The 115,343-nt window shown below is 70.1% G+C and carries 84 protein-coding genes (1 of these 84 running past the window's edge); 37 read left to right on the forward strand and 47 right to left on the reverse strand.

All coding sequences use genetic code 11. The features are described 5' to 3' along the window. Positions 1–293: 293 nt before the first annotated feature. From ACFY2Q_RS21560 to ACFY2Q_RS21570, 3 genes are all read right to left on the reverse strand, one after another. Entirely contained in the window at positions 294–2,225 is a 1,932-nt protein-coding gene (locus tag ACFY2Q_RS21560; protein ID WP_387132906.1) for a hypothetical protein, read from the reverse strand. Beyond that, a complete protein-coding gene (locus tag ACFY2Q_RS21565) occupies positions 2,222–2,986 on the reverse strand; it encodes an ABC transporter ATP-binding protein (RefSeq protein ID WP_387132908.1) in 765 nt (254 codons plus the stop codon). Before ACFY2Q_RS21565 ends, ACFY2Q_RS21560 begins: the two co-directional genes overlap by 4 nt. A gap of 69 nt (positions 2,987–3,055) precedes the next feature. Continuing rightward, positions 3,056–4,129, reverse strand: a complete 1,074-nt coding sequence (locus tag ACFY2Q_RS21570) for an XdhC family protein (RefSeq protein WP_387132914.1) — start codon at positions 4,127–4,129, stop codon at positions 3,056–3,058. Between the two features lie 118 nt (positions 4,130–4,247). Here ACFY2Q_RS21570 and ACFY2Q_RS21575 point away from each other — a divergent pair, with 118 nt between their 5' ends. Genes ACFY2Q_RS21575 through ACFY2Q_RS21610 form a run of 8 tightly spaced genes read left to right on the forward strand, consistent with a single transcriptional unit; the run spans position 4,248 to position 12,626 of the window. Further along, positions 4,248–5,120, forward strand: coding sequence for an FAD binding domain-containing protein (locus ACFY2Q_RS21575; protein WP_387132916.1), 873 nt, complete (start codon positions 4,248–4,250; stop codon positions 5,118–5,120). Positions 5,121–5,122: 2 nt separating this feature from the next. Next, positions 5,123–5,671: a (2Fe-2S)-binding protein gene (locus ACFY2Q_RS21580; protein ID WP_387132919.1), complete on the forward strand. Its 549-nt coding sequence runs from the start codon at positions 5,123–5,125 to the stop codon at positions 5,669–5,671. Next, the gene (locus ACFY2Q_RS21585) at positions 5,668–8,058 is read left to right on the forward strand and encodes an aerobic carbon-monoxide dehydrogenase large subunit (protein WP_387132921.1); all 2,391 of its coding nucleotides are present in this window, start codon (positions 5,668–5,670) and stop codon (positions 8,056–8,058) included. Before ACFY2Q_RS21580 ends, ACFY2Q_RS21585 begins: the two co-directional genes overlap by 4 nt. 11 nt (positions 8,059–8,069) lie before the next feature. Beyond that, positions 8,070–8,936 (forward strand): XdhC family protein, encoded by an 867-nt coding sequence (locus ACFY2Q_RS21590; RefSeq protein ID WP_387132922.1) that lies wholly within the window; start codon positions 8,070–8,072, stop codon positions 8,934–8,936. 3 nt (positions 8,937–8,939) lie between these two features. Next, entirely contained in the window at positions 8,940–9,515 is a 576-nt protein-coding gene (locus ACFY2Q_RS21595) for an NTP transferase domain-containing protein (RefSeq protein ID WP_387132925.1), read from the forward strand. Then, positions 9,512–10,381 carry an AAA family ATPase gene (locus ACFY2Q_RS21600; RefSeq protein ID WP_387132928.1) on the forward strand — a complete coding sequence of 290 codons (870 nt, stop codon included), beginning with the start codon at positions 9,512–9,514 and terminating at the stop codon, positions 10,379–10,381. Before ACFY2Q_RS21595 ends, ACFY2Q_RS21600 begins: the two co-directional genes overlap by 4 nt. Further along, positions 10,378–11,391: an SRPBCC domain-containing protein gene (locus ACFY2Q_RS21605; RefSeq protein ID WP_387132931.1), complete on the forward strand. Its 1,014-nt coding sequence runs from the start codon at positions 10,378–10,380 to the stop codon at positions 11,389–11,391. The genes ACFY2Q_RS21600 and ACFY2Q_RS21605 overlap by 4 nt, the downstream gene beginning before the upstream one ends. Beyond that, positions 11,388–12,626, forward strand: coding sequence for a VWA domain-containing protein (locus ACFY2Q_RS21610; protein ID WP_387132934.1), 1,239 nt, complete (start codon positions 11,388–11,390; stop codon positions 12,624–12,626). The genes ACFY2Q_RS21605 and ACFY2Q_RS21610 overlap by 4 nt, the downstream gene beginning before the upstream one ends. Here ACFY2Q_RS21610 and ACFY2Q_RS21615 read toward each other — a convergent pair. The 3 genes from ACFY2Q_RS21615 to ACFY2Q_RS21625 all read right to left on the reverse strand — a co-directional run bounded on the left by ACFY2Q_RS21615 (position 12,551) and on the right by ACFY2Q_RS21625 (position 15,261). Then, complete coding sequence (locus ACFY2Q_RS21615) at positions 12,551–13,507, reverse strand: LysR family transcriptional regulator (protein WP_387132937.1); 957 nt, start codon at positions 13,505–13,507, stop codon at positions 12,551–12,553. The two genes, ACFY2Q_RS21610 and ACFY2Q_RS21615, sit on opposite strands and share 76 nt — an antisense overlap. Positions 13,508–13,660: 153 nt before the next feature. Continuing rightward, positions 13,661–14,875 carry an RNA polymerase sigma factor gene (locus ACFY2Q_RS21620; protein WP_387132940.1) on the reverse strand — a complete coding sequence of 405 codons (1,215 nt, stop codon included), beginning with the start codon at positions 14,873–14,875 and terminating at the stop codon, positions 13,661–13,663. Next, complete coding sequence (locus ACFY2Q_RS21625) at positions 14,875–15,261, reverse strand: YciI family protein (RefSeq protein WP_387132942.1); 387 nt, start codon at positions 15,259–15,261, stop codon at positions 14,875–14,877. The genes ACFY2Q_RS21620 and ACFY2Q_RS21625 overlap by 1 nt, the downstream gene beginning before the upstream one ends. 161 nt (positions 15,262–15,422) lie before the next feature. On the opposite strand from ACFY2Q_RS21625, the gene ACFY2Q_RS21630 reads away from it, so the two are divergent. Together ACFY2Q_RS21630 and ACFY2Q_RS21635 are read left to right on the forward strand one after the other, a co-directional pair. After that, the gene (locus ACFY2Q_RS21630; RefSeq protein WP_387132945.1) at positions 15,423–15,920 is read left to right on the forward strand and encodes a YcxB family protein; all 498 of its coding nucleotides are present in this window, start codon (positions 15,423–15,425) and stop codon (positions 15,918–15,920) included. A 775-nt stretch (positions 15,921–16,695) separates the two neighbouring features. Continuing rightward, positions 16,696–18,222: a TROVE domain-containing protein gene (locus ACFY2Q_RS21635; protein ID WP_387132947.1), complete on the forward strand. Its 1,527-nt coding sequence runs from the start codon at positions 16,696–16,698 to the stop codon at positions 18,220–18,222. Between the two features lie 49 nt (positions 18,223–18,271). On the opposite strand, the gene ACFY2Q_RS21640 is transcribed toward ACFY2Q_RS21635, so the two are convergent. Continuing rightward, positions 18,272–19,021, reverse strand: coding sequence for a glyoxalase (locus tag ACFY2Q_RS21640; RefSeq protein WP_387132950.1), 750 nt, complete (start codon positions 19,019–19,021; stop codon positions 18,272–18,274). 167 nt (positions 19,022–19,188) lie between these two features. Here ACFY2Q_RS21640 and ACFY2Q_RS21645 point away from each other — a divergent pair, with 167 nt between their 5' ends. The 3 genes from ACFY2Q_RS21645 to ACFY2Q_RS21655 all read left to right on the forward strand — a co-directional run bounded on the left by ACFY2Q_RS21645 (position 19,189) and on the right by ACFY2Q_RS21655 (position 22,118). Continuing rightward, the gene (locus tag ACFY2Q_RS21645; protein ID WP_387132952.1) at positions 19,189–20,121 is read left to right on the forward strand and encodes a hypothetical protein; all 933 of its coding nucleotides are present in this window, start codon (positions 19,189–19,191) and stop codon (positions 20,119–20,121) included. Positions 20,122–20,241: 120 nt separating this feature from the next. Next, positions 20,242–21,495, forward strand: coding sequence for a sensor histidine kinase (locus ACFY2Q_RS21650; protein ID WP_387132955.1), 1,254 nt, complete (start codon positions 20,242–20,244; stop codon positions 21,493–21,495). Next, the gene (locus ACFY2Q_RS21655) at positions 21,492–22,118 is read left to right on the forward strand and encodes a response regulator (RefSeq protein ID WP_387132957.1); all 627 of its coding nucleotides are present in this window, start codon (positions 21,492–21,494) and stop codon (positions 22,116–22,118) included. Before ACFY2Q_RS21650 ends, ACFY2Q_RS21655 begins: the two co-directional genes overlap by 4 nt. Positions 22,119–22,121: 3 nt before the next feature. Here the strand turns inward: ACFY2Q_RS21655 and ACFY2Q_RS21660 are convergent, their stop codons facing one another. After that, entirely contained in the window at positions 22,122–22,838 is a 717-nt protein-coding gene (locus tag ACFY2Q_RS21660) for a YoaK family protein (RefSeq protein WP_387132959.1), read from the reverse strand. 68 nt (positions 22,839–22,906) lie between these two features. On the opposite strand from ACFY2Q_RS21660, the gene ACFY2Q_RS21665 reads away from it, so the two are divergent. After that, positions 22,907–23,590: a GntR family transcriptional regulator gene (locus ACFY2Q_RS21665; protein WP_387132961.1), complete on the forward strand. Its 684-nt coding sequence runs from the start codon at positions 22,907–22,909 to the stop codon at positions 23,588–23,590. Here the strand turns inward: ACFY2Q_RS21665 and ACFY2Q_RS21670 are convergent. The 9 genes from ACFY2Q_RS21670 to nhaA all read right to left on the reverse strand — a co-directional run bounded on the left by ACFY2Q_RS21670 (position 23,587) and on the right by nhaA (position 38,593). Then, positions 23,587–25,377 (reverse strand): gamma-glutamyltransferase family protein, encoded by a 1,791-nt coding sequence (locus ACFY2Q_RS21670; RefSeq protein ID WP_387132964.1) that lies wholly within the window; start codon positions 25,375–25,377, stop codon positions 23,587–23,589. The two genes, ACFY2Q_RS21665 and ACFY2Q_RS21670, sit on opposite strands and share 4 nt — an antisense overlap. Further along, positions 25,374–26,375 carry an ABC transporter ATP-binding protein gene (locus ACFY2Q_RS21675; RefSeq protein WP_387132967.1) on the reverse strand — a complete coding sequence of 334 codons (1,002 nt, stop codon included), beginning with the start codon at positions 26,373–26,375 and terminating at the stop codon, positions 25,374–25,376. The genes ACFY2Q_RS21670 and ACFY2Q_RS21675 overlap by 4 nt, the downstream gene beginning before the upstream one ends. Beyond that, on the reverse strand, positions 26,372–27,400 hold the full coding sequence (locus ACFY2Q_RS21680; protein WP_387132970.1) for an ABC transporter ATP-binding protein: 1,029 nt from the start codon (positions 27,398–27,400) through the stop codon (positions 26,372–26,374). The genes ACFY2Q_RS21675 and ACFY2Q_RS21680 overlap by 4 nt, the downstream gene beginning before the upstream one ends. Continuing rightward, positions 27,397–28,281, reverse strand: a complete 885-nt coding sequence (locus ACFY2Q_RS21685) for an ABC transporter permease (protein WP_387132973.1) — start codon at positions 28,279–28,281, stop codon at positions 27,397–27,399. The genes ACFY2Q_RS21680 and ACFY2Q_RS21685 overlap by 4 nt, the downstream gene beginning before the upstream one ends. Beyond that, the gene (locus ACFY2Q_RS21690) at positions 28,278–29,234 is read right to left on the reverse strand and encodes an ABC transporter permease (RefSeq protein ID WP_387132975.1); all 957 of its coding nucleotides are present in this window, start codon (positions 29,232–29,234) and stop codon (positions 28,278–28,280) included. The genes ACFY2Q_RS21685 and ACFY2Q_RS21690 overlap by 4 nt, the downstream gene beginning before the upstream one ends. Positions 29,235–29,240: 6 nt before the next feature. After that, positions 29,241–30,917: an ABC transporter substrate-binding protein gene (locus tag ACFY2Q_RS21695; RefSeq protein WP_387132978.1), complete on the reverse strand. Its 1,677-nt coding sequence runs from the start codon at positions 30,915–30,917 to the stop codon at positions 29,241–29,243. 140 nt (positions 30,918–31,057) lie between these two features. Further along, positions 31,058–35,104: a discoidin domain-containing protein gene (locus ACFY2Q_RS21700; RefSeq protein ID WP_387132981.1), complete on the reverse strand. Its 4,047-nt coding sequence runs from the start codon at positions 35,102–35,104 to the stop codon at positions 31,058–31,060. Between the two features lie 168 nt (positions 35,105–35,272). Next, the gene (locus tag ACFY2Q_RS21705; protein ID WP_387132983.1) at positions 35,273–36,502 is read right to left on the reverse strand and encodes an MFS transporter; all 1,230 of its coding nucleotides are present in this window, start codon (positions 36,500–36,502) and stop codon (positions 35,273–35,275) included. Between the two features lie 159 nt (positions 36,503–36,661). Further along, positions 36,662–38,593: a Na+/H+ antiporter NhaA gene (gene nhaA / locus ACFY2Q_RS21710; RefSeq protein ID WP_387132985.1), complete on the reverse strand. Its 1,932-nt coding sequence runs from the start codon at positions 38,591–38,593 to the stop codon at positions 36,662–36,664. Positions 38,594–38,761: 168 nt separating this feature from the next. Between nhaA and ACFY2Q_RS21715 the strand changes: the two genes are divergently transcribed. The 4 genes from ACFY2Q_RS21715 to ACFY2Q_RS21730 are packed head-to-tail and all read left to right on the forward strand — an operon-like array spanning position 38,762 to position 40,992. Further along, positions 38,762–39,160, forward strand: coding sequence for a YbaB/EbfC family DNA-binding protein (locus ACFY2Q_RS21715; RefSeq protein ID WP_387132988.1), 399 nt, complete (start codon positions 38,762–38,764; stop codon positions 39,158–39,160). Next, positions 39,147–39,467 (forward strand): type VII secretion target, encoded by a 321-nt coding sequence (locus tag ACFY2Q_RS21720; protein ID WP_387132991.1) that lies wholly within the window; start codon positions 39,147–39,149, stop codon positions 39,465–39,467. Before ACFY2Q_RS21715 ends, ACFY2Q_RS21720 begins: the two co-directional genes overlap by 14 nt. Then, positions 39,464–40,660, forward strand: a complete 1,197-nt coding sequence (locus tag ACFY2Q_RS21725) for a WXG100 family type VII secretion target (protein WP_387132994.1) — start codon at positions 39,464–39,466, stop codon at positions 40,658–40,660. The genes ACFY2Q_RS21720 and ACFY2Q_RS21725 overlap by 4 nt, the downstream gene beginning before the upstream one ends. After that, positions 40,660–40,992: a hypothetical protein gene (locus ACFY2Q_RS21730; RefSeq protein WP_387132997.1), complete on the forward strand. Its 333-nt coding sequence runs from the start codon at positions 40,660–40,662 to the stop codon at positions 40,990–40,992. The genes ACFY2Q_RS21725 and ACFY2Q_RS21730 overlap by 1 nt, the downstream gene beginning before the upstream one ends. A 100-nt stretch (positions 40,993–41,092) precedes the next feature. Here the strand turns inward: ACFY2Q_RS21730 and ACFY2Q_RS21735 are convergent, their stop codons facing one another. Together ACFY2Q_RS21735 and ACFY2Q_RS21740 are read right to left on the reverse strand one after the other, a co-directional pair. Beyond that, positions 41,093–41,605 carry a hypothetical protein gene (locus ACFY2Q_RS21735; RefSeq protein ID WP_387133000.1) on the reverse strand — a complete coding sequence of 171 codons (513 nt, stop codon included), beginning with the start codon at positions 41,603–41,605 and terminating at the stop codon, positions 41,093–41,095. Beyond that, complete coding sequence (locus tag ACFY2Q_RS21740) at positions 41,602–43,479, reverse strand: RyR domain-containing protein (RefSeq protein ID WP_387133001.1); 1,878 nt, start codon at positions 43,477–43,479, stop codon at positions 41,602–41,604. The genes ACFY2Q_RS21735 and ACFY2Q_RS21740 overlap by 4 nt, the downstream gene beginning before the upstream one ends. 273 nt (positions 43,480–43,752) lie before the next feature. Here ACFY2Q_RS21740 and ACFY2Q_RS21745 point away from each other — a divergent pair, with 273 nt between their 5' ends. Beyond that, entirely contained in the window at positions 43,753–45,900 is a 2,148-nt protein-coding gene (locus ACFY2Q_RS21745) for an AAA family ATPase (RefSeq protein ID WP_387133004.1), read from the forward strand. On the opposite strand, the gene ACFY2Q_RS21750 is transcribed toward ACFY2Q_RS21745, so the two are convergent. The 4 genes from ACFY2Q_RS21750 to fxsA form a co-directional block, all read right to left on the reverse strand. Next, positions 45,879–47,027 carry a hypothetical protein gene (locus ACFY2Q_RS21750; protein ID WP_387133007.1) on the reverse strand — a complete coding sequence of 383 codons (1,149 nt, stop codon included), beginning with the start codon at positions 47,025–47,027 and terminating at the stop codon, positions 45,879–45,881. The two genes, ACFY2Q_RS21745 and ACFY2Q_RS21750, sit on opposite strands and share 22 nt — an antisense overlap. Before the next feature lie 99 nt (positions 47,028–47,126). After that, the gene (locus tag ACFY2Q_RS21755) at positions 47,127–48,122 is read right to left on the reverse strand and encodes a hypothetical protein (RefSeq protein ID WP_387133008.1); all 996 of its coding nucleotides are present in this window, start codon (positions 48,120–48,122) and stop codon (positions 47,127–47,129) included. 12 nt (positions 48,123–48,134) lie between these two features. Continuing rightward, a complete protein-coding gene (gene fxsT, locus ACFY2Q_RS21760) occupies positions 48,135–51,968 on the reverse strand; it encodes an FxSxx-COOH system tetratricopeptide repeat protein (RefSeq protein ID WP_387133010.1) in 3,834 nt (1,277 codons plus the stop codon). Positions 51,969–52,028: 60 nt separating this feature from the next. Continuing rightward, positions 52,029–52,208 (reverse strand): FxSxx-COOH cyclophane-containing RiPP peptide, encoded by a 180-nt coding sequence (gene fxsA, locus ACFY2Q_RS21765; RefSeq protein WP_387133013.1) that lies wholly within the window; start codon positions 52,206–52,208, stop codon positions 52,029–52,031. 270 nt (positions 52,209–52,478) lie between these two features. On the opposite strand from fxsA, the gene ACFY2Q_RS21770 reads away from it, so the two are divergent. Genes ACFY2Q_RS21770 through ACFY2Q_RS21780 form a run of 3 tightly spaced genes read left to right on the forward strand, consistent with a single transcriptional unit; the run spans position 52,479 to position 55,849 of the window. Further along, positions 52,479–53,687 (forward strand): FxsB family cyclophane-forming radical SAM/SPASM peptide maturase, encoded by a 1,209-nt coding sequence (locus tag ACFY2Q_RS21770; RefSeq protein ID WP_387133015.1) that lies wholly within the window; start codon positions 52,479–52,481, stop codon positions 53,685–53,687. Further along, a complete protein-coding gene (locus ACFY2Q_RS21775) occupies positions 53,684–55,018 on the forward strand; it encodes an HEXXH motif domain-containing protein (protein ID WP_387133017.1) in 1,335 nt (444 codons plus the stop codon). Before ACFY2Q_RS21770 ends, ACFY2Q_RS21775 begins: the two co-directional genes overlap by 4 nt. A gap of 36 nt (positions 55,019–55,054) precedes the next feature. Next, complete coding sequence (locus ACFY2Q_RS21780) at positions 55,055–55,849, forward strand: hypothetical protein (protein WP_387133020.1); 795 nt, start codon at positions 55,055–55,057, stop codon at positions 55,847–55,849. Here ACFY2Q_RS21780 and ACFY2Q_RS21785 read toward each other — a convergent pair. Beyond that, positions 55,824–61,733 carry a DUF4011 domain-containing protein gene (locus ACFY2Q_RS21785; RefSeq protein WP_387133022.1) on the reverse strand — a complete coding sequence of 1,970 codons (5,910 nt, stop codon included), beginning with the start codon at positions 61,731–61,733 and terminating at the stop codon, positions 55,824–55,826. The two genes, ACFY2Q_RS21780 and ACFY2Q_RS21785, sit on opposite strands and share 26 nt — an antisense overlap. A gap of 305 nt (positions 61,734–62,038) precedes the next feature. On the opposite strand from ACFY2Q_RS21785, the gene ACFY2Q_RS21790 reads away from it, so the two are divergent. Next, positions 62,039–63,268, forward strand: coding sequence for a PucR family transcriptional regulator (locus ACFY2Q_RS21790; protein ID WP_387133024.1), 1,230 nt, complete (start codon positions 62,039–62,041; stop codon positions 63,266–63,268). Between the two features lie 41 nt (positions 63,269–63,309). On the opposite strand, the gene ACFY2Q_RS21795 is transcribed toward ACFY2Q_RS21790, so the two are convergent. Continuing rightward, positions 63,310–65,256 (reverse strand): Xaa-Pro dipeptidyl-peptidase, encoded by a 1,947-nt coding sequence (locus ACFY2Q_RS21795; RefSeq protein WP_387133026.1) that lies wholly within the window; start codon positions 65,254–65,256, stop codon positions 63,310–63,312. Between the two features lie 354 nt (positions 65,257–65,610). Between ACFY2Q_RS21795 and ACFY2Q_RS21800 the strand changes: the two genes are divergently transcribed. The 6 genes from ACFY2Q_RS21800 (at position 65,611) to ACFY2Q_RS21825 (ending at position 72,661) form a co-directional block, all read left to right on the forward strand. Further along, entirely contained in the window at positions 65,611–66,465 is an 855-nt protein-coding gene (locus ACFY2Q_RS21800) for a carbohydrate ABC transporter permease (protein WP_387133028.1), read from the forward strand. After that, the gene (locus tag ACFY2Q_RS21805) at positions 66,462–67,763 is read left to right on the forward strand and encodes an ABC transporter substrate-binding protein (protein WP_387133029.1); all 1,302 of its coding nucleotides are present in this window, start codon (positions 66,462–66,464) and stop codon (positions 67,761–67,763) included. The genes ACFY2Q_RS21800 and ACFY2Q_RS21805 overlap by 4 nt, the downstream gene beginning before the upstream one ends. Continuing rightward, positions 67,756–68,766, forward strand: a complete 1,011-nt coding sequence (locus ACFY2Q_RS21810) for an ABC transporter ATP-binding protein (protein WP_387133031.1) — start codon at positions 67,756–67,758, stop codon at positions 68,764–68,766. Before ACFY2Q_RS21805 ends, ACFY2Q_RS21810 begins: the two co-directional genes overlap by 8 nt. Then, positions 68,763–69,644, forward strand: a complete 882-nt coding sequence (locus tag ACFY2Q_RS21815) for a carbohydrate ABC transporter permease (RefSeq protein ID WP_387133034.1) — start codon at positions 68,763–68,765, stop codon at positions 69,642–69,644. The genes ACFY2Q_RS21810 and ACFY2Q_RS21815 overlap by 4 nt, the downstream gene beginning before the upstream one ends. 18 nt (positions 69,645–69,662) lie before the next feature. Continuing rightward, the gene (locus tag ACFY2Q_RS21820) at positions 69,663–70,133 is read left to right on the forward strand and encodes a hypothetical protein (protein WP_387133036.1); all 471 of its coding nucleotides are present in this window, start codon (positions 69,663–69,665) and stop codon (positions 70,131–70,133) included. Positions 70,134–70,312: 179 nt separating this feature from the next. After that, positions 70,313–72,661 (forward strand): WD40/YVTN/BNR-like repeat-containing protein, encoded by a 2,349-nt coding sequence (locus tag ACFY2Q_RS21825; protein ID WP_387133038.1) that lies wholly within the window; start codon positions 70,313–70,315, stop codon positions 72,659–72,661. A 253-nt stretch (positions 72,662–72,914) separates the two neighbouring features. Here the strand turns inward: ACFY2Q_RS21825 and ACFY2Q_RS21830 are convergent, their stop codons facing one another. From ACFY2Q_RS21830 to ACFY2Q_RS21860, 7 genes are all read right to left on the reverse strand, one after another. Then, the gene (locus ACFY2Q_RS21830; RefSeq protein ID WP_387133040.1) at positions 72,915–73,379 is read right to left on the reverse strand and encodes a hypothetical protein; all 465 of its coding nucleotides are present in this window, start codon (positions 73,377–73,379) and stop codon (positions 72,915–72,917) included. 2 nt (positions 73,380–73,381) lie between these two features. Further along, entirely contained in the window at positions 73,382–73,939 is a 558-nt protein-coding gene (locus tag ACFY2Q_RS21835) for a hypothetical protein (RefSeq protein ID WP_387133042.1), read from the reverse strand. Continuing rightward, positions 73,932–74,420, reverse strand: a complete 489-nt coding sequence (locus ACFY2Q_RS21840) for a hypothetical protein (RefSeq protein ID WP_387133044.1) — start codon at positions 74,418–74,420, stop codon at positions 73,932–73,934. Before ACFY2Q_RS21840 ends, ACFY2Q_RS21835 begins: the two co-directional genes overlap by 8 nt. Positions 74,421–74,424: 4 nt before the next feature. After that, positions 74,425–74,736 carry a WXG100 family type VII secretion target gene (locus ACFY2Q_RS21845; protein WP_387133046.1) on the reverse strand — a complete coding sequence of 104 codons (312 nt, stop codon included), beginning with the start codon at positions 74,734–74,736 and terminating at the stop codon, positions 74,425–74,427. Next, on the reverse strand, positions 74,733–75,155 hold the full coding sequence (locus ACFY2Q_RS21850) for a hypothetical protein (protein WP_387133048.1): 423 nt from the start codon (positions 75,153–75,155) through the stop codon (positions 74,733–74,735). The genes ACFY2Q_RS21845 and ACFY2Q_RS21850 overlap by 4 nt, the downstream gene beginning before the upstream one ends. A 91-nt stretch (positions 75,156–75,246) precedes the next feature. Next, on the reverse strand, positions 75,247–75,498 hold the full coding sequence (locus tag ACFY2Q_RS21855) for a hypothetical protein (RefSeq protein WP_387133050.1): 252 nt from the start codon (positions 75,496–75,498) through the stop codon (positions 75,247–75,249). Beyond that, positions 75,495–75,797, reverse strand: a complete 303-nt coding sequence (locus ACFY2Q_RS21860; protein ID WP_387133052.1) for a DivIVA domain-containing protein — start codon at positions 75,795–75,797, stop codon at positions 75,495–75,497. The genes ACFY2Q_RS21855 and ACFY2Q_RS21860 overlap by 4 nt, the downstream gene beginning before the upstream one ends. A 228-nt stretch (positions 75,798–76,025) precedes the next feature. Here ACFY2Q_RS21860 and ACFY2Q_RS21865 point away from each other — a divergent pair, with 228 nt between their 5' ends. Then, positions 76,026–76,913, forward strand: a complete 888-nt coding sequence (locus ACFY2Q_RS21865) for a helix-turn-helix domain-containing protein (protein WP_387133053.1) — start codon at positions 76,026–76,028, stop codon at positions 76,911–76,913. Beyond that, positions 76,906–77,106, forward strand: a complete 201-nt coding sequence (locus tag ACFY2Q_RS21870) for a DUF397 domain-containing protein (RefSeq protein ID WP_387133054.1) — start codon at positions 76,906–76,908, stop codon at positions 77,104–77,106. The genes ACFY2Q_RS21865 and ACFY2Q_RS21870 overlap by 8 nt, the downstream gene beginning before the upstream one ends. A 93-nt stretch (positions 77,107–77,199) precedes the next feature. Here the strand turns inward: ACFY2Q_RS21870 and ACFY2Q_RS21875 are convergent, their stop codons facing one another. Continuing rightward, positions 77,200–80,043, reverse strand: coding sequence for a DEAD/DEAH box helicase (locus ACFY2Q_RS21875; protein ID WP_387133055.1), 2,844 nt, complete (start codon positions 80,041–80,043; stop codon positions 77,200–77,202). A 131-nt stretch (positions 80,044–80,174) separates the two neighbouring features. On the opposite strand from ACFY2Q_RS21875, the gene ACFY2Q_RS21880 reads away from it, so the two are divergent. Then, positions 80,175–80,540, forward strand: coding sequence for a hypothetical protein (locus tag ACFY2Q_RS21880; RefSeq protein ID WP_387133057.1), 366 nt, complete (start codon positions 80,175–80,177; stop codon positions 80,538–80,540). A gap of 62 nt (positions 80,541–80,602) precedes the next feature. After that, complete coding sequence (locus tag ACFY2Q_RS21885; protein WP_387133059.1) at positions 80,603–80,821, forward strand: hypothetical protein; 219 nt, start codon at positions 80,603–80,605, stop codon at positions 80,819–80,821. A 106-nt stretch (positions 80,822–80,927) separates the two neighbouring features. Here the strand turns inward: ACFY2Q_RS21885 and ACFY2Q_RS21890 are convergent, their stop codons facing one another. From ACFY2Q_RS21890 to ACFY2Q_RS21905, 4 genes are read right to left on the reverse strand one after another with little or no spacing between them, the layout of a single operon-like run. After that, positions 80,928–81,242, reverse strand: a complete 315-nt coding sequence (locus ACFY2Q_RS21890; RefSeq protein ID WP_387133060.1) for a hypothetical protein — start codon at positions 81,240–81,242, stop codon at positions 80,928–80,930. A 49-nt stretch (positions 81,243–81,291) separates the two neighbouring features. Next, entirely contained in the window at positions 81,292–84,750 is a 3,459-nt protein-coding gene (locus ACFY2Q_RS21895; RefSeq protein ID WP_387133062.1) for a helicase-related protein, read from the reverse strand. Beyond that, complete coding sequence (locus tag ACFY2Q_RS21900; RefSeq protein ID WP_387133064.1) at positions 84,747–86,747, reverse strand: hypothetical protein; 2,001 nt, start codon at positions 86,745–86,747, stop codon at positions 84,747–84,749. Before ACFY2Q_RS21900 ends, ACFY2Q_RS21895 begins: the two co-directional genes overlap by 4 nt. Further along, positions 86,744–88,015 (reverse strand): hypothetical protein, encoded by a 1,272-nt coding sequence (locus ACFY2Q_RS21905; RefSeq protein ID WP_387133066.1) that lies wholly within the window; start codon positions 88,013–88,015, stop codon positions 86,744–86,746. Before ACFY2Q_RS21905 ends, ACFY2Q_RS21900 begins: the two co-directional genes overlap by 4 nt. Before the next feature lie 165 nt (positions 88,016–88,180). Between ACFY2Q_RS21905 and ACFY2Q_RS21910 the strand changes: the two genes are divergently transcribed. Together ACFY2Q_RS21910 and ACFY2Q_RS21915 are read left to right on the forward strand one after the other, a co-directional pair. Next, on the forward strand, positions 88,181–88,942 hold the full coding sequence (locus ACFY2Q_RS21910) for a DUF429 domain-containing protein (protein ID WP_387133067.1): 762 nt from the start codon (positions 88,181–88,183) through the stop codon (positions 88,940–88,942). A 4-nt stretch (positions 88,943–88,946) separates the two neighbouring features. Beyond that, positions 88,947–89,672, forward strand: a complete 726-nt coding sequence (locus ACFY2Q_RS21915) for a DUF6308 family protein (protein WP_387133069.1) — start codon at positions 88,947–88,949, stop codon at positions 89,670–89,672. A gap of 80 nt (positions 89,673–89,752) precedes the next feature. Here the strand turns inward: ACFY2Q_RS21915 and ACFY2Q_RS21920 are convergent, their stop codons facing one another. Then, complete coding sequence (locus tag ACFY2Q_RS21920) at positions 89,753–91,903, reverse strand: UvrD-helicase domain-containing protein (RefSeq protein WP_387133071.1); 2,151 nt, start codon at positions 91,901–91,903, stop codon at positions 89,753–89,755. 165 nt (positions 91,904–92,068) lie between these two features. Here ACFY2Q_RS21920 and ACFY2Q_RS21925 point away from each other — a divergent pair, with 165 nt between their 5' ends. After that, on the forward strand, positions 92,069–95,170 hold the full coding sequence (locus ACFY2Q_RS21925) for an N-6 DNA methylase (protein WP_387133073.1): 3,102 nt from the start codon (positions 92,069–92,071) through the stop codon (positions 95,168–95,170). Positions 95,171–95,206: 36 nt separating this feature from the next. Here ACFY2Q_RS21925 and ACFY2Q_RS21930 read toward each other — a convergent pair whose 3' ends face one another. The 9 genes from ACFY2Q_RS21930 to ACFY2Q_RS21970 all read right to left on the reverse strand — a co-directional run bounded on the left by ACFY2Q_RS21930 (position 95,207) and on the right by ACFY2Q_RS21970 (position 114,911). Further along, positions 95,207–96,826: a protein kinase gene (locus tag ACFY2Q_RS21930; RefSeq protein WP_387133074.1), complete on the reverse strand. Its 1,620-nt coding sequence runs from the start codon at positions 96,824–96,826 to the stop codon at positions 95,207–95,209. Between the two features lie 28 nt (positions 96,827–96,854). Continuing rightward, positions 96,855–98,843 carry an N-6 DNA methylase gene (locus ACFY2Q_RS21935; protein WP_387133076.1) on the reverse strand — a complete coding sequence of 663 codons (1,989 nt, stop codon included), beginning with the start codon at positions 98,841–98,843 and terminating at the stop codon, positions 96,855–96,857. Between the two features lie 9 nt (positions 98,844–98,852). Next, positions 98,853–99,626 carry a DISARM system phospholipase D-like protein DrmC gene (drmC, locus tag ACFY2Q_RS21940; RefSeq protein ID WP_387133078.1) on the reverse strand — a complete coding sequence of 258 codons (774 nt, stop codon included), beginning with the start codon at positions 99,624–99,626 and terminating at the stop codon, positions 98,853–98,855. Further along, positions 99,623–101,521: a DrmB family protein gene (gene drmB / locus ACFY2Q_RS21945; protein ID WP_387133079.1), complete on the reverse strand. Its 1,899-nt coding sequence runs from the start codon at positions 101,519–101,521 to the stop codon at positions 99,623–99,625. Before drmB ends, drmC begins: the two co-directional genes overlap by 4 nt. Further along, complete coding sequence (gene drmA, locus ACFY2Q_RS21950) at positions 101,521–105,357, reverse strand: DISARM system helicase DrmA (protein WP_387133081.1); 3,837 nt, start codon at positions 105,355–105,357, stop codon at positions 101,521–101,523. Before drmA ends, drmB begins: the two co-directional genes overlap by 1 nt. Next, positions 105,357–109,358: an Eco57I restriction-modification methylase domain-containing protein gene (locus ACFY2Q_RS21955; protein ID WP_387133082.1), complete on the reverse strand. Its 4,002-nt coding sequence runs from the start codon at positions 109,356–109,358 to the stop codon at positions 105,357–105,359. Before ACFY2Q_RS21955 ends, drmA begins: the two co-directional genes overlap by 1 nt. Beyond that, positions 109,355–112,513, reverse strand: coding sequence for a DISARM system SNF2-like helicase DrmD (gene drmD, locus ACFY2Q_RS21960; protein WP_387133083.1), 3,159 nt, complete (start codon positions 112,511–112,513; stop codon positions 109,355–109,357). The genes ACFY2Q_RS21955 and drmD overlap by 4 nt, the downstream gene beginning before the upstream one ends. Before the next feature lie 326 nt (positions 112,514–112,839). Next, positions 112,840–112,992: a hypothetical protein gene (locus tag ACFY2Q_RS21965; protein ID WP_387133085.1), complete on the reverse strand. Its 153-nt coding sequence runs from the start codon at positions 112,990–112,992 to the stop codon at positions 112,840–112,842. Next, complete coding sequence (locus tag ACFY2Q_RS21970) at positions 112,989–114,911, reverse strand: N-6 DNA methylase (RefSeq protein WP_387133087.1); 1,923 nt, start codon at positions 114,909–114,911, stop codon at positions 112,989–112,991. The genes ACFY2Q_RS21965 and ACFY2Q_RS21970 overlap by 4 nt, the downstream gene beginning before the upstream one ends. Before the next feature lie 102 nt (positions 114,912–115,013). Here ACFY2Q_RS21970 and ACFY2Q_RS21975 point away from each other — a divergent pair, with 102 nt between their 5' ends. After that, positions 115,014–115,343, forward strand: partial view of a DUF4352 domain-containing protein gene (locus ACFY2Q_RS21975; protein WP_387133089.1) — the 5' portion only. Its footprint extends 228 nt past the window's final position; 330 of the gene's 558 nt are visible here — the first part of the coding sequence; it begins with the start codon at positions 115,014–115,016; its stop codon lies beyond the right edge, outside the window.

Consider the following 115,343-nt stretch of genomic DNA (forward strand, 5'->3'; position numbering starts at 1 on the left):
TCGGTACGGGCACTGAGCGCCCGCGAGCCGTCGGACTTGGCCGCGGCGCCCCGACCGAGCGGGTCGGTGCCGGTGAGCTGGCGATAGACCGGCCAGCCCTCGATCCAGCGGCGCACCCCCATCGCAGCACCTTTCCGGCCAATCCCGCATATGTGAACAACCTGACGCTAGTCGAGTGCCGGTCGGGTCGCAGCGAGATCACAGAGAGTCATACCTCCTTCAGGCGCGGCGCTCGCCCCCGAGACGGGGGTGTGCGGTCGCGAGCTGGGCGTTTCGCCCGCGGCCGGGGCGGCCTAATCCACAGTTGTGGGGGCAGGTCGGGCGTCGGGGTAAGCACCTGGCTGGGGTCGGCGGTCCCACAACACCAGGCCGGTGAGCAGCATCGCGACGCCCACAGCGACCATGCCCAGCCCCACCGCCGTGTGCGCGCTCCCCTCCAGGTGACCGGCCACGATCCACCCGCCGTCGATCCCGAACGCGAGCGGCATGACTCCCTGCGGGATCACCGGAATCCAGCCCACCGTCAGCAGCACCAGCGCCCAAGCCGTCGCCTTGTTCTCCCGGTACCACTCGGCGTCCCACTTCAGCGGGATCACCGTTTCGGGGGGCCTGCTCCGCTGGCCGGCCGCAGCGAGCACCTCGGTGCCGCGCCGAACGAGGCGGTCGTCGGCCAGCCGGAGGCCGCCCCACAGGGCCACAGCACCCGACAGCAGCCCGACCAGCGGCAGCAGCGGCGCCACCCCGGGCGGGCCCCAGATGACAAGCGCGAGGACCGGCGCCGCAGCGAGCAGCCCACCGGCGGTGGCGACAAGCACGCTGACGATGTCGGTCGGGTTGTCGGCCGAGGTGGGGTGCCGTGGGTCGGCTACCGGGCGTACCCGCAGCAGCGACACCCAGACCGGCACCGAGGCGCCCGCCCCGAGCAGGGCCGGCAGGACGGAGAGCGCGGCCAGCGCGTCGACCTGTGGCGCGAGGACGATGCCGGCGGCGGTGAGCAGCACCCCGATCGGGGTGACCAGGGCCAGCCAGGCCACGACACGTCCACGGACCTCGGCACGTTCGCCGTCCGGCGTGGTGAACGGCAGCCACAGCGCGGTGCCGTCCAGCCCGACCAGGCCTGCCGACATCGCCGCCGCGCCGAGCACGGCGAGCGACCCGGCCCACGGCAATAGAAGCTCCACATCAGACAGCAGCGGCAATCCGGCGAGCAGCGCGCCGTACACGACAGCGAACGCCAGATACTGCAACCGCAGCGGATGCCGCATCCACGCCCGCACCTCACGGCCCGCGACCGCCCGCACTGCGGGTGGCATCCATCCCGGCCACCCGCGCCGCTCACGCCCATCACCGCCCCGGGATGCCTCCGAGGGGCCGCGAGGATCCCGGTCGGGCGCGCCGGAGCGCGGGACCGCTGTGGTCCCGCGTGGCCGGAACGGCACGCCCGCGTTTATCGCCCTTCGAACGAGCACGATGTACGCGGCGACGCACAGCACCACGATGCCCGCCAGGGCCGCCATCAAAAGCGCCCCTCGGTCGGGTGCCTCGGCAACGGCGGCGAACGGCCAGTCACTCGGCACGTATCCCACGACCCGCACCACGTCGTCCGGCGCCTCGATCAGCAGTACCGACACCCACGGGAAGACCGCCCAGAGCGACCCTGCGACACCCATCGCCGTCCCGGTGACGATGCCGGTGAGCAGCGCTCCGGCCGGCCCGCCGGCGTGGCCGACGATCTCCAGCGCGATCGCCGAGCCGATCAGCCCGAGCAGCCAGAGCAGCACCGCGCCGCAGGCGGTGACGAGGACCGGGACGGGGCCGTAGCGAGCCGCGTGCACCGGCAGCGCGGTGAGCGCCACAAGCGAGACGGCCGGGCCGATGCCGATCGCGGACGCGGCGAGCAGGCCGATCGCGGCGGGGGCACCGCCGATCGGCTCCAACCGCAGGTGGACCGGCCGGACCCGGCCGCGCCCACCGCCGAGCAGCAGCGGCAACACGATCCAGCCGAGCACCCACGCCCCGACCAGCAGGGCGAGGGTGTGCCGGTCGCCGTGCAGCGCGTACCGGATCAGCCAGGCGGCGGCGAGCAGCCCGACGAGGCCGGCCACCACGGGCCCTGGATGCTCGCGCAGGGAGCGACGCAGCATGGCCGCGCGCATCCGTGCCGGCACCGCCATCCTGCCGAGGGTGTCGGCCAACGAGCGGGGAGCGAGCGAATCGGCGCTCATCGGGGCCCGGTCAACCAGTCCAGGCCGGCGCTGCCGGAGACGTCGGCGCCGACAAGTTCGACGAACCGGTCCTCGAGGCTGCCGCCGGCGGCGACCTCGGTGACCGGCCCGGCGGCGACCACCTGGCCCTGGTGGATGACTGTGACGTCGTCGCACATCTGCTCGACAAGCAGCATCGAGTGGGTGGACAGGACGCAGGTGCCCCCGCCGGCCACGAACCGGCGCAGCACCCGCCGGATGGTGGCCGCCGAGACCGGGTCAACGGCCTCGAACGGCTCGTCGAGTACGAGCAGCCGGGGCGCGTGCAGCAGTGCCTGTGCGAGGCCGAGTTTCTTGCGGGTGCCGGTGGAGCAGTCGGCGAGTGGGGTGCTGGCACCCTTGGCCAGGCCGAGGACGTCGATCAGCTCGGCGGCCCGGTTGGCGGCGGCGACCCGGTGCAGCCCGCGCAGGCCGGCGCTGTAGCGCAGCAGCTCGGCGCCTGTGAGTCGCTCCGGAAAGTCGAGGCCGTCGGGCAGCACGCCTGTCAAGGCGCGGGTCTGGCCCCTGTCGCGCTGCGCGTCGTGCCCGAGGATCCGGATCTCCCCGGCGTCCGGACTGACAAGCCCGACCGCCATCCCGATGGTGGTGGACTTGCCGGCGCCGTTGGGCCCGACGATGCCGTGGAACGTGCCGGAACGGACGGTCAGATCGAGGTCGTCGACCGCGCGGTGCGCGCCGAAGGTCTTCACCAGGCCGCGGATCTCGAGTGCTGGGGGGATCACGCGCCGAGCATAGTGATCCTTTGACGACAGAGAGGCCCGCCAGCACGGCGGATCGGCAGGGAGACCCTGTCAACTGTGGTGGATCGGGGTCTCCAGTTCGCGGAGCGGGCGACCCGAACCACCCCACGCCTGGGCGGTGATCTCGGCGGCGATCGCCACGGCCGTCTCCTCTGGTGTCCGCGCGCCCAGGTCCAGCCCGATCGGCGAGCAGAGCCGGGCAAGCGCGTCCTCCGGCACGCCCGCCTCCCGTAGCCGGCGCATCCGGTCGTCGTGTGCGCGGCGGCTGCCCATCACCCCGATGTAGCGGGCGGGTGTGCGCAGGGCGACCTGGAGCAGCGGCACGTCGAACTTGGGGTCGTGGGTCAGGACGCAGAGCACCGTCCGCTCGTCGACTGTCGTCGACTCCAGGTACGCGTGTGGCCAGCGGACGACGAGGTCGTGGGCGTCGGGGAAACGCGTGCGGGTGGTGAAGACCGGACGGGCGTCGCAGACCGTGACGTGGTAGCCGAGGAACCTGCCCATCCGGGCCATCGCGGCGGCGAAGTCGATCGCGCCGAAAATGATCATTCGGGGCGGTGGCACGTACGACTGGACGAACACGGCCACGTCGTCGCCGCGCTGCTCCCCCTGCCGGCCCAGGTGGACCGTGCCGGTGGTGCCGAGGGCGAGCATCCCGGCCGCCTGCCGTGCCGCCGCGTCGTCCAGGTCGGGCGTGCCGAGGCTGCCCGCGACCCGGTCCGGCCAGATCACCAGCTGCGCGTTCTCGACCGATGCGGTGGCGACCGGGCGGCTGTCCCGGATCGCGGCGAGCACGTCGTCGGGATCGGTCATCGCGACGTCCGGCTGCACAAGGACCTGGATTGTGCCACCGCAGGTCAGGCCGACGTCGAACGCGTCGTCGTCGCTGACGCCGAAGGTCTGGGTGTGTGCCTCTCCGGTCTCCAACGCGGTGCGGCAGAGCTCGTAGACGGCACCCTCGACGCAGCCGCCCGAGATGCTGCCGAGGACCTCGCCGTGCTGGGAGACGGCCATCGCCGCGCCGGGCTGCCGGGGTGCTGACTTCCAGGTCCGCACGACTGTCGCCACGGCGTACGCGACGCCGCGAGTGCGCCAATCCGTCAGCCCGTCGGCGATGTCCCGCATGGCCGCACCCTCCGCGAGCCCCGGCGGCACCGTCAACGGCGACCTAAGCAGTTGCTTAGGTCGCCGTTGACTTTAACCACCGGCGAGCAGAGATTTTGCCGGACTGCGGAGGTACGACATGCAGGTGCCGGCACCGTTCGAGTACGAGCGAGCCACGAGTGTGGACCATGCGATAAGCCTGTTGGAGCGTCTGGGCGGCACAGCCCGCCTGATCGCCGGCGGGCACAGCCTGCTGCCGATGATGAAGCTTCGGCTGGCCAACTTCGACTATCTGATCGACATCAACGACCTGCACGCCGAGCTGGGCTACATCGAGGCCGGCCCGGACGAGGTGCGGATCGGGGCGATGACCCGACACCGGGAACTGCTCGACTCCCCCGTGCTGGCAGAGGCGTTCCCCATCTTCGCCGACGCGGAGCGGGTGATCGCCGACCCGGTGGTGCGCAACAGGGGCACGCTGGGCGGCTCGCTCTGCCAGGCGGACCCGTCCGAGGATCTGTCGGCGGTCTGCACGACCCTTGACGCGCGGTGCGTGATCCGTGGTCCGGGCGGCGCGGAGCGGGTCGTGTCGATGGAGGAGTTCCACGTCGGGCCGTACGAGACCGCCGTCGCCGACGGCGAGATGCTCGTCGAGGTGCGGCTGCCGGTGCGGCCGGGCTGTGGCAGCGCGTACGCCAAGGTGGAGCGCAGGGCCGGCGACTGGGCCGTGGTGTCGGCCGGCGCGGCGGTGTGGCTGCACGGCGGCGCGATCGCCGACGCCCGGGTCGGGCTCGCGGCGGTCGGCCCCAACACGACGGGCATCCCGGAGATCTCGGCCGCGTTGCGCGGGCAGGAGCCCTCGGAGGCCCTCTACGAGCAGGCCGGGGCGATCGCGGCGCGCAGCTGCGACCCGGTGACCGACCAGCGCGGCAGTGCCGACTACAAGCGGCATCTGGCCGCCGAGCTGACCAGGCGGACCCTGCGCCGGGCCGTGGAACGGGCGAGGAGCTGAGCATGCAGGTCACCATGACCGTCAACGACGTCGAGGTCACCCGGGAGATCGAGGCGCGGCTGCTGCTCGTGCACTTCCTGCGGGACGTGCTGGGTCTGACCGGCACCCACTGGGGTTGCGACACGAGCAACTGCGGCACGTGCGTGGTCTGGTTGGACGGCGAGCCGGTGAAGTCGTGCACGGTGCTCGCGGCGATGGCCGGCGGCCACCAGGTGCGCACAGTCGAGGGCCTCGCCAAGGGCGCCGAGCTGGACCCGATCCAGCAGGGTTTCATGCAGTGCCACGGCCTCCAGTGCGGCTTCTGCACGCCGGGGATGATGATGACCGCGCGGGCGCTTCTCGACCGCAACCCCGACCCGAGCGAGGCGGAGATCCGGGAGGCCATCTCGGGCCAGATCTGCCGGTGCACGGGCTACGCCACGATCGTGCGCTCGGTGCGCTGGGCTGCCGTGGCCGAGGCGCAGGCCGCGGCCACTGTCACCGAGACCACCGAATCCACCGAGGCCGGCGAGATCGACAACGCCGGCCAGCCCGCGGAGGCCGTCGCATGACAACCGTGCACGAGCGCGTGGACACATTCCACGACAACGACCAGAAGCCCGTCGGGTACGGCCGGATGCTGCGCAAGGAGGACCCGCGCTTCCTGCGCGGTCGCGGCCGGTACGTCGACGACGTCCAACTGCCCGGCATGCTGCACCTCGCGATCCTCCGGTCGCCGGTGGCGCACGCCCGCATCATCAGCATCGACACGAGCGCCGCCGAGGCGTCGCCAGGGGTGCGCGCGGTGGTGACAGGTGCCGCGCTGGCGGAGCAGAACCTGGCCTGGATGCCCACGCTCTCCAACGACGTGCAGGCGGTGCTCGCCACCGACAAGGTGCGTTTCCAGGGTCAGGAGGTCGCCTTCGTAGTGGCCGACGACAGGTACGCGGCCCGCGACGCGCTGGAGCTGATCGACGTCGAGTACGACGTCCTCGATCCGGTGATCGACGCGCGTCGTGCGCTGGAGCCGGACGCCCCGCTGATCCGCGACGACCTCGAAGGCAAGACCAACAACCACTGCTTCGACTGGGAGACCGGCGACAAGGCGGCCACCGAGGCGGTATTCGCCCGCGCCGACGTCGTGGTCAGCCAGGATCTTGTCTACCCCCGGGTGCACCCGGCGCCGATGGAGACGTGCGGGGCTGTCGCCGACTACGACTCGGTCGAGGGCAAGCTGCGGCTCTGGTCGACCACCCAGGCGCCGCACGCGCACCGCACCCTCTACGCCATCGTGGCGGGCCTGCCCGAGCACAAGATCCAGGTGATCGCGCCGGACATCGGCGGCGGGTTCGGCAACAAGGTGCCGATCTATCCCGGGTACGTCTGCGCGATCGTCGCCTCGATCGTCACCGGCAAACCGGTGAAGTGGATGGAGGACCGATCGGAGAACCTGATCAGCACGGGCTTCGCCCGCGACTACATCATGCGCGGCGAGATCGCGGCGACACGCGACGGCCGGATCCTCGGCATCCGCACCAACGTGCTCGCCGACCACGGCGCGTTCAACGGCACCGCCGCCCCGGTGAAGTACCCGGCCGGCTTCTTCGGGGTCTTCACCGGCAGCTACGACATCGAGGCCGCGTACTGCTCGATGACAGCTGTCTACACCAACAAGGCGCCCGGCGGCGTCGCGTACGCCTGCTCGTTCCGGATCACCGAGGCGGTCTACCTGGTCGAGCGGATCGTCGACTGCCTCGCCGACGAGCTGGGCATGGACCCCGCCGAGCTGCGCCTGAAGAACTTCATCCAGCCGGAGCAGTTCCCGTACACGACGAAGACCGGCTGGGTGTACGACTCGGGCAACTACGAGCCGACGATGCGCCTGGCGATGGAGATGGCCGGCTACGACGAGTTGCGCCGCGAGCAGGCCGAGAAGCGGGCCCGGGGCGAGCTGATGGGCATCGGCATCGCGTTCTTCACCGAGGCCGTCGGTGCCGGGCCGCGCAAGAACATGGACATTCTCGGGCTGGGCATGGCCGACGGCTGCGAGCTGCGCGTCCACCCGACCGGGAAGGCCGTGGTACGCCTCAGCGTGCAGTCCCAGGGCCAGGGCCACGAGACGACGTTCGCGCAGATCGTCGCCGAGGAGATCGGGATTCCGCCGGCCGACATCGAGGTGCTGCACGGCGACACCGACAACACCCCGTTCGGCCTCGGCACGTACGGCAGCCGGTCGACGCCCGTGTCGGGCGCGGCGGCGGCACTTGTGGCGCGGAAGGTCCGCGACAAGGCCCGGATCATCGCCTCCGGAATGCTCGAGGTGTCGGTGGCCGACCTGGAGTGGGACAAGGGTTCGTTCCACGTCGCGGGTGACCCGGGCAGGTCCGTCACGATCCAGGACATCGCCCTGCGCGCACACGGCGCGGGCGACCTGCCCGAGGGCATCGAGGGTGGGTTGGAGGCGCAGATCTGCTACAACCCGTCGAACCTGACCTACCCGCACGGCGCGTACATCTGCGTGGTGGACATCGACCCCGGGACGGCGCAGGTGAAGGTGCGGCGGTTCATCGCCGTCGACGACTGCGGCACCCGGATCAATCCGATGATCATCGAGGGGCAGGTGCACGGCGGGCTCACCGACGGGGTCGGCATGGCCCTGATGGAGATGATCGCGTTCGACGAGGACGGCAACTGCCTCGGCGCGTCCCTGATGGACTATCTGATCCCGACGTCGCTGGAGGTGCCCGACTGGGAGACCGGCTTCACCGTCACCCCGTCGCCGCACCACCCGATCGGCGCGAAGGGTGTGGGCGAGTCGGCGACCGTGGGTTCGCCGCCGGCGATCGTCAACGCCGTCATCGACGCCCTGAAGCCCTTCGGCGTACGCCACGCCGACATGCCGCTGACGCCGTCGCGGGTCTGGGACGCGATGCGCGGCCAGGCCCGGCCGCCGATCTGAGAGGGCCGAGGATGACCACCATCGCGGAGCGCGCCCAAGAGTTGACAGTCACCCGGGAGCCGTTCGTGCATGCCACAGTGGTCCGCGCCCAGGAGCCGACGTCAGCCCGGCCGGGCGACGACGCGGTGATCCGCGCGGACGGCTCGATCGAGGGCTTCGTGGGCGGGGTGTGCGCCGAGGGTTCGGTGCGGGCGGCCGCCCTGGACGCCCTGCGCGACGGCACCGCCGTGCTGTTGCGGGTGCTGCCGGAGGGAGCCGCCCCGTTCCCGGAGACTCCGGGGGCGCGGGTGGTGGTCAACCCGTGCCACTCCGGCGGCGCGATCGAGGTCTTCCTCCGGCCGATGCTGCCCGCGTCGGCGGTGCGCGTGGTCGGGGATACGCCGATCAGCGCCGCCGTGGCGACCCTCGCCGCGTTCCTCGACTTCGACGTCGTGACCTCCGACGACTACGCCGGCTGCACGGCGGTCGTAGTGGCCGGGCTGGGCAGGGGCGAGCAGGAGGCGATCCGTGCCGCACTCGACGCGGGCGTGGGCTACGTCGCGCTCGTCGCCAGCCAGAAGCGCGGCGCGGTGGTCCTCGACGAACTGGGGTTGACCGACGCCGAACGAGCCCGCGTCCACTCGCCGGCCGGGCTGGACATCGGCGCGCAGACGCCGGCGGAGATCGCACTGTCGATCATGGGTGAGGTGGTCCGGGCCATCCGGGTGGACGGCCTGCGCCCGGCTGCGGGCGCGCTTGTCGTCCGGCCCGAGCAGGCCGTCGACCCGGTGTGCGGGATGACCGTGCTGATCGGACCGGACACCCCGCACGCCCGAGTCGACGGGCGGGACGTCTGGTTCTGCTGCGCCGGCTGCCTCGCGACGTACACGGCGGCGTAGCCCGTGAACCTGACCGGCCTGGTGCTCGCCGCAGGGGCATCGGTGCGCCTCGGCGAGGCGAAACAACTGCTCCCGTACCGGGGGCGGACACTGCTCGACGCCACACTGGACCTGGCCCGCTCGTGCGGCTTCGACCAACTGCTCGTTACCCTCGGCGGCGCGGCGGCTGCGGTCCGCGACCGGGTGGACCTCACCGGCTGCCAGGTCGTCGAGAACGAGGCGTTCAGCAGCGGCTGCGGGTCGTCGGTAAGCACCGCCGCGCGGGCCGTGGACCCGCGCGCCGACGCGCTCGTGCTGCTCCTCGGCGACCAACCCGGCGTCCGCACCGAGGACGTCCGCCGGGTCGCCACGGCCGCCACCCCGCTGGCCGTCTGCCGGTACGCCGACGGGTTGGGCCATCCGTTCCGCTTCGGCCGCACGGTCATCCCCGAGCTGTACGACCTGCACGGCGACAAGGCGGTGTGGAAGCTGCTGCACTCCGGCCGCCACCCGGTGACCGAGGTGCCCGCCGACGGGCCGGTGCCGATCGACGTCGACACCCGGGCGGACTACGAACGCCTGCTGGCGGGCGAGGCATGAAGGACGCGCTGGCCGTCCGGCACCGCCTCGACGCCGTCGACTACCTGGTCGACGACGGCATGGCGATGGCCCTTTTCCTGGCGTTGCGCCTCGGTCGTCCGCTGCTGCTGGAGGGCGAGCCGGGCGTCGGCAAGACCGCCGCCGCGAAGGCGCTGGCCAAGGCGTTGGAGACGCCGCTGATCCGGTTGCAGTGCTACGAGGGGCTGACCGCAGGCGAGGCGCTCTACGAGTGGAACTACCAGCGGCAACTGCTGGCGATCCGGCTCGCCGAGGCACAGCACGCGCGACTCACCGACGCGGACCTGTTCAGCGCCGAATACCTCCAGGAACGCCCGATCCTGCGGGCCGTACGCCATCGAGGGCCGGTCCCGCCGGTGCTGCTGATCGACGAGATCGACCGGGCCGACGACGAGTTCGAGGCGCTGCTGTTCGAGTTCCTCGGGGAGGCCGGCATCACCATCCCCGAACTCGGCACGTTCACCGCCCGTACGCCGCCAGTCGTGGTGCTCACCTCCAACCGCAGCCGAGAGCTGCACGACGCGCTGCGCCGCCGCTGCCTCTACCACTGGATCGACTTCCCCGAGCCGGCCCGCGCCGTGGAGATCGTCCGCCGTGCCGTGCCGGGCGCCACCGAGCCGCTGATCCGGGCGGCCGTGCAGTTCGTCGGCGACGTACGCGGCAGGGAGTTGGAGAAGGCGCCCGGGATGGCCGAGGCCATCGACTGGGTGGCCGCACTGTCCGTGCTCGGCGCTGCCGACCTGGCCGCCGACGACGTCGCGCACACCATCGGCACCATCGCCAAGACCCCCGACGACCGCGCCGTGGTCGCCGCCGCGCTCGGCGCCTACCAGGAGAGTCAGCCATGAAGATCACCAACGAGTTCGCGGTCACCGTCCCCATCGAGCGGGCCTGGGCGGTGCTCACCGACCTGGAGGGGATCGCGCCCTGCCTGCCGGGCGCCCAGCTGACAGGCGTCGACGGCGACGTCTACCGGGGCAAGGTGAAGGTCAAGGTCGGGCCGGTCATCTCGGAGTTCGCGGGCACCGCGCAGTTCGTCGAGAAGGACGACACCGCGTACCACGGGGTGATCGACGCCAAGGGCCGCGACGCCCGGTCGACGGGGAACGCGTCCGCGCTTGTCACCGCCCAGCTGCGGCCGGACGGCGACCGGACGCTTGTGAGCGTCGACACCGACCTGAAGATCTCGGGGAAGCTGGCACAGTTCGGCAGCGGCATGATCAAGGAGGTGTCAGGCAAGCTGCTGGCCCAGTTCGTCGCCAACCTGGAGGCGAAGCTGGCAGCCGAGCAGACGACGCCGGCAGCCGCGGACCCGCCGACCGCAGCGCCGCAGACCGTCGCAGACGTGCGGGCCGCCGGAGGCGACGCCGCAGCCGTGCCGGCGGTGCGAAGCGGGGACGATCCCGCCGCGTCCGCCCCCGTCGCGCCGGAGGCACCCGAGCTGTCCCCGGCCACGTCCGCCACGGCTGTCGACACCACCCCCGCCACGGCCGCCGTCGCGCCCTCCCCTATCGACCCGTCCCCGATCGCGCCGTCGCCGATCGAGCCGACAGCGGTCACCGCGTCCCCGATCACCGCGGCTCCCGCCGAGCCGTCGCCGCTCGCCGAACCGTCGGCTGGCGAGCCGTCCCCCGCCGACCCGTCGACGGACGAGCGGGCCGTCATGGGGCACCCCACCGCCGGGCCGGCACAGGGCAGGCCGCCGGCCGCCGGCCCGCGCACCACGTCGGATGCCGAACCGGAGGCGCTCGACCTGCTCAGCCTCGCGGGCGGTTCGATCACCAAGCGCCTCGTACCCGCGATCGTCGGCCTCGTCGCGGTCGGCGCGGTGATCGCCTGGCTTGTCGCGCGTCGGTGAGCCCGGCCCTGCTGCGGGGGATCGACCGGGCCGCGTTCGCCGTGGCGTTCACCGCCCGGCTGCGGCGTGCCGGCGTTCCGGCTGGGCTCACCGACGTCGACGCCTTCGTCCGAGCCCTCGACGTGAGCCCACCCCGCTCGATGTCCACGCTCTACTGGACCGCCCGGATCAGCCTGGTCCGGCGGCACGCCGACCTCGCCGCGTTCGACCGTGTCTTCGCAGCGGTGTTCGCCGACGCGCCGCCGCTGCCACCACCGAACAGGTCCGTGGCCCCGGCGGGAGACCGCGACGACGTCCACGTGCCGGTGCCCGCCGACGCCGCCGACGACGGTCCGGGCGGCGGGCTGCCGTGGGCGACGCTGCCCCCGGCCGTGGCTCATTCGCCGGAGTCGGACACCGCGCTGCGACTGCCCGAACGACGACCCAGCGCGCTCGCCGGGCTCGCCGAGAGACCGTTCGACGAACTCGACGCCACACAGGTCACGATGCTCGGCGACGCCCTGCGCGCGGCAGTCGTCGCCTGGCCGACCCGCCGCACGAGACGGCACGCCGTCAGCCCCACCGGACGGCGGATCGCGCTGCGGGCCACGATCAACCGGGCCCGCCGCACCGGATGGGAACCCGTCGAGATCGTCCGCGAGCGGGCGGTACGGCGACCGCGCCGGGTCGTGCTGCTCTGCGACGTCAGCGAGTCGATGCGGGCGCAGGCGACCGCGTACCTGCATCTGATGCGGGCGTTCGCGGTGGTCGCCGAGGCGGAGGTGTACGCGTTCGCGACGACTTTGACCCGGCTCACGGTGGTGCTGCGGCACCGTTCGGCCGCCGAGGCGGTCGCGCAGGCCAGCGCGGCGGTGACCGACAGGTACGGCGGCACCCGGATCGCCACGAACCTGCGCGCCCTGCTCACCTCCCAGCGCGCGGACGCCGTTCGCGGGGCCGTGCTGGTGATCGGCTCGGACGGTTGGGACAGCGATCCGCCCGAGGAGCTCGCCGCCGTGATGGCCCGGCTGCGCCGCCGCGCGTACCGGATCGTCTGGTTGAACCCGCGGGCCGGCGCCCCCGGCTTCGCACCCCGCACGGCGGGCATGGCCGCCGCGCTCCCCTACTGCGACCGGCTGCTGCCGGCCGGGACGTTCCAGGACCTGCTTGTCGCCGCTCGTCAGCTCCAGAGCGTCACGTGCACCGACGGCTTGAAGTGGCCGATGCTGACGCCCGCGCCGCGCATCATCGCCTGAATTGCCCGGGGTGTCGACGAGAACCGCGACAGCTCGGCGGCGGCCGACAACTGGCCCGGACTGGTCAGCACCTGCGAGTGCCACACCGCCTCGACAGTCGCGTGTGGCCCCAGCACCTGCTGAAGTTGGCCGTCGCGGAGGTCCGGTGCGACGGTGAACGAGAGCGCCGGCGAGACACCCCGGCCGCGCTTGGCCTCCCCCAGCGCCGCCGCGTGGCTCTGGAAGATCTGCTGCCGGTCATCGGGCACGGCCAGCCGGCGCAGCATCGCGGGAACCGCGCCCAGGTCGGTGGCCGCCGACGGGCCGAGCAACCAGGTCTGCTCCCGCAACTGCCCCGGGGACGCCGCCACACCGGCCAGCGGATGATCCGGGCCGACGGCGAGCACGAGCCGGTAGTTCATCATCGGCCGGCAGGTGATCGCCTCGTCGATGACCGGCGCCTGCGGGCCGACCGCGATGTCCGCGGCCCGGGTCAGCAGCAGCGACTCGAACGAGCTGGGGTTGCGGACGCTCAGCTCGACGTCGAGGTCGGCGGCCCGCTTCGCGAACATCTCGATCAGCCCCGGCGCGGCGAACTCGGCGAACAGGCTGGACGCGGCCACCCGCAGCAGCCGCCGGCCGCGTTTCGCGGCGCTCACCTCAAGCATCGTGCGGTCCTGAAGGCCCAGCAGCTCCGCCGCGCGGCTGGCCAGCCGGAGCCCGCCCGGGGTGAACGCCAGCCCCGCCGCCGTCTTGGTGAACAGCTTGTCCCCGAACTCCTTGCGTAATTGAGCGACGTGCAGCGACACGGCCGACTCGGAGACCGCCAGCTCGGCGGCGGCCTGCTTGACGGACCCCAGCCGGACCACTGCGACGTACGCGCGCAGTTGCGTCGGGGTCATCGGTGCCACCCACCTCCCCGCACATCGCGTGGTTCGGCTCCCCGTCGAGACGAACCACGATCATGCCCGCTGAACCAGTCTGCCGCCAGGGTGCGTCACCTACCGGTTACGGTCGGCGGTATCAGCGCCGTGTGGGAGCAGTCAGCGGAATAGTCAGCCCAGCGCTGCGGCCTTGCGCAGCAGCACCGCGCGCTCGCGCTTGTTGGCGCACAGCCTGGCCGCGAGCTCCAGCTCGGCGCACGCTTCCCGACGTCGCCCGAGCCGGGCCAGCAGCTCACCACGGACGGTCGGCACCAGGTACGAGCCGGGAAGTCGGTTCCCGGCGACCAACTCGTCCACAATGGTCAGTGCCTGTGCCGGACCCGAGGCCATCGCGACCGCGACGGCCCGATTGAGCTCCACCACCGGCGAGGGCGAGACCCGGCCGAGCGCCTCGTAGAGCGCCACGACGCGGTCCCAGTTGGTGGTCTCGACCGAGCGCGCCGACGCGTGGGTGGCAGAGATCGCGGCTTGCAGACCGTAGGGGCCGAGGCCGCGAGTCGATGCCCTGGCCAGCGCGGCGAGCCCACGGCGGATGGCCGCGTCGTCCCACAGTCGCCGGTCCTGGTCGGCGAGCAGGACCGACGAGCCGTCCGGGCCGGTCCGGGCCGGAAAACGCGCGGCCGTCAGCTCGCACAACGCGAGCAGGCCGTGCACCTCGGGCTCGTCCGGCTGCAACACGGCGAGCGTGCGGGCCAGCCGGATCGCCTCGTACGCGACGTCGGGGCGCAGCAGCCGGTCGCCCGACGTGGCTGTCGACCCCTCGGTGAAGATCACGTAGAGGACGCGGAGCACCCCGTTCAACCGTTGCCGGCGCTCGTCGGCAGCCGGTAGTTCGAACGGCACCCCAGCAGCCGCAATCGTCTTCTTGGCCCGGGTGATGCGGGCCTGCATGGTCGGCACGGGTACGAAGAACGCGCGGGCGATCGCCGCACTGGAGAGGCCGCCCACCACGCGCAGCGTCAGCGCCACCCGCGCCTCGGGGGACAACACCGGGTGACAGCTGACGAACATCAGCGCCAGGACGTCGTCGTCAATCTTGTCGGGGTCGATGTCCTCGTCGACCGTCGGGGCGACCGCCAGGAGGGCGTACCGGTCCTGGAGGGCGGCACGGCGACGGATCGCGTCGATCGCCCGTCGCCGAGCCGTGGCCATCAGCCAGCCGGCCGGATTGACCGGGGAGGCGAGCGGCCACGACACCAGCGCCTCGGTGACCGCCTCTTGCGCCGCGTCCTCGGCCAGCCCGAAATCGCCAGTGAGCCGGGTCAGCGCGCCGACGATCCGCGCCGACTCGACCCGCCACACGGCCTCGACGTCGGCCGTACCCATCAGAGCCGACCGTTGCTCTCGCCGCCCAGGGGGACCTCGTCGGCCTCGGCCACCCGGCGGACCTCGAGCTTGGACCCGGGCACCGCCGGGAACCGCGTGGCCCAGTCGACCGCCTCCTGCTGCGAGGCGACATCGAGGAGGAAGTAGCCCCCGAACAACTCCTTGGTCTCGCCGTACGGCCCGTCGGTGACCACCGGGGCGTCGCCGGTGAAATCGACCACGACACCCCGGGCCGGATCGTCAAGCCCTTCGGCGGCGAGGAGAACACCTGCCTCGATCATCTCCTCGATGAACCGGCCGGTGTCCGCCATCGCCTCGTCCATCGACGCCATCATGGCCGCGTTCGTCTCATCGGTGCCCCGCATGATCAGCATGTACTTCGACATCGCGCTTCTCCTCCTCCGGCAGGGTCGCCTCCCGACCCTCGCACCCACACGTCGAACGAGCGACCCCCGGATCGACGAGGCGCCGCAGAAATCAGCGGCGTCCCGAGTCACCGGCCAGCCTCCCGCGGTCCGGGGGCGGGCGTGGGCACTATCGTTCTGACGTGCACATTCGTTTTGACGTCCCCGCCGATCCCGCCTACCCGGGCCGCGTGGCCGCCGCGCTCAGCGGCGTCCGGCTGCGCCGGTTCACCCTCATCGGCGCGGTGCTCGCGGCCGTCGGGGTGATCGCCTTCGTCGTCTCGCGGGGCTTCACGTGGGGCGACCGGGTCTCGTCGCTGTGCATAACGCTTGTCGTGGCTGGTGTGCTGTCGATGCTGTACGCGCCGTGGGTGCGCTGGCGTGCCCGGCGCCGCTCCGCTAGCTACGCCGTCGAGGGCGCCTACGACATCACCGACGACAACATCATGATGCGCAGCGGCTCGGAGTCCGGCGGCATCGCCTGGGACGGGGTCACCGAGGTGACCGACACCCCGGAGTTCTGGATCGTGTTCGTCGACCGGATGCCGGCCACCGTCATCCCCCGCCGCTTGATTACCACCGAGGACGACGAGACGTTGCGAGCGTTCATGGCCAAGCGTGGGCTGCTCCAGCCTCGGTAAGGCGCCCCCGGCGAACGTCACAGCGCCGGGTACGGCGTCGACGCACCGCCCAGACTCCCCGACGATCGCCGCGACCCGGCAGGGCCGAGGCGCAGCGGCCATGGGATACGCGAGCCGACCGAAATCGGTTTGCCGGCGCGGATCCGCCGGTCTAGCGTCGTGGGGCACCTCCCGGTGCGCAGGCGACGGCTACTTCCTCTCTCAAAGGGGAGACGTGGGTTCGAATCCCACCGCCACTTCGGTGGTGTCGACCAGCGGCCCAGGTCACCTAGGCCCGCAAGGGCCGGTCTCCGTCGCCGCCTTGATCTCGGGAGGCGCGCTCACGCCGCACGCCCGGTGCGACGGACACGGCTACTTCTTGGTAAAGGCCCGGTAAGGGTCCGCGGTTCGAACCCGCAAAACCGTGTCCACCCTTGATCTCGGGCGTGCGGCGTGACCACCTTCCGCAGTCACAAGATCGCAAAATCCGTTGCCGGGCTGTCACACCCACCGCTACGGTCGTGACCGCACCTTCCCGGTGCGCAGGCCACTCACTTTTGAAAGGGCTCTGGCCCCGACAGATGGTGATCGACCTCGATTCCGGGGAGCGCGACCACGCCACACACCCGGTGCGCAGGCAACGGTTACTTCCGGATCCGCAAATGGGGGTTCGAATCCCCCGACACCTTCGGGTGGATGGTTCAACGGACAGAACGGCGGACTAGTCCGTGGCCGACTCTGATCTCGGGTGTGTGGTGCGGTGGCGTCTCCCCGGCCGACTGGCGTGGGGGACGTCATGGCCAAGTTCAACCTCAAACCGCGCGCCAGCCGCAGGTCGGTCACCGCCGAGGGCGCGCCCGCGTTCACCCGTGAGCCGCGTATCGAGCTGTTCCTGCTCGGTGTCTCGAACATGGTCGGTGAGGACACCTTCTACGAGGGCGCCACGGACCGGGACGGCCGCTTCCGGAACTTGGTCGCCGCCGTCGCCGTCACCGATCCCGACTGGTTCGCCCGCTTCGTACCGTGGCTGCGGACCGGCGCGATGATGCGCTCGGCGTCAGTGGTGGCGGCCCTGGAGGGCGCCCGAGCCCAGGTCACCGCAGGCGTGCCGGGTTCGCGTGCGGTCGTGGACGCCGCGTTGCAGCGTGCGGACGAGCCGGGCGAGGCTCTGGCGTACTGGCTGGCTCGCCACGGCCGGGCCTTGCCCAAGCCGGTGAAGCGGGGCATCGCCGACGCGGTGGTCCGGCTGTACACCGAGCGGAGCCTGCTCAAGTACGACTCCGTCGGAAACCCTGTGCGGTTCGGCGACGTCATCGACCTGACCCACCCCACGGCGAAGGACGAGCGGCAGGGCGACCTGTTCCGGCACGCGCTGGATCGGAGGCACGGGCGGGACAATCCACTGCCGAGGTCGCTCGGAATGCTGGCGGCACGGCACACGCTCATGGCGATGCCCATCGACAAGCGCAGAGAGGTCACCGATTCGACGGTGCTGGGCGCGGCCGGTATGACGTGGGAGGCCCTGGCCGGGTGGCGACAGACCGCGCTGGACGCTGCGGCATGGGAGTCGATCATCCCGAACATGGGCTACCTGGCGCTGCTTCGCAACCTGCGCAACTTCGACCAGGCCGGGGTCGGTGACGCCGTGGCGCAGACGGTGGCGGCGAGGCTCGCCGACCCGGGCGAGGTCGCCGGCTCGCGGGTGCTGCCGATGCGTTTCCTGTCAGCGTTCAACGCGGCGCCGAGCCTGCGGTGGGCGTACCCCCTGGAGATGGCGTTGCAGCACGCCCTGGTGAACGTGCCGGCCCTGGACGGGCGGACCCTGATCCTCATCGACACGTCCGGTTCGATGCAGAGTTCGTTCAGCAAGGACGGCACGCTGCGCTGCTGGGACGCCGCCACGGTGTTCGGCCTCGCGCTGGCCGCCCGGGCGAAGGCTGCCACTGTGGTGTCCTTCTCCAACGCCAGCCGGGTGTTCCCGTCGAAGGCGGGTGAGTCGGTGCTGGCCGCGGTGCGCCGGTTCAAGGAGGGCGGCTACTTCTACGGCGGTGGAACCGATACGGAGAAGGCGGTCCGGGAGCGCTACGACCGGCACGATCGGGTGGTCATCCTCACCGACGAGCAGGCCCACTGGCACGGGGCGACGGACGTCACGGCGGCGGTGCCCGCAGAGGTGCCTGTGTACACCTGGAACCTGGCCGGGTACCGCGTCGGACACACGCCGACCACAGGCAACCGGCACACCTTCGGTGGCCTGTCCGACGCCGCGTTCGCGATGATCCCGCTCATCGAGGCCGGGTCCCGCGACCAGTGGCCGTTCTGACCGGCGGGGTGTCGAAACCCCGCCGGTCAGGGCCGCCGGTCGCCGGGTGTCAGGTCGCGTCGGGCAACCACGACAGGAGTACGGCGGGATCGGCGACGGCGCTGTGCACGCGCTCACGGTCCTGCGCTGTCAACGTCAGCGACCGGAGGCGGGCGCCCCACTCGGGCACCTGCTCGTCTTTACCGAGCGCGACCGACAACTCGATCAGGCCGGCGAGCGCCATCGCCTGTTCGACCGCCGGTGCGGTGTCGCCGTGCCGGCGCAGCCCCGAGTTGAGCGCCCGGTACGCCGCCCGGTCGTCGGTCTTGAATTCGCGCAGGATCCGCGCGTTGTCGAGCACCCGCGCCAGCCCTTGCAGGTCCTTCGACCCGCCGTACTCCAGGTCCTCCGGCTCGTCGCGCCGAATGAAGGTGACGGTGTTGCCCGACGGGTCGACGATGCTGAACCGCGACGCGCCCGGCCGGTAGCGGGTCATCCGCGGCAGACCCTTGACCAGCACCTTGCCGTACGCGCGGCGCATCGCCTCGGTGAACGCCGCGTGGTACGGCGCGACCGCGTCGACCATCACGAGGCAACCACCGGAGGTCTCCTTCGTCGGGTCCAGGTCCTTCGGCGCGGAGCCGTAGTGCAGGTGGAACCCACTCCACGAGAACGCCAGGTACACGTACGGCTTGATCTGCTCGTAGGTCACGTCGAAGCCGAGCGCGCGCCAGAACGCCAGTGTCGCCTCCGGTGACACGCAGTGCAGCAGCGGCACTGCGGTCTCGTTGGGCTGGACGCGTTCCTCGATGGTCGTCATGCCACTCCCCGATCGCGTAGGCAAGCAGGCCATTGTGCCAGCAGCGAGCAGGGGTAACGACCCGCTTCGCCTCCTACCCAGGGAGGAGGCGACGCTCCAACCGCAGGCCACAGCCGGGGCTTCCGGTCGGACGCGGTCGAGCAGGGCGGCCGGAAGCATCTACTGGCATGAGATTCGATCTGCGTCGGGCGGCACAATGGCACCGCCCACTCATGCTCCTCGTCGCCGCGATGGCGGCGCTCGCCGTCGTCTGCGCGGTCGGCATCGTCGTCGACTCGCGGGTCCTCACCGGCTCGCCGATCTGGCTCAAGCCGTTCAAGTTCGCCGTGTCGTTCGTGTTGTACGGAACGACCCTCGCTTGGATGCTCTCCCTGCTGCCGCGCCGGATCCGGGTCGCCGAGCGGGCGGCAACTGTCATCGTCGCGATGGCGGTGATCGAGACGGCGTTGATCGTCGTGCAGGTGGCCCGGGGTACGACAAGCCACTTCAACGCCACCACCCCGTTGAACGGAATCATCTTCGCGGCGATGGGTGCGTCGATCATGGTGCTGTTCGGCGCGCACATCGTCATCGGGATCGTGGTGCTGATACGACGGATTCCGGACCGGGTCGCCGCGACCGCCGTCGGCTGGGGCCTCGGCCTGTCACTGCTGGGCATGCTGGTGGCGGTGCCGATGACGCTGTCCATGCAGGACTCGGGGGTCGAGGGGATCAGCGGTGCGCACAGCGTGGGTGTCGCCGACGGCGGGCCGGGTCTGCCGGTGCTCGGTTGGAGCACCACCGGAGGTGACCTGCGGATCGGGCACTTCGTGGGCCTGCACGCCCTCCAGGCGCTGCCGATCCTGGCGATCCTGCTGGGCCGGTTCCTCGGCGCGCGGCTGGACGAGCGTACCCGTGCCCGGCTGCTGGTCGTCGCGGGCGCGGCGTACGGCGTACTCACGCTGTTGTTGACCTGGCAGGCCCTGCGCGGGCAGCCGCTGCTGCGCCCGGACGCCCTCACGCTTGCCGCCGTGGCGGCGCTTGTGGTCGCGACCGCGACCGCCGCCCGACTGGTGGTGGCACGCGGACGCCGCCGTCCGGATCTGGCGCTGGCAGCATGACCGCGGCGCTGTTCAGCGGTGGCGGCGATGTTCCGGAAGCGCGGCTGGCCGCGTGCCTGGGCGTGCGGACCCGCTGGCAGCACGCTCGTGCCGCCGGGCCACAGCACCTAGGCTGACCCGGTGAGGTGGGCGGAGCGGCTGTTCGACGCGCGGGACACGCTCGTGCGGACGGTGCTGCTCGACCTCAGCGGCGTGGGCTACCTGGTCTTCGGCACCCAGACCGGCCGTCAGCCGTCCGTTACACAGTGGAGCCTCGCGGTCGGCGCGTTCGGGGTAGCCCTGCTGCTGCATCGTCGGCCGGCGGTCAACCTGGTGGCGCAGACGGCACTGCTGGCGGTCGCTATCTGCCTTGTCGACGACATCATGATCAACCAGGTGGGCGCGAGTTGGGCGCTGCTGGAAGTCACCATGCGGGCGCGTCGCGCCCGCACCATCTGGTTGGCCGCCGCGGTGCTGGCAGCGGTCGACCTGACCGACTCGATCGGCGATCCGCTCGACAAGGTGGCCTCCGGTGTCGTCGGGCTGGCCCTGGAGGTCGGCGTACCGGTGCTGCTCGGCCTGGTCATCCGCACCAACCGGGAGCTCAGCCGGCAGGCCGTCGAGCGGGCGACGGCCGAGCAGCGCCGGCACGAGTCGGAGAACCGGGCGGCGCGCGCCGACGAGCGCAGCGCCATCGCCCGTGAGCTGCACGACGTCGTCGCGCACCACGTGGCGTCGATGGTGCTGCGGGTCGGCGTGGCCCGGCACGTCCTCACCGACCTGGACCCCCGGGTGGACGAGGTGTTCGACGACGTGCACGGCACGGGCAGCGCCGCCCTGTCGGAGCTGCGCCGGCTGGTCGCGGTGCTGCGCGACCCCGATGGGGTACGCGGTGACGCGGCGCTTACCGCTATCGAGCCCTCGGCGCTGCCGGCGGCGCTCGACGCGACAGTGGACCGGGCACGCTGGGCCGGTATCACCGTGCGGGCCGACATCGACCCGGCGGTCGGCACGCTCGACGCGGTGCGGGGCCTGGCGGTGCTGCGGTTGACCCAGGAGGCGCTCACCAACGTGGCCCGGCACGCCGGCCCGTCCGCGCTGGCGCACCTGGTGGTCGCCGTTCGGGACGGCACAGTGCACTGGGAGGTCACCGACGACGGGCACGGCGGCGAGCGCGACAGCGGACAGGCTGTGGTGCCGGACGGCGGCGGGCACGGCATCACGGGCATGCGGGAGCGCGTCGAGGTCCTCGGCGGTCTGTTGGAGGTGGGCCCGACCGACACAGGTTGGCGGGTGCGCGCCGTCCTCCCGCACGTGGTCTCCGCGCCCGCCGCCGGGCCGCCTGTCGTGTCGGCGCCCCGGGAGGCCCCAGCCAGATCGCCCGAGCCGGCATGATCCGCGTCCTGCTGGTCGACGACCAGCACCTCATCCGCGCGGGGCTGCGCATGCTGTGCGAGGCGCAGCCCGACGTCGAGGTGGTCGGCGAGGCCGACAACGGCCGTGAGGCGGTGGCCCTCGCCGCGCGGCTCCTCCCCGACGTCGTCGTCATGGACCTGCGCATGCCCGGCGTCGACGGGATCACGGCGACCACCCGGATCCTCGCCGAACGGCCCACCACCCGCGTGCTGGTGCTGACCACGTTCGGCGACGACGACCACCTCTATCCCGCCCTCACCGCCGGCGCGTGCGGGTTCCTGCTCAAGGACGCACCGCCGACCGAGCTGCTGGACGGCATCCGCCGGGCCGCCGCGGGCGACAGCCCGTTCAGCCCGGAGGTGCTGCAACGCCTCGTCCAGCGCGCGATGCACGCCCGCGCCGAGACACCACGGCCGGTGCGGGGTCTGACCGCCCGCGAGCAGGACGTCCTCGACCTGGTCGCCGAGGGCCTGTCCAACACCGAGATCGCCGAACGGCTGCATATCGGCGTCACCACGGTCAAGACCCACATCACCAGCCTGATGACCAAGACCGACAGCCCCAACCGCGTACGCCTGGCGCTGTTCGCTCGCGGCGTCTGACGGTCAGCCCTTCATCCGGCCGGACACGACGATGACGAGCACCAGCGGCACGATCAGCAGCGCCGGGGCGACGACCGGCAGGTGCAGGGCGACCAGGGCGCCGACGGCGGCACCGACAATGAGGGCCAGCAACACCTGCACCCTGGGCCGCAGGTTGGCCCACGGGCTGCGGGCGGCGACGCCGGCGATCAGGCTCGTGAGGGTGCCGGTGAGGTACGTGGAGGACAGGCCGGACACGCCGAACCGTTGGATCGCGCTGCTCTGCACGCCAAGCGCCACGGCGGACAGCATCAGCAGCGCGAGATGGACGCGCGTGTCGGCGTCGTGGAGCGTGACCTCCCAGACGACGAGGAACACGACGAACACCAGCAACTCCAGGACCAGCGCCGAGGTGACCCGCCGGGGCCAGACCGGATCCTCAGGTTGCGCCGAGCCGACGACGCGAGCGCCGGCGAGGACGCCGACGACGAAGCTGAGGATGGCGCAGGCCGACGTCAGGGCCAGCGCGGGGTCGCCTCTGCCCGCCGAGAGTCCGACAAGGACCATGTTGCCGGTCATGACACTGGCGAAGGCGCCCCCGAGTGCGAGGAACCCGATGGCGTCGGCGCAACCGGTCAGGAAGGTGAGCACGACGACGAGCGCCTGCCGTCGCCGCAGGAGGTGCTCGTCGCCCGCAGCGGGGATACGGGGGCGGATGACGCGGGGCGCTGTGCTCGGCACTGTCGGCTACCTCCCTAGATTGTTCTTCGTATACACTCGGTCCGGACACGTTCACGGAGAGGCAACCAGTGGCTGAAGACCCGCGGGACAAGCTCGGCGCGCAACACCTGCCGCTACGCGATCAGGTCCTCGCCGCCCTGCGGACCGCCATCATCGACGGCGACTACCTCCCGGGGGAACGGCTCACCGAAGACCGGCTGGCCGAGGACTTCGGCGTCTCCCGCAACCCCGTCCGCGAGGCGCTGCGCGTCGCCGAGGCGGAGGGCTTCGTCGTGATCCTCCCCCGCCGGGGAGCCGTCGTCGCCTCGCCGAGCAGCGGGACCATCGCCGACATGTTCGCCGTCCGCGAGCGCCTGGAGTCGCTTGCCGCCCGGCTCGCCGCCGAGCGGGCCACCGCCGCCGACGTGGCGGCCCTGCGCGCCCTGCTCGACCAGGGCCGCGAGGCGACGCAGCGGCAGGACCTGGCCCGGGTCGCCGAACTGAACAGCACGCTGCACCTGCGCATCCTCCAGATCAGCGGAAACCCCTGGCTGTCGTCGATCGCCAAGTCGCTCTACCTCCATGTCCAGTGGGTGTTTCGGCTCGGGGCGGCCGAACGCGCGCCACACTCGTGGGCCGAGCACATCCAACTCGTCGACGCCATCGAGTCAGGTGACGGTGACCGCGCCGAACAGGCCGCGCTCGTCCACCTCGCCGCGGCGTCCGCCGCCGCCTTCGAGAACGCCGAGGGCGGATACGTGGCGGCGCACTAACGGCCGCAGGCGTAACCCTGCATCCCCCGGGGGTTCGCCCCGGCGGCGAGCACACCCGTTCGCGGGTCACGGGTCACGGCACAGAGCCGACCGAGGCTCCAACCGTCGGTGACCCGCACCTCGTGCCCATACGCCCGCAGGGCCGCCAGCACGCCCTCGTCGAGCCGGTCCTCCACCACCAGGACCCCGGGCTCCATGTCCCGGGGATAGAACGACCCCGGCAGGCTGAGCGTGTGCCACGCGGGCGCGTCGATGGCCTCCTGCAGGGGCTGGCCGGCGAGAAGATGCCGCAGCAGGAACGGCAACTGCCACTGGTCCTGCTGGTCCCCGCCGGGTGTGCCGCACGCCAGCACCGGCTCCCCGTCGCGGTGCACAATCGTCGGGCTCAACGTCGTACGCGGTCGGCGGCCCGGCGCCAGCGACGAGGCGAGACCCTCCTCCAGCCAGAACATCTGCAACCTGCTGCCCAGCGGAAAGCCGAGTTCCGGAATCGTGGGCGAACTCTGCAACCACCCGCCGCTGGGAGTCGCGGAGATCATGTTGCCCCAGCGGTCCACCACGTCCACGTGACAGGTGTCGCCACGTGTCACCCCGTCGGACTGCACCGTCGGCTCCCCCGTCGTCGGGTCCGCCGGGACGGCGCGACGCCCGGCACCGGGTCGGACGTGCGCCGGCAGGTGGGGTTGCGCCCCGTCGGGACGCCCCGGCCGCAACTCCGCCGACGCTCGGTCACCGATCAGGGCTGCCCGCTCCCGCGCGTACTCCGGGGAGAGCAGCGCCTTGGCGGGCACGTCGCCGTCGTCGCCGTACCAGGCCTCCCGGTCGGCGAAGGAGAGCTTGAGCGCCTCGACCTGTGCGTGGATGCCGGCCGCGGTCGCCGTGTCGTACGCGCCGGGGTCGTCGAGGGCGTCGAGGACGGCAAGCGACTCCAGCAGCACCGGCCCCTGGCCCCAGAAACCGGTCTTCGCCACCGAGTAGCCGTGCCAGTCGAGGGTGGCGGGAGCCTCCCAGGTCGCCGAGTACGCGGCCAGGTCGTCGCCTGTGACGAGCCCGGCGTGCGGTCGCCCACTGGAGTCCTGGAACGGCTGCCGGCTGAACCTGTCGATGGCCTCGGCGACGAAACCCGTACTCCAGGCTCGGCGGGCGGCCTCGATCTGCGCCTCCCGGTCAGCACCGGCCGCCTGCGCCGCCTCGACAAGCCGGCGCAGGGTGTGCGCGTACGCCGGATTGGCGAACATCTCCCCCGCGGCCGGTGGCCGGCCGCCGCGCAGCCAGAGCGCGGCGGAGGTCGGCCAGTGCTCCTCGAACAACGACCGCACGGCCGCCACTGTGTCACCGACCCGGCCCAGCAGCGGGTGGCCGGCGCCCGCGTAGCCGATCGCCGGCTCCAACACCTCCGCGAGCGTGAACGTGCCGTGCTCGCGCAGCAGCAGGAGCCAGGCGTCCACAGCACCGGGTACGGCCGCCGCGAGCGGCCCGGCACCGGGGATGAGGTCCATCCCGAGGGACCGGAAATGGGCGATGGTGGCACCCTCGGGCGCTGGCCCCTGCCCGCACAGCACCTTCGGCCTCGGGTCCTGCGCGGTCGCCACGATTGCCGGCACCTCACCGCCCGGCCCGTTCAGGTGCGGTTCGACCACGTGCAGGACGAAGCCTGCGGTGACCGCGGCGTCGAAGGCGTTGCCCCCGCGCTCCAGGATGCCCATCGCCGCCTGGCTGGCGAGCCAGTGCGTCGAGGACACCATGCCGAAGGTGCCCTGCAGCGTCGGTCGGGTGGTGAACGTCATGACAACACCTCACTGGGGTCTGCGGTGCGGACGTCGGGGCCGGTGCCGTCCGGCTGGACCAGGTGACACGCGGCCATCCCGTCGCCGATCGCGGTCTGCGCCGGCACCTCGGTCGCGCACCTGTCGAACGCGAGCGGGCACCGGGTGCGGAACCGGCAGCCGGACGGCGGGTCGAGCGCTGACGGCAGGTCGTCGCCGAGCAGCACCGGCTGCCGCTGCCGCTGGCGCACCGGGTCGGCCACCGGGGCGGCGGACAGCAGTGCCTGCGTGTACGGGTGCGCGGGTCGGGCGAAGATCCGCTCGCGGCTGCCCTTCTCGACGAGTTGGCCCAGGTACATGACGGCGATGTCGTCGGCGAGGTATTCGACGGCGGACAGGTCGTGGGTGATGAACAGGCAGGCGAACCCGATGTCGCGTTGCAGGTCGGCGAGGAGGTTGAGCACCGACGCCTGCACGGACACGTCGAGCGCGCTTGTGGGTTCGTCGGCGATGAGCAGCATCGGCTCGGAGATCAGCGCCCGGGCGATGCTGACCCGTTGGCGCTGCCCACCTGACAACTCGTGGGGGTAGCGGCGCGCCACCTCGGCGCGCAGGCCCACCCGCTCCAGTTGTGGGGCGACGCGGGCCTCGCGGTCACGCCGTGAGATCCGCTTGCCGGCCAGCCGCAGCGGCTCGGCCACGATCTCGCCGACGAGCATGCGCGGGTCCAGTGACGCGGCCGGGTCCTGGAAGACGATCGACACAGTGCTCCGGTGTGGGCGCAACTGCCGTCGGGACAGGTGGGTGACGTCCGTGCCGGCGATCCGGACCGCCCCGGCGGTCGGCTCGACAAGCCGCACCACGCATCGACCCACAGTCGACTTGCCGGAACCGCTCTCCCCCACCAGGGCCGTGACCCGGCCGCGCGGGATGGTGAGGGACACCCCGTCGACGGCGCGGACGGGCCCGAAGTGCATCACCAGGTCCTCGATGTCCAGGGCGTTCGGCTGCGGCGTCATCGGTTCGCCTCCTCAGGTGCCGTGGTGCAGGGATGCCAGCAGGCCGCGAGGTGGTCCGTGCCGCCGACCCCCGCCAGGGGTGGGGCGGCATCGCGGCACTGCTTGTCGGCGGCCGGGCAGCGGTCCGCGAAGGTGCACGCGTCGGGCTGGGTCGACAGGACGGGCACCAGCCCGGGGATCTCCGTCAGTCGGTCCGTGCCAGCATGGCGGCCCGGCTTCGGTGACGCCGACAGCAGCCCGGCCGTGTAGCGGTGCCGTGGGTACGCGAACAGGTCGTCGACCGGCGCCCGCTCCACCACCCGTCCCGCGTACATGACGACGACCCGGTCGGCGATGTCGGCGATCACGCCGAGATCGTGGGTGATGATGAGGACGCTTGTGCCGAGCCGGTCGCGCAGGTCCCGCAGCACCTGGAGGATGCCGGCCTGCACCGTGACGTCCAGCGCCGTGGTCGGCTCGTCGGCCACAAGCACCTTCGGACCACAGGCCACCGCCATCGCGATCATCACGCGCTGACGCATACCCCCGGAGAGCTGGTGCGGATACGTGTCGACCCGCTGCGCCGCGGACGGGATCCCGACGAGCGTCAGCAACTCGACGGCACGGGCCCGCGCCGCCCGTCGGGACATCCGCTCGTGGACCTGGAGCACCTCCCCGATCTGCCGCCCGACCGTGAGCACCGGGTTCAACGACGTCATCGGCTCCTGGAAGATGTAGGCGATCTCCTGGCCGCGTACCCGGCGCAGCGCCGACTCGCGGGCGCCGACCAGTTCGGTGCCGTCGAGGCGTACGGAGCCGGTGATCCGGGCACTGCCGGGCAGCAGGCCGGCGATGCTCATCGCGGTGACGCTCTTGCCGCACCCCGACTCGCCCACCATCCCGACGATCTCGCCGGGTGCGAGATCCAGGCTGACACCGTCGACGGCCGAGACGGTGCCGGTCTCGGTCGGGAACGACACCGAGAGGTCGCGAATCGCCAGGACGGGCACGGCGGTGGCCGTAGTCCCTGCGGTGGCCGTCGTCATCGGCGGTCTCCCTTCGGGTCGAGGGCGTCGCGCAGGGCGTCGCCGAAGACGTTGAACGCCAGCGCGAGACCCATGATCACGACACCGGGGAGGACCGCCGCCCACGGCGCACGGGCGGCGAACTGCTGTGCCGTGGCCAGCATCGTGCCCAGACTGGGCGACGGGGGTTGGATGCCGAGCCCGAGGAACGACAGCACCGCCTCGCCGAGGATCGCGGCCGGGATCGCGACAGTGGCCTGCACCAGGATCACCGACGTCGCGTTCGGCAGGATGTGCCGGGCCAGCACCCACAGGTCCCTCGCGCCGTCCACGACGGCCGCCGCGACGAAGTCCAGTGACTTGAGGCGCAGCGTGTCCGAGCGGACGACCCGGATCACCCCCGGGATCTGGGCGATGCCGACGGCCACCGCGGCGTTGCCGAGGCTGGCCCCACGAATGGCCGCCAGCCCCACCGCCATGATCAGGAACGGAAACGCGAGCAGCAGGTCGGTGAAGCGCGAGATCACCGCGTCCCAGGCCCGGAAGTAGCCGGCCGCGAGACCGAGCGGCACCCCGATGACCAGGGAGGTGGCCACCGCCAGGAGCCCCACCTGCAACGACGCCCGCGCACCGAGCATGATCCGGGACAGCACGTCCCGACCGAGGTCGTCGGTGCCGAGCACGTGCCCGGGGGTGCCGGGCGGTGCGAACGTACGGGCGAAGTCGGTCTGGTCGACCGAATAGGGAGCGAGCCACGGTGACAGCAGCGCGATGACGGCCGCGAGCGCGAGCACCACGAAGCTCACGACAGCGAGCGGATTGCGGCGCAGCCGGCGCAGCACGCGGGTACGCCGGGTGACGCTGACGGCGGTCTCCGCCATCGGTACGGTGAGGACGGTCATGCCGGATCTCCCGTCACCCGGATCCGTGGATCTATGACCGAGTAGAGCAGGTCCACGAAGAAATTGATCACGATGTAGGCAGTCGCGGTGAGCAGGACGACGGCCTGGATCACCGGGTAGTCCCGTTGGAACACCGCGTCGATGGTCATCTTGCCGAAGCCCGGCAACCCGAAGATCTGCTCGGTGACGACCGCGCCCGAGATCAGACCGCCGAGTTGCAGACCCACGACTGTCACCACCACGATGAGGCTGTTGCGCAGGGCGTGCCGGGTGATGACGGCACGCGGTCGCAGGCCCTTCGCCTTCGCCGTGCGCACATAGTCGGAGGAGAGCGAGTCCAGCATCGCCGACCGGGTCTGCCGCATGATGATGGCGGCGAGGCCCGTCCCGAGGATCACCGCCGGCAGGACGATGTGGTGCAGGTTGTCCACGGGATCCTCCAGGATCGGCACGAAGCCGGAGGCGGGGAACAGCCCGGTCGCCACGGACAGGTAGAGGATCGCGAGCAGCCCGAGCCAGAAGTGCGGCACCGACAGGCCGATCAGGGCCAGGCCGTTGGCCAGCCACTCCGCCGGGCGCCCACGGCGTACGGCCGCGAGCACCCCGGCGCCGACGCCGAGCGCCGTGGCGATTGCGATCGCCAGGACGGCGAGTTCGACGGTGACCGGCAGGGCTGTCGTCAGCATCGACGAGACCGGCGTACCGGTGCGGATCGACACCCCGAAGTCGCCCTGCGCCATGCGTTCCACGTACTGCGCGAACTGCAACGGCAGCGACTGGTCCAGGCCGTAGTGGCGTCGGATGGCCTCCAGCGCCTCCGGTGACCGGTCCTCCCCCGCCAGCGCAAGGGCCGGATCACCGGGGAGCGCCCGGACGCCGAAGAACACCACGATCGTCGACATCAGCAGGGTCAGCGCCGACTGCCAGGCGCGGGTGAGGAGATACCGGGCCACGGCGACCTACTTGGTGAAGCCGGCGAAGGCCGCGCGGATCACGCCGTCCGGGAACACCTGGAGACCCTGGATCTGCTTGCTGACGGCGGTGAGGTTGCGCTGCCGGTAGAGGTAGATCAGCGCGTCGTCCTGCTGGAGGAGTGTGACCGCCTGCCCGTACAGCTTCTTGCGCTCCTCGATGTCGCCGGCCTGGCGGGCCTGGGTCAGCAGGGTGTCGAGCTGGGGGTTGCTGTAGCCGGAGACGTTCTGGCTGGCGCCGGTGCCGACGAAGTTCGTGATGTTGGCGTCCGGGTCGATCCGCCCGCTCCAGCCGAGCTGCAACAGCTCGAAGTTGCCACGGTCCTGCTCGTCCAGGAGCGACGAGTACTCCACCGGGTTGATCTTCAGGTCGAACCCGCCGTCCTTGACCATCGACTGCAACGCCTGCGCGAGACGCAGCGTGTCGGGCGTGTTCGACGCGAGCATCGTCACCGGGTACGGCATCTGCACACCCGCCTCGGTGAGGAGTTGCTTGGCCTTGGCGGGGTCGTGCGCCGGGCAGTTCTGCGACTCCGGCGACGAGAACGGGCTGGCCGGGGAGATGGGCGAGCAGGCGGCGGTGTGCACGCCGTTGAAGACGGCGTCGACAAGTGCCTTGCGGTCGATCGCGTGCTCGAAGGCCTGCCGCACCTTCGCGTTCTGGGCGAGAGGGCGGTTGATCGGCTTGGGCGCGGTGCCGACACCGTCGACGTTGCCGATGTTGATGGTGAGGCCCTGGTAGCCGAGGGACTGCGACTGGAGGACGGAGATGGAGGATTCCTGCCGCAGGGAGGCGACGTCCTGGGTGGAGATGCTGTCGGCGACCTGGGCGTCACCGGAGCGCAGGTTGGCGGCGCGGATGCTCGCGTCGCTGAGGATGCGCCACGAGATGGCGTCGAGGTGCACCTTGTCAGCCTCGTAGAAGTTCGGGTCCTTCACCACGTCGATCGAGTTCTGCGGCACCCGCTTGGCGAACTTGAAGGGCCCGACGCAGACCGGCGCCGAGGCGAAGTCGTCGCCGAGGCTCTGCAGCGCCTTCGCGCTCATGATCATGCCGGCCCGGTCGGCGAGGGCGCCGAGCAGCGGCGCGAACGGCTGCTTCAGCCGCAGGACGACGGTCTGCGCGTCAGGGGTGTCGACGCCGTCGATGGGGCCGAGTTCGCTCTTGCGCGCCGACCGTTCGTTGGTGAGGTGACGCTGGAGGGTGGCCTTCACCGCGGCCGAGTCGAACGGCGTGCCGTCCGCGAAACGCACGCCCTGACGCAGCGCGATCGTCACCGTCCGGCCGTCGTCGCTCGTCGTGGGCAGGGCTGTCGCGAGCTGCGGTACGACCTGCGCCTGCTCGTTGACGTCGTAGAGCTTCTGGCACATCGCCTGGAAGACGTAGCGGGAGTAGAGGCTCCGCGACAGCGTCGGGTCCAGGGCGTCGGGCTCGGCGGAGAGGGCGATGACCAGCTTGCCGCCCTGCTTGACGGCGGCGGGGTCGGCCGGCGTACCGAAGGAATCCTGGCCGGCCGACTTGTCGTCGCCGGACTTGTCGTCGCTCCCGCTGTTCGACACCGGTGAGCAGGCGGCGACCGCGCAGACAACAGCGGCCGCCGCCACCGCGAGCCGGAGTGAACGGCGGCGCGGCAGGCTCGTTTCGCTGACGGAGAGGTTCGTCATGGAGAGCTCCTCGAGTGGGCGATTCGGGGAGCGTATGTTGTATACGATGACCGCCGCAAGGCCCCCGTGACTGCCTCTCGACGCCCGACCCGGTCGCTGTGGGAAGCGGCTCGCGGCGAGCCGCTTCCCACCGCGCACTCCTAGCTGACGGCCGAGTTGTACGCCTGCGCCGTCACCCTGACCTGGCGGGCGAGGCCGGCCCGCGCGGGCCAGGAGATCCGCACCTGCCGGGTCTCCCCCGGCAGGAGCCAGAAGTAGTTGTCGTCGTAGCGGGCCGGGAGAACCCGCTCGCCGCGCTGATCACGCACAGCGAGCCGCACCAGCGCGGCGACCGTGCGGCCCTGGTTGCGGACCGTCGTGGTGACGGTGTTCCGGCTGCCCACGACACCCACAGTGCTCGACGACGTCGACAGTCGGGTGCTCGGCACGTCGTTGAGCGCCCGCATCTGCTCGGCGTTGTCGTACCGCCAGTAGGTGTTGTCCGCCAGCAGGCGGTCACGGCTGTCCCGCAACTCCAGCCGGACCAGGTGCAGCCCGCCGCCGTCCGGCTTCGCGAGCGGGAAGACCGGCGTCGTCGACGAACGGGCGACGTCCACCCGCTGACGCTGCGGCGTACCCACCGATCTTCCACTGAGGTCGTAGCGGCGGGCGGTGACAGTCACGCCGCCCAGCGCCTCGGCGGTGTGGTTGACCACCCGCACCTGCCAGGTGCCCGGGTCGGCCTGCACGTGCACCGGCTCGCAACCCTTGCGGGCACCGTAGTAGGCGCCGTTCACGTCGAGGTCGTAGTCGTAGGTCTGCCACACGGTGCTGTGCCACGCCGGGTGCGACATCCACAGCAGCAGGCCCGTGGCGTCCTGCCACAGGTTGGCGTTCCACGCCTCGAACATGGCGCGGTGGCTCTCGTAGTTGACGAACTGCGCCCGCGTGGCGAACTCGTCGAGGGAGACGGACTCGCCGAGCCGCGCGTCGATCGCCGCCTGGTAGGTGCCGACGCGCTGGTTACCGATCGTCGACCAGTCGTGGTAGTTCCACACCTCGCCGATCGGCCACTCCGGCGCGTCACCGACCAGGTTGCGCATGCTCTCGACAACCGACACCACAGGCATACCGATCTCGGTGTGGAACCCGAACGTCCCCGTGTCGTACGTGTTCCTGTCGTTGTACGTCCCCGGCTCCACCCAGTGGTACGGGCCGTGGCCGCTCACGATGCCGCCGGCCGAGTTGGGGATGTAGAGGATCTCCGGGTGCTCGGTCGCGGCGGCCTGCTTGAGCCCGGCGTCCACGATCGGCGGCGGGTCGCCCTCGTTGGCGCCGCACCACACCACGATGCTCGGGTGGTGCCGGAAACGCCTGATGGTGTCGGCGGCGATGTCCACATAGCCGGGCGGGTTGGGCAGGAACGCGCCCGCCTGCCAGAAGTCGTTCCACACCAGGATGCCCTGCTCGTCGCAGGCCTGGTACAGCTCCTCACGGTTGCTGCTGCCGAGCCAGTTGCGGATCATCGTGAAGTTCATGTCGCGGTGCATCTCGACCGTGTCGGCCAGCCGGTCGGGCAGCACCCGGCGCAGCAGCTCGTCCCAGCCCCAGTTGCCGCCCCGGGCGAACACCGGCACGCCGTTGACGCTGATCTTGAGCTGGGTGACGGCGTTGCTTACCGCCTTCACGTCCGTCCACCGCTGCCCGTCGTCGGAGACCTGGATGACGAAGGTGCGGGCGTACGCCTGCTCCCAGACGATCGTGACCTGGTCGAAGCTGACCGGCTCGCCCAGGTCGACCTGGATCCACTGGTTGTCCTCGAACTTCGACGACCAACGGGTGCGGGGGTTGCCGTCGAGGGCCCGGTCCGGGCCGTTCGCGTCGCTGTCGAACGACGACGCGCTGGCGGTGGCGTGCAGGGCCAGGTCGACGTCCGGCTCGGCCTGCCGCTGCACGGACAGCGCCCACATGGACACTCCCCACGAGGTCACCCGCGCGCCGGTCTGGATGCGCAGGTGCTGGGCGGTCTGGGTCGCGAACGTCTCCACCTGGGTGGCGCGGCTGCCCAGCGGCGTGTCGTTGCTGACCGACGTCACGTCGGCCCACGTGTCGCCGTCGACGGAGACCTGGACGCGGTAGTCAAGCGCGTACGCCTGCTCCCAGACGATAGTGACCCGGTCGACGTCGACCACCTCGCCGAGGTCGACCTGGATCGACTGGTTGTCCTCGGCCTTCGACGCCCAGCGGGTCGCGGGATCGCCGTCGACGGCGCGGCCGGGCCCGTTGGCGTCGTTCTCCGACGACGACGCGGTCGCGTTGCGGCGCAGGGCGAGATCCGGGCCGGTGCCGTCGGCGACCGACAGCGACCACATCGAGATGCCCCACCCGGTGGCGCGCTGGCCGGCCTGGATGCGGACGTGCCGGGCGGGCTGCCGGGCGAACGTGACGGTCTGGGTCGCGGCGCCGTCGACGAACTCCAGCGGCGGCTGACCGGGCGGCGAGATCACGATCGGCTGGTGCCAGTCGTAGGCGAACTCGCGGATGCCGAACCGGAGCTGGCGCCGGTCGCTGACCGCGTGCTTCACGGTGGCGGCGAGTGTGAGGTCGTACAGGTGGGGCTCGCCGTAGCCGTTGGGCCACCACAGCCGGGGGTTGCGCAGGCGCAGCGCATGGAAGTGCTCCGGCGTGAACGTGACAGTCGTGTCGCCGCCGGCGGGAACTGTGACAGTGGACTCGACGCGTACCTTGTCGAACTCGGCGCGGACGGTGACCGTGGTGGCGGTGGCCGCCGCGTTGCGCACCGGGACCCTGATGGTGACCTCGGCGGTGTGGGTGTCGGGCAGGTCGGGCAACGTGGTCTGCACGTGGGGGTCACCGACGACCACGGCCCCGGTGCTGCGCAGGCGGACGTGGTCCCAGAGGCCTGTGACCCGGTCGCGGACGGCTGGCATCCAGTCCCAGCCGGACACCGCGAGGTAGGTCGGCGCGTCGAGGTAGTGGTGGGCCGACTGGAGGAAGGTACGACCGTCGGTGCCCTTGTCGCCCGGCGTGCCCGGGTGCGGCATCGGGGTGACCCGCACGGCGAGGACGTGCTCGCCCCGGTGACCGGCCAGGGCGTCGGTGATGTCGAAGGCCGCCCGCGCGAAGGGGTGCTTGACGCTGCCGACGTCCACGCCGTTGACCCAGGCGGTGGCCTCGTGGTTGATGCCGTCGAATTCGAGCCAGATTCGGCGACCGGCCGAGGTGTCCAGGCCACGCGGCAGGCGCAGCGCCCGCCGGTACCACCAGGTGTGCCGGGACAGCGCCTCGGGGACGCGCAGGTTGTTGAAGCCGGCCACGGGGTCGGGCAGGTGGCCCTGGTCGACAAGCGTTCCCAGCACGGTGCCGGGGACGGTGGCCGGCAGCCAGGACCGGACGTCGACGCCCGCGCGGGAGAGTTCGGCGCCGTCGGCGGTGCCCGCGAAGTCGTCCATCGTCAGCGACCAGCCCGACTCCAGCGGCACCGTGCCGTCGGCGGCCACCGTCAGCTCGGGCGCGGGGCCGGTGTTGCCGCCCTCCCAGCTGGTCCAGCCCTCGGCCTTCGGCCGGGCCGACAGAGGAACGCCGTACACCTGGAATCCGTTCAGGCCCACCGGGTTGCTGTTCGAGCGTTTCGTGACAGTCATGCGGATCCAGCGCGCGGTGACCGGCTGCGACAGCTTGATGGCCTGCACGCCGCCCCGGCCCTCGCCGGTCTCGTACACCGACCGCCAGTCGCGGCCGTCGGCGGAGACCTCGATCCGGTACGCGGTCGCCGCGCTGGAGAGGATCTCGTCGCCGTCGGTGTCGGTGTAGTTGCCGTCGAACGGACCATCGGTGAGTGTGGCCTCGAAGACCAGGTTCACGGCCTCGATGTGACAGAAAGCCTGCAGATCCACCGAAATCCACTGTGGGTCGTCGTTGGCGGCCCGCCAGCCACTCCCCCGCACCCCGACCTGCGGCAGACCGTCCACGGCGAACGTGGCCGGCGTCGGCGCGTAGTCGGTCGAGGAGACCGACACCGGGCGGTACCGGGCAAGGTCGGTGGGCACCGGGGTGGCGGGCGGTGGCGGCGCCGGAGTGGCGGCCGCGACGGCGTCCGGGAGGGCCGCGGCCACCCCGACCGACGCCAGCAGAGTGGCTCCGGCGGAGAGGAAGGTACGCCGCGACAGGGACGACGGGTCGGACATCTTGCCTCCAGAGATGACAACGCTGTCAGGCGGTAGCCGATGGTCGGTGACAACGTTGTCAGATCGTGGACCGGCGTTTCGTCAGAGTCAAGGGGCCAAGTCGATCGTGATTCCACGAATACGGCGCGCAGCGATCGCGGCGAGCGGACCGGGCGGCGCGGCGAGGGCTCAGCCGGCGGCTCGCGACGGCGGCCGGCGTGAGCCGTCGCGCACCAACGTGACAAGCACGAGCAACGCGAGCAACGCCACGACCGCGCTGAAGATTTCGGCGGCGGTCCGCAGGCCGATCGCCTGGGCGAGCAGGCCAACCGCGACCGCCGGCACGCCCAGCATGGTGAACTGGATGGCGAAGAACGTCGACACCGTCGCACTCTGGTGCTCGTGCGGGGCCTTCACCGTGATGGTGGCGATGCCGTCGCCCACCGCGACCCCGGAGGCCACCCCGATGACCGCCGCGCCGAGGAACAGCGGGAGCAGCAGCACCATCGACATGCTGAGCCCGATGAGGGCGGCCCCCACGATCAGGCCGGCGCAGGCGGCGACCAGTGCGGCGCGGGAGGGCAGCACCCGGGTCAGGAGTTGCCCGAGCGCGGCGCCGGTGAACGCCACGAACACGACGAGCGCGGCCAGGGTGTGCGAGGTCTTGTGTAGCTCCATGCCGAGGAACAATCCGCTCACCGCCGTGATCACGCCCAGCGCCGCGAAGCCGGTGCCCGCGGTGAGCGCGGAACGGACGAATTCGCCTCGGATCTCCGGCGGTACGTGCAGCCGTTGCGGCCGCAGGTTCAGCGGCGACCGGTGCGGCACCGTCTCGGGCACTCCGATCATCAGGACGATCGCGACGATCGCCAGGATGAGCACGATGGCCCAGGGCACCCGCAGCGGATCGGGGGCGACGTCCGAGACGATCCCCGCCAACAGGGTGCCGGCGGACAGACCACCCAGGTTCGCGAAGATCGCCACGGTGGCGGCCCGCCTCGGATGGCTCGGGCTGATCAGCTCGCTCAACGCCGCCGTTCCCGCTCCGATCACCAGCGCGGCGGACAGACCGGCGAGCACCCGACCGATCACGATCATCGCGAGGTCCACGGCGCCCAGGAAGACCGCGTCGGCGACGACCGAGAGGACGAGCGCGGCGAGGATGACCGGGCGCCGGCCGATCTGGTCGGCGAGCCGCCCGAAGAGCAGCAGGCCGACGACCACGCCGAGCGCGTACAACGCGTACACCACAGTCACCGTCAACGACGAGAAGCCGAACTCCATCTCGTAGATCGGGTAGAGCGGCGTCGGCACCGTGGTCCCCACCAGGGTGATCCAGAACGCGAACGCGACGCGTACCGCCGCGGAGGTGGACGTGTGCCGGTTGGTCGCGCGGTCGGTGCGGCTGGCGTCGGGCATGGTCAGTCCCTTCGGGGCTCGGCCATCACGGCGGGACCGCCGCCCACATCCCCTGACCGTGGCGGCCGACCCCGCGTACAGCATGGGTGTAGACCTTGGCGGGAGTGCGGTGAAGGCCTTTAAACGCCCACATCAGGTGGCTTGTGTGCAGGCGGTGGGTCAGGTGGCCGGGTCTTCCTCGGAGTCTTCGGGTTCCCGGTGGTATTCGGGGCGGAGCTTCGCGCTGGCGAACGCCGCCTGAACCGCCGCCGAGAGCGCCACCATGTCGTACGCGCCGTGATGGCGCCGTCCGTTGACGAAGAAGGTAGGTGTCCCGGTGACGCCACTGAGATCGGCGGAGTCGACGTCGTCGGCGACTCGGTCGACGCCCCTTCGCCTGGCCATGTGCTCACGGAACCGGTCGAGGTCCAGGCCGAGCTGGTTGGCGTAGCCGAGCAGGTCGGGAGCGTCGAGTGCGTCCTGGTGCGTGAGAAGCAGGTCGTGCATCTCCCAGAAGGCGCCCTGCTCGCCCGCTGCCTCGGCCGCCTCGGCGGCGAGTTGGGCACGCGGATGGACATCGGTCAGCGGCAGGTGTCGCCAGACGTACCGGACGTTGGCGAAGGCCTCCAGCAGGTCCCGCACCGCCGGCTCGGCCTGCCCGCAGTAGGGGCACTCGTAGTCCCCGTACTCCACGACCGTCACCGGCGCCTTGTCCGATCCGCGCACGTGGTCACGTTCCGGATCGACCGGAACCATCAGGTCGACTATCCCTTCGGTGACGCCCAGCAGCGCCCGCGCACGCCGCGCCGGCGGGAGCCGGGCGGCGAAGCGGAACACCAGCCAGGTGATGGCGGACGCACCGATGGTCGCGACGAGGATGCCGAGCTTCGCCTCGTCCAGAGCCGGGCCGCTCAGGGCGTGGGTGGCGATCAGCAGGGCGACGGTGAAGCCGATGCCCGAGATGGTGCCCACGCCGGTGACCGCGACCCAGCCGACCGGTGGCCGCAACCGGTCGCCGCTCAGCCGCATCACCAGCCACGAGGTGGCCACGATCCCCAGCGGCTTGCCGACGATGTAGGCCGCCACGACGCCGATCGTGACCGGCGAGGTCACGGCAGCGGCCAGAAGCTCGCCGTCGATCACGATGCCGACGTTCGCCAGGGCGAAGAGCGGCACCACCAGGTAGCTCGCCAACGGATGGTAGAGGCTCTGCAACCGCTCGTTCGGCGACAACGTCGAGGTGAGGCTGGCCTGGGCCATCCGGGCGAGTTGCGGGGTGGGCTGTTCGCGGAAGAGGCGGAACTGGTCGCTCGCCTGCTGCAAATCGGTGCGGCCGGGGGCGTAGGCGTAGGTCAGCAGGCCCATCACCAAGCCCACCACCACCGGGTCGACACCGGACTCCGACACCGCGATCCAGGCCGCCACCCCCAGCAGCGCGAAGACCGGCCCGAACCGCACGCCCGCCGCCCGGACGAGCAGGACCACGCCGAAGATCGCCGCCGCCACGAGCAGCGCCGTCAGCGACGGATGGTGGGGGTACGCGATCGCCAGCACCGCGATCGCCACCAGGTCGTCGATGACGGAGACCGTCAGCAGGAAGCCCCGCAGCCGATCCGAGAAGCGCGGCCCGAAGACTGCCAGCGCGCCGAGCGCCAGCGCCGTGTCCGTGGCCATCACCACACCCCAGCCCGCGGCGCTTGTGTGACCCGCGGTGAACGCGAGATAGATACCGACCGGCAGCAGCATGCCGCCGATGCCGGCCAGCATCGGCAACGCCAGCCGGCGACGCTCCCGCAGCTCGCCGATGTCGAACTCCCGGCGCAGCTCCAGGCCGACCACCAGGAAGAAGAACGTCATGAGGCCGCTGTTGACCCAGAATCGCAGGTCGTGTGCCACGAGCCAGTCGCCGAACTGGACGGAGAAGGACGTGCTCCACAGCGACTCGTACGACGACGTGTGCACGTTGGCCCACACCAAGGCCACCAACGCGGCGACCACCACCACCCGCGCGCCGCCGGTCTCGGTATGCAGGAAGGCGCGCAGCGGGCCGTTGAACCGACTCTCCCAGGTGGTCCGGGCGGACCATCCCTGGCGCCGGTTGCTGCTCGTCACGGGGACAATCCTCTCCGAGATAGTGGCCATTGGGTCCGGATTGTCACTGCCAGGACGCATCCATCGCGAACGGCCCGCCGATCGGGACATCACGCACCGCCACCGGTTGATAGCGTACCGATGATCTCGTCGGCTGATGCCGGCAATGGTCCCCTGGGGAGGGTCGGCATGTGGGCGGACGACGCCGCGCTCGACGCGGCGGAACCCCGGCTCGACGAGTGGGAGTCGTCCCTCGCCGAGCGGGCATCACGGGCAAGGACACTTGCCGACACCGTGCAGGGCCTGACCGGCACCGCCCGCAGCCCCGACCGGACGATCGAGGTCACTGTCGACTCGGCTGGCCTCCTGATCGACATGCGGCTCGACGAACGCATCCGGAACCAACCGGCCGCAAGCACTGCCCGGCAGATCCTGGCCACCATCCGGGCCGCACACGCCGACCTGCTGACGCAGCTCACGGCCGTGACCACGGAAGCCCTCGGCGACGACGCAAGCGCCCAGGCCGTCATCGACTCGTACCGCAGCCGGCTGGTCCGCGACGAGGGGTCCAGCGATGCCGGCCGGTGACGGCATCCAGGTCGACCCGGACGACCTGGCGGCCCACGCCGCACGCCTCGACAGGTGCGCCGGCAACCTCGACACCGCCCAGCAGGCCGGCCAGCACGTCCGGTTGGGCACCGACGCGTACGGTCAGCTCTGCGCCATGATGCCGATGCTGCTCGACGGCCTGCAACGGACCCTGGTCGACGGCATCGGCGCCGCCGCCGGATCGGTGCGGGACACCGCCGGGAAGCTGCGGACCGGCGCGGACGGCTACCGACGCTCCGACGTCCACGCCGAGCAGCTACTCGACGGGGTGCGGCGGCGCCGGTGACAGCCAACCCGCTCGTCGCCGCCGCAGCGGACACCCCGCCCAGCGCGTGGGCGGGCGTGTGGATCTGCGAGGACATCGAACTCATCGCCCAAGGCGTCCGCACCGGCAGCTGGATCGACGGCAGCCTCGGCGTCGTCAGCGCCGGCCTCGACGCCCTCGCCCTCGTCTCCGACCCGGTCGGCGCCCTGCTCCAGTACGGCATCGCCTGGCTCATCGAACACGTCAAACCCCTCAGCGAAGCCCTCAACTGGCTCGCGGGCGACCCTGCACAGATAACCGCACACGCCCAGACCTGGCGCAACGTCGCCGCGTCACTGCGCGACGAGGCCGCCGCGCTGGCGCACGCGGTCCGCACCGACGTCGCCACATGGGGCGGCAGCGCCGGCCCCGCCTACCGCGCCTGGGCCGCCGAGCAACAGCAGGCAATCGGCGGCCTCGCCAAGGGCGCCGACACAATGGCCGCGATCACCGAAGGCGCCGCCGGCCTGGTCGCCGCCGTCCGACTCCTCGTCCGCGACGCCATCGCCACCTGCGTCTCCCGCCTCATCGTGTACGCGGGCGAACTCGTCGTCACCGGCGGCCTCGCCACACCACTGGTCGTCGAACAGGTCACCACGACGGTCGCCACCTGGGCGGCACGGATCGCACGGCTGCTGCGCGGGTTGCTGGCCAGCCTGCGCCGGCTCATACCGGAGGTACGCCGACTCGGCGACCTCATCGACAAGCTCAAACAGGCACTCGGCAGGTTGCGGTCCTCCGGCCCACCGCCCCCAGGTAGAGAGCCCTCGAAGCCTGACGCGCAGCGCGAGGCCGGACCTCAGCGGGCGGCCGAGGAACAGCGGGTCCGTGAGCTCGGCATGGACCCGGCCACCGGTCGGTTCCGTCCAGGCGAGGCCGAGACGGCGGTAAGACTGGAGCAGAAACTCGGCGTTCAGCTCAGCCGTGCTCCGGCAGACTCCTCGGCGGACTGGGTGGACAGCGCCGGACGTACCTATGATGCTGTCGGCAACTTCCCCGGTCAGTTCTTTGACCGCCAGTGGCCGCAACTTCAGTATCAGATTGAGCGCCACCTGGACAAGGCCGACCTCGTACCGGTCGACGTCTCGCGGTTCTCGGCCGAACAGGTCGCCCGGATCGAGCAGTTCATAGAGGCCCGAGGACTGGGCCCGCGGGTATTCATTGTGGGGAACTAATGGCTGGAATCATCGTGCTCCGACCCGGTGTCGACTGGACCGCAACCGGAGGGTTGTTCGACTGGACGCTGGAGTTCGTCATCCCGCGCCTCACCGACCGGCAGGCGGCCGAACGGCTGCAGGAGATCGTCGACAACAACCTCGGGTCGCTCTGGTTTGAGGAACTACCTGCACCGGCTCAGCAAGAGATCGTTGATCACTGGCGCAATGGCTTGGTGACTGCCGGCCAACGGCAACTGCCGGAGACCGAGCAGAAGGCCAGCGTCCTTCGCCACCTTGAGGAACTCGTAGAGGCGACACGCGTGGCGGGGTTTCCCGGATCGGCAACGTGACGAACTAAGGCACGGTGCGGACCGCTCCCATTGGTGCGCCCATCAGGTCACGGCGAGGTGGCCCTCCGAGGGCGCCGTCGTGATTTGCGGACGCGCTTCCTCAGCCCGCCGTGGCCGTCCGACATGCCCCAGGCGGCCACAGGACGGTCGTCGGTATGTCCCGCTGCCGCGCCCAGGCCACGGTTCGGTCGGTCGCCGCCTCGTGACAGCCGCGTTCCCCGTCCCAGACGGCCACCAAACGCTGCACCCGACGCAGCAGCTCCCGGTTCGCGGCCACGTACGCGGCCGTGCCGGAGTGCGGAAATCCGGTGTGGACGATCTCGACCGCCCCTCCGAGCAGATCATCGAAGGTGGGTCGGCCCGCCACCGGGATAGCCCGCTCCCGGTAGTCCGGCGCCGGCAGCACCACCTCGTACACGCCGCCGGTGGCCAGCACCGCCCGCGCGAAGACCTGATCGGCGCCCGCGGCCAGACAGGTGACACCCCGCACCGGCCGTTCGCTGATCCGGCGCAGCTCGGTACGCAGCGCGTCGTACACGAGCCGTTCGGTGGCGGGGGTCAGGTTGGTGTGCCCGGTGATCCCCACCCGGACCGGCCGAGGGTCCAACGTCATCCGCCGATCATCTCCCCGGACGCGTCGCCGGACGCACGCGGGGACTCACCCACGGCGCCGGTCTGCCGGGGCGGAACCGGCAGGCCGGTGGGATCCGCGCCCTCCGCGGTCAGCCGGATCATCTCGAAACCCGCGTCGGACAACACCTCCGGCAGAGCCCGGATCTCGTTGCGGTTCATCTCCTGGACGTCCGGTGGCAACTCGTCCCACGGTCGCAGCGTGGGATGCCGGCGGCGGGCGTCGTCGCGCGGCTCGCCGTACACCCAGCCCTCCCCCGACCGTTCCCCGCACCACCGCTCGTGCTCCAACCGGGCCAGTTCGTCGATCCGGTCGTCGATAGCACGGCTGGCGCCCGGATCCGCCGTACCGGCGGCGGTGCCGTGTCGGGGCGCCACCACGCAACCGAGGCTCAGCAGCTTGGCGGCGATGTCCTGCACGTGGGCGCGGTTGGCCCGACGCAGCGACTCGGGAAGCCGGGACCAGTCCACCATGGCGGGCGTCGATCCCCGACGCACCCCGGCCTTCACCTGCGACTGGAGGTACTTGTCGTGGATCTGCCGGGCCAGCCGTTCGGTGAGATCCTCGGCGATCAGTTGGGCGTCGCAAGCCCGGGTCAGCACCGGGTAGAGCTGGAGCCGGCCGTGCACCTCGTCGAGCAGGTCGTGCCGCCGGTCGCCGTGGAACGCGGCGGCGAGCGCCGCCTGCCGGTACACGGGTACGAAGACGGCGCTCTCCGCCCGCTGCCACAGCGCCGGGGTGTCCAACGCCAACTGGAGGCCGTTGCGTTCGTCCACCGCGCAGACATACAGCCGGTCGTAGCCGCCGCGCAGCATCCCCGACCCGACCAGGCCGTCGAGGTCCAGGTCGTACGCCCGGACCTGGCAGGTGGCGGGCAGGAAAGGGTGCCGGGCGGTCGCCAGCTCGAGTTCGACGGTCGCGTCCGGCGCCACCAGGTCGACGTGCAGCGGTGGCACGGGCCGCCCCGGCGGGGCCTCGGCCTGGCGCAGCTGCCAGTGTCGGGCGCTGGCCACCAGCGCGGCGCGGCGGAAGCTGCCCCGGCCGGCGATGAGGATCCGGACCGGTCGACCCGTCGGGCTGGGCAGCGGGTGGTGCTGGTGCAGGGCCCGGGCAGCCACGTCGTCGACGTGGAAGTAGTCCAGCCGCAGCCGGCTCGAACCGGCTGCGCCCAACCGTCGGGCCTGCAACGACAGGCACATCTCCGGATCGTGGACCTGCACGTAGACCCGGGCCGGTTGCCGTCGGTCCTGGATCAACCGGCTCGCCGCGTTGGCGATGGCGTGGTTGCGGTCGTCGTCGTCCGTGCAGGCGTAGACCGTGTGGGCGTACGGCAGGCCGGCGCCCCGCAGCACCTCGGGGCTCGTCGGGTCGCCGGTGACCCCCAGGTAGCGACGCCGGCGGTACTCCAGCGGCCCGAACGGCTCGGCCCGCACGACGACCACCCGCTCGCCCTCGCCGAAGAGCCGGTCGGCGAGCATGTGGGCGAACTGGGAGTCGCCGCAGACCACGGCGTGCCCCCGAGCCCGCCGGGCGCGCAACCGGCGGATCTCGGCGGCCAGCAGCAACCGGCTGGCCTCCACCACCGCGAGCAGGGTGAACAGCGGTGCCGCGAACCGGGCGACCTGCAACTGCCACGGGTACGGCCCGGGATCCTGGAACGGCTCCGCGCCGAGCACGAAGAGTTGGATGTCGTAGTAGACGACGTCGTACAGGTCGTAGCCGCTGCCCGGCTCGGCCCGCAGCAACAGGTCGAAGCCGACGTAACCGAGCACCAGCGCGAGCAGGCCGATCACCGCGAAGACCATCCGCAGTGCCCTCCCGGCCGGGCGGTACGCACCGGGGACCGGACCCGTCATCGACCAACTCCCTCGTCCGCGCGACCCCCCGATCCGCGGGACCGGGCCACCTCGAATCGTATTCGACGCAGTCGATCCGACCGGACCATCGGCACCCCGGCTGATCGGCTCTTTTCCCAGGTGAACGCCGCAGTCAGCAGATGCGTACGGGTCCCCCTGACTCGCCACCGAGGGTTAGGATTGCAAGACGGGCCGGAGGGGGCGCAGGAACGGGTCGGCCTCGGGTCCCCCGACACCCGGCGCCCAGGCCGGAGCTACCGGAGGATCACGGAGATGGACGCAGTCGAAGGTCCACCGGCGGCAGGCCCGGTCAATCCCTTCTCCCCGACGGCCGTTGCCCGGGTGACGGAGCAGGGCACCGGCGGGAGCACGGTGGTCACCGCCGCCGTCCGCGACGCCACCGACCAGCTCGACGACTACCTCCGTACCGGCGACGGCGCCGTGGTCGCCCTCATCGGTGACTACGGCACCGGCAAGACCCACCTCGCGGTCGAACTGCTGGCCCACACCCGGCGGGTCACCGGAGCCACCGTGCAGGGCATCTACCTGGACGCGCCGGGTGACACCTTCCTGTCACTGCACCGCCGGTTCCTGACCCGGCTGTCCCGGGACGCGGTGCGTGAGCTGCTGGCCGACTACGTGCCCGACCCCACGGGCGTCACCCCTTCGGGCGATCAGCTCGTCCGACGGCTCCGCGCGGATCTCGCGGAGGTCACCACCGACCCGGCGTTCGGCACCGCGTTGGCGATGCTGCTCGACCCGAGCACCGAGGCCGCCGCCTGGGACTGGCTGTCGGGTCACCCGCCGGGTCCGGCGCTGGTCGCCGCCGGCGTCACCCCCAGCACGAACGTGGAGGCCACCGCTGTCGAGGCGATGGGCGTGCTGGCCCTGCTGCACGGTCGACGGCACGACCGTTTCGTGCTGGTCCTCGACGAGCTCGACAAGATCCTCACCGCGGGTGGCCGCCCGGGTCCGGAGACGATGGCCCGCCTGCAACGGCTGCTCGGCGTGTTCACCTCCGCCGGGGCGCTCCTGGTGATCGCCGGGCTGCCGGACATGCTGCACCTGCTCAGCACCGAGGTACGCCAGCGGATCGGGCCGATCGTACGGATGTCCGCGCTCACCGGCGAGGACGTGCGCACGTTCATCCGGCAGACCCAGCTGCGGGCGTTCGGCCAGGCCCGGCTCGCGCCGTTCACCGTGGAGACCACCGAATACCTGGCCAACCTCGCCGACGGGGTGCCCCGGCGGGTGATCCGGCTCTGCTACCACCTGTTCCAGCGCGCCGCCCAGGCCGGCACACCCGTCACCCACGTCATGGTCCGCGAGGTGGTCCGCGTCCAGTTCGACCTGGCCAACCGTCAGGACGTCGCCGCCGACGTACGGCGGGTGCTCACCCAGGACGGCTGGTCGTATCAGCGGGACCACCTGGTCGGGTCGATGCGTGACCTGCCTGTCGACTTCTGGATACCCCTGGAGGAACGCAACGCGGGCTGCTGCGTACTGCTCAGCGAGTCGGTCCTCAAGGCCGAGGAGGTCGACGACCTCAATCGGCGGGTGGTCGCGATCCGGGCGGCCGTCCCGGACAGCGAGGTGATCCTCGTCGTCGTCGGTCACCTGCCCGCGGAGTTCGGGGCCGACCTCGCCGGCACGTTCAGCGTCGAACCCATCGTGCACGACCCGCAGTCGTTCGCCGAGGACCTGTCGGGCAGCGTCAAGGCCCTGATGCGCCGGCTGGAGCAGGCGATCGGCGCGGACGCGCTGACCTCGGTACGCCGGCGCGTCGAGCGGATCCACCGCCAGCAGAGCAACACCCAGCGCTCCATCGAGCACCTGTCGTACCAGCTCGACGAGATCCGTGGCGAACTGCGTCCGGCCGGCCTGCTCGGTGTCATGCCACAGCATCAGCCGGCGACGGGGGCGACGCCGCCGCTGCCGGGGAGGGTCGCACGGGTGTTCGTGGAGGCCATCGACGCCCTGGATCAGCTCACCGGTTTCGAGCGCCGGTTGCGGGACGCGTTCGCACCACACCGGGTGGCGACCGTCGGCGGCGCGGACGGCGGGCAGGCCCTACGGTCGCTGCTGCGCTCGCGGGACGTGCAGCGTGCGGTCGGCACGTCGGTGGTCCTGCGCCGCCTCATCGAGGCGTTCCGCGAGGGCGTGGAGCAGTGGTACGACGGCCACCGCGTCGATCCCCAACCGACGGACCTGGAGCGGTTGGATCTGCTCTGCGAGACGTACGACGGGATCGCCGAGTACCTGCCGCTGTTCCAGTTGGACACCCTGAGCGGGCTGGCCGCCGCCGGCGCCGGCGGTGAGGACAGCCCGGACCTCACCGACCGCTCGCCTACCTGGTCACAGGCGCGGTCGGTCTTCGACGGGTTGGGCGGTCGGGTCCGTCAGCTGCTGCTGGCCGGCTGAGCGCCGAGCGGGGTCGGGTCGGCGTCCGGTCGGGGCGTGGCGTGGCCAGGGCCTCCGGGTCCACGCCTGTCCAGCACCGCCATGGCCAGGGCGTGGATGACGTTGATGACCACGATGGCCGTCGCCACGATCCCCACCGTGCCGGGGAAGTCGCGTTCCAGGACGAGGGCGAGGATCACCGCGGTGATGCCGTTCTGCTGCCCCCAGGCGAGATAGCGCCTGTCGGTCGAGGGCAGGCCACGGGTGATCGGCACCGACACCACCAAGTGCGCCGCCACCGCCGCCAGCCCGAGCACCACACCTGGCACGATGTCGACGCCGTTGACCAGCAGCAGTCCGAGCAGGAAGGTGGCGACCAGGAACGCCGCCTGGGTGGACTTGCCGACGACAGGACCGAGTCGAGGCCGGAAGAAGAGCCCGGCGATCGCCAGGCCGAGCATGAGGAACTGCCAGGCGGCGACGAGGACCAGCGCGATCAGCACTGCCACCGCCAGCCAGTTCAGTGCCGTCCGGAGCCGGGGACGGGGCGAGTCCTCGCGCAGGCCGGCGGCGCGGAGCAGTCGCCACAGCAGCCAGGCGCCCACGGCGAAACCCACGTTGGCGAGCAGGTCGAGCAGTAGGTCCAGGGGCCGGTCACTGATCGCGCCGGCGAGCGCGCCACCGTCGCCACCGCTGAGGTCCAGGGCGAACGCGGAGACGTAGACGGTGAGCAGCACGGTGACGGGGTCGTCGAAGGACGCCCAGATGGACAGGATGGAACGGGCACGCGGGGAGGTACGGTCGGGACGGCTCATCGCCGCCACCGCGAGCGGGTCGATCTGGGCGACGGCCACGCCGAGGACCAGGAACGCAGGGTCGCGGAAGGCCAGCATCATCACCCCGGCGATGAGCGCGGCCTTGGCGACCACGCCGACGGTGACAGCCAGCAGGACGGTGCCCAGGTGGGCGCGGACCTCGGCGAGACTGATGTCGCGGGTGCTGCCGACCAGGCCCACCGCCAGCAGGACCGATGCGAGCAGCAGGTAGGCAGGGGCACGTTCGAGCCCGTCCACGTCGCCGGCCCACGCCACGGCCAGGCCGGCCACGGCGGCGGCGACCACGGCCGCTGATCTCGCCAGTACGGTCACGGCCACCCAACCGACGTGTCGAACCTGGTTGATCCGAGGTGAGGATATCGGCGCCGGCGAACCGCCTCAATCGCGAACCACGTGAATCCACCCGACATTTCAGGCCGGCGTCGTGAACCGTCGCGCCAGCGCCGCCAGGTCCTCGTCCGCGCGGGCGACGAAGTCCTGGCTGAGGGACACACCAAACAGGTAGTCGTCCGGAGAGAGCCGGTAGTAGTAGACCGCGCCCATCTCCACGTCGAGCACCAGCCGGGTGACGTTCCCGACCACGGCCCGACGCAGGTCCCGCCCCACCTGCATGGCCAGCAGCGACAGGTCACCGGCGAGGCGCTGGTAGCGGTCCCGCCGATCGGCCACCGTGACGCCCCGGTTGAAGAAGGGGTCCAGGTCCGGGTGGTCGAGGATGTCGACGGCCCACTCCTGCTCACCCAGCCGGTGGCGGCTCAGGAAGTGCAGGCCCTGCGGGCGCAACGTCGTGAGCGTCCCGTCCGGCGACGGCGCACCGCTGCGGTGGGGCCGGAAATCCTGCCCCGCCGCGGCGGGCGATGTCGCCTCAGCATCGGTGTCCGCCTCCCAGCCACCCGGGTTCTGCGACCGCTGCCGCAGCAGGCGGCGCAGGTCGCTGGCGAGTTGCGCCGCGGCCCGGTCGACGACGCTGACCCGGCTCGGGTCGGCCGCCGCCTCGGCGTCCATCTGGGGTACGGAGGCGAAGCCGACGATGTGCTCGTTGCCGACCACCGAGTTGCAGAAGACGAAACCCGTGCGGGTCTGCACGACCGTCCGGATCAGCGCCCCGGTGTGCAACTCCCCCAGCCGGCGATGCAGTTCGCTGACCCGGTAGACCAGTTGCGCCCCGACCCGGCGGTACGCCTCGCGGCGCTGCGACGGGTCCTCCTCGTCCGGCGTTGGAGCCGACGGGTGGTCCAGCAGGTCGAGCGCGAAGTCGAGGACTCCGGTGGTGTAGTGGGCGACGTGGTAGACGCCGCAGCCGCTGAGCAGCAGCCTCCGGCAGAGGTCGCGCTTCTTCAGGAAGCCCGGGACGTCCTGCTCGGCCGTCTCCTCGACCAGGGCGTCGTGCAGCTCCGGATCCGTCACCTGGTCACTCCCTCAGCTCTGCGGCACATCGATGTCGGTGTCGATCAGACTGGCATCGCCAGGAGTGCCGTCGCCCAGCGCCTGGATCGCCGCGAGGTTGGCGGCGGCGTCCCGGGTGACCGGGTGGGTGCGGCCGAGGTAGCCCAGGGCTGTCCCGTACGCCTCCTCCTGCGCCGTCAGCGCGGAGTCACGGTCGCCGCGTGCGGCCAGGTGACCGGCCTGGGCGGTCGTCGCCGCCAGCGACCACGGGTGCGCGCCGCCGAGCTTCGCCCGCAGGGAGCGCAGGCCGCGGTCGCCATACCAGACGGCCTGGTCGTACTCCCCGAGGCCGCGCTGGAACAGGCCGAGGTTTACCGAGCAGACCGCGGTGAAGGGGTGCCCGGACGCCAGTTTCCGTTCGTAGCCGCGCAGGCAGCGCATGGCGCTCTTCACGGCGATCCCGGCGTCGCCGGCCCGGTAGTAGTCGGCCGCCAGGCTCAACAGGCTGCCCCGGGTCAGCGGGTGGTCCTCGCCCAGGTTCTTGACATAGCCGCTGTACGTCTCGGCGCTGCGCTTCTTGGCCGGGATGGTCCAACCGAGGCGGCGCTCGGTGACGGCGAGACTGCGGTTGACACGTAGCTCGTCGAGGAGGCTGCCGGTGGGCAGCTCGTGAATGCGCGCGAGCGCCTCGCGCAGGGTGGCCAGCGACAGCTCGTACTCGCCGACCTCCCGCTCGCACGTGCCGACCTGACACGACGCCCGCCAGGTCCGCGGGTCCTCCGGGCCGAACAGCAGCATCCGGCGGTCCCGTTCCTGACGGGCCAGCCGCAGGGCCTCGCGGGCGTCACCGGTGAGCAGGAACGAGATGCCCAGGTTGTTCACCGCCATCCGGGTGTTCGGGTGGTCGTCCCCGACCAGACCGCGAAAGCCCTCGAAGGTGGCCTGGTCCTCGACGAGGGCATCCTCGAATCGGCCGAGGCCGCGCAGGTCACCGCCACGACCGCGGCCGGCGACCAGGGTACGGAAGTGGCGCAGGCCGTAGCGGCGGCGCTGCTCGCTGAGCACCATCTCGTCGAGCCGCAACGCCTCCTGGTGATCGCCCATGGCCCGGTGCAGGTTCGCGGTCTGGACGAACAGCCGCATCGTCAGCTGGTCCATCTCGTCGCCACCCTCCCACCGCTTGCAGGTCGCCGCGGCCAGCTGAAGCGCCGAGCGCCAGGCGTCGCTGTCGTTGGAGAGGTACAGGTGGCGGACCTGCTTGACGACCCAGTGCCGTACCTGTCGGTCGTCGGACTCCAGCGCGCCGGAGGGAATCAGGTGCTGCTGCAACTCCTCGAAGACGCCGGCGTAGCGGCTGTCGTCGGCCTCCGGATCGGTCGGGGCGTAGCCGGCGAGGCCCCGCAGGACCTGCCGGTGCCGCTCACACCGCTCCGGCTCCGTCATGACGCCCCGCAGCAGCACCTGGATGGCGCGGTGCATCCGCAGCGCCGACCCGTACCCCCAGTCGACGTCGTAGAGCGCGAAGCGCGCGCCGACAGTGAGGACGAGGTCCACCTCGCCGGCCTCGACCAGCAGTTCGTCCGCGTCCCGGCCGGACGCCGCGGCGAGCTGGGTCAGCATCGAGGTGGACCGCAGCAGCGGCAGCCCGATGCCCTCCGGGGACAGGAAGGCGCTCAGCTCGGCCAGCCGGATGGCCAGCTCCCCGAAGGCTGTGACACGCAGCGCCTCCAACGTGATCCGCAGGACCCGGGCCACGCTTGAGGTGTGCGATCCGGGGATGCTCTCCCCGATTTCCTCGTCGGACTGCCGTTCCAGCGCGGCCAGCAGCTCCCGGACGCTCTGGCCCACCGCCTCCAGGCTGGGCACCCCGCCGCGCTCCAACACCAGGGCGCGCTGCCGCATCCAGGCCGTCGCCAGGCGCAGGGCCAGCGGCAGATGCTCCAGCGCCACGGCGATCGACCGGGCGTCCTCGGTGCTGATGCCGAGCACGCGGCGCAGCATCGCCACGCTCTCGTCGCCGGTGAGTGCGGCGACCTCCAGAGGGGAGGGCAGCCCGGACGAGCCGTCGTCCCGCGAGGTGATCAGGACGTGCCCCACGCCGTCCTGCGGCCGAAGACCTGTCAACACGTCCGCGTCGTCGGCGTTGTCGTAGATCAGTAGCCAGCGTTGGAAAGCGCCGTCGGGCGCGACGAGCGCCTTCAGCGCGGCCTCCGCCGCCCCGGTGCTGTCCACCGCCTTGATCTCGTCGGCGAGCGCACCAAGCCCGGTCTGCACGGTCTCCCGGTCCTGCGCGGGGATCCACCAGACCACGTCGTAGTCGTAGGCGAACCGATGGGCGAACTCGCGGGCCAGCTCGCTCTTGCCGACCCCCGCCCCGCCGGTGAGGGTCACCGGGCCGTCCTCGCTGGTGAGGTGGTCGCGCAGCCGCTCCAGATAGTCGTCGCGGCCGACGAAGGACGGGTTGCGGGTAGGCACGTTGAACCGCACGCGCCGGGCGGGGTCCGCCGGGAAGCGCGGCACGTTGCGCAGGCCGCCGGCGGGTTGCACGGGAGCGATCAGGCCGAGCTGGCTCAGCAGCAACGACTGTGCCCGGACCGGGTCGGCCCCGCGCAGGTCGACGACCCGCTCGAGGCCGGGCGTATCCCGCCACGCCTCGCCGGCCACAAGCACGCCGAGCACCTCCGCCGACGAATCGGCGAAGCCCGTCCGCAGCCCGGCCAGATCCGTCCCGGCCGTCTCCGCGAGGCTGGGCGACAGGACCGCCAACACAGTGGTGCCCGGCCTGGAGCCGCTCTGCCCGCCGGGGCGTACGGCCCGCAGGTGGGACCGGACTCCGGCGCGGCGCAACTGCCCGCCGATCCAGTCCGCCCAGGGCCTGTCGACCGGGTCGTACGCCACCACGATGTCGCCCAGACTGTCCGCCTGCTCCAGCAACACAGCGCGCCGGTACCGGCCCCGGATCGGGACCGGCACGGGCACCGCCCGGGTGACCTCGCCCCCGGTGATCCAATCCGTGATCCGCTCGTACGCGGCCAGCGGGCTGTTCGCGTCGTTCGGGTCGTCGGCCAGCACGGACAGCACGTCGTCGAAGGTGTCGTAGTTGTGCGCCGGCACCTCCACGATCCCCGTCGGCGCCAGGCCCTGGGCGTCGCCGGTCGCCTCCTCCAGCAGCCAGGCGAAGGCCTGCCGGACGTAGTCTCGGGACCCACCGTGCCCGGGGTCGGGGACCTCGTGCAGGGTCGGCGCGGCGAGCACCCGGATCCCGCCGGTGGCCCGTTGCTGCAACTCCTTGGCGAGCCCCGCCGCGTGCTGCACGGACAACCGACGAGGTGGCATGCAGACCACCGCGACGTCGCTGAGCACCGCGCTGTGGGTGATCCCCGGCGCGCTCAGGTCCACCGGCGCGTCGATGAGGACGTAGTCGTAGTCGGCCTGCTGGAGCAGTTGCCGGATCCGGGCGGCCTCCCCGGTGGGCAGCCCGGCGGTGGTGGCGCCGAGACCCACCATGCTGAACGTGGCCGTCGAGCCGGACACCGCGTACCGGTAGAGGGTGCCCTGTTCGGGCGCGACCGGCGCGATCACCGTCGAGGGCGACACCGGCGGCGCGTCCGGTGCGGGGGTGAGCACGGCGGCGAGGTCGTCACCGAGCGTCCGCGCCGCCGCGACGGCGTCCACCTGGACGGGGCGCAGGAAGTCGTACACCCGCGGGGTCTTCGGGCACCAGTCGACGGCGAGCACCCTCTTGCCGTTGCCGGCGAGGATCCACGCCACGTTTGCCACCGCGCTGCTGCGGCCGGTGTCGTCGGCGGGCGACACGAACGAGACGATCGTGGCGACACCCGCTGTCCCATCCCTGCTGATCTTCATCGGTCTCCCCCGGCCCGGGCGGTGATGCGGGTCGCCGGCGTCACCGCGGCGCCCGTGGGGTCAGTCGTCGCCATTGAGGGCGCTCTCGAAGCCTGCGTACTGGTCACCGGCGGCGGCACGGCGGTCGAGCCGTGCCAGCGCGGCGACGAGGACACCGTTCGGCAGGGCGTCCAGTTCGGCAAGGTCCAGTTCGGTCAGGTCGATCAACTCCGAGCGGAGGTCGTCCTCTCCGGTGTCCATCCCCCGACCACCGCCTGTCTCCGTGTCGCGCCGCGCCCGGTCGGCCCCACCGCCGGGCCAGACATTGACCGGTCGCCAGATCCGCTGAGTGTGCTCATGATAACCGTGCGCCGCCGCAGCGGCGGACACCCGGACGGCGGCCGGACCAGGCAGGACGGGTCCACCCCGTCGCCGGCCGGTCGGCGGCGGCACCCGGAACGCCGCCTGTCGATGTATGCTCCACTCTGGTAGGTGGCCCGCCCGGCGACCGACAGGACGGCGGAGCGTCTGATGCCCGGACCCGTTGGCGGCCAGCGGCCGGCACTCGGCACGACGGCCCGCTCCGCGCCACCCACGCCCGCGGTTCCCTTCCGACAGTTCGTGGTGAAGCTGCACAGCCGCTGCGACCTGGCCTGCGACCACTGCTACGTCTACACGATGGCCGACCAGCGCTGGCGTTCCCGGCCACTGGCGATGTCCGCGGCGACCCTCGCGCGCACAGGCGTTCGCATCGGCGAACACGCCCGGCGGCACGGGCTGCGCCAGGTGAGCGTCGTCCTGCACGGCGGTGAGCCGCTGCTGGCCGGAGTGGCAGGCGTCGAACGGGCCGTCGAGCTGCTCCGGCGTGGCACCGCACCGGTGCCCGCGCGGGTGACCGTGCAGACCAACGGCGTCCGCCTGGACGACGCGTTCCTGCGTCTGTTCGACCGACTCGACGTGGGGGTCAGCGTCAGCCTCGACGGGGACCGGACGGCACACGACCGGCACCGGCGAGGCCCGGACGGTCGGGGCAGCCACAGCCGGGTCGGGGCCGCGCTGCGGCGGCTGACAGGGTCGTACCGCCAGTTGTTCAACGGTCTGCTGTGTACCGTCGACCTGCGCAACGACCCGATCGGCACCTACCGCAGCCTGCTGGTCCACCGCCCACCGGTGGTGGATTTCCTGCTGCCGCACGGCACCTGGTCGACGCCACCCGCCGGTCGCCCCGCCGATCCACGTCAGGCCCCGTACGCGCAGTGGCTGAGCGCGGTCTTCGACGAGTGGTATTCCGACGGAGGGCAACAGACCCGAGTCCGGCTCTTCGACGAAATCATCCAACTCCTGCTCGGCGGCTCCTCCCGCCTGGCTGGCGTGGGCGTCAGCCCGGTCGCGGTGGCAGTTGTGGAAACCGACGGGGCGATCGAGATGGACGACACGCTCGGCGCCGCCCACGCCGGCGCCGGACGCACCGGCCTGCACGTCGACCGGGACACCTTCGACGCCGCCCTGCGGCAGCCCGGTGTCCGCGCCCAGCAGGCCGGGGTGGACGGTCTCTGCGCGCGGTGCCGGGCCTGCGACCTGCACCAGGTCTGCGGCGGCGGCCTCTACACCCACCGGTGGCGCGCCGGCAGCGGCTTCGACAACCCGTCGGTGTACTGCGCCGACCTGTACCGACTCATCGGCCACATCCGCAGCACCCTGCGCCGGGACGTGACGGCGCTGCGGGAGGTGTCCCGGTGACACCGGCCGGGCACCGGCTGCCCCGGGCCGTCCTCGACGCCCTCGCCACGGGCGGGGGCGGACCGGCCGCCGTCGACCTGCTGCGCTCGTCCCAGCACAGCAAGAACCTGCTGCTGATCCGGGCGCTTGTCGTCCTCACCCACCGGGTCGACCATCCGGACCGGGCAGCCGTCGAGGCCGCGTACCGGCTGGTGAGTAACCTGGACAAGGGCCACCGCCAGGCGGCGTGGGGCCATCCGTCGGTGGCCGCCTGGGCCTTCGGCACCGCGTCTCTGCTGAACCGGGGCGAACGCGCCACGGCGTACCCCGGTCTGCTCGCGGCGGTCGCCGCCGCTGCCGCGGTGCGGGCCCGCGCGGACGCCGACCTGGACGTGCCGCTCAACCCCGCCGCGCCGGGCTGGCTGGACCTGCCCGGCCTCGGCACCCTACGGGTCGACCCCACCGCGACCCGCGCCCGCGTGCGCTGCGCCGGCGGGCACGCGGAGGTGCGCTGCGGCGGGGAGCGGATCGAGATCGGGTACGGCCACACGGCCGACGACCGCTGGCAGCCCTACCCGAAACTGCGGTTCACCCACAACGGGCTCACGCTGCGGCTGCTGCTGGACAGTGACACGTGGCGGCATGTGCCGGTCGCGCTCCGGGCCGGCACCCATCCGATCGCCGGTCCGGTCCGCGACCCCGGCCGCTGGCAGCACCTGCTGCGCGGGGCGTGGCGCCTGCTCGCCGACGAACACCGGGCGGTCGCCGAGGAGGTGTCCGTGGCGCTGCGGACGCTGGTGCCGCTCAGCCCACCACGGGCCGGGGTCCGCAGCGGCACGTTCCACCACGGCTTCGGCGCGGTGGCGATGTCCCTCCCACCGGACTCCCGCTCCGCGGCGGTGACCCTCGCCCACGAGGTCCAACACCTGAAGCTGGCCTCACTGACCGACCTGTTCCCGCTTGTGGAGCCCGGCCCCTACGAGTCGTTCTACGCACCGTGGCGTCCTGACCCCCGCCCGCTGGAGGGCCTCCTGCACGGCGCGTACGCCCACCTGGGGGTGGCCGGCTTCTGGCGCCGGCAGCGGTTCGTCGAACGGGACCGGGCAGCCCGTCACCGCGCCGAGGTCGAGTTCGTTCGGTGGACCCTGGCCGTCGGTCAGACCCTGCGGCTGCTGGCCGCGCAGCCACGTCTGACCGCCGTCGGCCGGCACCTCGTCGACGGCATGACACCTGTCACCGACAGGTGGGCGCGGGAACCCGTGGAGCGTGACGCGGCGGCCGACGCGGAGCGGCTGCTCGACGCGCACCGCGCCCATTGGGACCGGGAGCGGGCCGCAGCCCGACCGGCGTGACAGCGAGGTTTGCCGATCTCCTCTACCCTAGGCGGCATGGGGGACGCTAACGGGCAGCCCACCCGCCGCGAGTGCTTTGTCATCGCTCCGATCGGCCCGGAGGGCTCCGAGATCCGCGAGCGCAGCGACCAGATCCTCGAATACGTCATCCGTCCGGTGGTCGAGGCCCGCGGATTCCAGGCGATCCGGGGTGACGAGATCGAACGCGCGGGCCTGATCACCTCACAGGTGCTCGACCGGATCATCCAGAACGACCTGGTCATCGCGGACCTCACCGACCAGAACGCGAACGTCTTCTACGAGCTGGCCGTGCGGCACGCACTGCGTAAACCGTTCGTGCAGTTGATGGCGAAGGACCAGCAGCTCCCCTTCGACGTGCAGGGCATGCGCACGATCCTGGTCGACCACAGAAATTTGCGCAGCGTGCACGCCGCCAAAGAGCAGCTGGGCCGCGCCATCGACTCGATAACCGACGACACCGACATCGTCACCCCGATGTCGGTCGCCCTCACCCTGCAGGACCTGCGCGGCTCGTCGAGCCCGCACGAGACCGGCCTGTCGCAGATCATCGAGACCCTGCCGCAGATGATGGACATCCTTCAGGACCTGCAACGGCACGTGGGCACCGCCGCCCCCGTCGAGCCTTCCGAGGCGGACGACCACCGACGGCTGCGCGGCCTCATCATGTCGTTGACCGAGCGCGGGGTGGTGACCGAACAGGACCTGACCGGCCTGCTCGGCGGGGCCAGCAGCAAGTTCGACAAGTGGGTCCAGAACCTCATCCAGCGCTCCAACGGCGCGCCGGTCAACCGTCCTGGCGGGCCAGTGTGAGGCGTCCCTCCTGGTCGTGACGCAGGCGACCACCTGTCACCGCCACGTGCAATGCGTACCGGAGAAGCTTGTCGATCTTTTCGGTACGGCGGCGGTAGCCGAGCCGTTCCAGGCCGGCGCGCAGCAGCCGCTCCTCGTCCATCGTCGGTACGCCGTGCAGCACGTGCACGAGAGCGTTTGCCACCTCCTCCGGCGGCACCTCCTCGAACGCGCGCTCGTTGCTGGCCTGGGTGACCCGGTACGCGCGGTACGTCTGCGGGTCGACACCTTCTGGCCAGGCGTAGCGGCCCACCGTCGGGTGGGTGTGGAGTCGGTGGGAGTCGACGAGCGCCAGCACGGCGGTACGCCTGTCCTCGCGTGTGCGGAGGAACCCGAAGCGGGCGAGGGCCAGTCGGGCGAGCCTGTGCTGTTCGACGGGGCCCTCGGCGTCGATGATCTCGCGGAGGGCGTCGCGCAGCAGGGCGCGTACGCGCTTGTCGGTGGCGAGCCCGTCGAGGTCTGCCTGGTCGCCGAGCGGCGTCGGGACGTACGGACGGAACGGGCTCACCGTGATGGTGTCGGGCGCGGGCGGGGTGGCGAGTGCGGTGACGGGCGCGGTCGCCGTACCCGATGGTTCTTCCTCGGTCACGAGGCGCGGCGGCTCGACGTCGCCGGGCGGCGGTGCGGCCGCTGACGGCTCGGGCTGCGGTTCGGCGGGCGCGGGGGTCTCGGCCCGGGTGACGGCCTCGTCGACCCGGTCGAGCATCGCCGACCGGTCGTGGATCCACGCCGGCAGCCAGAACCGCACGACCTCCGGCCAGCCCATGATGGACCGCAGGAGCGCCGGCGCGGAGTCCCGGTCGGCGACCGTCGGGCGGGCACTCCAGTCGGGGCCGTCGAGCATGACTGCCACCTGCCACCGTGGCGTTCCCGGCGTGCGTACGGCGATGTCGACTGTGAAGTCGGACAGGCCGTGCGAGGTGCGGACCTCGTGGCCCCGCTCGCGTAGCGCCGCGGCCACCTCGTCGCGGATCCGGCTGCGCCGCTCGGCGCGGTCGGTGGTCAGGTCGCCCAGCCGGTCGGCGCCGGCTGCCGCGAGTTCGCAGTACGCCCGCAGGTGCTGCGTGCCCAGCGCGGAGGTGCGGGACAGGTCGATGTCGGACGGGTCGAACGACGAGTAGAGCACGACCTGGCGGCGGGCACGGGTGATGGCGACGTTGAGCCGCCGCTCGCCGCCGGCCTGGCTGAGCGGGCCGAAGTTCAGCGGGAGCTGACCGGTCTCCGGGTTGGTGGAGAAGGCAAGCGAGAACAGGACGACGTCCCGCTCGTCGCCCTGCACGTTCTCCAGGTTCTTCACGAAGATCGGCTCCGGGGCCGCTCCGGAGAGCTGCTCACGGATGATCGGGTCGGTGCTGTCCTCCAGCAGGTTGAGGATGAGGTCGCGCTGCTGGATGTTGAAGGTGACGACGCCTATCGACTGGCTGGCGGTCGCCGGGTCGTGGAGGCGACGGGTGATGTCCGCGAGGATCGCCCGCGCCTCGACCTCGTTGGTGCGTGCGCCGCCCCTGTCGTACTGGCCGTCGACGCGCCGCCAGGTGACGCCTGCGGTGCTGCTGGCGCCGGGCGACGGGAGGCTGGACAGCTTGTTGTCGTAGTAGTAGCGGTTGGAGAAGGCGATGAGCGACTCGTCGTGGCTGCGGTAGTGCCAGGACAGCCAGCGCTGCGGCAGCCCCGATTCGACGGCCTCGCTGAGGATGCTCTCCAGGTCCTCCGGCACCGGGCCGTCGCCGTCGTCGACCTCGTCGGCGGTGTGGCTGGCCTGCATGATGCTGCTGGGCGGCATCTGCCGGGAGTCGCCGACCACCACCACGGCGCTGCCCCGGCCCATCGCGCCGATCGCCTCGGCCACCCGGATCTGCGACGCCTCGTCGAAGATGACCAGGTCGAAGCGTTGACTCCCCGGTGCCAGGAAGTTCGCCGCCGACGCGGGGCTGACAAGCACGCACGGCGTCAGGGCGAGCACCGCGTCCGGGTACTGCGCGAACAGCTCCCGGAAGGACCGCCCGCCCCGCTTGCGGCGAAGCTCCGCGGCGAACTCGGCGAACCGGCCACGCCGATCGGTCGGGCTGAAGGGCCGGCGACGAACCAGCACCGCCGGCAGCTGCGTCGGGAGCGCGGACCGTAGCTCACCGGCAGCGGCCTCGAACTGGCTGATCTCGTCGTCGTGCAGCTCCGGGTCGAAGTACTGCAGGCCGCCCGCGCGTACCCGCTCGGCCAGCGACGCGGCGGCGACGCCCCGGCGGTAGACCTCCTCGGCGAGGCGCGCGGGCAACTCGTCGCGCAGCAGTTGGTCCCGGTAGTCGGTGAGACCGGCCGAGGCGAGCGCGTCGGCGTGGCCCAAAACTGTCGCCCATCGACGCAGCGGAAACAGCTCCTCGGCCCGCAGCTCGTGCAGCCACACCGCGCCGTCGCGCTGCCAGGCGTCGACCCAGTGGACGCCGGCCGCCCACAGGGTCAACTCCGGCCCGGCCGAGCGCAGCACCCCGCGCCAGGCCCGCCAACGCGAGACGACCCGGTCGAGCACTGCCGCGTCGACGTCGGTGATCCCGCGATCGAACAGCTCCCAGGCCGCCGGGTGCCGGGCCAGGAGCGTCCGGCCGGTCCGTGTCGCCTCGACGGCCTCCGCGAGGCGTTCCTGCGCGTCCGGGTCGGTGGGCTGCCACGCCGGCAGCCGCAGCCCACCAAGCGTCACCGGCCGCTGGTGGAGGGCGGCGGCCTGCGCCTGGGCGGCGACGAGCCGACCGACCGTCACCTCCACCTGGTCGGCGTCGAGTGTCGCGCCGGCGACCAGGTGCACCGCCAGCCGGTCCGCGATCGCCTGCCGACGTTTGCGCTTGCCGAACAGCCGCTTCGCCACCTCCTGGGCCTCGGCGTGCCAGGCGGGCAGCTCCGGGCGGGCGAAGACGTCCGCGCGGAAGCTCGCGAGTTCACCGGCGAACCCCTGCCGGAACGCCGCGAGGTCCGCCTGGAGCCGGTTGGCCCCGTCGTCCCACAGCCGGTCGGCGGCCCGCACTGTGGTCTCCCGGTCCGGCAGCATTCGGCGTACGGCGAGCCAGGCGCCCGCCGCCAGGTCGCCGACGGCCTCCGGGTCGGGCAGCGTCCGCAGCACATCCATCAGGTACGGGTGGTCGGCGAGGTCGGCCCGCAGCGTCTCCAGCTCGGCGGCGATCTCGGTGACGGCGGCGCCGTGCAGCCCGTCGAGGCTGCGGCACCCGCTGAGCGCCCACGGGTGTGCGGCCCGGACGCGCGCCGAGCGTGCCGCCGCCGGGAACTCCCGCAGTGTCGTCTCGACCCGGGCGCGTACGTCGGCGGGCGCGTGCAGATAGCTCACCGGGATCGGGGCGACCGGGCCGTCGCCGTACGCCAGGGTCTGCTCGTAGGCCGACCAGAGCGACATCCCGACGGGGTTTGTGGTGTGCACCTGGGTGGGGTATTCGGTAAGTGGGACGAGCCGCGTCCGGTAGGCCGTCTCCACAGCCGTCCACGTGCCGTCGCCGCCGTGGTCCTGCTGGTCGAGGGCGTCGCGGAGCTGTTGGCGGATCGCGTTGAGAGACTGCTTGCGCCCGTGCAGGTCCAGCGCGAACGGCCCGAGGCCGACCTGCTTGAGACGGCGCTTCACCACCTCCAGCGCGGCCTGCTTCTCGGCGACGAACAGCACCGACCGGCCGGCGGTGACCGCTCGGGCGATCATGTTGGTGATGGTCTGCGACTTGCCGGTGCCGGGCGGGCCCTCCAGCACGAACGAGTGGCCGCGCTCGGCGCGCACGATCGCCTGCATCTGCGAGCCGTCGGCGGGGATCGGCAGGTGCAGGTCCGCCTCGTCGACAAGCACCTCGGCGTCGTCCGGGCGAGCCGGGTCGTCGAACGTGGCGCCGGACGACTCGACAAGGTGCCGCACGACCGGGTTCTCCAGGAACCGGGGCCAGTGGTCGGTCAGGTCCCGCCACATCTGGAAGGTGGAGAACTGCAACAGCCGCAGGCTCGCCGTCTCGTCGATGCGGTAGTTGAGCCGGTTGTCGACCAGGCCGGTGTTGATCGCGGCGAGCGTCTTGGCGATGTCGATGCCGTGGTCGTCGAGGACCGGCTGCTCCAACTCCGGGATCCGGACGCTGTGCTTGACCCGCAGCCACTCGACGAGGCAATGGTTGGTGCTGGCGGCCTCGGTGCCGTCGATGACAAGCGCGTACGGGCGACGGCCGCTGCCGCCCTCGATGCGCACCGGCAGGAGGAACAGCGGCGCGTACGCCTCTCCCCCGCTCGGCTTGGGATGCACGAGCGTGCCGATGGTCAGGTAGAGGTAGTTGCTGCCGGTCTCCTGCTCCATCGTGCGCGCCTCACGCTGGAGCGTGCGCATCACCGTCTTGTAGCGGGCTTCGGTGACCGCGCCGTAGACCCGCCGGTCGGTGCGCAGCTCCCGGGTCAGGATCTCCGCGTCGAGATCCTGCGCCCGGCGTGTTCCGGCCAGCTCGTGGACGCGACTGATCTCGTCCTGCGCGATGACCTGCACCTGCTTGCCGTCGTGGATCAGGTCGTCCAGCAGGGGTAGCGCGCCCGCCGGCACGTGCAGGTCCAGGCCGCGACCCCGCTTGGGCAGGTTGAGCAGCGGGTTGCGCAGACTCAGGTCGAGCAACGACTTCTTCCACTGCTGGATCCGCGCCGGCGAGCCGTCGGACTGCTGCGCCACCTCGTCGCCGTCGTCGGCGAGCTGCCGCACCTTCGCCGCCGCGACGCCAGGTGGAAGATCGAGCGACACGCTGATCCCGGGTGCCGCCTCGGCGTCCGTCGTAGCGGGCGTCACCAGCTCGTCGGCCGACGGCAACGGCCGAATCCCCGAACGGTGCGCCAGGTGTACGTCGACGACACCGTGCAGACGCTGGGGCTCGTCGCGGAAATGACCGAGTCCGGCCCGTACGGCCTCGGTGAAGCTCGCGGTCTGCGCGCCCGGCCCGATGCGCGTCAACTCGACAGGCACCGCCCGACCGGAATCGACCATCGAGATCAGCAGGTTGCTCTCGGTTACCGCGGTCGAGCCCAGCCGCTCCTCCTCCAGCAGGAAGCCACCGAAGGCGTGTCCTTCGCTGATGAAGACGAGCGGGTGCAGCCCCGCCGCCTCCAGACACGCCGCGTACGTGACGGACAGGTCGAGGCAGTTGCCGAGCCGCCCGGCCAGCACCGCCGCCGTCGTGCGTACCTTCTGCCCGCTGTTCTCGAACGACGCCGGCATCGTCTGGTAGGTGATCTCCACCTGGCGCAGCGCCTCGTACACGGCCCCGGCGATCAGCGACGCCCGCTCCGAACCCTCCTGGTAGCCCTGGAGCGAGCCGGAGCCCGTCCGCGCGAGCAGGATCTGCGTCGCCGCCCGCAGGACCCCGTCGACCGCTCGGGTGTTGGGCTGCACGAACGCCGCAAGCGTGTCGTACAGGGCGGGGCTGTTGAACCACTCGTTGTGCGCCAGCACCTCCGACGGGGCGGTGAGCGTCAACGCCTCGTCACCGGCCTCGACGGTGAGGCGATAGTCGACCGGGAACGCCTCGTCGGTGCCATAGAGCAGCCCACGATCCGGCGTGAAGTCCCGGAAGTCGTCCCAACTCGTGCTGGCCCCGGGCCGCAGAGGTGTGGTGACCGTGCGAAACCACGGCTCGCTCAACGCGCCGTCGGGGCCGCGCAGGTCAAGCGTCAGCGTGACGTCGGTCAACTCGACCGGGCCCCTGTTGACAAGTGTGAGGTGCCGGACCAGCGGCACCCGGTTGTGCACCAGGGCGGCGTTGATCGCCGGCTGCACCAGCAGCGCGACGGAGAGCCGGTCGTCGTTGGCGGTGAACTGTGCGAACACGCTGTCAGACATCGGCGTTCTCCAGGTGGCGAGACCAGCGAGGGCCAGCCTAGCGGTCGCCCGACCGGCGGAAAGCGCCCCGGCCGTCTGTCGTTTCGGCCACAGCACCGATGTCGGTGTGTCCGGGGATCGACCGTTCTCGTCGGGTGTCCGCAGGCAAAAACGCCGGTCAGGGCCTGAGACCCGGTTGTGAAGGTCCGCGTCGCCCAGCATGATCGTTCTTAGGCGCGGTGGGGACACCGAGTCGCCGAAGTCCCGGGCAGCACTCTCGGTGCTGCTGCGGTGACTGCCCATTGAGGAGGCGACGAGAGGATCTCATGCAAGGGGAGCTGCAACGCCTCGTCGACGCACTCGCCGCGTACGTGGGCCGACCGGCGCTAATCGAAGACCGCCGCCAGCGGGTGGTGGTCTACAGCGAGCACACGGGACTGATGGACGGTGTGCGAAAGACGTCGATCCTGCGTCGTCAGACCACCCCGGAGATCATGGCGTGGTTCCGGGACGCCGGCATCATGCAGGCCCGGACGCCGGTACGCACGCCAGCGTCGCGCGAGCTCGACCTGTTGCCCCGGGTCTGCGTGCCGATCCGCCACCAGGACTTGCTGCTGGGCTTCGTCTGGTTCATCGACCCGGACGGCACGATGGCCGACACGGACATCGCCGACACCGGCCTGATGAGCGAGCTGTCCCTGGCGCTGTACCGGGCGAACCTGCTCGGCGAGTTGGCCTCGCAGCGGGAGACCGAGACGGCGCGGGCGCTGCTCTCCGACAGCGGGGCGACCCGGGCCGACTCGGTGCGAACCCTGCGCGGGGCGGGCCTGATCACCGGAGACGGCCCGGCGACCGCGCTTGTCGCGCAACTGGTGGCGCCGGCCGCCGACCTGCCTGACGAGGTGACGCGCCTGGCTCTGGAGCAGGCTCTGGTCACCACCCGGCGGTGGATCGGCACCCGCGACGCCCTGCACCTCGTCCGCGACGACCACGGGGTCCTGTTGCTCTGCGAGGGGCGGGGCGGCGGGCGACTCTCCCCTGAGGTGGCCGCGAAGGTGCTCGACGACAACCTGCGCCAGGCGATCCGGGGGCTCGGCACTGTGGAGCGCGTGGTGGTGGGGATCGGCCAGACGCGTCCAGGGCTCGCCGAGGCCGTCGGCTCGTACGAGGAGGCGTTGCAGGCGGCGCGGCTGGGTGTCCGGTTGCCGGCGCTCGGCACCGTGGTGTCCTGGGAGGGGCTGGGCATCTACCGGGTGCTGTCCCGGTTGGATGGTTCGCACCTGGACGTCGCCGATGTCCATCCCGGACTGCAACGGCTGCTGCGAGGTGAGTCGAACCCGGTGCTGTTGGAAACTCTGGAGCGTTATCTGGATCTGGCCGGTAACGCGCACGCCACTGCCGAGCAGTTGCGGCTGCACCGCACCACGCTCTACTACCGGCTGCGGCGGATCGAGGACCTCGCCGACACCGACCTCAAGGACGGTAACGAGCGACTCTGCCTGCATCTCGCGCTGAAGTTGGGCCGGCTGACCGGGGCGTACCAGCCGACGGAGTGACGCCGGCGGGCGGGGCGTGTGCCGCCCCGCCCGCCGATGTCCTACAGCCCCGCCCGCACCGCGGCGGGCCGGCCGCCGACGATCGGCAGCTCGATCCGGCTGTTGTCGAAGTGCACGGTGATCTCGGCCCGGGTCTGCTTGGCCCGGCTGCTGTAGCCGGAGTACGAGCCGAGCAGGACCACGCCGATCTGGTTTCCTGCGGCGAAGACGTAGTCCTCGGGCAGCAGCGGCACCTCGACGGCGTTCTTCTTGCCCGGCACGAGCGGCTGGGACACGGAGAGCGACTTCAGGTTGAGGCCGTCGAGGATCCCCTTGGTCACCAGTTCCTGCGGGTTGGTGGCGATGGTCTTCTCGGCCTGCCGGTAGCAGGCGTTCTCGGCGAAGCCACCGAAGGTGGCCTGCTCACCCCAGCAGTCCTCCTCGGTCAGGGTGCGGATGCCGTCGCCGACGGTGCTGAACCGGGGCCGCGTGCCGTAGTCGACGAGCAGGCCGGCGAAGCTGGTGTCCTCGCCGTTCACCGACGCCTTGATCTTGACGATCGGCGACCCGGAGATGTGCAGCGGCGCCTTCAGCGGCTGGGAGAGGAAGACCAGCCGATTGGCGGTGTTCGCCTGCGGGTCCGACGGATGCCGGATCGCGTTGGCCTGGCTCATCGTCGGGGTGTCCTGGAAGGTCCGGGTCTCCTGGGATGCCTTGGGACCCTTCGGGCCCTTCGGGCCGTTGCCCGGCGTTGAGAGGACGAGCTCACCGGCAGCGCCGTCCACGCCCGGACGCAGCGCCACCGGGGTGGTCTTGGTGCCCGGGACCGGCCAGTTGCGGTGGGTCTCCCAGACGTCCGGCGCGCGCTCGATGTCGGCCATCGGTTCGTTCATGATGCCGTTGCGCACGTCGTACAGCCAGAAGTCGAACCAACGGTGCAGGGTGTCCACCCACTCGCCGCGACGGAAGTCGAACGGGTCGATGTGACCGGTGCCCGTCAGCCAGAGCTTGCGCGGCACCTTCTTCTCCGCCAGCGCGTCCCACCACTTGCTGAAGTGGTCGGCCCGGACATTGTCGTCGTTGATGCCGTGGACCACGAAGACGCTGGCGCGCACCTTGTCGGCGTTCGGAACGTAGTCCCGCTCGGCCCAGAACGGGCTGTAGTCGCCGGTGGTGTCGTCGCCGTCCACGCCGAGCTGCGCCCGCACCGGCGCGCAGTACAAACGCCGCGCCGGGTTGGTCACCGTGTTGGAGAGGCTGCCGGAGTAGTTGTTGGCCCGGGTGACCAGACCGTTGCTGCGCGAGTAGTCGTACCAGCTGGAGATCGCCGAGATCGGGACGATCGTGGAGAGCCCCTTGACGCCGCTGGCCGCCGCGGCGTTGGCAAGCGTGCCGTCGTACGACTTGCCGATCATGCCGGTCTTGCCGTTGTGCCAGTTGGCGACGACCTTCTTACCTGTGGCGTCGGTGCCGGCCCGGCGGCCGTTGAGCCAGTCGATGGCGGTCGGCGCGCTGATGTTGTCGGCGCGACCACCGGTGACCGGGCAGCCGGTCGAGTTGTTGGTGCCGATCATGTCGAGCAGGACCACCGCGTAGCCGCGCGGGACGAAGTAGTTGTCGTAGAAGAGCGGCCACTGGTCGTTGAGGCCGTCGCCGTCCAGGTCGGCCTTGCACTCGGTCTCGTTGCCCCGACACACAGTGGAGTAGTAGGGGCTGGCATCCATGATCACGGGCACCTTGAGCCCGGCCGCGCTGGCCTTGGGCCGGATGATGTCCATCGATACGATGTCGCGGGCACCGTCGCCGTCGGAGTCCACGTCAGACGTGACGAACACTCGCTCGCGGATCGCGTCGGCGTACCCGAAGACCGGCTGGGTGACACCGTGCTGAATGACCGGCTTGTTCCGGTCCTTCGTCGGGTGCGCCGTCGCGGTTGCCGCCGGCAGGCCGACGGCGATGGCCGCGACGACCACCACCGACGCTCGCCACCAGCTCTTTGTAGTTCGCATCGTGCTCCTTCTCATCTCCGGCACCGGCCGTGGACCCGGTCGTCGGAAGCGAGGTGACGGGCCGGCGGTGCGGCAGTTGCCTCGCACCCTAAGAACCAATCGACAGGTGATCATCAGACAGATGCGGAAGGGTGACCGCCGTCCGGTCCTACGTCTGTCGCATCTCGACAGACGTAGGGCCGGACGACTGGTGATTTCGACAGGTGCCCGATGACGTGCCGGCCGCCTGACCATAGGTTCGCCGCACCGGATCCGCCGGCCGAGCTGACCGTCACCCAGGGTCACCGGCGGAGCCCTCGGCGGCATCGGAGACGAGCGCGCCAACCGATTGCCGGGCGACGGGAAGGGCGGGACGTGCAGTTGTCGAGCCCGGCCGCGATCCTGCGGCTCATCGGGCGGTTCCTGGTGCCGGCGGCGTTCGCGGCGCTCTTCGCGGCACCACTGTGGTTCATGGTGGTCGGCTCGCTGCGCCCCGTCGGCCTGCCCCCACCTCGCACCCTCGAGGTGCTCCCACCCGAACCGACAGTGGCCGCGTACACCCGGCTGCCCGAGCTGATCCCGCTGTTCCGGTACCTGGCCAACTCGGCGCTCGTCGTCGCGATCGCCGTGCCGCTCACCGTCGTCGTCGCCTCGCTTACCGGCTTCGGGCTGCGGCTGATGACGCCGGTGGCCCGCCGCCGGGCCGTCCTGGGCCTGCTGGCGGTGCTCATGGTGCCGGTCACCGCGGTGTGGGCCACCCGGTTCGAGCTGTTCCGGCTGGCCGGCGTCGTCGACACGTACGTCCCGCTGCTGGCCCCGGCGCTGCTCGCCGGCAGCCCCTTCCTGGTGCTGCTCTACGCGTGGAGCTTCGGCGGCATCCCGGACACCCAACTCGGGGCGGCCCGGTTGGAGGGCGCCGGCTGGTTGACGATCTGGCGCCGGGTGGCGTTGCCGCAGGTGCGCCCGGCGACACTCGCCGTCGGCGTGCTCGCCTTCACGCTGCACTGGTCCAACCTGATCGACCCGCTGCTCTACCTGCAGAGCGGCGACCGCTACACATACCCGCTCGGCCTGCAGTTCCTACGGTTGCTGAACCCGACGGACTGGCCGCTGCTGATGGCCGCCTGTGTTGTCGCGACAGCACCGTGCGTTGTGGTGTTCCTACTCGCTCAGCGGATCCTGCTCAACGACGATCCGCTGGCGGCACTGAGATCTGGAGGTCGTAGGTGAGCACGTTCCGCGCTCGACGATGGGTTGCTCTGATCACCGCCGCGCTGCTGCTCGGCTACGCGGCCGGCTGCGGCGCCGGCGACCGCGCGGCCGACCGGCCGGCGATCACTGTCGTGCTCTTCGGCGACGCCGAGGAGATCGCCGGCTACCGCAGCCTGGTCGCCGCCTTCGAGCAGGCCCACCCGGACGTGCCCGTCAACCTCTCCCCCGTCGCCACCCAGGACGACCTGATGGCCCGCCTGACCACCTCGTTCGCGGGCGGGCAGCCACCCGACGTGTTCCTGCTCAACTACCGCCGCTACGGCCAGTTCGCCGCCCAGCAGGCGATCGAACCAGCGCAGGCGTACCTCGACCGCAGCACGGCGTTGAAGGAGAGCGACTTCTCCCCCCGGGCACTTGACGCCTTCCGGTTCGACGGCAAGACCCTCACCTGCCTGCCGCAGAACATGTCCTCCCTGGTCGTCTACTACAACGCCAACCTCTTCGCGACGGCCGGCGTGCCGCTACCCAAGGCGGGCTGGACCTGGGACGACTTCCTGGCCGCCGCGACCGCCCTGACCGGCGACGGCACGTACGGCGCGGGCGTGGAGCCGACCCTGCCGCGGCTGGCTCCGTTCATCTGGTCCAACCGGGGTGAGCTTGTCGACGACCCGGACAAGCCGACCACCCTGACCCTCACCGGCAACCCGGCCAGCCGCGCCGCCGTCGACTGGTTCCTCGACCTGCAACTGAAGCACGGCGTCGTGCCGCCGGACGCCGAGGAGCAGAGCGAGTCGAGCGAGTCCCGGTTCCTGCGGGGCAAACTCGGCATGTACCTCAACAGCCGGGTCGCCGTGCCGACGCTGCGCACCATCGACAACTTCACCTGGGACGCGGCGCCGCTGCCGATCGCGCCGGGCGGCGTACCCGCGTCGATCCTGCACAGCGACGCCTACTGCATGAGCGCCGGTCTGCCCAACCACGACCGGGCCTGGCGGTTCATCGAGTTCGCGATGGGCGGGCAGGGCCAGCGGATCCTCGCCGAGTCGGGCCGCACGGTGCCGTCCCGGCTCGACGTGGCCAACTCGCCTGAGTTCCTCGACCCGAAGCAGCCCCCTCGGTCGTCGCAGGTCTACCTCGACGCCGAGCCGCACCTGCGCGCCACCCCGCGCACCGGCACCTGGTCGCGGGTTGAGCGCGAGTCCGGCGGCCTGTTCGAGGAGGTCTTCTACGGCCGGGTCGAGCGCGAGAAGGGCTTGCGACAGATGGAGGAGAAGCTCCGGCCGCTCTTCGCACTCAAGGTGGGCGCCGGTGGCTGAGCGGGGCGTGATCCAGCTCGAGTCGCTCACCAAGTCGTACGGGAAGGTCGTCGCCCTCGGCGGCGTCGACCTGACGGTGCGCGCCGGCGAGATGGTGACCCTTGTCGGCCCGTCCGGCTCCGGCAAGTCGACGATCCTGCGGCTGATCGCCGGGCTGGACCGGCCGGACCGTGGCCGGGTCGTCGTCGACGGGCAGGACGTGGCGCAGGTGCCACCGCACCGCCGCGCGGTGGCAATGGTCTTCCAGGACTACGCGCTCTACCCCCACCTCACCGTCCGCGGCAACCTGACGTTCGGGCTGCGGGTCCGCCGCGTCCGGCGAGCTGAGGCCGATGAGCGGGCCAGGGTGGCGGCCGACCGGCTCGGCATCGGCGACCTGCTCGACCGCTACCCCGACGAGACCTCCGGCGGGCAGCGTCAGCGCATCGCCCTCGCCCGCGCGCTGCTGCGCGAACCGACCGTCTACCTGCTCGACGAGCCGCTGGCCAGCCTGGACGCGCCGCTGCGCTTCGCCACCCGCGCCGACCTGCTCACCCTGCACCGCGAACTGGGCACCACCACCATCCACGTCACCCACGACCAGGCCGAGGCGATGACGCTCGGCGACCGGGTAGTCGTCCTGAACCACGGTCGGATCCGCCAGATCGGCCCACCCCAGCAGGTGTACGACGAGCCGGCGGACACCTTCGTGGCGGGTTTCCTGGGCAGCCCGCCGATGAACCTGGTACCCGGCGGCGGCGTGCTGGGCGGCGCCACCGACACCACCGTCGGCGTACGCCCGGAGGATCTGAGCCTCGACCCCGACGGACCGGTGGTGACGACAGTCGAGGCGGTGGAGGCCCTCGGCAGCGAGGCGATCCTGCTGACCCGCTGCGACGACGGCACCCGGCTGACCGTCCGCACCGGCCCCCGACCCGGCGTGGGACCGGGCGAGCAGGTGCGACTGCGCGCCGACCCGGGGCGGATCCACCGCTTCGACGCCGACACCGGGCAACGCCTGTGAGCACCGGCCGGGTACGCCGGCCGCTGACCGCGTGGGCGTTCCTCGCGCCGTACGCGGTGGCCGTCGTGCTGCTCATCGCGCTGCCCGCCCTGCTCAACGTCGGCTACGCGTTCACCGACCACACCGGACTGACCCGCGACCCGCGGTTCGTCGGCCTGGACAACGTGCGCCGCCTGCTCACCGACGGGTTCCTCGGCGACAGCATCCGGGCCTCCGCGATCCACCTTGCCCTGGCCGTACCGCTGCGGCTGCTGGGCGCCATCGGGCTCGGCCTGCTGCTCGCCGCACCCCGCCCGGGTGGCCGCTGGTTCCGGGTCGCGGTCTACCTGCCGACGGTCGTACCCGACGTGGCCCTGGCCGTGCTCTTCCTGTGGGTGCTCAACCCGCTCTACGGCCCGCTCAACCAACTGCTCGGCCTCTTCGGCCACCCGGGCCTGAACTGGCTCGCCGAGCCCGGCTCCGCACGGCTGGCGGTGGCGCTGATGCTCGCGTTCCCGATCGGCGAGGGTTTCATCGTCGTGCTCGCCGCCCGACGAATGCTCGACGGGCGCCTGTACGAGGCGGCGGCGTTGGAGGGCTGCGGCCCGTTCGGCCAACTGCGCCGGCTCACGCTGCCGCTGCTCGCGCCGGTGCTGCTGCTGCTCGCCGTCCGCGACACGATCCTCACCCTGCAGGTCAACTTCGTTCCGGCGTACGTCCTCACCGACGGCCGGCCCGCCAACGCCACGCTCTACCTGCCGGTCTACATCTTCGACCAGGTCTTCGAATTCTCCGGTTTCGCCTACGGAGCCATGATCACGAGTGTCCTCATGGTGGTCACCGCGGTCATCATCACCGCGCTGCTGCTGATGGTGCGACGCTGGCGGGTGCTGCGCTGAGCGTGACATCCTGCGGTGGTGAAACTCCGGATCTTCGCCGCCGTCGCCATGCTTCCGCTGCTCGTCGCCTGCGGCGGCACCGACGCCGGGCCGCAGGCCACCGGCCGGGGGCCGGGCATGCTCGCGAAGCTGCCCAGCTGCGACCGGGTGCCGCTGGACGCCGACGCCGAGGTTGACCGCCAGGTTCCCGGTCTGCTCCTGCCGGATGGCGCACGGGTCACCTCGGTGGTCGAGCAGGGCGCCCTGACCACGGTCGCCGCCACCATCCGGATGACACCGCTGGACGTCCGCGCCCACTACGAGGGCCGTGGCGACATCGACCTGCTGCGCGCCGAGGACGAGGTGTTCGAGGCCGAGGTGCTGATGCGGGCGCAGCAACGACGGACGTATCTGCGCGCCACCGCGCTCTGCGCCAACGGCACGACGCTTACCGCTGTGGTCGGGCCGGACTCGGAAGAGGCGGGCCTGCCCGAGTTCCAGAGCGGCTGACCATCGACCCCGCTCGACAGCTGTCCTAATCGGACCCGTCGAGTCGCGACAGATGCTCGGTGACGCCGAACACTCCACTGTCTAGCGTGCGCTCAGAACCACTTTCGCGGGGGCACATGGCGCGCCGACAGGGAGAATACATGCGACTCACGCTCGTCCGAAGGTATCGCGGACTCGCGATGACAACGGGGTTGGGGCTGGTCATCGCGCTCGCGTTGACCGGCTCGTCCGTACCCCAACCAGTCCAGGAATCGTTGGCGACCAATTCACCCACCGGGCCGATGGAAGTCCCCGACGAATGGATGACCGCTCAGCGGATGAGCGACGGCAGCCGGGAACTCTCGGCCGCCAAGTACGTGAAGGCTCGCGGTGAGGCCCACAGCCTCAGCGTGCGCACCAACGCCCGCTACCGCCACCTGGCCGAGCGGGAGTGGAACTTCTTCGGGCCCAGCAACATCGGCGGCCGGGTCGTGGACATCGCCGTCGACCCGCAGGTCCCCGACCAGATCTTCATCGCGGCCGCGTCCGGCGGCATCTGGAAGTCCGACGACGCCGGCAGCACGTTCAAGACGGCCTGGCCGGACGACGGTACGCAGAGCATGGGCGCGGTCGCGATGACCAGCAAGGGCGTCCTCTTCGCCGGAACCGGTGAGGCCCAGCCGGGTGGTGGCTCGATCACCTTCGGCGGCGACGGCATCTACCGCTCGAAGGACAAGGGTAAGACCTGGCAGCACGTCGGCCTGAAGGACAGCCACGCCATCGGTCGCTTCGCCATCGACCCGACCAACGAGAACCGGATCTTCGCCGCCGCCAGCGGCAACCTCTTCGTACCGGGTGGCCAGCGCGGCGTCTACCTCTCCGAGAACGGTGGGGACAGCTGGAAGCAGGTGCTCGCGCCGCCGAACGCCACCACCGGCGCCACCGAGGTCATCATCGACCCGAACAACCCGAGCCGGATGTACGCGGCGATGTGGGACCACCTGCGTGAGCCGCACCAGCGCACCTACGGCGGGCTCGGCTCCAGCCTTTGGCGCTCCGACGACGCCGGCAACACCTGGTCGCGGATGACCAACGGCCTGCCCACCGACGCCGACCAGGGTCGCTGGGGCATCGCCGTCGCGCCGGACAACCCCCAGCGCCTGTACGCGTACGTCGGCACCGCACTCGGCCCGTTCCGTGCCTTCTACCGCTCCGACGACGGCGGCGACACCTGGGCGCAGACCCCGGTCACCGCCGGTCAGGCATCGCAGTCCACGTTCAGCTGGTGGTTCGGCAAGCTCTTCGTCGACCCCACAAACGCCGATCACGTCTTCCTCACCGGGGTCAACCTCATGCGGTCGACAAACGGCGCGCAGAGCTTCTCGTCCGTGGGCGGCATCCACGCCGACCAGCACATCCTGCGCTGGGACCCGAAGGCGCCCGGTCGGGTCTACCTGGGTAACGACGGCGGGCTCTACCGCTCCGAGACGAACGGCGCCGGCGGCTGGGTCAAGGCCACCTACGAGCCCTACACCCAGTTCTACACGGTGGACGTCGCGGAGACCGACCCGGTGCTGAAGGTCGGTGGCGCGCAGGACAACGGCTGCAACCGCGGCTACAACGGCGTCGGTGGCCCCTGGAACGCCATCGGCTGCGGTGACGGCCTCCAGGTGATCATCCACCCGCAGTACCCGAACATCGTCTTCGGGTGCAGCCAGTACGGCTCCTGCTACCGGTCGGAGAACTCCGGCGGCACCCCCCGCCAGACCATCGGCACCAACCAGACGACCTCGCAGCGCCGCAACTGGCTGACCCCGCTGCAGTTCGACCCGAGCGACCCGAACGTCATGTACTACGCCGGTAACATCCTGAACCGGTCGACGGACAACGGCCGCACCTGGGCGCCGATCAGTCCCGACCTCACCGGCGGCGGCCCCAACGACCCCAACGGCTACCCGTGGGGCACGATCACCAGCGTCGCCCCCGCGCCCACCGACGGCAACAAGATCTACGTCGGCACCGACGACGGCAAGCTGTGGTGGACCGACAACCTCGGGCAGAACTGGCAGCAGGTCGACGCCGGACAGCTGCCCGGTACCTGGGTCACCCGGATCGCGGTGAACCCCGCCGACAAGAACATCGCGTACGCCACCTTCTCCGCGTTCCGGTCCGGCAGCGACCGGTCGCACGTGATGGTGACCCGCGACGGCGGCCGTACCTGGAGCGACATCGGCCAGGGCCTGCCCGACGCGCCGGTGAACTCCATCGTCCCGACCGCCGATGGCCTGCTGCTGGTCGGCACCGACGTCGGGGTGTTCATGTCGGCGTGGAACGGCGGCGAGTGGGCCGCGCTGGGCACCAGCCTGCCGCAGGCGCCCATCATGTACCTGCGCTACCACGAGCCGAGCCGACAGCTCACCGCGGCGACCTTCGGTCGCAGCGTCTACGACCTCACCGTGCCGCGCTGCCCGGCGGCGTCGACGAGGCTGCCGCTCAAGAAGACAGGCGCGGGCGTGACTGGCGTCCTCTCCTCCTGCCGAGCAGGCTGATCAACAGGTAGTTCGTCGCGTCTGACGCGGCACGCAGGCCACCTCCCCGGGGCTCGGGAGGTGGCCTGCCTCGTTGACGCGTAGGCATGCCGACTTCCGGTGTCATCTGCGCGGCCGGCGGGCGCAGGGGCCGTCTCGGAGGAGGTAGCGGCCCTCGACCCGCGACCAGACGAGCACCCGGTCGGCCGGCGAGGATCTCCTCCATGCCGCCGCTACGCGGGATGCCGGTCATCCCACGCATGCCTTCGTCTGGCTAGCCGCGCGCCCACTCCGGCGGGGGCACCACGGCGAGCTGAGGTTCCCCGGAGATCGGCTCCAGCGCGTACACGATCCGCAGGTTTCCGTCGGCGGCGGCGTCCTCGTCGGTCATGACCCGTCCGCTGCTGCCGTCGGAGCTGACCAGCAGCCACCGGTCGGGATAGACGCTGCCGTCGTCGACAAGTGCCCGCACGCCGAAGGTACGCGCCAGGCTGATGGCGAGATCCCGCTCGTTGCGCCCGGTGGCGTCGGCGAGTTCGGCGTCGCCCGTGAGGATCCAGCCGAATTCCTCGTCCTCGTCGGGCGGGGTGAACATGGCCACCGGCCGGGGGTCCTCCACCGCCCGGTCCTCGATCCGACCGACGTACACGGCCTCGGGGGCGATGCCGTAATCCTGTTGCAGGTGCCGGCGCAGCGCGTCGGCGGGCAACTCGGCCTCAAAGTGGATCTGGTACTGCACCTCTACCCCCCGTAGCTCTTGTGATGGCGGAACACGTCGAGGGCGCGCTCCTGCGCGGCCTCGGTCAGGAACGGGTTCCGGGCCATGGCCGCCTTGGCCTTCTCGATGTCGCCACCTGCGGCAATGTACTCCTTGAGCGCGCCGTACTCGGCTCGGCTGAGCTGTTCGAGTCCCGGCCCCGCCTCGGGAAAGACAGTGCCGGTCGGTTCCACGGCGTACGTGCGTCCGTTCACCTCGTACCGTTGGCGTTCCGGGTCCCATTTCGCGCGGCCGGCGGCGATGTCGTCGAGGTCCTTGGCCACGTCGGTCCCGGGCATCACCACCGTGTTGACCTCTTTGCTGGGGTTCTTGGGGCGGATGCTGTCGAGGTTGTGTCGCGAGTTCGGCGGCTTGAGCGGAATCTTGCCGGCCGGGCCGGGGACTGCCCGTCGGGCTGCTTCGGCGGCGTCGTCGGCCGCCTTCGGCCCCACCTCCTTGGCCTCGCGCATCGCGGCCGACGCCGCCTTCGCGATGATTCCCGAGGCGGCGTCGCCTGCGCCCTTGCGGCCACGCCTACCCAAGGATCGCCTCCAGTGCCTGGCCGATCAGGAAGTCGATGGCGATGTCGACCAACTTCTTGAAGACCGGAATCTCCAACAGGGACGCGCCGAACGTCGGGGCCGCCGTCGCGATGGCCTGCGCGATCGAGATGGCCAGCAGGGTCAGCTGCACGATGACGTTGATCTTCAGGGCGAGGACGACGAGGGCGCAGACCAGCAGGGCGGCGCCCACGGCGCGCGCACCGAAGCCGATGTCCTGGAGTACGGCGGCGGCGGAGTCGGAGTCCGTCCACTGGCTCCAGAAGGCTTCCAACGCGCTGCCGTCGTTGCCGGCGAGCAGCGCGACGGCGGTGGTGGCGTCGGTTGCTGCGGCTTCCGCCTCGGCGCCGAAGGCGATCCACGCCTGAGCGAGCTCGAAGAGCCGTTCCTCGTCGCTCTCCGGCCACAGATAGCCGAGTTCGTTGAGCAGTCCGGAGAGCTCGCCGGGGATCTGGATGCCCATCGTGTCAGACCAGCCGGTCGAAGAGGGCGGCGTTACGCGACTCGACCTCGTCGTACGCCGTACCCATCTTGGCGAGCCCGTCGCCGAAGCCGGCGAAGGCCGCGACCACCGACGTGATCGACTGCTCGGCGATCTGCTGGGCCGCCTGGTACGACGCGCCGATCAGCCCACCCACGTCGTCACCGCCGAAAATGTCGCCCATGCCGTCCGCGGTCGCACGCAGCCGCTGCCACTGCTGATCAAGGCGCTCACCCGCCCGCTGCACGCCGGCAGCCGCCAGCCGCAGCTGCTCCGGGTCGACATCCAGGGGTCTCACCGTCGCGGTGTCCGCAGCAGTGCGACGACGTCCTGAAGTGCCTCGTTCATCTGGGCCATCTGCCGCAACGAACGATCCTGCACCTCCTGGAGCCCTCCCGCCAGGCTGTCGAGCTCCACGGTCGGAAGCTCGGGCTGGTGACTGCCGAGGTCGTCGAGCGCCGCGTTGACCGCCGCCCTGACGTGCTCCATCAGGTCCTGCGCCGGCAACCGCATCAGCCTCGGGTCGACAGTCAGCTCGTCGACGCGCCCACCGCGAACCGCCGCCCGGACCCTGCCGTCGAGCGCCTCGCCGTGACCGACGGGCTGCTCCTCGTCGGCCGGCGCCTCGCCCGGCGCACGGGAACGCGCCGCCTCCAGGGCCTGTCGCGTCTCGCTGAGCAGAGCGTCCAGACCGGTGAGATGAGCATCGTTCGGCACAGCACCGAAAAATACCAGTCAAGCACCATCGGTGATGACCCGTCGAAGCGCCCCATAGACGCTGACCTGGCGTTGCACCGAACCGATCCGGTCACCGGCGCAGGCGGCGCGAGCACTCACCGTCGTGGCCGTCGCGCAGCAGACAGCGCCTCCCGTTCGGCAGCCGCAGGTCGCAGAAGACCCGGTGGCGCAGGAACTGCGCGTCCTCTTCGGAGACCGTGGTCTCCCCCGGGTCCGCCATCGGCAGCACCAACATCCAGCGACCGACCACCCGGGCCAGGCGCTGCGCGGCGGGCAGGTCGGCGGCGACGACGGGCAGGTGGATGACGTACCGCTGGCTCATCTGGTGTTGTCCCGCCCGGCGCAGCGGCCAGCGTGGTCGGTCTGCCAGCGACGCAGCGCGTGCTTGATCCGGGCGGTTTCGAGGCGACTCTCGGCGAGAGCGGCGTAGACGGCGGCCATGTCGCCCGCGACCCGGTCGAGGAAGGCGTACACGTCGTCGGGGTTCAGACCGCGACGTCCGGGCGCGGTCGGTGCGAAGCGGCGCTCACGCACCTGCCACGGCAGCAGACTGGTGTACGCGCCGGAGCGATACGTCGTACCACCGCTCGCCGGCTCTGGTCGCTGATTTCTGGCGCTCATGTCTGCCTGCCTTCCTGGCGCGCAGGGCGGGGGTGTTCGGGAAGCACGGCGACCGTTCGGGGGGACCGACGGCCGCCGTGCTGTGATCAGCCTGCGACAGTCCGCAGTGGAAGCGCAACATTCCAGACCGCAATTTCGCCGTTGTGCATTGACTTTCTTTGCTGAAACCCGTAGGAGTTGCAGCAGCAGGTCACGCAGTGTTGCGTAATGGAACCAGGGAGTGTGCGGATGCCCGACGACATCGGATCGACAGTGCCGCGTCGGCAACTCGGCCGGCTGCTGCGGCAGTTCCGCAACGAGGCCGGCGTGACGCTCGACGCCGCTGCCGAAGCCCTCGAATACAGCCGACAGAAGATCTGGCGCCTCGAATGCGGCCAAGGCTCCGTCCGGGTGCTCGACGTCAAGGCGATGTGCGAGCTGTACGGGGTGTCGCCCGAGATGACCGAGGCAATGCGCGGGCTGGCCGCCGAGACGAAGTCGAAGGGCTGGTGGCACGCGTACGGGGATGCGGTACCGAACTGGTTCGAGCTGTACGTGGGCCTCGAATCCGCCGCCTCCCACCTCCGCCGCTACGACGAGTCGCTCATCCCTGGGCTCCTGCAGACCAAGGAGTACGCCCGCGCGCTCTACCGTCTCGGCGGGACCCTGAGCGAGGAGGAACGCGAGCGGGCCGTACAGGTCCGGCTCCAACGGCAGGCATTGCTCTCTCGGCGGTTGCCGACTGCTCCCAGGCTTGAGTCCGTGCTGTCCGAGGCGGTACTTCGCCGTGGCGTTGGTGGCTCGCCAGTCATGACCGAACAGCTTTCTCACCTCACCAAGCTGTCCGAACTACCGAACGTCAGCGTCAGGGTGCTTCCACTGGCAGCAGGCCCGCAGCCCGGCGCGGTTGCGGGGTCCTTCGTGATCCTCGACTTCCCGGCGACAAAGGGCGGCCGTACCGCGCCGGAACCGTCCGTGATCTACAGCGAGTCGTTGACCGGCGCGCTCTACCTCGACAAGCCCGACGAGTTGGCCGCCTACCAGCGCGTCTGGCGAGGGCTGGATGCGCTGGCCCTCGGCGAGGCAGAATCGACTGACATGATCAAGCAGATCGCTGGGGAGATGCGGCATGACTGACCTGACCGGCGCCGTCTGGCGCAAGAGCACCCGCAGCGGCGACAACGGTGGCGACTGTGTCGAGGTCGCCACCAACCTGCCCAGCATCGTCGCTGTCCGCGATTCGAAGGACAGCCTGGGTGCCGTCCTTACGTTCAGTCCGGATGCCTGGATCGCCTTCACCGGTGCGGTCGATCTCAACGCGCTCCGATAAGCCCGGGATAGACCTGCCGTCGTCCATCAGCGCCCCGCGCCCCCCGGGCCCTCCTGGCCCACTCCTGCAGACACCGCTGGGTCAAACGGGGCATCAACTGGACACCCGCCGGTCCGGCGCATCGCTTCTCCGCCTTTTCCTGTCGCTGTCGCAGGAGGGGCAGCCGTACCCGACGGTCGGCAGGCCGCGCCGGCCAACTTCGAAGCGGGCGAGGGTACGGGAGCAGCGACCACAGTCGTCGCCGAGCTGCCCGCTGCCCGGTGCGATGCCGGGCCGACGTCGCTGCGCCCGGCGTACCGCGTCTGCGAAAGCTGCGTGTTGTGTCCGCAGGACCACGCCGGGATTCCGACCGAGCAGCGAGCCTGTCGACGTCCAGACCACGTCGTCGATGACGGCGCTTGACTCAAGGATCGGGACGCAGGGGCGGATGTTCACCCCGCCATGTTTGGCCTCCGTCGCCTCGGCTGAAAGGTAGCCGTCCGGGTCCGGCTCAACCCATATGGTCACGGGTTCGGTCTCCACGTCCTGCTCGGCGACGAGCTTCAGCGACGGGATCAACGACCGCAGCCCGACCAACGGTGCCCGGGGCAGCCACATTTCGACAGAGCGGGCCCCCGCGAGGTCGTCGCGCAGCAGCCCGGGTACATCGCCGCTGACCCGTTGGGTGGTCGGTGCGTGGTGGAGCGCCTCTTCCCACGATACGATGCGACCTCGTTCGTGTAGCTTCGCGAAGAACCGCCACACCGCATCCCTTGCGGCGCGGTGCCTGTGCAGTTGGTCGAGGGCCGCGACGACCACAAGATGGTCGCGGGCACGGCTGGCCGCGACATTCAGCAATCGGGCGCCAGCACCGCTCTTCTCCCCCTCGGTGAACCAGCGGTGCAGTGGACGTACGCCGGCGCCGGTGTCAACGGTGTCGTAGATGACGATGTCCCGCTCGCCACCCTGGAACCGGTGGACGGTCGACGCGGCCCAGTCTTCCAGCTCTGATTCCGGCAGAAGCGACTCCAACAACCGGGCCTGCGCGGCGAAAGGTGAGATGACGCCAAGGCTGGACACCTCAGCGTTCGAGTCGGCGAGAAGTCCGGCGACGAGTTGCGCGTGCATCAGGTTGTATCGGGAGGACATGCCCTGCTTGCGAGCGGTTCGCGCACCCAGCAGGGACGTGTCGAGCAGGACGAGTTCGCCGTCGGCCCAGGGTGCGCTGCTGCCGGGCGCCCTGGTGGAGACCGTCGGCGCGGTGACCAGTGGGCTCTCCGGGTAGAACGCTTCGCTGACCACATGGTTGATGTCGCCTCGCATGCGGTATTGCTGGGTGAGGGCCGCGAGCCGGGTGGGTGACATGCCGGCGCCCACCGCCAAATCCACGCCAGCCCTCTCGAATGGACTACGCAGCAACCATTCTTTCGCTGACGGGGTATCGGCGACGACCACCGGCGGCAGTTGCCGGAAATCACCCGCGACGATGGTGTGGCCGCTGCCCACGCCCGCGACCAGCATCGCGAGGGCCGTCGTTGTCATACTAGCCTCGTCGAGAATCACCACGTCGAAGGTCAACTCTCGTAACGTCCGCAGCACCACCTGATGGGAGGTCGCGGCGACCACCTCTGCCTCTCGGCAGACCTGTCGGCGTACGAATTGCAGCGACTCGTCGAGTTCCCGAACCAGGGCCGTTGAGTCGGCCAGGTCCCGCTCTAGAGTCAGCCGCAGCTGTTGCTCCTCGTCGGTCAGGTCCGCGTGCCGCCGTTCCAGCGATCTGAGCCGCTCCCGCAGGCTGCGGACCCGCTGCCCCTCCCGGACCCGCTTCTCGGCCAGGACTTCACCACGCTTCGCCGCGATCTCGTCGATCAGGACGAGTCCCTCGCTACGCCCGATGAGGGACGTGTCGGAGGGTTGGCCGAGTCGGACCAGAGCGCCACCGGCCAACTCCGGGATCTCTTTCAGTACGGCCTGGACCGCGACGTCGACTGCGGCGTTGGTGGGGGCGGTGAGCAGAACGCGCAGGCCACTGACGCAGAGCTGCGCGACGAGGGCGCCGATGGTGGTGGTCTTCCCGGTTCCCGGCGGGCCCCAGAGCCATGTGACACCTGGGGTCAGCGCGAGTTGGACGGCGTACCGCTGGCCGTGGTTGAGGCCCTCTGCAGTGACAGCCGGCAGCTCCTGCGGCGCGGCGTCGTGGCCCGCGCTTAGCAGGGCCACCGCAGCCTCCGCGTTGAAGCCTGGACCACCATTTGTCAATTCCCGCAGGCGTTTGCTCTGTGCGGAGAGCAGCCAGGAGAGATCGCAGCGCAAGGTCGCTTCAGCCGGCACAGTTGCCGCTGGCGGCACCGACAGTGTCACCACGTTGCCGAAGACCGATACCACCTCGACATCGATCGGTACACCGTCGACGACGAGCGTCGCCTGGGCACCCTCGGACACCCCGAGATCACCCTCGGCCTCGAACCGCATGAGCTTGCGAGACGTCGTCTCGGCGACCACGAATCCGCCGCTGAGCTGCACGTCCTGAAGGGTGCGTCGGTCTGTCACGGCCCGAAGTTCGTCGTTCAGCGCCCGCGCGGCCTGCTCGGCGATACCTGGCCACGCACCGGGCACCGGCCCGACCGGCGGGGTCGACTCGTCCATGGAAATGCCGATGGAGGTGGCGAGCTGGCGTACCTCGACGGCTGCCCGCCGGGCAGCGGGCGGCTCCGGCGGACGCTGCGCGGGGGGCGTCGCTTTCGCGTCGGCCGACGGTGCGGCCCATCCTCTCGGCACCCAACTGTCACCGTGCAGGTCGGCAAGACCATGCGTAGCGCAGGTGATGTAGAGGTCGCTGCTGTCAGCGCGTACGCCCGCGTGGTGGAGGGCGGCCAGAAGTGCTTCCTGCAACATCGGCCCCTGCGCGAGCGCCTGCCGCACCACCTTGACGATTTTGCGCTCGGAACCAACTCCCACAGAGAACCCCCGTCACCAACGGAACCCGCCACGGTTCCGATTCGCGGCAGCACCAATGCGTTCGCTCGGTTACTGGCCGGGTTGATTTCAGTCCAGGCTAGGGCCGAGAGAGGTACGGGAAGCTGGCCCGAATGGGCAAGGTCATTACCCGAAGCGCGTTGACCGCCACCCCCTTCGCGATCATGGACGGCTGTCCGGTCGATGAATTTGCATGCCCCGCTTCGTCGGTCCGCTACGAGGCCCGAACTTCGCCGTCGCACCTCCGTGGCAGCATGTCGATCATGACGAACCGCCAATCAAACATCCAGCGGCTGGTTTACGGCCACGCCACGATGCACGGCTGCCTCGCCTTTGCCGACGCCAACACTGCGACCGAGGAGGCCGCGGAGATCCGGGCGCTCGCCGCCGTGCAAACGTGGGGCGAGGCCCGGCAGGTCCAAATGACCCACCTGTGGAACCCCGCCGGCCCGGAATATCACGAGCCGGACGACGGGTAGCCGACGACAAGCCCTTCGCCATCTCCGACGTAGGTGCCGTCGCGGACGGAAACTGGCCGCGGATGGTCACCGAGCGGGCGCTTACGCTGCTGCCGCAGGACCTCCAGGACCGGTATGGGAAGCGGCAGGTCACGATCCATGACGGCGACTACCTCGAAATCCCGTTCGCCTGCGAGGCCGAACTGGTTGCCGAGCTACGCCAGCGTGGCTACGAGGTGACCCGTGACGACGAGCTCATTAACGTCATCGACGGCTTTAACCTCGGCTCACAGCCCAGCTGACCGGCCATTCGACGCCGTGTGGCCCGGCCCAGGCTGCCGCCGCCATCCCTGACTGCGCAGCTCAGGCTAAGCGCGCGATCGGTGATCCGGCTGAGACCGGCAACGGTCAACGACGGTCGGCGCCCGTCAGCTGGAACTCGTAGCGATCTGCTTCGCGGGCGACAGCACGCACGACGGACTGAAAGGCCTCCGCTGTCAGTCCGTCCTTGGGAGTCCAACCGTGGGCGACCATCCGCCCTTCGCCGTCGACGCGGAACCCCGCCAGCCGGCTGTGTCGGTTCTTCTCCCACGCCTCGCGGTAGAGGCGGTCCCCCTGTGCGACGACATCTGAGCCGGCGACCACGGCGGTGAGGAGATATCCGTCCGGCACGTCTTGTATGCGCACAGTATGCGAGCGGCCATTGGCGAAGGAGACTTCCACATGCCGCCGCTTGGGCCGCATGTCCTCGGTCGCACACAGCCGTTGCCAGTCATCGCGTATGCCTAACATCCCGCTCCAATTCCGTTCTGAACTCCTTGAGCAGTCGATCGCGTTCGGGAAGGTGCTCCCGCTCGAGCCCGTCGGCGAGCGTCGTGACCCGCCGGATCAAAGCCGCGACACGGGAATGGTCATGTTGCAGTGTGGTGAGAAGGACATCATCCTCGACGGTGACGTCGTAGCTGCCACCGCGGGTTTCCACGGTGCCGAGTCGGGCAGGAATCCCGTTCGACGAATTGGCCAAGTCATCCCACTGGTCTGAGCTGCTGATCCGCCCGATAGGGCTCACACAGTGCACGAGCAGATTGGTACCTTCCCATTCAAGTAGCAGGCTAAACGGCTGCTGTCGCCCGCCGGCGAAAGAGACCGTGCCGAGGAGCGTGCCCCGTCCGGGTTGACTACGCTCCCACTCGATCGTGAGGCCCGGTAGGACCACGCGTGCCAAGGAGTTGAAGCGGTCGAGTTGCCGCGTGGCCATTGTCCCGTCCACGGCCAGCGGTCGATCTTCTCCGTCCAGATGCTCTGGACGCACCGGGAAGGACGTCTGAAGCGGCCCCGCCGGCGGCGGTGGAACCACCTCATCGACGAGCGCCTCCCGGCGGACGTCGAGGTGCCCGTCCCCCGCCGTCGGCAACGTCAGGCCCTCGTGCATGAGTCGAAGAAAGTCATTCATTCTGCGCAGTACGCGACGGACCTGAAGGCGTTCCACCGTGTCGGTGAGGTGGGGGTAGTAGACCTGCAGCAGGTCGTCGTCGACTGCCGGCCCGCTCAGGCTCGTCAGCCGGCGCTCACTCTCGGACCGCACGCGATCGACCCGGCCGATTCGCTGCTCGGTCGCCGAAGGAGTCCAGGCGAGACCGTAGTGGTAGACGCGGGAGCAGAAGGTGTGTAGATCCTCGCCCTCCTGCAGGAGGTCTGTGCAGATCAGCACGAGTGGATATCCAGGGAGACGGAACTGTTGCACGTGCCGGGTGTTCACCCGGCCGGACATACCGGCGACGGGTTCCTGCGCCGTGAAGAGCCGGCCGACAACGGTGCGGGCTTCCCGCAAGTTTGCCTGCCGCAGGTCGGGAAGGTTGATGTCGAGCACCAGGTCGTGGTGCTCGGCCAGGGCCTTGAGCTCGTCCACCGCAGACCAATCTTGGCCTGCAGTCGGGCCCGGTGCCTGTCGTTCGAGTTCGTCGAGGTAAGCGGCGATCAGCCCATCGGCGTCGATCGGGGCCGCCGGGTCCAGGGTTGGCAGATGATCGGTGACAACAGCATAGAGATCGATAAAGGCATGCCCGAGCCGGGCAGCAGCGGAGAGTATCTGCGCCCGGAGGTACTGCTCTCGGAAAGACTCTGCGAGGTCAGTCTTGGTGGTTTCCGGCCAGATCAGGCTTCGTAGCTGCGGCCGTTCCCGAAGCTCGGTGAAGAACGTCAAGGTCTCCAAAAGGCCAGGATCGGCCTCGGCCGAAACGGCGCTCCGCTTTTCCGGGCGGTACAGCTCGCGCCAGATCACCTCGGCAAATTCCCGATGTGGTCCCTCGTGATGGGCGAGTAGTTCGAGCGCAGCCGCCTGCACGGCGTCGAAGCGAGCACCTCGGGTCGACTGCCTGGCCTCGGTCAGGTAATGGCGTGAGTGTTCGCGTACGAGCCGATCAACCTTGTCCCGTTCCTTGCCGAGCGCAACCGCCAGCGAGTCCCCGACCTGCCCGGGTCGGGCGCCCAGAACCGCCATGACATGGTTGTCGTCGAAGAAGGTGCCGAGGGCGCCGCCCTGGTTACGGAACCTCGCCTGAATGGTCGCGCCGCTGACGATGCCAACCGGGCCAGCGCCTCGGAAGAACCACGCGAAGAAGGTGTCCTGGCCACCGACGTCGTCGTCCTCCCGCACCTGATCCGCCGCTACGACAGTCGGGACGCGCAGCAACCGCTGGCGGCGGAACTCGTCAACGGCGTTTTCGAGCATGGCGCGATGCTCCGCATTCAGCCGGCTCCGCAGCCGGTCGATGAGCCAGTCGCTGTACTCGTCGTCCAGCTTGCGCTTGAGTTCGGTGACGGACGCGACGCGACGGACGAAGACGAGCCCTTTGCAGCCGTCGCGCCAGGAGGTGCCGAGAGCACGGACGAGGGCATCCATCTTCGGGTGTGGCAGCTCGCGACCGAACCGCTGGAAGTGCTCCCGGGTCAGGTCATTGAGCATTGGTACGTCAATGCCCTGCCGCTCTGCCGCATCCGCGGCCTGCTCCGGGTCGTCGAAATTGGCCTCCACGGTCTCGTCCGCGACGTCAGCGGAGTTCTCGCCCGGGGCCGGCTTCTTGGCGGCGGTGGTTTCGAGGAACGACTCGAACGACGCGAGCATGCCAACCTGGAAACGGGTGCCGAACCGCTCGTTGTCGAGCAGTTCACTCACCTTCTTCTGGATCAGCGCAACGGTCAGCCGCTGCCGGTCGTCCGTGATGTGGATCGGCTCGTCGTGCTCGGCGACTCCCCCACTACGCCACTCGCGTCGGTAGAGGTTCTTGGTCAACCGCTGCCCGGCGACCTCCAGCGATGTCACCCGGCGGATCAGAAACTGTCCCGCGACGTCCCGCCGCTGCTGCTCGCTGGTATCCGGGTCGCGGAGCAATCGGTAGGGCTCGGCGAGTCCGAAGACATTGAGCTGGTTCCACAACTGGCGGTAATCGTCGTCCACGGGCGTCGCGGAGAGGAGCAACACTTTGCCGGCCCGCTGGCCATACTTCTTCTGCAGTAGCGGATCGAGGTCTACGCGGTCACGACCGAGCACCGTGGCGAGGACTCGGTTTCGTGACGACGACTGCGGGCCCCAGCCGTGTTTGAGGTTGTGTGCCTCATCGACGATCACGAGGTCGAAGTGCGGCAGCGCGGCGTTGATGGCCTGCGCGAACCGGTCCTTGATGACGTCCGCGTTGGCGCGCAGGTCGACCAGCTCCTCGGGAAGCCACGGCACCTGCGTACGCAGTCGGTCGCGCAGGTTGCGTCGCTGCTGCGGATCCCTGCGCATGGGCATGCTGAAGCTGGAGAGACGGACGAAGAAGTCCCGGTCGGGGCTGACCGCAGTCTCCTCCAAGAGCTGGATCAGGTCCCGGCAGTGTACGAGCGGACGCGCCGGCAGCCCACCCGGCATCCGCACCCGCAGGTCGTCGAGGCGCACGTTGTTCTTGATGAAGACGCCCTGCTCCCGCTGCCACTTCCGCTGGATGTTCTGGCGCGGCGCGATGACAAGCACCCGCAGGTCCGGCGTGAAGTGGCGCAGCAGCGCGACGACGCCAAGCGCCACATACGTCTTGCCCATGCCGACCTCGTCGGCCAGGTAGGCGACACGATGGCTCTGCAGCATGTTGTGCAGGGCGACCGCCCCGTGAAGCTGATCTCGCGCCCGCTGCGGATTGCGGATCACCCGGTCGAAGTCCAGCAACTGCGCGGCGGTGTCGACACTGATCCTCATGCCGTCACCGCCTCCGTCTTGAGGAACCGGGGTTCGTACCAGTCGAGAAACTCGGCCATCTCGGCGTCGTTGCGCGCGGCGAGCTGCTGCCGTAGGGCTGCCCGCACGGCGAGCGCCTGTTCCAGCCGGGATACCCCGGTCGGATCCGATACCCAGAACGTAGGGAAACCGTGGCGGACGTCGTCAGCGAGCTGTTGCGCGCAGAGCACCATGAGGTAGCGGTCCAGCAGGTCGCCCGCAGAGTCGTTCACCACATGCTCGACGAGGACGGGGAGAGAATCGTACTTGGCGCCGAACATCCGGAACCGAGCCTCCTCGATCCGACCCTCGTCGAGGGCTTTGCGCACCGCGCGGCCCAGCGACGCGAACCCGTGGAAGATCCCGGCGAACCGATCGAAGATCGTGTCGAGGGGCTTGACCGGAGCCGGCTCCACCGGCAGATCCGCCCTGGTGCGGGGCAGCGCCCCACCATGTTGGGCCAGGTAGGCGTTCCGCTGCTCGGCCGTGAGCATCGACCAGTAGCGCAGGATGTCGGCCGGCGTCAGGTCGAGCAGGATCGAGGGCCGGTGCGCCATGCCCGTCTCGTGGACCAGGACGATTCCGCGCTGGTCGCCAACGACCGCGGTGAGGAAGCTTGTCTCGCGGAGCCGCTCGCGCAGGATCGCCGCGTCGCCGGCGGCGAGGGCAGTCCAGGCTGCATGCTTCAGGTGACCGATCTCGAATCGGTGTACGCCGCGGTCGTACACCTCGATGCTCGGGCTGTCGCCCGGGCCGTCCCACAGGACCTCGGCCTGGCCGGACGCCCAGTCGAAGCGGGCCAGCAACGGCACGAAGCCCTGGTCGACGCCGTCGTCCTCGCCGACCGGCTGAGCGAACGGCGGTGGTTCCTCGATCTCCTCCAGCCAGAACCTCGGGCGCCGATCGACGGTCACCTCCGACAGCACCCCGGTCTCGACGTTGCCACCGCCCGAGTGCGCCGGCCTGGTCAGGTTGAACGACCCGACAAGGGTGACCTCCCAGTCCTTGGTGAAGAATCGGTACACCTTCGCGTGCACCGTCCGGTAAGTCGCTCCCGTCGCCTGCTTACCGCCGCGCGCCAGGACCGCCTTGGGTAGCCGCCCCCACTCCCCTCCACGTTCGCGTACCCAGTCGTAAAGCTCCGGACGGCACCGTGCCAGACCACCCTCTTCGGGCAGCAACACCCGCCATCGGCGCGGCTGGAAACGGTCGATGAGGCTCTCCAGCGGCGCCGACGCGTCCGCGTCGTCGAGGTACGGGGAGAGGACTTCCATATTCACGCCACGCAGCCACTGGCCGGCGATCTCGTCGATCTGATCTACCAGGTCCTTAGCGCCACGCCGGCCGTTGTAGAGGAAGTGGGGGTGCATCCGGTGGTTCGCCGAGCGGTGCACAATCGGTTGCACGGTGCGAAGCAGACCGCGAATGTCGTCCAGGGCTGGGTGGGACTCGAAGTTCCGCGCCATCCTCCGCAGATGTTCGAGAAAACGCTGGATCTCCGGGGCAGTCCGCGACCGGCCGTGCTCGCCGATCTCCTCCAGGTGGGCGCATTCGACATTCTCCCACCAGCCCGTCTGTGTCAGGTTCGCGGAGCCGGTGAGCATCACCAGCGACCGCTCCTGAGTCGACGTATCGCGCACGAGGATGAAAGCGTTCTTCGGATGGAAGTAGCCGGTGCGGGGTCGGACCGGGATTCGGCGTACGTCCAGGCAGGCTGTTCCGTCACCCGTCACGATCGCACCAGGGTCGTAGTAGACGGCGACCCGGCCGGCGAGTGGGCGCAGAGCCTCCTCGAGCTGGAGGCATCGGATCTGCGGGTCCTGGTGCAGTTGGACGTCGAAGAGAGCCGGCAGGATCTCGCGCTCGAAGAAGCCGGGGTCGAAGCGGAACGTGCAGAACAGGGCGGCCAGCACCTCACGACCGTTGATTTGCTCGCGGAGCGCCTCGGTGAGCACCGCCCGGGGAATGCCCTCGCTCACGCCTCACCCTTCCCGATTGCTGCCAGCATGGACACCAGTGACGGGATGAAGTACGGATACCGCCACAGCTCTCGGAGCTCGTCACCGGTAGGCAGATCGGCCGGCTCATCCCGGAACCGCACACGCAGATGGTCCTGGTCGGTCACCTCCAGCCAGGGGAGTGCCGCACCACGCTCCTGCATCGCCGTGGCGTTGCGCTCGGCCAAGGTCCTGATGAGCGCCGGATAATCGCCGTGGGCGAGCGCCTCGGCGATGCGTGGCCACTCCTGGCCGGGCAGCGTGGACGCCGCAAGCGGGTCGATCGAGTCGAGGCGGTCCCCCCAGGACGATCGGAGGTCGGCCACGGCGTGGTCGAGGTGGGCACCGTTCCGACCGAGCAAGTAGCTGAAGAGCAGGGAGGCCGGCGCGAGCACGGATTCGCAGGCAATGATCCGGCGCACCAGGTCGGCGATGTCACTCCAGCCGCGTGACCCAGCGTCCTCGGCGATTGATATCAGGTACGGCCGTGAGGGCCAGATGGAGTTAGCGGGCCTGTCTTCGAGGAGAGTGGCGAGCTTGGCCTGCCGTCCCTTGGTCGGATCACTCGGTCCGCCCTCGACCAGGTGGTACCGGTAGAAATCGATCTCACGCTGCGACATCTCGGGGGTGAAGATGCGGGCCACCGCCTCAGACTTCGCGCTTGCGCCTAGGTCGAACGCCATCCGGTCCCGCCGCAGTTCCCGTACGAGGTTGCGGGCATCGCGGCCCCACCCGGATTCCAATCGCGGAAGGTAAACAGCGTCCACGAAGGCGCTGGCTTCATGGGTGAGCCGCACCGGGCTTCCCGGCGCGACGAGCCCGGACACCCGCGCCGGAGCCGTGTAGTTGCCGAGTAACCCGTCCGTACGCTGGTTGCTCAGAATCTGGTGCTCCGGCTGCGCCGACAGATAAACCCTGCCGCCGTTGCTGCCGGCCTTCGCAGCCCGCGCAGCGATTCGCTGCAGCCCGAAGAAACCCCGATGATCGTGCACGACGTGCCGCACGTACGCCGCCATCTGCTCCCAGATCAGAAAGGCGTTCGTCGGGTTGTCGAGCTCGTCTGCGGCGGCGAGTTCAGCCAAGCGCAGCCCGACGAGCAGGGTGGTGAAGCCCGGAAGCGAGTCCGTGACCGTCGTGAGATTGCCGATGAGCGGGCGTCCCGCGGCTGACCACACGGCCTGCGCACCGAGCCCGTCGCGGGATCCCTTCACGCGTGCACGAGGATCGACGTCGGTCAGAAAGAGCGCCACGGGCGTAATCATCCTCAACTGGAATTCGACCGCCAATCATCCGTACCGACACAGATCTCGGGCGTTCCGCCCCGGCAACGTACTCGGCGGCCAGAAAAACCGGCGGATCACGAGATGACACATCGGACGATATGTCGATCCGCTGGTGCTGAGTAGGTTGAGCGGATGTTGACGGCGGGGATCGACCTTGCGGCGGAGGACACCAACACCGCGGTCGCCTGGATCCGGTGGACGGCGAGCGGGGCCGTGCTGGAGGAACTGACAGTCGGCGCGGGTGACGATCAGCTCCTGCGGGCGGCGTTGGCAGCCGACAAGGTCGGGATCGACTGTCCGCTGGGATGGCCGCAGCCGTTCGTCGAGTTCATCATCGCCCATCACCGCGGGGATCTCGCCGTGCCTAGCGACCTGGTGGGGCGCGCCTGGCGCAGAACATTGGCCTGGCGCCGCACCGATATGGTCACCCACGAGCTCACTGGTCGCCTCTCGCTCAGTGTGGCGGCGGATCGGATCGCACACACCGCGATGCGCTGCGCCGCAGTCTTAGCGAAGCTGGCCGCAGAGGGCCATCCGGTGGACCGCAGCGGCAACGGGGCCGTCGTCGAGGTCTACCCTGCGGCGTCGCTCAAGCAGTGGGGCCTGCCCTTCCGGGGCTACAAGGGCCGGCAAAACGGCAGCGCGCTGAACAACCTGGTCGGTGACCTGCTGGACAACGCGCCATGGCTGCGCCTCGGCGACTTCGAGCCGATGTGCCGGCGTAGCGACCATGCAGTCGACGCCGTCGTAGCCGCCCTGACCGCACGTGCGGCTGCCATCGGCCAAGCCACCAGTCCCGGGCCCGCCGACGTGGCCGCCGCCTCCACCGAGGGCTGGATCGCTCTACCGACTACACCGTTGACCAGCCTCACTACCACTGAAGCGGAGTCCTGACGGCATGCGTTACGAAGATCTGTTGGGCGAAGTACCGGCCGGGTGGCCCGTTCCGGACGTTGCCGCGCTCGCGGCGGCCCGGTTGGCAGCGCACGACGCGCTTGAAGACACCGACTGGGCAGGAAATCGACTCAAGCGCTACTACGACCCGGCGGGCAAGTTCGCCGGCGCGACCTTTCGGACCGTCACCCCGAACGACCCGGGACAGATCACGGCCGCCGATCTATTCGCGGTGACGCTTCTTAGTGTCCAGCTCCGCCCGGCCGCCGCCCGTCGGGTGCTTGACGACGATCGTCATCGTGATGCATTGCAGCGCAGCTTGGCTGCCGTGCCGGGCAATGTCTGTCTCGCAGACGCCGATGCTTCTACGCTGACAAGAGCAAGTGCTCTTTACGAGGATTTCAAGCGAGCGCTGGCTCGTCCAGGGTCGACCAGGTCAGACCCGTGGGTGACCGCCAGCAAGCTGTCCGCCCGGAAGCGGCCACGCCTGATTCCAGTTAGAGACAAAGAGGTACGAAACGTCCTGCATATACCGCGCGGTTCAGACTTCAGGTACGACTGGTTGATACATCGAGGACTGATGCGCGACGCCACAATCGTCGAGCTGCTAGGCGAAGCAACGGCGAGAGCTGTAACCCCGGACGGAATGCGGGTCACCATTTCCGACTCAACCCTACGGGTGCTCGACGTCGCACTCTGGACGCATGCCATCGGCCTCGGCGCGCCTTAGGTCCCCGCGCGATGCTCCAACCGCCGGCCCAGCAGGCACGACTTACGTCGGCACCGCGGACTCAACGCCCGACACCTTACTTACTGGCGGTCGGGGACGAACGGCAGGAAAGGGCTCGGCGTGCCACTCCATGAGACGTGCAACGCCTCCCGTGCCCTCGTACTCGCCACGAACAGCAGGCACCGCTCCCGGAGCAGGTCACTCTCGTGCTGCATCGGATCCACCTCAGCCGGCGTGACCTCCTTCGCGAACGGCACCGCCCGCGCAGTGAGGCCGACCACCGCCACACACCGAAACTCCAGTCCCTTCATCGCATGCATGGTGGCGAGCCGCACCCCATCGACGTCCGCGCCGGGCTGATCTCGAACCCGCACAGACGGAACCCCGGCGGCAGCCAACGCGGCCTGCACGTCGCCCAGTGTGGTGTTGAACCTGGCGCATACCGCAATCTCACCGGCTGCCACGCCCTGCTCCAGCCACTCCCCGACCCTCCCCACGAGCGCGGCGATCTCCGCCTGGCTCGTCGGATACCCGGCGGCGTGGGGCCGCTTGCCGTGCAGCAACGACCGGTATCCGGTGAGGCTGTCGTCGCCGTCGCCGTCGAGGTCTTCGATCCGCGACCCGCCAAGCACGCCGGTGGACCAGGTGAGGATCTCCTCGGTGCTGCGGTAGTTGACCCGCAGCCGGCTGCTGCGCCCAGCGACGGAGATCCCGAGAGCGTTCAGGGAGACGCGCGAGTCGTAGATCCGCTGATGCGGGTCTCCGGTGATGAACAGGTCGTCTGAGCCGGCTGCCACCGCGGCTCGCAGCACCCGCCACTGCGCCGGATGCAGGTCCTGCGCCTCGTCGACCACTACGTGTTGGTACCCGTGCTCACTACGGTCGGCATCGCCGAGCAGCTGTGCCGCCCGAGCGCAGATCTGCAGGTGAGTCTGAGCTCCGGCCGCCACCAGCTCCTTCTGAAACATCTCAACGGCGTCCCACACCCGGTCTCGCTGCCGAAGCCCCAGCGCCACGCCTCTCCCTCGCCGGTTGGCCGTCCGGTATTCATCACGGCTCTGCACGTCGCGGGCCAGGATCACGTGTCGGAACTCTTGGGCGAGAAACTGCTCAGTCCAGGGCAAGGTCAGCCGCCGACACACCCGCCGCCAGACCTGCCGCTCGTCCACGTCACCGATCGGAGTCGACACTCGCCCGCCGAGGGTCCGCACGGCACGGTTCGCGAAGGCGTTCACCGTGGTCACCTCCACCCGGGTCAGCTGCTGCTCGTCACCGAGAAGTAGTGCCAGGTTCTCCCGCAGGGTCGCGGCCAAGGCGTTGGTGTGCGTGGTGAGCAGCACCCGACTGTCGGGCTTTCGAGAGAGCAGGTGCTTGACCCGGTGCAGCGCCACAACCGTTTTGCCGGTCCCCGGTCCACCAGTCACCTGGGCCGGCCCGTTGTAGGAGACCCGGTAGGCGACCCGCCGCTGCAACGGGTGGAGGAAGACGCGCCAGGCGGCGAAGGGTTTGTCGAGGATCTCGGCGAGCTCGTCGGGACGGCTCACCAGGGCGATCCGGCTCTTTGTGTTGGCGATGGCCACGGCCAGGCTCTCGCTCGGCTCCGGTGTCGCGTCCGCAGGGCGACGCTCGGCGACGACATCACAGTAGACCTCGTCCGGGGTGAAGCCCTCGGCGAGGTATTGCAGCACCTCGAACTGGTCCTCGGGCAGTAGCCTGCCAAACGCGTCCAACTGCGACCTGTCGGTGATCGTGCGTACTGCCCGCAGTACCTGATCGTCGATGCCGAGGTCTCGCAACACGGTGTTGGAGTGACGGGCGAAAAGCAACGTCGGCGCCTCCGCCGCCGCCTTCTCCAGCGCAGGGGTGAGCTGCTCGATGGCGACGACGTTGCGGACCTCAAGCGCGCGGGTCGCCGTGTTCACCGTGTAGAGCCGCTTCGCAGCCCAGTTGTACGCGTCGTCGTGTGGCACGACGTTGAGCAGCAGGAAGGTGTCGCTGCCGTCGTCGGGCGCCAACACGACGCCGCGCCAGAAGTCGGTGATCCGAATGGTTCGCATCCGTGGGTCTCGGGCGTTGTTCACCGACTCCAGGTGCAGGCCCTTGTCGGCGTGCAGCTCGGCGATGCTCAGCTGCTGAAACTTCTCCATCGCCTTGCGTACGCCGGCCCTCACCGGCTTCTCCAGGACGTCGTAGCTCTGCCAGAAGGTGTTAGCAAAGGCGAGCTGCGGCACGGTCGGGGCCTCCTGCGTGATCGGTCGGCGCGCGGATGCGACCCTACCTGCCACGCTATCGGCTTCCAGGCCTACCTGAATCCCATCACTGCCCGTAGCTGTCCATAATCTGACAGCGATTCGCAATTTCTTGAATCCGAAGAGTCGTCAGATCCACACTGGTGCATGGCCCGCTCGGACGGTACGCCAGATGGAAGCCGCAGCCGCCAGAAACCGCCTCGACCGGAGGTGCCCGCGCCCGACGGCCTTCCCCCTTCGTTGCAGCCGTTGTTGGCGCGAATCGCCGATCGCCGGGCCGCCCGCAGCGAAGCGACCCTGCAGGCCGACATTCGACAACTCCTGCTGGCCGGTGACTTCGGCCTCGCTGAGGCCCACCTCGACGTTGACCTCGAAGCTCAAGCCGGCGGTGGCAGACGTATCGACATCGAGGCTGGCTACACGGTCATTGAGGTCAAGCGACGACTCCAGAACGGACGTCCGCTGCAGGAGGCCGAGCGGCAACTCGGCGGCTACGTTCGCTCGCGGAGCCACGAGAGCAGCCAACGGTACGTCGGCATCCTGACCGACGGGGCCACCTGGCGTGCGTACCAGCTAACCGGCGACTCGCTGACCCTCATCGACACCCACGCATTGGCTGCCACTCGCCCCGACGGTTTGGCCCTCTTCTACTGGCTTGAGGGCGTGCTGGCGACGAGTCAACGGGTCCGGCCGGCACCCGCCGAGGTTGCCCGTCGTCTTGGCGCGGGGAGCACCTCCCACAAGCTGGATCGCGCTGCGCTCGCCGCCCTCTACGAAGAGCACGCGCAGGTCCCAACCGTGAAACTGAAACGGCAACTCTGGGCGGGGTTGCTGGACAGCGCGCTCGGCACGCAGTTCGTTGACGACCCGGACCTCTTCGTCGAGCACACCCTGCTGATGAACAGCGCACACATCATCGCGCACCTGGTCGTCGGCATCGATGCCATGGATCTGCAGCCGCAGGACCTCATCACCGGGCAACGGTTCGATCAGGCCCGAATCCTCGGCGTGGTCGAGCACGACTTTTTCGGCTGGACCACGGAGGTGCCCGGTGGTCGCGAATTCGTCCAAGGGCTCACGCGGCGGCTTGCTCGGTTCGATTGGCTCCGAGCCGACCACGACATCCTCAAGGTGCTCTACGAGTCGATGATTGGCGCAGAGACGCGCAAGCGGATGGGCGAGTACTACACCCCGGACTGGCTCGCCGAGCATCTTGTCGATACCGTCGTCACCGATCCGCTGCGGCAACGGGTGCTGGACCCCGCTTGCGGCTCCGGCACCTTCCTTTTCCACGCCGTACGCCGGTATCTTGCTGCCGCCGAGGCGGCGGCCGTTCCGCTCGACACCGCGTTGACACAGCTCACCAAGCATGTGGTTGGCGTTGACCTACACCCGGTCGCCGTGGCGCTCGCACGGGTGACCTACCTGCTCGCCATCGGCCACGAGCGGCTGACTGATCAGCGCGACGCCATCACCATCCCGGTCTACCTCGGCGACAGTATGCAGTGGCGGGAACGACGCGACCTCTTCAGTGAGGAGCACGTGCGGATCAGCGCCGGTTACAACGCAAGCGAGGTCGAAGAGTGGCTGCGCTTCCCGAAGGAACTACTCAACGAGCCGAGCCGCTTCGATCAGATCGTCGCGGGCCTCGCCGCCATCGCGGCGAAACCAAGAGAGGGGAACGGCCCGCCGTCGCTGACCCCGTTCTTCCACCGGATGAAGATCGGACCCGACGACCAGCCGATGATCCTCAGCACCTTCGAGGCGATGTGCCGGTTGCACGACGAGGGTCGCGACCACATCTGGAGCTACTACCTGCGCAACCTCGCCCGACCGGTCTGGCTCGCGATGCCGGCAAGTCGGGTGGACATCCTCATCGGCAACCCGCCGTGGCTGTCCTACCGTCAGATGCCGCGGGACATGCAGACACGCTTCAAAGAGCTGTCCCACGGCCGCGGGCTGTGGCATGGCCGTGAGTTCGCGACGCACCAGGACCTCTCCGCGCTGTTCGTGGCCAGAACAGTCCAACAATACCTACGCGATGACGGCTCATTCGCCTTCGTCCTGCCCAATTCGGTGCTCGATCGCGACTACTTCAAAGGCTTCCGCAGTGGGTGGTACGAGGACACTGCCGAACCGGCCGGTGTCGCCTTCACCGGCTCCTGGGACCTGCGCCGCTTGCGTCCCCACATCTTTCCGCGCGGTGCCAGCGTCGTTTTCGGTGATCGAGCCACCCTGGGCACCTACCGGCGTCTGCCCTCGGTGACCGAGCGGTGGACAGGCCGGGTGCCGTCGAACGCCAAGTCATGGCGCCTGGTCGAACCGCTCGTCACTCGCGAGGCAGCCGATCTGGTCGTCAGCGAATCGGCCCTCACCGGGTCACCGTACAAGGCGCGGTTCAGCCAGGGCGCCACGATAGTGCCGAGGCTTCTGTTCTTCGTCGAGTCAGATTCCGGCGGGCGGCTGGGCCTCGGTGCCGGTCGTCGCTTCGTCCGCTCGTCGCGCAGCAATCTTGAGAAGGCCCCATGGAAGGAACTGCCCGCACTCGAAGGTGTCGTGGAGACCGAGTTCATCCGGCGCGTGCTGCTCGGCGACTGTCTGGTGCCGTACCGAGTCCTCCCTGCGAAGGAGGCGGTTCTACCGCTCGACGGGTCCGCGTTGATGACCTCCACCGAATCGCGACTCGACTACTACTTCGGTCTCGCTGACTGGTGGCGGCGAGCCGAGGCAACCTGGAAGGCGCACCGCAGCAGCGCCCGGCTCACCCTGGCCGAGCAGCTCGACTTCCGACACAAGCTAACCGCGCAGATCCCCGCGCCACCGCTGCGGTTGGCCTACACCGCCTCCGGCATGCACGTCGCCGCAGCAATCGTCGACGATCCGACCGTAGTCATCGAACACGGGCTCTACTACTGCGCTATCGATACCCGATCGGAAGGCCACTATCTCAGCGCAATCCTCAACAGTCCGGCCCTCACCGCGCTTGCCCAACCGCTGATGTCCTACGGGAAGGACGAACGGCACGTCGACAAGCACCTGTGGAACTTGCCCATTCCTCGATATAACGAAGCGAATCCGACGCACCAACGGCTCGCGGAGTTCGGCAGTGGCCAGTGCCAGACCGTTGCCGGGCTCAGCTTCGCTGACGGCATGAACTTCGTTACGATGCGCCGCCGGATTCGCGCAGTGCTGGCTCAGCACCCTGGCACCTCCGAGATCGAGGCGATCGTCAGGGAGATGCTCAGCTGACGGAGTCGGATCGAAATTGACGATTCAGGGCCCCGATCACCGGGAGCGCCGCAGCCCGGCGAGCAACTCGGCGACCTCGACGGCACTGGGGTCGGTGGCACCGTGCAGCCGGGTCAGGTCCTTCAGAAGGTCACCTAGCGTTCCCTCAGCGGCTGGCCGCTGCCCTGCACCAAGTTGGAGCAGGCCGATCTGCCGACGCAGGTCCAGGGTGCGTGAGTCGTCCGGGCCGTAGACATCGCTCTCATCGCCGAGGAGCGCGTCGAGCTGACGCAGCGCCTGGCTGGTCTCACCGAATAGAGCGCGGCAGGTGGCGCCGCGAAGGCGGCATTTCAGGGCGCGATCGGCATGCCGGCCGTCTCGCTGGGCGATATCGTCGGCGAGTTGTTCATACGTCGGCGCGGCCCGACGGTAATCCCCCTCCTCGAAGAGCGCGTCCGCAAGTTCAAGCCGAGCACGGAGAACATCGTCGTCGGTGTCGCCGAACGCCTCCGCAGCTGGCGCGACGGCTCCGGCCAGCAGTTCCGCGGCTTGGCCGTAGCGGGATGCCCGGGCGAGTCGGGCTGCTTCCACCCGCGCCTGGCCAAGTTCGTCGCGCTTGGAGCGCGCACCCTGACGAGGTCGTGGAGACGCGGCGGGTTGAGCGGTCCTGGAGGATGGTGGAGCCGTCAACAGCGACGCCGGGTCGGGCTGTGGTGACACCGGCGCAGGCGGCGAAGTGACTCGCAGGGCTGTCGGCGAGGGCGTGAACACCCGGCTGAGCACGGCCGCGTACATCCGGGTGGGGCTGGTCGTCGATGGCGGAAGCAGCACCCCCGGGAGCGGCCCCAGCCCGGTGGCGTACGGCAGCAGTTGGCGGTAGACGACGTGAGCCCCGGCGGGTCGGTCCTCAGGCTGCTTCTGCAGCAGGTGCAGGAGCAACTTCTCCAACGCCGCCGGCACGTCGTCGCGGACGCCGCGCACCGGCGGCGGCGGTTGACTGACCTGCTTGCTCCACACGTCGAACGAGGTGGATCCGCTGAAGAGTCGCTCGCCGGTGAGCATCTCGTGCAGAGTGCAGCCGAGCGAGTAGAGGTCAGTGGCGGGGCCACTGATGTTGGTCTGGATCTGCTCGGGCGCCATGTAGGCCGGAGTGCCGGGCGGCAAGCCAGTCGCGGTGATCTTGGAAAAGTCCGGAAGGGTGGGCGCGGCGGCGAGGCCGAAGTCGAGCACCTTGACGGCCCCGTCTGGCTGCAACATGAGGTTGCTCGGCTTGAGGTCGCGGTGCACCAGCGAAGCCTCGTGGGCGACGGCAAGCACAGCGCAGACCTGGGCGGCGATCGCAGCGGCCCAGCCGATGGGCAGGGCGCCCTGCTCGGCCACCAGATCGGCGACGCTGATGCCGTGGATACGCTGCATGACCAGGTAGGGCCGGCCATCGTGGGTGCCGACGTCGTAGACGGCGGGAACGCCGGGGTGTTCCAGACGGGCGGTGATCCGTGACTCGCGGACGAACCGGCGGATGAAGTCCTTGTCCGGCTCTCCGTTTGGGAAGCGGATGAACTTGACGGCGACCCGCCGGTCGAGTTTGGTGTCGTGGCCGAGCCAGACCTCGCCCATGCCGCCCCGGCCGATGGGTAGGTCGTCCAGCTCGTACCGCCCATTGATCAACACGCCCACCTCGACACCCCGTTCCGTTCCTCGTTCCTCACCATGAGGCGGGCTGGTCGGGCGACACCGGCCGCAGGCTACCGTCGCCGAGGCCCTGAATTCCGCGCCCGACGAGTTCCTCACCGAGCGTCATCGCCTCCCGCAGCCGCACCTCGAATGCCATCAACTGCCGGAACGCGTCGCCGTAGCGGCGTTGCTCGGCTATGGGCAGCCGGGGCAGCCGGATGCGCCGAATGTCGATGCGGGCGGCCAGCGACGACCCGCCGGAGTCGCCGCACCGCCGCGCGGTCCGCAGGAACCCAGCCAGAAAGTACGCGTCGACCTGCTCCGGGTCGGCCCGGAGCAGGTAGAGCCGAGGGCCCAGGAGCGGACCGCCCTCGCGGACCACGTGAACGGCGGGTGCACGCGGTGCCAGCGGTACCAGCACGTCGCCAGCTCGGAGGATGACCGCTCCTGGGGGGTTCCTTGCGGTCCCGGACGCCGGGTGCCCGAGGCGAACGTCCCGAGCGGTCAGCACCAGTATGGGGCCGTCTTCGTCGGTCCTCATTGCCATCGGGGCCTGCCGGATCGTCACGGCGCCCGACCTGACCAACTCGCCGATGGTCGTCATCGCGCGCCCCCCGACGGACGCGGAGACAGTCAACGTCGGCAGGATCGGCACCAACTCCGCGACGGCGACGCGCAGGGATTCCAGCACTGGCGAAAACGCAGGCTCCGCCGCCCCGGCTGCGGCCAGATGCACCGCCGGAGTGATGTCAACGTCCCCGTCCAGCAGGTCGGCGATCGGCACCGCCCGGCTCCCGGTAGGCAGGTCGAGTCCGCTGAGGTATGCCCGCCAGGCACGCTCGGCGAGCCCGGGCTCGGCCCGGGCGTCAACGACCAGAAGATCACTCGGTCGGACAAGGTCGTCGCGGCGTCGCAGCAGCCACAGGTCGGGCGCGACCGCGCCGCTAGGGCCGGTCGGTGGCAGACTGATTACGCCGCACAACGTGCCAGTGCGGAGAAGATTGGCCCGGATCCGTCGACCGGAGCGTCGCGCGGAAGCCGCGGCCGGCATGAGGATCGCCACCCGCCCGCCGGGCCTGACATGCGCAAGACAGTGCTGCACCCAGGCCAGCTCGGGTTCCCCGCGTGGCGGGAGCCCATACTCCCAACGGGGATCGCCCGCCAGGTCGTCGTGTCCCCGGGATCGATCCCCGAAGGGCGGACTGCAAACCACCGCGTCGAACAGCTCGCCGGAGTAGGCGTCGCAGCGTAGGGAATCTGCCGTCGCGACACGAGCGTCGCCGCCATGCAGCAGGAGCCGGGCGAGTGCGATTCGAGCCGCCGCACGGTTGATGTCTTGACCGCAGACCTTGCTGGCACGTGGGAGGGCTCCGGCGAGTAGCAGGGTGCCGAGTCCGCAGGCCGGGTCGAGCAGGCGATCGCCCGGCGCCGTTGTCAGCGCGATCATGATGGCCGCGACAGTTTCCGGCGTGACGGTGTGCCGGCGCGAGTGGACCTCCAGGTACCTCTCGCAGAGGAAGTCGAAGACGGCCCGGTGCCCGTCCACCTCGGCCGCTGCGGCGGTCAGCCGCACAATGGCCGCAACGCCGTGATTGGGTCGGTCGGCGAGCAGGTCTCCGAACTCCGGTTCGGCCGCGCGCAGCCGCTCGGCCAGGCAACGTACAAGTACGGCATCCGGTTCGTCGGCCAGCGCCTTCCACCGGCCCGGGTTTTCGGCCATGAATGCCAGGAGCGCGCCGAGATGACCGATCCGGTCGCCCAGTTCCAGGTCGGTGGACGCACCGCGCAATAGCTGCCAGACCCGGTCCCTGGGGGTGACCTCGAACGGCTTGTCGTGCCGGGTCGTCCACGCTTCGATGTCGCCGAGCGCGAAGAGAGGGCTCGCGGAGCTGCCGCCGACGGGCTGCGGGAAGTCGGGGAACCGTCGTCGCCAGTTGCTGACGGCTGCCCGACCGACACCTGCCAGGCGAGCGATGTCGCCTACAGCTACGGTGGCGACCCAGGCTTCGGATTTGTTCATCTCCGCTCCTCAGCTTGCCGATCGCAGCCGGGTCAGCACGCCCCGAGTCTGCAGCTCGGCGATGTGCTCGGCGGCCCGTTGCGGTGCCGTGCCACCGCGCACCAGCAGCCCTGCCTCGATATTGCGATTGACCCCGGACTGAGTGAGGTTGGCGCTGGACACCAGGAGCACACGGCGATCGGCGACGCCGATCTTCGCGTGCATCTTGGCGCTGTCCTCGGCCCGGCGCTCGACCGGCCAGTGCCACACCTGCACTCCCGGCAGGCTGGCAAAGGCGGCGGCAGGCTCCGCACCGTTCAACGCACCCCGTGCGCCAGCCAGCGTCTCGACCACGACGGTCACGGCCACTCCGCGCCCGACCGCCGCCGTCAGTGCGGCCAGCAGCGGCGGGTAGGGCTTGGCGGAGTACGTCATGAGCAGCAGTTCGGCGTGGGCCTCCGCGACCAGGTCGACCAACACCTGGGCCGTGGCGCGCACCGGCACCGGATGGGTGCTCGGCCCACTCCACACCGACTCGATCCGCACCGCTGCGGACCGCTGCGCGTGCCCGGCGGCCAGCCCGCGTAGGTAGGCGGCAGCCTCCACGCCCGGCGGCCCTGAGGCGCGCTGCGCAGCCAGCACCGCCCCAGCAGCGTCGGAGAAGCCGGGGACCGGTACGGCGTGACGGACAGACTGCTCCGGCGAGCCGTCGCCGAGGCGGTCGGCCAGCACCCGCAGGTGTCCCGGCCCAAGCCGGTTCACCGCGGCCTCAGCCGCCGCCTCGAACGCCGGATGCCAGCTCATGGCAGCTCGGGGAAGAGTGCCAGCTCCGGCTTGTCGATCGGTACGACGAACCGCCGGTCCAGGAACCGGTTGCCGCGTTCGCAGGTGGTCTCCGAGACGAACAGGCAGACGTGGCAGGCGGCGCCGTGCAGGAAGTCCGCCGGGTCCTGGGGCAGCCGTTCGGCGCAGAGCGGGTCCGACGAGCAGTGCATCGCGTCGGTCAGGGCCCGCCGGGTGAGCCGGACCAGCGAGTCGTGCTCGGCGAGCGACACCAGCCCGCCGAGGGTGCCCTCGGCGTCCGGCACGGCGGTGTAGATGAGAATGCCCGCGCGCTGCGGGTCGGCCTCGGTGCCGGAGTAGATCCGTTCAGAGAGACTCGCCGAGCTGTAGCCGCACTCCAGTGCGATGGTGCGGATCAGCAGGTGCGACAGGGTGTGCAGCGCGATGTAGCGCTCGCCCGGCCAGAGGTGCATCGGGTCGAACGGCCCGGCGATGCGGCCGGAATAGCGGTTCTTCCGGAACCGGGCGTAGGCGTCCCGGTGTTCCTGCATGACCTCGGTGTATTCGATCCGCTGCTCCCACGCGGCGAGCAGATCCTCCGGCAGGCGCAGGAAGATGCCCTCACCGCGTACCTCGCTGGCCGGCATCCAGGTCGCCGGCCCTTTGGACAGCGACGCGCGGGTGACGAGATCGGGGTCCTCCGGGTCGGGCGAGTCGAGGCGGGTGAAGCCGACCAGCGCGCGTACCTCCCGGAGCCGTTCGGCCTGGATCACGTCGGCGTAGACGTTCTTCAACTCACCGGGCACACCGTCGTGGTCGCGGCGGAGGGTGAAGTCGTCAGTGGCCGGCGGGAGTTGCCCGGCGGAGAAGATCTCCCATTCCGGCGTACGTAGATCGGGGTAGCCCTTTTCCTCGTCGCTATTTGCACCGGCACGGGCACGATGCTGCTCAACGGCGGCAGCGATCTCCTCGTTCGTCCACCTGCTCAAGTCCCGGAAGAAGGGAGCGTTCTCCCGGGCCCACAGGTACATCGCGGGCGCCAACCCTTCCAACGACTTCCAGTGCTGTTCCACCTTGGCCTGGAGTTCGCTCGCTCCGGTGCGCGGCACGGCCAGGGCGGAAAGGGTCTGCGCGAACCACTGGTTGGACGCGCCGACGACCAGGAGCTTCAGCTCGACAGCTTTGCAGCCCTTCGGGTCGAAGTCGCCCAGGTGCGGCCGACGGCCACGGCAGCGGGGAAGCTTCTCCGCGCCTCGTGGACCGAGGACCTCCTTCATATTGCGGCGGGCACCGCAGGGGGCGCACTTGATCTCGACGTTGGCGCCCAGGTTGCCGCCGCGGTCGTCCATTTTCAGCTTGGGATGGGTGGCGTTCGGGCAGGCGCCGCCTTGGTGGACGAAGTGGGCGTACGGGAAGTCGTCGAGGTGGCCTTCGGTGCAGGCGAGCACGAACCGGGCGCCGACCGCCATCGGCTTGCGCCCCGACTTCTTGCGGCTGCACACCGTGTGGAAGAAGCGAGCCTCGTGCGGCTTACGGGGCTTGGAGTTCTCAAAGCCAAAGACGTTCGAGTCGATCGGCGCCAGGTCGTCGCAGGCGGTGCAGCGCAACCACCCCGGAAACGGCGTGATGGGCACCCCGATGCGGCCTGCCGGGCCAGTTGGATCCCGGTCGGTGCCGTCCAGCCACGGTGCCGGACGCAGTTCCTTGACGGAACGCAACCCCAGCGCCCGCACGGCGGCGAGCAGCCGAGGTTCCACGATCTCCTCCCAGTCGGGCACGACCGAGTAGTTCCAGTCTTCGAGCCCGCGGACCAGGACGGAGAAGTTGGGCAGGTCGACGATCGAGCCGACCCCGGTGGTGAACATCAGGTGGCTGGGACGGACGGCACCGACCCGCCGGAAGTAGTTGGCGGCCATCAGTTGCCCTTCCCGGTCAGCGTCGATTCGCCGAGCTCATCCCCGTCGGGCAGATCCTCGGCCCGTTTGGCGTCGGATTGCGGGCCAAAGGACCACTCCGGCGTACCGTATTGCGGGTTAAAGATCTCCCCGCCGGCAGGCAGAACCAGGTTGATCTCGTTCTCGGTCTCCCGCATAGACTGCCCGACCGTCAGGCTGGTCCACCGGCCGCCGCCGGCCACAGTCAGCAGGCCGGCAAGCTTTTGCTGTTTGAACGTTCCCTCGGAGTAGCCGAGACGAGACGAGCCGGTCTTCATCTTGTTCCACTCGTCCCGGAGCATATTGATCCGCTCCTGGAGATAGTCACGCCCGCGCGTTCCGCCGATCGCCTCGGCGCGGGCCAGTAGCCGTCCGATCACCCGCTGCACCTCAGGACCGTCGAGCGGCACGTCCTGAGCGTCGGTGTTGCGGGAGAAGCTGTCCTCGCCGTTGCGCACGGCCGCGACGAGGGTCGCGGTGGTGCCCCGGTCCAGCGCCCGCCGGGTGTACGGGGTGACCGAAAGCGCCTCCACCTGGCGGTAGAAGGTCGCGTGGTAGTACTCGAAGTCCTCGTAGTGGGCCAGGTCCCGCGGCCTGGTCCAGTTGTAGAGGGTGACCACCAGACCGGGCCGTTTCGCGTCACGGCCGACCCGGGAGGAGGCCTGGATGTATTCGGCGGTGTTCTTCGGCTGCCCGGTGACGACCATCAGGCCGAAGCGGGACACGTCGACGCCGACCTGGAGCATCGAGGTGGCGAGCACCGCGTCGACCGGCACCCGGTTCTCGTCCTGCCGTTGGTAGAAGCTCTGGGTGACCGGGTGCAGGGACAGCTTCGGGCTCGACGCGGTCTTGGCCTTGAACGCATCCCGCATGTCCTCCAGCACGGCCCGTCGTCGAGCAGTGGTGTCGAGCTCCGGGTCGAAGCCGTTCTCCAACCGCTTGAGCACCTCACTGATGTCGGCGGAAGAGACCCGGGAGGTTAGTTCCTGCACGTTGAGCATCTGCGTGCCGGCGATCCGGTCAGAGAGGCCCTTGCGCCGGCCGTGGCTGCGGACACGGGTGGTGACCTGGTCGTCAAGGAGCCGGCGCATGCCGGCCAGTTCACGGGTGGCGCTGAAATAGCCGACGGTGGTCATATACGGGTCGGCCCGCTGCCCGTACGTGTCGAAGAGGGTCTGCCCGGCGATGAGCAGGATCTCCGCGACGCGGATCTCCGCCGACTTCATTCGAACGCCGTGCGCACAGATGCCCAGGTATCGGCGGCCGGGATTCTGCACGGTGACCGGCACCTGCCGGCTGAAGAACGTGTCGGTGATGTCGATGACCGGCGGCGGGAAGACGGCGAGCTGCCGGCCGAAGACGCCGAGCACCTGCTCCCGGGCCCGCTTGGTGGTCGCCGTGGATGCCACGATCTTTGGCCCTGCTTCGCCGCCTCCGGGCAGTGACCAGGTGCAGAGCTGGTCGACGGCCGCTTCGAACAGGCCGACGATGGTGCCGAGCGCACCCGAAATGAGGTGCAGCTCGTCCTGGATGATCAGGTCCGGCGGCCGCAGCCGGACGACCGGCTCACTGGCGACCGCCGGCAACTTGCCCTTCTTGTTGTGCCGCGCCCCGCAGCCAGTCTTCGCGTCGAGGTCGTCGTGCCGGTAGCCGTGCCGGGGGCAGCGCTCCCGGACCCGACCGAAGAGCATGCCGGCGAAGCCCCGCCAGGGCAGCTGGGCGAGCTTGTCGACGGTGGCGATGACCAGGCTGGGGGCGTACCGGTAGATCTCCTCGTCGATGGTGAGGATCGGGAGGCCCTCGGTAGAGCGGGTCCGGGAGAACGGGCAGGCGTCCGCGCCTTCGGCCTCGGGGCAGAAGACCAGGACCCGCCGCTCGTCCTCGCGGACGGTCAGGTCACGCTCGGCGCGCAGCTTCGACCCACACCACGGGCAGCTCAACGTCTGCAGGACGTTGGTGAACTTGCCGCTCCCGGCCTCGCGCGCCTCGGCGATCTGCTCGGAGGCTTCGGTGAACCAGTTCGGCGACACCCCGCCACCGACCCAGAGCCCGATCCGGAACGGCTCCGCACCCCAGGTGCGCTCGGCCTGCCGACGCAGCACCTCGGCGGCGCAGACCAGGGCGGCGGCCCGCTGGAACTGCTGCGCGGTGAGCAGCCGCAGCGTGTACCGCATCAGCACGGCCACACCGCCCGCGCCGCTTCGGGCGTCCGCACCGGCACCGACCACGCCCTGGAGGCGGCGGATCGCGAAGGTGAAGGCGGTCAGCCCGAGGTAGGCCTCCGTCTTGCCACCACCGGTGGGGAAGAAGAGCAGGTCGACGGTCGCGTCCCGGTCGGCGGCCCGCTCCAGATGCGCTGGGTCGGTGATCGACGGCAGATTCAGCAGTACGAACGCAAGCTGGAACGGGCGCCAGGAGGCGGCCGCGGCGCCGCGCGCGTCGATGGCGGCCCTGGCCTCGGCGTACGACAGGCCTTGCTCCTCGCGGAGCCGGGCCACCTCGCTGTGTCGACGTTGCAGCGCCATAGCCTCGTTGGCGAAGCGGAACGCGGCGATGGCGTCGGCGTGCTTCTCGGCCTCCGGATCGGTGAGCAGCGCAACGCCGGCCCGGATCCGCTCGGCGGCCCGGCGCGCATTGAAGACGGCAGTCACGGCGGCCGGGCGCAACGGCTCCGGCAGGCCAGGAATCTTGGCTTCCTCGTCGTCGAGCCAGTCCTCGTACCCGTCGGCCAGCGGCGCGAGTCGGATGCGGAGCCGGTCAATGTCGGCCGTGGCGAGGGCGTCCATGGACAGCTCCACGCCGGCCAGGCGGCTGTCCTTGCCAACCTGGGCGACGGTCGCCGGCACGTCGTAGGTGGGCAGCCAGGTGGTGAAGAGCTGGTACGCGCACCGCTCCCCGTCGCGCACCCACGGGTGGACGGCGACGTTGCGGCCGGAGGCGTAGCGGCGCTGCGACCGGTAGAGCAGCCGCAGGTGCGTCTCCTCCAGGTCATCCCCGACGCCCTGCACCCCGTCCAGCGGGTCGTCGATCGGCAGGAACACGGCGGCGTTCCCGTCCAGCGCGGTCACGGTGAGGGCGGCCTGGAACAGCCAGGCCGTGTCACCGTTGCTGGGCACTTCGGACTGAGTGTTGATCAGCGCGAGTTGCACCACTCGATTGCCGTCGCGCGGACGGACCTCGACGGCCAGGTGCACGCCCGGCTCGTCCTCGTCCGACACCGTCAGCGGCACCCGGTAGGACGACTCACTATCGAGGCGGACCTCCTTGCGGTACGACACCGGCTCGCGGTACCAGACCCGCCGCTTCTTGCCCTTCTCGTCCTCGGACTCGCGCAGGTCGTAGCGGCCCCAGTCGGCGGTCACAGTCAGCACGTCGACGTCACCGGGCACGGCGAACGACAGACCCATGGACGAGGCCCACATCTTGCCCAGGTTCTGCGGGGTGACGACCTCGGGCAGCTCGGCCTCCGCGCCGTCGCCCTGTACGGCAGAGTCCACGTCCGCTACCTCGGCTGCCTCGCGGCGGTCGGAGCGCGGGCGTTGCTTCGGGCCGAGCATGCCGACGAGGTAGCGCTCGCGCGGGCCCATGGCACCGGGGCGGAACTCCTCGCGCTCACCGTCCCACGGACCGAGCAGGTCCCGCCCGATCAGCTCCTCCAGCTCGTCCCGCACCTGGTAGGAGGTCGCCTCTGGGAATGTCTGCGGCACGTCGAGCGGCGGGACCAGCGCGGGCTGGTTGTCATCGTCCCTACTGGACATAAGCAGCGCCTGCTGCTCGCCACGGGGGTGCGGGAAGAACCCGCCCTGAACGTCGACCATCAGATGAGCGTCCCTTGTTCTACGTTGGCGGTCTTGCCCCGACCGGACCTCTTCTTGTCGTGCAGGCCCTGTGCCTCCTCTTCCTTGTAGCGCTGGTGGTTCAACTCCAGCAGTCGGTCGAGGATCTCGCCCCGGACCGCCGGGCCGACGGTGTAGCGGGTGTAGGCACCGGCCTTGTGGAAGCCGTGATCGAGGCCCTGTACCAGTAGGTCGTCCCAGCCGTAAGCGCGGCAGACCGCCTCGTCGATGTCGCGGTGAATGCGCCGCAATTCCATAAGGTCCTCGTCCTGACAGGCTGGGTCGAACACGAGGTTGTAGGTCGCCGTCAGTCCCGCCTGCCGGCTCAGCATCACCTCTTGGCGGTACGTGTCCAACTCATCACCTAGAGCCCGCATCTCTGGGGTCAATCCCGGCAGCGCCAACGTCTCAAGGACGTCTGAAGGCGAATAGTTAAGATCCGCCTTCATGGTCGAGCTCCGACTGACAGCCCACCAGAAATGAAGCCCACTCGATAGCATTGCGAGCATAGCCGGATCATCGGTCGCAAACACCGCGAGCTTATGAGAAAAGACTTGCCCTGTGGGCACCATCACCGGCATCACGGTCTTGCTTACCAACGTGATAACGATGACTCGCTTCAGCCCGGCAATAGCCGCATGCATCGCCGGGGCTGGCCTCTTATATCGCCACCAGAACTCACGCAAGGAGCGGTTGTTATTCTTGATTAGAACAGGCTTCACCAGGTCCAGCAAACGTCGATAACAATCTGGATAGTTCTTAGCCTGAACCTCTGGCCAATCATAAAAATTGATGATCCACCGGCTAGCCGAAAAGTCTGGACGAGAGTTAAGGTCATTGCCGTTTATGAAAGGAAGGAGAACATCGCCGTTCCTTGGGTTCGCTTCAATCAGGGCCCGAGCAGAATCTGGATCCATAGTGAAACCCTCAATTGCTGTAACTTCGGTACCCTTGAACGCCATGCCCTGACTAGCAACAAGGCGGTAGGGATTGCCCACAGCACGCGAGACGGGGTCGAGAGAAGGCTTGATGCCAGCGACGACCAAGTTATCTGCACGACGCTCAGCATTGCCACCAAGCGGCGCGCGAGTAGTCCAGACAGCGCAAAATTCAAGCGCGGCGGACCTCGAAGGCCACGGCCTGCTCTTAACTGCCTGGCGGATGGTGGTGCCGCTGGCGACGATTTGATCGAGACCGACCTCGCGGGTGTCGCCCTGGGCGAGGGTGTTCGTAGCGATCAGTCCGGTCTGGCCCGAGTGAGTGAGCAGATCGTGCGCCCGAAGCACGAAGTAGGCGACTAGATCAGCACTTCCGCGCGCGCCGCGCCCGATCTTCCTGACCAAATATTCCCGATATGCCGTACCCATCGCGCCGGTGAGTTTTTGCCCGCCCAGGAAGGGCGGGTTGCCGATGATCGCGTCGAAGCCGCCCTTTTCGAATACCTCAGGGAACTCCAGCGGCCAGTGCAGCGGTTTGCGTTCGAAGGCGCCCTCCGGCTGGTCAAAGGCAAGCCAGGATTGCGCCTGCCTGTCGAGCAATGCCATATCGCCGCCACGGGCCAAGTGCTGTGCCAGCGAACCCACCCGCTCTGCAATGATGCGGGGGTCCTGGCCGCCCTTGCCAGAGACGAGCGAGGCGCCGGCAACCAGATCGGCGTACGAAACGGCCCGCTGGGTCAACGCCCGCGCTTCGTCGAGGAGCCGCCGCTTGTCCGGCAGCGTCTCCGGCCGGTCCGGCAGCGCAGCGATCCGGCGCCGGAGCTCGAGGCCCTCGGACAGTTCCCGGTCCAGCCGCAGGTCTCGGACGGCTCCCTCGGGAAGTGCGGCGAGGTTGCCGATGCCGAGCAGGGAGTCGCCGGCGACCAAGCGGTCGTCGAGGAACGTGAAGGGACGCTGCGGATCCATGGAAACCAGCCAGAGCGACAGCTTCGCCATCTCCACGGCCATGGGGTTGATGTCCACCCCGTACAGGCAATGCTCGATGACCTGCCGCCGCGCCTCGATGACTAGCGGATCCTCGTCGGGATCAATCGGCCGATCGACGCCACGCTGCTGATAACGACTTACTCGCTCGTCATCCTCCCGCGTCCAGGCCTCGACCAGATGCTCACCGAGATAGCGGGCCGCTGCTACCAGGAACGCCGCCGAGCCCATCGCAATGTCCGCGACCTTGAGCGACAGGATCTGCCCGCTTCTCTTTGGCCTCCATTGACCTGCGTCGGCCGTCTGCAGCGAGCCTGGCTCGTAAACCAGCGGCTCTAGAGCGCCTTTCACGACTTCCTGTGCCAGCCTGCGGGGCGTGTAGTGGGTACCAGTGTTCTTCCTCAGGGCGGACTCGGTGACGAAGAGCGCGCCGGGCAGGATTACCACGGGTAGTCCGCGCAGATCCTCGCGCAGGACGTCAAAGAACGGCAGCAGCCGCTCCGAAAGGGAGTAGTCGCCGCCAGTTACCGCGAGCAGCCTTTTGCGGGCCTCCTCCCGCACCGCCCCGTCGAGCGGCACGAGCTTGCTGGTCAGCGCCGCCACTGACCCGATCTTCGAGTCCTTGTACTTCTCCGCGAGGGCCTTGGCCAGCGTCGGCACGTCGGCCGACCGCTCACGCAGTGCCTCCAGGTCGGCGAGCGCGACCTCCTCTTCCAGCCCTTCCTTGCCGATCAGCCCGACTGTCACGTCCTCGGCGCGGAAGCCCTCGAAGGAGAGCAGGCCCTCATAGACGTACCCGATCTGCTCGACGTCGAGGGCGCGAAAGCTGAGCGTGCGGCGCTCCCGGGAGCGGCCGGTGCCGATCTCGACGTACTGCACCGCGCGGAGCATGTGCAGTACGGTCCGGTCGTCGATGGTCAGCGGCAGCCACGGGGTGGCCTCCGGGTCGAAGAGCGAGCCGTCATGGCCGTGCATGGTGAGCCGGGGGTGGTCGACGCCGCGGTAGACGGCGTTGAACAGGGCGAGCAGCCGGTGCCAGGCGGCGGAGCTGTGCTCCAGGTCCTCCTCGCTCCCCTCGATGACCCGCTGCTCCAGCTCCGCGCAGAGCCGCCCCGCCGAGTACGCCTTTACATACAGCTCATTGTCGGCGGGGAGCAGCTTGCGCTCCTCGGCGAAGAGCAGGAAGACGATACGCATCATGACGGAGACCGCGCCCCGGTAGACGTCGTGCGCGTCAACGTCCTGCAGGCCCCGTCCGCCGAGTTCCCGGTCTCGGATGTCGGTGCGGCCCATCGCGGCCACCAGCAGTTCGACGGCCTGGCGGACCTGGACGCCCAGCGCCTCGGTGATTTCCTCCTGGCTACCGAGGCTGGCTCGCAGCAGCGGCACCAGCCGCTCGGCATCGGGGACGCCGAAGAACCGGTGCCGAGACAGCAGCGAGACGAACGCGCGGACCACGTCGCGCTCGGCCGCCTCGGGCCACGCCACCGTGTCGAAGACGGCAGTGGTGGTGACGCCGCCGCGCGGCGCCCAGACCAGGGTCCACCAGCGGCCGTCGGTGACCAGACCCAACTCGATGTTGTGGTGCCGACACAGGTGGGCGAGCCGGTCGACCGGGGTCGCCGCCCACGCCGAATCACGAATCCGGGCGGTCGGCTGGCTGCCGGCCGGACAGATCATGCCCAGCATCCGTACGCTGTCGGGCTTGACCTCCTCGCCCGGGTCCACGAGTGCGAACGACGGGCGCAGCTCGGTGTCGTGCTCCGCGACGGTGTGCGCGAGCGTATCGAGTCCATCGGTGTACAGGGTGTCGCCCCAGCCGAGCAGCTCGCGCAGCACGTACTCGATCCAGGGCCGCTGACCCTCAGTGGTGTCGGCCTGCCAGGTGGCGTGTTCTTGGCGCAGCCGTTCGCGGGTCTTCTTGTCGAGCGAGTCCAAGGTCGGCCAGGTGGCGCGGAGCACCGGCAGGCTCAGGAACGGGCCGCTGACCTCGACCAGGCTCAGCCAGTTGCGGTGCTGCTCGGCGCCGTCGGGCGCGGGACGTCGGAAGGTTCGGCTCATCGGATGGCCTCCCGCTTCGGTACGACGAAGACCACGGCCACCGGGAACCGGTGCGGCTTCGGGTCTCGGTAGCGGGCCGCGACGGCCGCGAGTTCGCGGTCGCGCTCGACTTCCAGAGCCGACAAACGTTCCTCCCAGGATTGACGATCCTTGCGGTACTGAGCGAGCTCTTCCTTGGTCTTACTCATCGCGACGACCTGCTTGCGAGTGAAGAACGACGGCTGCGCGTCGTCGCCTTCCTCGGGTGCCTCTGGAGTCTCGAGGGCACCGCGCAGGGTGGCGGCGAACTGGTCGAGGTTGTCGACGATGCGCTGCTGCTCGGCCGCCTGCCGTTGGTCGAGCTTGCGCTTCAGGGACTCGTGGCGGGTGGCGGTGCGCCAGTCGATGGCGGCGAGCAGGCCGTCGGCGACGCGGGGCCAACGCTCGGCGAGCCGCTTCTCCACGAGGCCGGAGGCCGCGCTGCCGGTGGTGATCGCCCGATCGAGGATGCCGCCGAGGGTGCCGAGGTTGTCCAGCCGGCGGAACCGGCCGTGCTCGGGCGCCCAGCCGCCGGCGTAGAGGACCTCCTCGTGCAGCCGCACGCCGTCGGCGCCGACCAGCACGAACCGGGAGTACGCCCCTACCAGCACGTCCTCCAGTGCCGGGTCGTCGCTGACCACGGCGGTGACCCGGTGCAGCCCGATGTCCGGGTTGGAGACGGCGGCGCGCAGCAGCCGGGTCGACATGGCTACGAGAGGGTGGTTTAGGTGGGCCAGCACGATCTCGTCCTGCCCCTTCGCCACCGCCGGGTCGAAGGTGACCGGCAGTTGTCGGGGCGGCTCGTCGTCGCGCTGAAGTTTCGCGGTCAGCCCGGCGGCAGCCCGCTGCCAGGAGCCGGTCAGCGGCGGGACGGTGTAGAGGCCGTCGACCAGGTGCCGATCGTCGATGTGCCGCTTCAGCGGTTGCTGGCGAGCCAGCTCCAGCGCGGTGTCGACGACCCGCTTGACGGCCGGCGGTGTAATGCCGAGCTCCTCGACGGTCTTGTCCAGCTCCGCCCGGAGCTTGACGACCTGCTCGCGCAGGTTGGCCTCTGCGGGAAGGCTGCGGGTGCTCTTGCCCTTTCCTGCCTTGTCGATGTCCACGTCGACGTGCTGGCCGAGCATCCGACGCTGAACGGCGTCGGCGAGCACTGCATTGACCGAACCGAGGTCGGCCTCCATTCGGGCCACCTTGGTGGCGATCCGGGACAGGAACTCCAGATCCGCCTCGTAGGAGTCAACAGCCTTGCCGAAGCCGCTACCCACGAAGTGCTTGATCTCGGGGGCGGTCGTCTGGCCGTACCGGTCGACCCGACCGATCCGCTGCTCCAACTTGTTGGGGTTGAACGGGATGTCGTAATTGACCAGCCGGTGGCAGTGTTTCTGAAGGTCGATGCCCTCGCTGGCGGCATCGGTGGCGAGCAGGATCCGCACCGGCTGCTTCGTCGGGTCCGCCTGGAAAGCCAGCCGCAGTTGCTCCCGTTCCTCGGCGGGCGTACCGCCGTGCAGCAGCACGAGCCCCTGCCCGGCGGCCAGGCCCTCCTGGCGGAGCAACTCGGCCAGCCAGATCTGGGTGTCGCGGTATTCGGTGAAGACCACGACGCGCTCGTTGGTCCAGTGCCGGCCATCCGGCTTGCAGACCGCGCTCAGGTAGGTGATCAGCTCCTTGGCCTTGGCATCCGGCAGCGCCTCCTTCGCCTCGGCCCACTGGTACATCTTCTCCAGCAGGGCCATCTCGTCGGCGGTTGCGTCGGGCTGCATGGCCCTGGTCCGGCCGAGCGCGTCGTCCTCGGCCTCGGCGAGCTGGTCGTCGGCGTAGGTGGCGACGTCGTCGAAGAAGTCCTCCATCCACTCCGGCACGTCGTCGTCGGCCGGCAGGACGGCGGGTGCCTTGCGGCTGCGCAGGGTCTCCAGGTAGACGCCGACGGTGTGCGCGAACGCGGCGGGACTGGAGAAGAGGCGCTTTTTGAGCAGCAGCGTCACCAGGTCGGTCGCCTTGCGTCCACGCTGGGACTGCAGCCGCTTACGCCGCAGCTCGGCGAACTCGGTGAGCAGCGCATGGATCTGCCGCTCGCTCTCCGGGTAGGTGACCGGGATGGCGGTGGCGACCCGCTCCACAAAGCGGGGCTTTCCGTCGGCGTCCGTGACGTCGCGCTTGAGCCGCCGCACGACCGTGTCCCGCACCGCGGACTGGTCCGGCTCGACGCCCCGGGCGAACCGCTGGTTGTCGAGGATCTCCAACAGCGCGGTGAAGGACGCCTGGTAGCCGTTGTGCGGGGTGGCGGAGAGGAAGAGCCGGTGGGTGAAGTGCGGCGCGAGCCGGCGGATCAGCTTGGTCTGCTGGGAGTCGACCGCGTAGACCTGCTTGGGGGCCGCTGGGGCGACGTGGTGCGCCTCGTCGAGGATCAGCAGATCGAAGGTACGCGGGTAGGTGGGGCCGTCGGCCGGCAGCACCTCGTCCAGCAGGCGCTGCGCCTTCTGGCCGCGCAACCAAGGCAGGCTGATGATGCTCAGCGGGTAGACCTCGAACGGGTTCGCCGCCGAGCCGTGGGTTCGACGAACCATGGCGCAGCGTTCGGCGTCGATGATGGTGAAGTCGAGGCCGAATTTCTCCGCCATCTCGTCACGCCACTTGAGGGTCAGACCGGCCGGGCAGACGATCATGATGCGCCGGGCCCGCTGACGCAGCAGCAGCTCCTGGGCGACCAGACCCGCCTCGATGGTCTTGCCCAGGCCGACGTCGTCGGCGAGCAGCAGGTTGACCCGGGGCGCGTCGACCGCGCGGGCCACCGGCTCCAGCTGGTAGTCCTCAATCGCGACACCCGAGCGGAACGGCGACTGCAACGTTTTCACGTCGGCAGAGGTGACCGCCGACCACCGCACGGCGTCGAGGAAGGCGGCCAGCCGCTGCGGCGAGTCGAACTTACCCTCGGTGACGTCGGGCAGTGAACCGGTGGGCAGCACCTGGCGCCCCGGTTCGACCTCCCAGATCACGTCGAGTGTGTGGCCGTAGCGGCCGTCCTCGACACTCTGCAGACTGACCAGGCTGCTGTGCTCGCCCTGCTGCACATCGCTGACCACCCAGCGCTGGCCGCGCACCGCGACCAGATTGCCGATTTCCGGCTTGGCCGTCGTCACGCTCGGCATAGTCCCCCCATTGTTGGTTCGCCCCCACTCGATCCGATCCGCACCGTACGCCCGTACTCATCGGTAGCAGTCCACCGAAAGGCTTGTTTGTTCAATTCACAGGCCACGGAGGGTGGCCTAGCGATCGTCCCCGCACCGTCCCGTCGATCGGACTTCATAGCGAAGTCAGATAGCCGACAGCGCTAGTTCAGATCGCTTGGGTTGGCCCGGAAAAGCAGCAGCTCCACCAGGTCCGGCGTCCATCGCTCTCCCGACACCGACAGTTGTGCCGTCGCCCGAGACACGAAGGCCAGGTGGGCCCGGTGCCACCAGCGTTCTCACTCACGGCGCTGCTGTCTGAGCCAATCCTGCTCTTCAGCGGTGCGGCCGCCTTCGACCACACCTTTGCCGTAGTCCGATGCGTCATCGAGTCGCAACGTGCGGTAATCGCAGGGCTCATCCCGCGCGCACTCATTCAGGTCTGCGGTCATTCAGCGCCGCCTTCGGGGCGAAGAGTACCGGCGGCCAGGCCGTCCACGGTGAGTCGCACCAGGTCCGCGCTAAGTGCACTCACCTCCGCGAAGGCGGATTCGAAGGCGAGGAGCCGCTGGAACGCCTCCCCGTACGCCAGTTGCTCGTCCAGCGGTAGCCGCCGGATTTGTGCCCGGCGGACGTCGACCCGTGAACCAGAGAGACTCGTCGTCTGCTTGTCGTTGGCCGAGTTACGTAGCTGCCCAGCCATAAACCATGGATCCAGCGCAGCAGGGTTGGGTCGCAACAGGTAAAGGTGAGGACCAAGGAGCATCCCGTCGGATGTGATCACCCGCGAGATCAGTTGCCTCGCCGCTACCGGAACGACCACGTCCCCCACCAGCAGGGGCACGCGTTCCAGCAGTGCGCCGTCGTCGAGCCCGGACGCGTCGACACCCGCGACGACGTCCGCGCCCGTGAGGACGAGCGAGGCCTGGCCATGAGAGGTGGAGTCACCGTCTCCCCGGCCGGGTGCGGCACGGATAGGGCCAATCACCTGTAGGGCACCGTTGCGGGCTAGCTCGGCGACCGACAGAGTGCCGGACACCGTCTCGTCGGGCGCGGGCGTGACCTGCGGCAGCAGCGCCGGCAGCTCACCGACGATGGCGGCCAGTCGTTCTCTGGTGCGTACCAGATGCTCGCCTGAGGCCTCGCCCACGACGGCGGGTTGCCGGCGGGCGGGGGTGAGGTCGACCTCCTCGTCGAGCAGCTCGATGACCGGGACCGCGCGGGCGAACCCGGCCTCCTCCACGTCGCCGTCCGCGGCTGCCGCGAACGCCCGCCACGCGGCCAGCACGCGCGGGGCGGTGTCGGCCAGGTCGCCGCCTGCGGCGTCGATCAGCAGCGCCCGCGCCGGTGGCGGCGCGTCGGTCGCGGCGCGTCGCAGCACCCACAGATGCAGAGGTACGCCGTGCGGCGCCGCCACCCCCGGTGGGAGCGCGATGACGGCGCGCAGGTGGCCTCGGCGCAGCAGTTCGCCGCGGATCCGTTTGCCGGCGCGGCGGCTGGCGACGGTGGGTGGCATCAGCAGGACTGCGTGTCCGCCGACCCGAAGGTGGGCCAGTGCGTGCTGTGCCCAGGCCAGCTCGGGTTCGGTGCGCGGTGTGGTGCCGACGATCCAGCGGGGGTCGTGGCCGAGTTCCTCGTCGCCCCAGTTTGTGGCGCCGAACGGTGGGTGGCAGACGACGGCGTCGACGGCGCGGCCGGCGAAGGCGTCGGCGCGCAGGGTGTCCCCGGCGCAGACCTCTCCGGGTACGTCGTGCAGGGCCAGCCACAGCCCGGCGAGCCGAGCCAGGTCCTGGTCGAGTTCCTGCCCGTAGACGGCGGTGCTGCCGGCGCGGACGGCGGCGCGCAGGATGGCGCCGGACCCGGTGGCGGGGTCGAGCACCGAGCCGCCGCCGACGTTGGCGAGCCCGATCATCAGGTCGGCGAGGTCGTCGGGGGTGGCGAACGGGCGGCCCGGTCCTGGCGCGGAGAACCGTTGCCACAGCTCGTCGAACGCGCCCTGGGGGCCCAACTCGTCGGCGAGGGCGTCGACGTCGGGCAGCAGCGGTGCGAGTTGCGCGTCGGGGTGACCGGTTCGGGAACCGCGTGAACGGGCCAGCAGGAGGGCGCCGACGGCGGCGAGGCCGGCTGCCGGGGTGTCGCTGGCTGCGGCGAGGTGTCGCCAGAGCCGGTCGGCGGTGGCCAGCTCGGGGAGCTTGCCCTGGGCGCGTAACCACTGTTCGACCTGGATCAGGTCGAACTCTGGGCTCGCCGTCGTCCCGCCCACCGGGGCGGGGAAGTCGGTGTGCCGTTTACGCCAGTTGCTGACCGCAGCGCGACCGACGCCGGCGAGCCGGGCGATCTCCGCTGCCGTGATGGTCGGGTTCTCCTGCATCTCGAAAGTCTCGCACATCTGTCAAGCACGAGAATGTCTGTTGACACCGCTCTCGGACGATGCTCTTATTGACGCCGCAACGTTCACATCAGGAGGACAACGATGCGCAAGACCACCACGATCGCTCTGATCGCCACCGGCCTCATCGCCCTGGGCTGCGGCTCCGGCGCCACCGACACGGCGAGCGACTCCAGCGGCGACGACAAGGCGACCGGTTCCAGTGCCGATGAGGGCGGCACCAAGGGCGACGACAAGCCGAAGACCGCGAAGATCGGTCAGCCGGCCCGGGACGGGAAGTTCGAGTTCACTGTCAAGTCGTCCAAGTGCGGTGTGAGCAAGGTCGGCAGCGACATGCTCGGCGCGAAGGCACAGGGCCAGTTCTGCCTGGTCACGGTCAACGTGAAGAACATCGGCAAGGAAGCCCAGATGTTC

The organism is Micromonospora sp. NPDC000316 (genome assembly GCF_042898885.1).
GTDB lineage: Bacteria > Actinomycetota > Actinomycetes > Mycobacteriales > Micromonosporaceae > Micromonospora.

Bases quoted from the DNA above. Each gene is read 5' to 3' on its own strand.
- ACFY2Q_RS21655 (WP_387132957.1), top strand. From the start codon at position 21,492: ATGATCCGCGTCCTGCTGGTCGACGACCAGCACCTCATCCGCGCGGGG.
- ACFY2Q_RS21770 (WP_387133015.1), top strand. From the start codon at position 52,479: ATGCCCGGACCCGTTGGCGGCCAGCGGCCGGCACTCGGCACGACGGCC.
- drmA (WP_387133081.1), bottom strand. From the start codon at position 105,357: ATGGTCGACGTTCAGGGCGGGTTCTTCCCGCACCCCCGTGGCGAGCAG.
- ACFY2Q_RS21615 (WP_387132937.1), bottom strand. From the start codon at position 13,507: ATGACCCCGACGCAACTGCGCGCGTACGTCGCAGTGGTCCGGCTGGGG.
- ACFY2Q_RS21700 (WP_387132981.1), bottom strand. From the start codon at position 35,104: ATGTCCGACCCGTCGTCCCTGTCGCGGCGTACCTTCCTCTCCGCCGGA.
- ACFY2Q_RS21965 (WP_387133085.1), bottom strand. From the start codon at position 112,992: ATGACCGCAGACCTGAATGAGTGCGCGCGGGATGAGCCCTGCGATTAC.
- ACFY2Q_RS21925 (WP_387133073.1), top strand. From the start codon at position 92,069: ATGGCCCGCTCGGACGGTACGCCAGATGGAAGCCGCAGCCGCCAGAAA.
- fxsA (WP_387133013.1), bottom strand. From the start codon at position 52,208: ATGGACACCGGAGAGGACGACCTCCGCTCGGAGTTGATCGACCTGACC.
- ACFY2Q_RS21635 (WP_387132947.1), top strand. From the start codon at position 16,696: ATGGCCAAGTTCAACCTCAAACCGCGCGCCAGCCGCAGGTCGGTCACC.
- ACFY2Q_RS21620 (WP_387132940.1), bottom strand. From the start codon at position 14,875: ATGGGTACGGCCGACGTCGAGGCCGTGTGGCGGGTCGAGTCGGCGCGG.
- ACFY2Q_RS21790 (WP_387133024.1), top strand. From the start codon at position 62,039: ATGCAAGGGGAGCTGCAACGCCTCGTCGACGCACTCGCCGCGTACGTG.
- ACFY2Q_RS21560 (WP_387132906.1), bottom strand. From the start codon at position 2,225: ATGAGCGCCGATTCGCTCGCTCCCCGCTCGTTGGCCGACACCCTCGGC.
- ACFY2Q_RS21585 (WP_387132921.1), top strand. From the start codon at position 5,668: ATGACAACCGTGCACGAGCGCGTGGACACATTCCACGACAACGACCAG.
- ACFY2Q_RS21570 (WP_387132914.1), bottom strand. From the start codon at position 4,129: ATGCGGGACATCGCCGACGGGCTGACGGATTGGCGCACTCGCGGCGTC.
- ACFY2Q_RS21705 (WP_387132983.1), bottom strand. From the start codon at position 36,502: ATGCCCGACGCCAGCCGCACCGACCGCGCGACCAACCGGCACACGTCC.
- ACFY2Q_RS21860 (WP_387133052.1), bottom strand. From the start codon at position 75,797: ATGAGCGCCAGAAATCAGCGACCAGAGCCGGCGAGCGGTGGTACGACG.
- ACFY2Q_RS21640 (WP_387132950.1), bottom strand. From the start codon at position 19,021: ATGACGACCATCGAGGAACGCGTCCAGCCCAACGAGACCGCAGTGCCG.
- ACFY2Q_RS21740 (WP_387133001.1), bottom strand. From the start codon at position 43,479: ATGACGGGTCCGGTCCCCGGTGCGTACCGCCCGGCCGGGAGGGCACTG.
- ACFY2Q_RS21730 (WP_387132997.1), top strand. From the start codon at position 40,660: ATGGCTGGAATCATCGTGCTCCGACCCGGTGTCGACTGGACCGCAACC.
- ACFY2Q_RS21825 (WP_387133038.1), top strand. From the start codon at position 70,313: ATGACAACGGGGTTGGGGCTGGTCATCGCGCTCGCGTTGACCGGCTCG.
- ACFY2Q_RS21605 (WP_387132931.1), top strand. From the start codon at position 10,378: ATGAAGATCACCAACGAGTTCGCGGTCACCGTCCCCATCGAGCGGGCC.
- ACFY2Q_RS21715 (WP_387132988.1), top strand. From the start codon at position 38,762: ATGTGGGCGGACGACGCCGCGCTCGACGCGGCGGAACCCCGGCTCGAC.
- ACFY2Q_RS21575 (WP_387132916.1), top strand. From the start codon at position 4,248: ATGCAGGTGCCGGCACCGTTCGAGTACGAGCGAGCCACGAGTGTGGAC.
- ACFY2Q_RS21625 (WP_387132942.1), bottom strand. From the start codon at position 15,261: ATGTCGAAGTACATGCTGATCATGCGGGGCACCGATGAGACGAACGCG.
- ACFY2Q_RS21840 (WP_387133044.1), bottom strand. From the start codon at position 74,420: ATGGGCATCCAGATCCCCGGCGAGCTCTCCGGACTGCTCAACGAACTC.
- ACFY2Q_RS21910 (WP_387133067.1), top strand. From the start codon at position 88,181: ATGTTGACGGCGGGGATCGACCTTGCGGCGGAGGACACCAACACCGCG.
- ACFY2Q_RS21590 (WP_387132922.1), top strand. From the start codon at position 8,070: ATGACCACCATCGCGGAGCGCGCCCAAGAGTTGACAGTCACCCGGGAG.
- ACFY2Q_RS21745 (WP_387133004.1), top strand. From the start codon at position 43,753: ATGGACGCAGTCGAAGGTCCACCGGCGGCAGGCCCGGTCAATCCCTTC.
- ACFY2Q_RS21685 (WP_387132973.1), bottom strand. From the start codon at position 28,281: ATGACCGTCCTCACCGTACCGATGGCGGAGACCGCCGTCAGCGTCACC.
- ACFY2Q_RS21785 (WP_387133022.1), bottom strand. From the start codon at position 61,733: ATGTCTGACAGCGTGTTCGCACAGTTCACCGCCAACGACGACCGGCTC.
- ACFY2Q_RS21795 (WP_387133026.1), bottom strand. From the start codon at position 65,256: ATGCGAACTACAAAGAGCTGGTGGCGAGCGTCGGTGGTGGTCGTCGCG.
- ACFY2Q_RS21885 (WP_387133059.1), top strand. From the start codon at position 80,603: ATGGTCACCGAGCGGGCGCTTACGCTGCTGCCGCAGGACCTCCAGGAC.
- drmC (WP_387133078.1), bottom strand. From the start codon at position 99,626: ATGAGCTGGCATCCGGCGTTCGAGGCGGCGGCTGAGGCCGCGGTGAAC.
- ACFY2Q_RS21735 (WP_387133000.1), bottom strand. From the start codon at position 41,605: ATGACGTTGGACCCTCGGCCGGTCCGGGTGGGGATCACCGGGCACACC.
- ACFY2Q_RS21670 (WP_387132964.1), bottom strand. From the start codon at position 25,377: ATGACGTTCACCACCCGACCGACGCTGCAGGGCACCTTCGGCATGGTG.
- ACFY2Q_RS21720 (WP_387132991.1), top strand. From the start codon at position 39,147: ATGCCGGCCGGTGACGGCATCCAGGTCGACCCGGACGACCTGGCGGCC.
- ACFY2Q_RS21915 (WP_387133069.1), top strand. From the start codon at position 88,947: ATGCGTTACGAAGATCTGTTGGGCGAAGTACCGGCCGGGTGGCCCGTT.
- ACFY2Q_RS21970 (WP_387133087.1), bottom strand. From the start codon at position 114,911: ATGCAGGAGAACCCGACCATCACGGCAGCGGAGATCGCCCGGCTCGCC.
- ACFY2Q_RS21865 (WP_387133053.1), top strand. From the start codon at position 76,026: ATGCCCGACGACATCGGATCGACAGTGCCGCGTCGGCAACTCGGCCGG.
- ACFY2Q_RS21680 (WP_387132970.1), bottom strand. From the start codon at position 27,400: ATGACGACGGCCACCGCAGGGACTACGGCCACCGCCGTGCCCGTCCTG.
- ACFY2Q_RS21695 (WP_387132978.1), bottom strand. From the start codon at position 30,917: ATGACGAACCTCTCCGTCAGCGAAACGAGCCTGCCGCGCCGCCGTTCA.
- fxsT (WP_387133010.1), bottom strand. From the start codon at position 51,968: ATGAAGATCAGCAGGGATGGGACAGCGGGTGTCGCCACGATCGTCTCG.
- ACFY2Q_RS21870 (WP_387133054.1), top strand. From the start codon at position 76,906: ATGACTGACCTGACCGGCGCCGTCTGGCGCAAGAGCACCCGCAGCGGC.
- ACFY2Q_RS21935 (WP_387133076.1), bottom strand. From the start codon at position 98,843: ATGAACAAATCCGAAGCCTGGGTCGCCACCGTAGCTGTAGGCGACATC.
- ACFY2Q_RS21895 (WP_387133062.1), bottom strand. From the start codon at position 84,750: ATGAGGATCAGTGTCGACACCGCCGCGCAGTTGCTGGACTTCGACCGG.
- ACFY2Q_RS21580 (WP_387132919.1), top strand. From the start codon at position 5,123: ATGCAGGTCACCATGACCGTCAACGACGTCGAGGTCACCCGGGAGATC.
- ACFY2Q_RS21955 (WP_387133082.1), bottom strand. From the start codon at position 109,358: ATGAGCCGAACCTTCCGACGTCCCGCGCCCGACGGCGCCGAGCAGCAC.
- ACFY2Q_RS21600 (WP_387132928.1), top strand. From the start codon at position 9,512: ATGAAGGACGCGCTGGCCGTCCGGCACCGCCTCGACGCCGTCGACTAC.
- ACFY2Q_RS21855 (WP_387133050.1), bottom strand. From the start codon at position 75,498: ATGAGCCAGCGGTACGTCATCCACCTGCCCGTCGTCGCCGCCGACCTG.
- ACFY2Q_RS21645 (WP_387132952.1), top strand. From the start codon at position 19,189: ATGAGATTCGATCTGCGTCGGGCGGCACAATGGCACCGCCCACTCATG.
- ACFY2Q_RS21880 (WP_387133057.1), top strand. From the start codon at position 80,175: ATGGGCAAGGTCATTACCCGAAGCGCGTTGACCGCCACCCCCTTCGCG.
- ACFY2Q_RS21675 (WP_387132967.1), bottom strand. From the start codon at position 26,375: ATGACGCCGCAGCCGAACGCCCTGGACATCGAGGACCTGGTGATGCAC.
- drmB (WP_387133079.1), bottom strand. From the start codon at position 101,521: ATGGCCGCCAACTACTTCCGGCGGGTCGGTGCCGTCCGTCCCAGCCAC.
- ACFY2Q_RS21780 (WP_387133020.1), top strand. From the start codon at position 55,055: ATGGGGGACGCTAACGGGCAGCCCACCCGCCGCGAGTGCTTTGTCATC.